Annotated in this window: 98 protein-coding genes, 1 tRNA gene and 2 pseudogenes (1 of these 101 only partly in view); 43 read left to right on the top strand and 58 right to left on the bottom strand. The window is 62.5% G+C overall.

Annotation, left to right across the window (positions count from 1 at the left end):
• Together DVB37_RS25465 and DVB37_RS25460 are read right to left on the bottom strand one after the other, a co-directional pair.
• Positions 1–599, bottom strand: partial view of an ABC transporter permease gene (locus DVB37_RS25465; RefSeq protein ID WP_046803287.1) — the 5' portion only. It extends 310 nt beyond the left edge of the window; 599 of the gene's 909 nt are visible here — the first part of the coding sequence; the start codon lies at positions 597–599; its stop codon lies beyond the left edge, outside the window.
• Complete coding sequence (locus DVB37_RS25460) at positions 596–1,354, bottom strand: cell division ATP-binding protein FtsE (RefSeq protein ID WP_120157119.1); 759 nt, start codon at positions 1,352–1,354, stop codon at positions 596–598. Before DVB37_RS25460 ends, DVB37_RS25465 begins: the two co-directional genes overlap by 4 nt.
• A gap of 325 nt (positions 1,355–1,679) precedes the next feature.
• On the opposite strand from DVB37_RS25460, the gene DVB37_RS25455 reads away from it, so the two are divergent.
• From DVB37_RS25455 to DVB37_RS25440, 4 genes are all read left to right on the top strand, one after another.
• Entirely contained in the window at positions 1,680–2,696 is a 1,017-nt protein-coding gene (locus tag DVB37_RS25455; protein ID WP_046803289.1) for an amino acid ABC transporter substrate-binding protein, read from the top strand.
• 130 nt (positions 2,697–2,826) lie between these two features.
• The gene (locus DVB37_RS25450) at positions 2,827–4,017 is read left to right on the top strand and encodes an amino acid ABC transporter permease (protein WP_046803356.1); all 1,191 of its coding nucleotides are present in this window, start codon (positions 2,827–2,829) and stop codon (positions 4,015–4,017) included.
• Position 4,018: 1 nt separating this feature from the next.
• Entirely contained in the window at positions 4,019–5,119 is a 1,101-nt protein-coding gene (locus DVB37_RS25445; protein ID WP_046803290.1) for an amino acid ABC transporter permease, read from the top strand.
• Between the two features lie 60 nt (positions 5,120–5,179).
• Complete coding sequence (locus DVB37_RS25440) at positions 5,180–5,920, top strand: amino acid ABC transporter ATP-binding protein (protein ID WP_046803291.1); 741 nt, start codon at positions 5,180–5,182, stop codon at positions 5,918–5,920.
• Between the two features lie 274 nt (positions 5,921–6,194).
• Here the strand turns inward: DVB37_RS25440 and DVB37_RS25435 are convergent, their stop codons facing one another.
• Positions 6,195–6,860 (bottom strand): imm11 family protein, encoded by a 666-nt coding sequence (locus tag DVB37_RS25435; protein ID WP_120157118.1) that lies wholly within the window; start codon positions 6,858–6,860, stop codon positions 6,195–6,197.
• Between the two features lie 470 nt (positions 6,861–7,330).
• On the opposite strand from DVB37_RS25435, the gene DVB37_RS25430 reads away from it, so the two are divergent.
• Together DVB37_RS25430 and DVB37_RS25425 are read left to right on the top strand one after the other, a co-directional pair.
• On the top strand, positions 7,331–8,077 hold the full coding sequence (locus DVB37_RS25430) for a lysozyme inhibitor LprI family protein (RefSeq protein WP_240434005.1): 747 nt from the start codon (positions 7,331–7,333) through the stop codon (positions 8,075–8,077).
• A gap of 104 nt (positions 8,078–8,181) precedes the next feature.
• Complete coding sequence (locus DVB37_RS25425) at positions 8,182–8,697, top strand: GNAT family N-acetyltransferase (protein WP_240434004.1); 516 nt, start codon at positions 8,182–8,184, stop codon at positions 8,695–8,697.
• 262 nt (positions 8,698–8,959) lie between these two features.
• Here the strand turns inward: DVB37_RS25425 and DVB37_RS25420 are convergent, their stop codons facing one another.
• Together DVB37_RS25420 and DVB37_RS25415 are read right to left on the bottom strand one after the other, a co-directional pair.
• Positions 8,960–10,915 carry a UvrD-helicase domain-containing protein gene (locus DVB37_RS25420; RefSeq protein WP_120157116.1) on the bottom strand — a complete coding sequence of 652 codons (1,956 nt, stop codon included), beginning with the start codon at positions 10,913–10,915 and terminating at the stop codon, positions 8,960–8,962.
• Positions 10,912–13,173 (bottom strand): AAA family ATPase, encoded by a 2,262-nt coding sequence (locus DVB37_RS25415; RefSeq protein ID WP_120157115.1) that lies wholly within the window; start codon positions 13,171–13,173, stop codon positions 10,912–10,914. The genes DVB37_RS25420 and DVB37_RS25415 overlap by 4 nt, the downstream gene beginning before the upstream one ends.
• A 581-nt stretch (positions 13,174–13,754) precedes the next feature.
• On the opposite strand from DVB37_RS25415, the gene DVB37_RS25410 reads away from it, so the two are divergent.
• The 3 genes from DVB37_RS25410 to DVB37_RS25400 all read left to right on the top strand — a co-directional run bounded on the left by DVB37_RS25410 (position 13,755) and on the right by DVB37_RS25400 (position 15,534).
• Positions 13,755–14,318: a GNAT family N-acetyltransferase gene (locus DVB37_RS25410; protein ID WP_120157114.1), complete on the top strand. Its 564-nt coding sequence runs from the start codon at positions 13,755–13,757 to the stop codon at positions 14,316–14,318.
• 125 nt (positions 14,319–14,443) lie between these two features.
• Complete coding sequence (locus tag DVB37_RS25405; protein WP_371683095.1) at positions 14,444–15,028, top strand: nucleotidyltransferase family protein; 585 nt, start codon at positions 14,444–14,446, stop codon at positions 15,026–15,028.
• Positions 15,029–15,117: 89 nt separating this feature from the next.
• Positions 15,118–15,534, top strand: coding sequence for a VOC family protein (locus DVB37_RS25400; protein WP_120157113.1), 417 nt, complete (start codon positions 15,118–15,120; stop codon positions 15,532–15,534).
• On the opposite strand, the gene DVB37_RS25395 is transcribed toward DVB37_RS25400, so the two are convergent.
• On the bottom strand, positions 15,526–16,044 hold the full coding sequence (locus DVB37_RS25395) for a hypothetical protein (protein ID WP_120157112.1): 519 nt from the start codon (positions 16,042–16,044) through the stop codon (positions 15,526–15,528). The genes DVB37_RS25400 and DVB37_RS25395 overlap by 9 nt on opposite strands.
• Positions 16,045–16,258: 214 nt before the next feature.
• Between DVB37_RS25395 and DVB37_RS25390 the strand changes: the two genes are divergently transcribed.
• Entirely contained in the window at positions 16,259–17,275 is a 1,017-nt protein-coding gene (locus DVB37_RS25390; protein WP_104141720.1) for a tripartite tricarboxylate transporter substrate binding protein, read from the top strand.
• A gap of 158 nt (positions 17,276–17,433) precedes the next feature.
• Here the strand turns inward: DVB37_RS25390 and DVB37_RS25385 are convergent, their stop codons facing one another.
• The 8 genes from DVB37_RS25385 to gtdA all read right to left on the bottom strand — a co-directional run bounded on the left by DVB37_RS25385 (position 17,434) and on the right by gtdA (position 25,343).
• A complete protein-coding gene (locus DVB37_RS25385) occupies positions 17,434–18,609 on the bottom strand; it encodes an ABC transporter substrate-binding protein (protein ID WP_120157111.1) in 1,176 nt (391 codons plus the stop codon).
• A gap of 49 nt (positions 18,610–18,658) precedes the next feature.
• Positions 18,659–19,873 carry a 3-hydroxybenzoate 6-monooxygenase gene (locus tag DVB37_RS25380; RefSeq protein WP_120157110.1) on the bottom strand — a complete coding sequence of 405 codons (1,215 nt, stop codon included), beginning with the start codon at positions 19,871–19,873 and terminating at the stop codon, positions 18,659–18,661.
• A gap of 16 nt (positions 19,874–19,889) precedes the next feature.
• Positions 19,890–21,242 (bottom strand): FAD-dependent oxidoreductase, encoded by a 1,353-nt coding sequence (locus DVB37_RS25375; RefSeq protein ID WP_104141725.1) that lies wholly within the window; start codon positions 21,240–21,242, stop codon positions 19,890–19,892.
• Between the two features lie 114 nt (positions 21,243–21,356).
• Positions 21,357–22,364, bottom strand: coding sequence for a tripartite tricarboxylate transporter substrate binding protein (locus tag DVB37_RS25370; protein WP_120157109.1), 1,008 nt, complete (start codon positions 22,362–22,364; stop codon positions 21,357–21,359).
• Positions 22,357–22,746, bottom strand: a complete 390-nt coding sequence (locus DVB37_RS25365; protein WP_240434003.1) for a chorismate mutase — start codon at positions 22,744–22,746, stop codon at positions 22,357–22,359. Before DVB37_RS25365 ends, DVB37_RS25370 begins: the two co-directional genes overlap by 8 nt.
• Entirely contained in the window at positions 22,743–23,381 is a 639-nt protein-coding gene (maiA, locus tag DVB37_RS25360; RefSeq protein WP_120157108.1) for a maleylacetoacetate isomerase, read from the bottom strand. The genes DVB37_RS25365 and maiA overlap by 4 nt, the downstream gene beginning before the upstream one ends.
• A gap of 12 nt (positions 23,382–23,393) precedes the next feature.
• A complete protein-coding gene (locus tag DVB37_RS25355) occupies positions 23,394–24,092 on the bottom strand; it encodes a fumarylacetoacetate hydrolase family protein (RefSeq protein WP_120157107.1) in 699 nt (232 codons plus the stop codon).
• Positions 24,093–24,242: 150 nt separating this feature from the next.
• Positions 24,243–25,343 (bottom strand): gentisate 1,2-dioxygenase, encoded by a 1,101-nt coding sequence (gene gtdA, locus DVB37_RS25350; protein WP_120157106.1) that lies wholly within the window; start codon positions 25,341–25,343, stop codon positions 24,243–24,245.
• A 182-nt stretch (positions 25,344–25,525) separates the two neighbouring features.
• Between gtdA and DVB37_RS25345 the strand changes: the two genes are divergently transcribed.
• Entirely contained in the window at positions 25,526–26,461 is a 936-nt protein-coding gene (locus tag DVB37_RS25345) for a LysR family transcriptional regulator (protein ID WP_104141731.1), read from the top strand.
• Entirely contained in the window at positions 26,461–27,018 is a 558-nt protein-coding gene (locus DVB37_RS25340) for a hypothetical protein (RefSeq protein WP_046803309.1), read from the top strand. Before DVB37_RS25345 ends, DVB37_RS25340 begins: the two co-directional genes overlap by 1 nt.
• A gap of 161 nt (positions 27,019–27,179) precedes the next feature.
• Here the strand turns inward: DVB37_RS25340 and DVB37_RS25335 are convergent, their stop codons facing one another.
• The 3 genes from DVB37_RS25335 to DVB37_RS25325 all read right to left on the bottom strand — a co-directional run bounded on the left by DVB37_RS25335 (position 27,180) and on the right by DVB37_RS25325 (position 33,169).
• Positions 27,180–28,658, bottom strand: a complete 1,479-nt coding sequence (locus DVB37_RS25335; protein ID WP_120157105.1) for an efflux transporter outer membrane subunit — start codon at positions 28,656–28,658, stop codon at positions 27,180–27,182.
• A gap of 72 nt (positions 28,659–28,730) precedes the next feature.
• A complete protein-coding gene (locus DVB37_RS25330; RefSeq protein ID WP_104141732.1) occupies positions 28,731–31,946 on the bottom strand; it encodes an efflux RND transporter permease subunit in 3,216 nt (1,071 codons plus the stop codon).
• Positions 31,947–31,972: 26 nt separating this feature from the next.
• On the bottom strand, positions 31,973–33,169 hold the full coding sequence (locus DVB37_RS25325) for an efflux RND transporter periplasmic adaptor subunit (protein ID WP_046803312.1): 1,197 nt from the start codon (positions 33,167–33,169) through the stop codon (positions 31,973–31,975).
• Between the two features lie 392 nt (positions 33,170–33,561).
• Between DVB37_RS25325 and DVB37_RS25320 the strand changes: the two genes are divergently transcribed.
• The 4 genes from DVB37_RS25320 to DVB37_RS25305 all read left to right on the top strand — a co-directional run bounded on the left by DVB37_RS25320 (position 33,562) and on the right by DVB37_RS25305 (position 37,863).
• Positions 33,562–34,644: a LysR family transcriptional regulator gene (locus DVB37_RS25320; RefSeq protein WP_120157104.1), complete on the top strand. Its 1,083-nt coding sequence runs from the start codon at positions 33,562–33,564 to the stop codon at positions 34,642–34,644.
• Between the two features lie 150 nt (positions 34,645–34,794).
• On the top strand, positions 34,795–35,919 hold the full coding sequence (locus tag DVB37_RS25315; protein WP_046803314.1) for an AI-2E family transporter: 1,125 nt from the start codon (positions 34,795–34,797) through the stop codon (positions 35,917–35,919).
• Positions 35,920–36,035: 116 nt separating this feature from the next.
• A complete protein-coding gene (locus tag DVB37_RS25310; protein WP_120157103.1) occupies positions 36,036–36,803 on the top strand; it encodes a phytanoyl-CoA dioxygenase family protein in 768 nt (255 codons plus the stop codon).
• 229 nt (positions 36,804–37,032) lie between these two features.
• Positions 37,033–37,863, top strand: a complete 831-nt coding sequence (locus tag DVB37_RS25305) for an IclR family transcriptional regulator (RefSeq protein WP_120157102.1) — start codon at positions 37,033–37,035, stop codon at positions 37,861–37,863.
• A gap of 7 nt (positions 37,864–37,870) precedes the next feature.
• Here DVB37_RS25305 and dapA read toward each other — a convergent pair whose 3' ends face one another.
• From dapA to DVB37_RS25280, 5 genes are all read right to left on the bottom strand, one after another.
• Positions 37,871–38,776, bottom strand: coding sequence for a 4-hydroxy-tetrahydrodipicolinate synthase (gene dapA / locus DVB37_RS25300; RefSeq protein ID WP_082134360.1), 906 nt, complete (start codon positions 38,774–38,776; stop codon positions 37,871–37,873).
• Between the two features lie 43 nt (positions 38,777–38,819).
• The gene (locus DVB37_RS25295) at positions 38,820–40,595 is read right to left on the bottom strand and encodes an ABC transporter permease subunit (protein WP_120157101.1); all 1,776 of its coding nucleotides are present in this window, start codon (positions 40,593–40,595) and stop codon (positions 38,820–38,822) included.
• Positions 40,596–40,599: 4 nt separating this feature from the next.
• Complete coding sequence (locus tag DVB37_RS25290) at positions 40,600–41,679, bottom strand: ABC transporter ATP-binding protein (protein WP_120157649.1); 1,080 nt, start codon at positions 41,677–41,679, stop codon at positions 40,600–40,602.
• Positions 41,680–41,740: 61 nt separating this feature from the next.
• Positions 41,741–42,823, bottom strand: a complete 1,083-nt coding sequence (locus DVB37_RS25285; RefSeq protein ID WP_120157100.1) for an ABC transporter substrate-binding protein — start codon at positions 42,821–42,823, stop codon at positions 41,741–41,743.
• A 79-nt stretch (positions 42,824–42,902) separates the two neighbouring features.
• A complete protein-coding gene (locus DVB37_RS25280) occupies positions 42,903–44,339 on the bottom strand; it encodes an FAD-binding oxidoreductase (RefSeq protein ID WP_120157099.1) in 1,437 nt (478 codons plus the stop codon).
• Between the two features lie 280 nt (positions 44,340–44,619).
• Here DVB37_RS25280 and proC point away from each other — a divergent pair, with 280 nt between their 5' ends.
• Entirely contained in the window at positions 44,620–45,390 is a 771-nt protein-coding gene (proC, locus tag DVB37_RS25275; protein WP_240434002.1) for a pyrroline-5-carboxylate reductase, read from the top strand.
• A 2-nt stretch (positions 45,391–45,392) separates the two neighbouring features.
• Here the strand turns inward: proC and DVB37_RS25270 are convergent, their stop codons facing one another.
• Positions 45,393–46,859 carry an MFS transporter gene (locus DVB37_RS25270; protein ID WP_120157097.1) on the bottom strand — a complete coding sequence of 489 codons (1,467 nt, stop codon included), beginning with the start codon at positions 46,857–46,859 and terminating at the stop codon, positions 45,393–45,395.
• Between the two features lie 100 nt (positions 46,860–46,959).
• Here DVB37_RS25270 and DVB37_RS29030 point away from each other — a divergent pair.
• The 4 genes and pseudogenes from DVB37_RS29030 to DVB37_RS25250 all read left to right on the top strand — a co-directional run.
• Positions 46,960–47,184 (top strand): annotated as a pseudogene (locus DVB37_RS29030) (helix-turn-helix domain-containing protein); the annotation flags it as partial.
• Between the two features lie 138 nt (positions 47,185–47,322).
• Positions 47,323–47,819, top strand: a pseudogene (locus tag DVB37_RS29025) (hypothetical protein).
• Between the two features lie 71 nt (positions 47,820–47,890).
• Positions 47,891–48,607 carry a PadR family transcriptional regulator gene (locus tag DVB37_RS25255; RefSeq protein ID WP_205571591.1) on the top strand — a complete coding sequence of 239 codons (717 nt, stop codon included), beginning with the start codon at positions 47,891–47,893 and terminating at the stop codon, positions 48,605–48,607.
• A gap of 30 nt (positions 48,608–48,637) precedes the next feature.
• Positions 48,638–49,453: a siderophore-interacting protein gene (locus DVB37_RS25250; RefSeq protein ID WP_120157095.1), complete on the top strand. Its 816-nt coding sequence runs from the start codon at positions 48,638–48,640 to the stop codon at positions 49,451–49,453.
• 125 nt (positions 49,454–49,578) lie between these two features.
• Here the strand turns inward: DVB37_RS25250 and DVB37_RS25245 are convergent, their stop codons facing one another.
• Positions 49,579–50,460 carry a LysR family transcriptional regulator gene (locus tag DVB37_RS25245; RefSeq protein WP_046803325.1) on the bottom strand — a complete coding sequence of 294 codons (882 nt, stop codon included), beginning with the start codon at positions 50,458–50,460 and terminating at the stop codon, positions 49,579–49,581.
• A 101-nt stretch (positions 50,461–50,561) separates the two neighbouring features.
• Between DVB37_RS25245 and DVB37_RS25240 the strand changes: the two genes are divergently transcribed.
• Positions 50,562–51,434, top strand: a complete 873-nt coding sequence (locus DVB37_RS25240) for an oxaloacetate decarboxylase (RefSeq protein ID WP_205571590.1) — start codon at positions 50,562–50,564, stop codon at positions 51,432–51,434.
• A gap of 84 nt (positions 51,435–51,518) precedes the next feature.
• On the opposite strand, the gene DVB37_RS25235 is transcribed toward DVB37_RS25240, so the two are convergent.
• The 3 genes from DVB37_RS25235 to DVB37_RS25225 all read right to left on the bottom strand — a co-directional run bounded on the left by DVB37_RS25235 (position 51,519) and on the right by DVB37_RS25225 (position 58,210).
• Positions 51,519–54,398, bottom strand: a complete 2,880-nt coding sequence (locus DVB37_RS25235; protein WP_162941285.1) for a WG repeat-containing protein — start codon at positions 54,396–54,398, stop codon at positions 51,519–51,521.
• A gap of 2 nt (positions 54,399–54,400) precedes the next feature.
• Complete coding sequence (locus DVB37_RS25230; protein ID WP_120157093.1) at positions 54,401–57,583, bottom strand: WG repeat-containing protein; 3,183 nt, start codon at positions 57,581–57,583, stop codon at positions 54,401–54,403.
• Between the two features lie 246 nt (positions 57,584–57,829).
• Positions 57,830–58,210, bottom strand: a complete 381-nt coding sequence (locus DVB37_RS25225; RefSeq protein WP_120157092.1) for a cupin domain-containing protein — start codon at positions 58,208–58,210, stop codon at positions 57,830–57,832.
• Between the two features lie 378 nt (positions 58,211–58,588).
• On the opposite strand from DVB37_RS25225, the gene DVB37_RS25220 reads away from it, so the two are divergent.
• The 3 genes from DVB37_RS25220 (at position 58,589) to DVB37_RS25210 (ending at position 60,107) form a co-directional block, all read left to right on the top strand.
• Positions 58,589–59,107, top strand: a complete 519-nt coding sequence (locus tag DVB37_RS25220; protein ID WP_046803329.1) for an Hcp family type VI secretion system effector — start codon at positions 58,589–58,591, stop codon at positions 59,105–59,107.
• A 200-nt stretch (positions 59,108–59,307) separates the two neighbouring features.
• On the top strand, positions 59,308–59,547 hold the full coding sequence (locus tag DVB37_RS25215; protein WP_120157091.1) for an Arm DNA-binding domain-containing protein: 240 nt from the start codon (positions 59,308–59,310) through the stop codon (positions 59,545–59,547).
• Positions 59,544–60,107 carry an ureidoglycolate lyase gene (locus tag DVB37_RS25210; protein ID WP_046803331.1) on the top strand — a complete coding sequence of 188 codons (564 nt, stop codon included), beginning with the start codon at positions 59,544–59,546 and terminating at the stop codon, positions 60,105–60,107. The genes DVB37_RS25215 and DVB37_RS25210 overlap by 4 nt, the downstream gene beginning before the upstream one ends.
• A 135-nt stretch (positions 60,108–60,242) precedes the next feature.
• Here DVB37_RS25210 and DVB37_RS25205 read toward each other — a convergent pair whose 3' ends face one another.
• On the bottom strand, positions 60,243–60,836 hold the full coding sequence (locus DVB37_RS25205) for a hypothetical protein (protein WP_120157090.1): 594 nt from the start codon (positions 60,834–60,836) through the stop codon (positions 60,243–60,245).
• 173 nt (positions 60,837–61,009) lie between these two features.
• Here DVB37_RS25205 and DVB37_RS25200 point away from each other — a divergent pair, with 173 nt between their 5' ends.
• On the top strand, positions 61,010–62,482 hold the full coding sequence (locus tag DVB37_RS25200) for a DUF1254 domain-containing protein (protein ID WP_120157089.1): 1,473 nt from the start codon (positions 61,010–61,012) through the stop codon (positions 62,480–62,482).
• Positions 62,483–62,806: 324 nt separating this feature from the next.
• Here DVB37_RS25200 and DVB37_RS25190 read toward each other — a convergent pair whose 3' ends face one another.
• Positions 62,807–64,006, bottom strand: coding sequence for an ABC transporter substrate-binding protein (locus tag DVB37_RS25190; RefSeq protein ID WP_120157088.1), 1,200 nt, complete (start codon positions 64,004–64,006; stop codon positions 62,807–62,809).
• 272 nt (positions 64,007–64,278) lie between these two features.
• On the opposite strand from DVB37_RS25190, the gene DVB37_RS25185 reads away from it, so the two are divergent.
• The 4 genes from DVB37_RS25185 (at position 64,279) to DVB37_RS25170 (ending at position 68,718) form a co-directional block, all read left to right on the top strand.
• Positions 64,279–65,847, top strand: a complete 1,569-nt coding sequence (locus DVB37_RS25185) for an FGGY-family carbohydrate kinase (RefSeq protein ID WP_120157087.1) — start codon at positions 64,279–64,281, stop codon at positions 65,845–65,847.
• 145 nt (positions 65,848–65,992) lie between these two features.
• Complete coding sequence (locus tag DVB37_RS25180; protein WP_104141759.1) at positions 65,993–66,934, top strand: ABC transporter permease; 942 nt, start codon at positions 65,993–65,995, stop codon at positions 66,932–66,934.
• Positions 66,935–66,952: 18 nt separating this feature from the next.
• Positions 66,953–67,915: a substrate-binding domain-containing protein gene (locus tag DVB37_RS25175; protein ID WP_120157086.1), complete on the top strand. Its 963-nt coding sequence runs from the start codon at positions 66,953–66,955 to the stop codon at positions 67,913–67,915.
• A gap of 62 nt (positions 67,916–67,977) precedes the next feature.
• Positions 67,978–68,718, top strand: a complete 741-nt coding sequence (locus tag DVB37_RS25170) for an ATP-binding cassette domain-containing protein (RefSeq protein WP_120157646.1) — start codon at positions 67,978–67,980, stop codon at positions 68,716–68,718.
• A 95-nt stretch (positions 68,719–68,813) separates the two neighbouring features.
• On the opposite strand, the gene DVB37_RS25165 is transcribed toward DVB37_RS25170, so the two are convergent.
• From DVB37_RS25165 to DVB37_RS25155, 3 genes are all read right to left on the bottom strand, one after another.
• Positions 68,814–69,095, bottom strand: coding sequence for a peptidylprolyl isomerase (locus tag DVB37_RS25165; protein ID WP_104141761.1), 282 nt, complete (start codon positions 69,093–69,095; stop codon positions 68,814–68,816).
• Positions 69,096–69,213: 118 nt separating this feature from the next.
• Positions 69,214–71,301 carry an ATP-dependent helicase gene (locus DVB37_RS25160; RefSeq protein WP_223264676.1) on the bottom strand — a complete coding sequence of 696 codons (2,088 nt, stop codon included), beginning with the start codon at positions 71,299–71,301 and terminating at the stop codon, positions 69,214–69,216.
• A 209-nt stretch (positions 71,302–71,510) separates the two neighbouring features.
• Positions 71,511–72,527 (bottom strand): amino acid ABC transporter substrate-binding protein, encoded by a 1,017-nt coding sequence (locus DVB37_RS25155; RefSeq protein WP_046807240.1) that lies wholly within the window; start codon positions 72,525–72,527, stop codon positions 71,511–71,513.
• Positions 72,528–72,690: 163 nt separating this feature from the next.
• On the opposite strand from DVB37_RS25155, the gene DVB37_RS25150 reads away from it, so the two are divergent.
• Positions 72,691–73,827 carry an FUSC family protein gene (locus DVB37_RS25150; RefSeq protein ID WP_104141763.1) on the top strand — a complete coding sequence of 379 codons (1,137 nt, stop codon included), beginning with the start codon at positions 72,691–72,693 and terminating at the stop codon, positions 73,825–73,827.
• A 55-nt stretch (positions 73,828–73,882) separates the two neighbouring features.
• Here DVB37_RS25150 and DVB37_RS25145 read toward each other — a convergent pair whose 3' ends face one another.
• Entirely contained in the window at positions 73,883–74,833 is a 951-nt protein-coding gene (locus DVB37_RS25145) for a LysR substrate-binding domain-containing protein (RefSeq protein ID WP_052946118.1), read from the bottom strand.
• Between the two features lie 246 nt (positions 74,834–75,079).
• On the opposite strand from DVB37_RS25145, the gene DVB37_RS25140 reads away from it, so the two are divergent.
• From DVB37_RS25140 to DVB37_RS25130, 3 genes are read left to right on the top strand one after another with little or no spacing between them, the layout of a single operon-like run.
• Positions 75,080–76,309, top strand: a complete 1,230-nt coding sequence (locus tag DVB37_RS25140) for an amidohydrolase family protein (protein ID WP_120157085.1) — start codon at positions 75,080–75,082, stop codon at positions 76,307–76,309.
• A gap of 34 nt (positions 76,310–76,343) precedes the next feature.
• Positions 76,344–77,696 carry an MFS transporter gene (locus DVB37_RS25135; protein WP_046807244.1) on the top strand — a complete coding sequence of 451 codons (1,353 nt, stop codon included), beginning with the start codon at positions 76,344–76,346 and terminating at the stop codon, positions 77,694–77,696.
• On the top strand, positions 77,696–78,241 hold the full coding sequence (locus DVB37_RS25130; RefSeq protein WP_104141766.1) for a GAF domain-containing protein: 546 nt from the start codon (positions 77,696–77,698) through the stop codon (positions 78,239–78,241). The genes DVB37_RS25135 and DVB37_RS25130 overlap by 1 nt, the downstream gene beginning before the upstream one ends.
• On the opposite strand, the gene DVB37_RS25125 is transcribed toward DVB37_RS25130, so the two are convergent.
• From DVB37_RS25125 to DVB37_RS25100, 6 genes are read right to left on the bottom strand one after another with little or no spacing between them, the layout of a single operon-like run.
• Entirely contained in the window at positions 78,171–79,205 is a 1,035-nt protein-coding gene (locus tag DVB37_RS25125) for an XdhC family protein (RefSeq protein WP_120157084.1), read from the bottom strand. The two genes, DVB37_RS25130 and DVB37_RS25125, sit on opposite strands and share 71 nt — an antisense overlap.
• 54 nt (positions 79,206–79,259) lie before the next feature.
• Positions 79,260–81,623 (bottom strand): molybdopterin cofactor-binding domain-containing protein, encoded by a 2,364-nt coding sequence (locus DVB37_RS25120; protein ID WP_120157083.1) that lies wholly within the window; start codon positions 81,621–81,623, stop codon positions 79,260–79,262.
• A 48-nt stretch (positions 81,624–81,671) separates the two neighbouring features.
• The gene (locus tag DVB37_RS25115) at positions 81,672–82,358 is read right to left on the bottom strand and encodes an isochorismatase family protein (protein WP_046807247.1); all 687 of its coding nucleotides are present in this window, start codon (positions 82,356–82,358) and stop codon (positions 81,672–81,674) included.
• Positions 82,355–83,428, bottom strand: a complete 1,074-nt coding sequence (locus DVB37_RS25110) for a 2,5-dihydroxypyridine 5,6-dioxygenase (protein WP_120157082.1) — start codon at positions 83,426–83,428, stop codon at positions 82,355–82,357. The genes DVB37_RS25115 and DVB37_RS25110 overlap by 4 nt, the downstream gene beginning before the upstream one ends.
• A 39-nt stretch (positions 83,429–83,467) precedes the next feature.
• Positions 83,468–84,310, bottom strand: coding sequence for an alpha/beta fold hydrolase (locus tag DVB37_RS25105; RefSeq protein WP_120157081.1), 843 nt, complete (start codon positions 84,308–84,310; stop codon positions 83,468–83,470).
• Positions 84,307–85,083: an Asp/Glu racemase gene (locus tag DVB37_RS25100; protein ID WP_120157080.1), complete on the bottom strand. Its 777-nt coding sequence runs from the start codon at positions 85,081–85,083 to the stop codon at positions 84,307–84,309. Before DVB37_RS25100 ends, DVB37_RS25105 begins: the two co-directional genes overlap by 4 nt.
• A gap of 272 nt (positions 85,084–85,355) precedes the next feature.
• Between DVB37_RS25100 and DVB37_RS25095 the strand changes: the two genes are divergently transcribed.
• The 4 genes from DVB37_RS25095 (at position 85,356) to DVB37_RS25065 (ending at position 91,990) form a co-directional block, all read left to right on the top strand.
• On the top strand, positions 85,356–86,513 hold the full coding sequence (locus DVB37_RS25095) for an FAD-dependent monooxygenase (protein ID WP_120157079.1): 1,158 nt from the start codon (positions 85,356–85,358) through the stop codon (positions 86,511–86,513).
• 94 nt (positions 86,514–86,607) lie between these two features.
• Positions 86,608–87,192 (top strand): (2Fe-2S)-binding protein, encoded by a 585-nt coding sequence (locus tag DVB37_RS25090; protein WP_240434000.1) that lies wholly within the window; start codon positions 86,608–86,610, stop codon positions 87,190–87,192.
• Positions 87,189–90,614 (top strand): cytochrome c, encoded by a 3,426-nt coding sequence (locus tag DVB37_RS28810; protein WP_240433999.1) that lies wholly within the window; start codon positions 87,189–87,191, stop codon positions 90,612–90,614. Before DVB37_RS25090 ends, DVB37_RS28810 begins: the two co-directional genes overlap by 4 nt.
• A 59-nt stretch (positions 90,615–90,673) precedes the next feature.
• Positions 90,674–91,990, top strand: coding sequence for an MFS transporter (locus tag DVB37_RS25065; protein ID WP_100854258.1), 1,317 nt, complete (start codon positions 90,674–90,676; stop codon positions 91,988–91,990).
• A gap of 71 nt (positions 91,991–92,061) precedes the next feature.
• On the opposite strand, the gene DVB37_RS25060 is transcribed toward DVB37_RS25065, so the two are convergent.
• From DVB37_RS25060 to DVB37_RS25045, 4 genes are all read right to left on the bottom strand, one after another.
• Complete coding sequence (locus DVB37_RS25060) at positions 92,062–92,529, bottom strand: MarR family winged helix-turn-helix transcriptional regulator (protein WP_050445665.1); 468 nt, start codon at positions 92,527–92,529, stop codon at positions 92,062–92,064.
• Between the two features lie 59 nt (positions 92,530–92,588).
• Positions 92,589–92,777 (bottom strand): hypothetical protein, encoded by a 189-nt coding sequence (locus tag DVB37_RS25055; protein ID WP_120157078.1) that lies wholly within the window; start codon positions 92,775–92,777, stop codon positions 92,589–92,591.
• A gap of 100 nt (positions 92,778–92,877) precedes the next feature.
• Complete coding sequence (locus tag DVB37_RS28490; protein WP_162941284.1) at positions 92,878–93,885, bottom strand: hypothetical protein; 1,008 nt, start codon at positions 93,883–93,885, stop codon at positions 92,878–92,880.
• Between the two features lie 99 nt (positions 93,886–93,984).
• Positions 93,985–94,602: an HAD family hydrolase gene (locus tag DVB37_RS25045; RefSeq protein WP_120157076.1), complete on the bottom strand. Its 618-nt coding sequence runs from the start codon at positions 94,600–94,602 to the stop codon at positions 93,985–93,987.
• 295 nt (positions 94,603–94,897) lie between these two features.
• Here DVB37_RS25045 and DVB37_RS25040 point away from each other — a divergent pair.
• A protein-coding gene (locus DVB37_RS25040) for an IS3 family transposase (RefSeq protein WP_120157075.1) occupies positions 94,898–96,243 on the top strand; the annotation gives its coding sequence in 2 pieces (ribosomal slippage) (positions 94,898–95,365 and positions 95,368–96,243; 1,344 coding nt in all).
• A 740-nt stretch (positions 96,244–96,983) separates the two neighbouring features.
• Here the strand turns inward: DVB37_RS25040 and DVB37_RS28485 are convergent.
• Entirely contained in the window at positions 96,984–97,142 is a 159-nt protein-coding gene (locus DVB37_RS28485) for a hypothetical protein (protein ID WP_162941283.1), read from the bottom strand.
• Positions 97,143–97,475: 333 nt separating this feature from the next.
• Between DVB37_RS28485 and DVB37_RS28480 the strand changes: the two genes are divergently transcribed.
• From DVB37_RS28480 to DVB37_RS25025, 4 genes are all read left to right on the top strand, one after another.
• Positions 97,476–98,273, top strand: coding sequence for a hypothetical protein (locus tag DVB37_RS28480; protein ID WP_162941282.1), 798 nt, complete (start codon positions 97,476–97,478; stop codon positions 98,271–98,273).
• An 8-nt stretch (positions 98,274–98,281) separates the two neighbouring features.
• Positions 98,282–99,586: a ParB/RepB/Spo0J family partition protein gene (locus DVB37_RS25035; protein ID WP_120157074.1), complete on the top strand. Its 1,305-nt coding sequence runs from the start codon at positions 98,282–98,284 to the stop codon at positions 99,584–99,586.
• Positions 99,586–101,487 (top strand): DEAD/DEAH box helicase, encoded by a 1,902-nt coding sequence (locus tag DVB37_RS25030; RefSeq protein WP_120157073.1) that lies wholly within the window; start codon positions 99,586–99,588, stop codon positions 101,485–101,487. Before DVB37_RS25035 ends, DVB37_RS25030 begins: the two co-directional genes overlap by 1 nt.
• Before the next feature lie 76 nt (positions 101,488–101,563).
• The gene (locus DVB37_RS25025; RefSeq protein ID WP_162941281.1) at positions 101,564–102,388 is read left to right on the top strand and encodes a protein NO VEIN domain-containing protein; all 825 of its coding nucleotides are present in this window, start codon (positions 101,564–101,566) and stop codon (positions 102,386–102,388) included.
• Positions 102,389–102,442: 54 nt separating this feature from the next.
• Here DVB37_RS25025 and DVB37_RS25020 read toward each other — a convergent pair whose 3' ends face one another.
• The 14 genes from DVB37_RS25020 to DVB37_RS24955 all read right to left on the bottom strand — a co-directional run bounded on the left by DVB37_RS25020 (position 102,443) and on the right by DVB37_RS24955 (position 115,299).
• Positions 102,443–102,814 (bottom strand): very short patch repair endonuclease, encoded by a 372-nt coding sequence (locus DVB37_RS25020; RefSeq protein ID WP_371683148.1) that lies wholly within the window; start codon positions 102,812–102,814, stop codon positions 102,443–102,445.
• A gap of 31 nt (positions 102,815–102,845) precedes the next feature.
• Positions 102,846–103,778, bottom strand: a complete 933-nt coding sequence (locus tag DVB37_RS25015; protein WP_120157070.1) for a DUF4928 family protein — start codon at positions 103,776–103,778, stop codon at positions 102,846–102,848.
• 11 nt (positions 103,779–103,789) lie between these two features.
• Positions 103,790–104,641, bottom strand: a complete 852-nt coding sequence (locus DVB37_RS25010; RefSeq protein ID WP_120157069.1) for a hypothetical protein — start codon at positions 104,639–104,641, stop codon at positions 103,790–103,792.
• Positions 104,638–105,789 (bottom strand): DNA cytosine methyltransferase, encoded by a 1,152-nt coding sequence (locus DVB37_RS25005; protein WP_120157068.1) that lies wholly within the window; start codon positions 105,787–105,789, stop codon positions 104,638–104,640. Before DVB37_RS25005 ends, DVB37_RS25010 begins: the two co-directional genes overlap by 4 nt.
• Entirely contained in the window at positions 105,782–105,967 is a 186-nt protein-coding gene (locus DVB37_RS25000; RefSeq protein ID WP_240433998.1) for a hypothetical protein, read from the bottom strand. The genes DVB37_RS25005 and DVB37_RS25000 overlap by 8 nt, the downstream gene beginning before the upstream one ends.
• A 112-nt stretch (positions 105,968–106,079) precedes the next feature.
• Positions 106,080–107,119 (bottom strand): IS3 family transposase gene (locus tag DVB37_RS24995; RefSeq protein ID WP_120157066.1). Its coding sequence is split into 2 segments (ribosomal slippage): positions 106,080–106,915 and positions 106,915–107,119, totalling 1,041 coding nucleotides; the frame shifts between segments, so codons are not numbered across the junction.
• Between the two features lie 552 nt (positions 107,120–107,671).
• Entirely contained in the window at positions 107,672–109,168 is a 1,497-nt protein-coding gene (locus tag DVB37_RS28475; protein WP_162941280.1) for a P-loop ATPase, Sll1717 family, read from the bottom strand.
• 296 nt (positions 109,169–109,464) lie between these two features.
• A complete protein-coding gene (locus DVB37_RS24990) occupies positions 109,465–109,698 on the bottom strand; it encodes an antitoxin VbhA family protein (RefSeq protein WP_120157065.1) in 234 nt (77 codons plus the stop codon).
• 644 nt (positions 109,699–110,342) lie between these two features.
• Complete coding sequence (locus DVB37_RS24980; RefSeq protein ID WP_240433997.1) at positions 110,343–110,669, bottom strand: hypothetical protein; 327 nt, start codon at positions 110,667–110,669, stop codon at positions 110,343–110,345.
• A 259-nt stretch (positions 110,670–110,928) separates the two neighbouring features.
• Positions 110,929–111,648: an IS30 family transposase gene (locus DVB37_RS28575; RefSeq protein ID WP_205571589.1), complete on the bottom strand. Its 720-nt coding sequence runs from the start codon at positions 111,646–111,648 to the stop codon at positions 110,929–110,931.
• Between the two features lie 685 nt (positions 111,649–112,333).
• Positions 112,334–112,780 carry a hypothetical protein gene (locus tag DVB37_RS24970; RefSeq protein ID WP_120157064.1) on the bottom strand — a complete coding sequence of 149 codons (447 nt, stop codon included), beginning with the start codon at positions 112,778–112,780 and terminating at the stop codon, positions 112,334–112,336.
• A complete protein-coding gene (locus DVB37_RS24965) occupies positions 112,764–113,381 on the bottom strand; it encodes a nucleotidyltransferase domain-containing protein (RefSeq protein ID WP_120157063.1) in 618 nt (205 codons plus the stop codon). Before DVB37_RS24965 ends, DVB37_RS24970 begins: the two co-directional genes overlap by 17 nt.
• Before the next feature lie 285 nt (positions 113,382–113,666).
• A tRNA-Leu gene (locus tag DVB37_RS24960) sits at positions 113,667–113,751 on the bottom strand.
• A gap of 162 nt (positions 113,752–113,913) precedes the next feature.
• Positions 113,914–115,299 carry a uracil-xanthine permease family protein gene (locus DVB37_RS24955; RefSeq protein WP_120157062.1) on the bottom strand — a complete coding sequence of 462 codons (1,386 nt, stop codon included), beginning with the start codon at positions 115,297–115,299 and terminating at the stop codon, positions 113,914–113,916.
• Positions 115,300–115,343: the final 44 nt, after the last annotated feature.

The raw sequence follows: 115,343 nt of genomic DNA, 5'->3' as shown, positions 1-115,343 counted from the left end.
ATGCGCACGGTGTTGAACACCGTGGCCAGCACCACCACGGCCACGCAGGCCGCCAAAAAGCCCAGCCCGATACGGGCAAAGCGCAGAATGGCCTCCAGGCGCTGCACCCAGGCGCTATCAAGCTGCACCAGGTCAACGTGGTTCCATTGCTTCCAGTCGGCGGCCAGTTTGTCGGCGCGTCCGGCCAGGTTGTCGCCGTCGGCCAGCGTGACGACCACGGCGTCCGGCAGCGGGTTGCCGGGCAGGACGGCCAGCGCCTGCTGCCACGCCGGGTTGGCGCGCAGGTCGGCAAGGGCGGCGTCGCGCCCCACCACGCGCACCGCGCGCACGTCGGCCTGGTAGTCGTCCTTGATGCGCTTGGCCACATCGGCGGCCGCGCCGGCGGGGGCGTCCACGCGCATGAACACGGTGACTTCGGGCGTGACGGACATTTCGCGCGCCACCGGTTGCACGGACACCAGAATGGCGCTGCCCAGCAAGGGCAAAGCCAGCGCCAGCGCCATCACCAGCAGGTTGGCCAAGGACGAAAAAGGTTGTTTGGCCAGACGTCGCACGGTGACCATCAACGCATAGCGGTGTTGCCGCAGCCAGGCGTTCATGCCGGTTCTCCCGGAAAGCCCATGCCCGGTTCGGCGCGGCTGCCGGTGCGCGGCGTGGCCCCGGTGGGTTGCCCGGCGTCGGGCGGTTGCGACGGGCCGTGCGAATCGGCGAACTTGCCCGGGTCAATGCGCAGCGTGCGCGTGGCGTAGCGCGCCATCAGTTCCTGGTCGTGCGAAGCGATCAGCGTCGTGACGCCCACGCGGTTGAAATCGCGAAACACGTTCATGATGCGCTGCGCGTTGTCATGGTCAAGGTTGGCGGTGGGTTCGTCGGCGATCAGGATGGCGGGCCGGTTCACGATGGCCCGCGCAATCGCCAGGCGCTGCTGTTCACCGCCGGACAATTCAATGGGGTTCAGGTCTTCTTTACCCGACAGGCCCACCTTGTCCAGCGCGGCGCGGGCGCGCGCGGCGGCCGAATCCCAGGGGTGACCCTGCACCGCCAGCGGCAGCATCACGTTTTCGAACGCGCTGCGATCGAACAACAGGTGCGTGTCCTGCAAGATGACGCCCACGGCGCGGCGCAGGTAAGGGCGCGCACGGGCAGGCAGCTTGTCCAGCCGTTGCCCGTTGACCTGGATGGACCCGCGGCTGGCGGGCTCCAACCCGCCGATCAACTTGAGCAGCGTGGATTTACCGGCGCCTGACGGCCCGGATACGAAAACGAATTCTCCCGCGCTAACGCGGAAGTTGATGTCGGCCAGGATATTTCGGCCGCGACCATATGATTTGAATACGTGCTGGAATTCGATCATGGCGGCTGTCGGATGAAGCCGCAATAGTAACTCGGGGACAGGATCGGGGCGTAAGCCGATTCGTGCCCGGGCTGTGAAAAAGCGTTTCGGTGTGACCGGATGGACACGTTTTGAGCAGAACGAAACAAACGCATCTCCGGACCCTGTGCAATCGAAAAAAGGCGTCCCCGTTTTCGAACGAAAACGCCGATTGATTTCGCCAGTGTCCCTAAATTTCAAGGGAATTCCCGGATGTGCCGGCCGCTGCGTGGACGCTACCATCCGCCCCATGCGTCGGCCCAACCCGGTCGATGCAAGGCTCGATTTGTCCCACACGGAGATCACGATGAAAGTACTGAAACTCGCTGCAATTGGCGCTGCACTGTTTGCCGCATCCTCGGCTGCCAATGCGGGCGCGACCTTCGATAACGTTAAAAAGAAAGGGTTTGTCCAATGCGGGGTTTCAACGGGCATTCCGGGTTTCTCGATTGCTGACAGCAAGGGCGAATACAAGGGCATCGACGTGGACATGTGCCGCGCCATCGCCTCGACCATGTTCGGCGACGCCACCAAGGTCAAGTTCACGCCCCTGAACACGCAGCAACGCTTCACCGCGCTGCAATCGGGCGAAGTCGACGTGCTGACCCGCAACACCACCGTGACGCTGACCCGCGACACGACGCTGGGCCTGATCGGCGTGGGCGTGAACTACTACGACTCGCAAGGCGTCATGGTCTCCAAGGACCTGAACGTCAAGAGCGCCAAGGAACTGAACGGCGCCACCATCTGCGTGCAGCCGGGCACGACCACCGAACTGAACCTGGCTGACTGGTTCCGCGGTCAGAAAATCGAATTCAAGCCGGTCGTGATCGACAAGTACGACGAAATCATCCGCGCCTTCTCGGCCGGCCGCTGCGACGCCTTCACGACCGACAAGTCGCAACTGGCTTCGACGCGCACCACGCTCGAGAACCCGGACAAGTACGTCATCCTGCCGGAAGACTTCTCCAAGGAGCCGCTGGGCCCCATGGTCCGCCAGGGCGACGAGCAATGGTTCAACGTCGTGCGCTGGTCGCTGAACGCCATGCTGGAAGCCGAGGAATACGGCATCACCAAGGCCAACGTCGATGAAATGACCAAGAGCCCCAACCCCAACATCCAGCGCATCCTGGGCGTGACCCCGGGCATGGGCAAGAACCTGGGCGTGGACGACAAGTGGGCCTACAACATCATCAAGAACGTGGGCAACTACGGTGAGAGCTTCGAAAACACGCTGGGCAAGAACAGCGCGATGAAGCTGGAGCGTGGTTTGAACGCGTCGTACAAGCAAGGCGGTTTGATGTACGGCTGGCCGGTGCGCTAACACACGGCTGCCCGGCAAAACGGAGCCTTAGCGCTCCGTTTTGCCTAGCCCGCCACCGAGCGGGCGGCAGGAGTGGGGGGCGTGGCCTTGCCGGCGTTGCCACCCGGTGTACGACTTCTGTAGATTCATCATGACGACTTCCAATAGAAACGCCCCAATTTCGGCTCCTCGCCGGCGGCTGAACTGGAATGATCCCGGAGTGCGCTCCGTGGTCTACCAGGTGCTTGCGCTGGCCGCGGTAGCCTGGGCCGTGTGGTTCCTGGTTTCCAACACGCTGCATAACCTGTCCGTGCGCAACATCGCCACGGGCTTCGGTTTTCTAAGCCGTGAAGCCGGGTTTGCGATCGGTGAAACCGCCATCGCCTACACCCCCGCCAATGATTACGGCCGCGCCATCCTGGTCGGCCTGCTCAACACGCTACGCGTTGCCGTCATCGGCATCGTGCTGGCCACCATCCTCGGTACCCTGATCGGTATCGGCCGCTTGTCCAAGAACTGGCTCGTCGCCAAGATCACCTCGGTTTACGTCGAAGTGATGCGCAACGTGCCGCTCTTGCTGCAACTGTTCTTCTGGTACGCGCTGATCACGGAAAACATGCCGGGTCCGCGCCAGGCGCACAACCCGCTTCCCGGCGTGTTCATCTCCAACCGGGGCCTGAAAGTGCCCGGCCTGGAAGGCAACTCGCTGGACTGGATGCTGGCGGGCCTGGGCCTTGCCATCGTCGCGATCATCTTTCTTGGCCACTACGGCAAGAAGCGCCACGAAGCCACCGGCCACATGTTCCCGCTGGGCCGCTGGGCCATCGGTCTGCTCATCGGCCTGCCGTTCATCGGCTGGCTGGTCAGCGGCGCGTCGTTGACGCTGGACATGCCGGCGTTGAAGGGCTTTAACTTCTCGGGTGGCTTGACGCTGTCGCCGGAATTCGCCGCGTTGCTGGCGGGCCTGGTGATCTACACGTCGGCGTTCATTGCCGAAGTGGTGCGCTCGGGCATCCAGGCCGTCAACAACGGCCAATGGGAAGCCGCCGGTTCGCTGGGTTTGCCACGCGCCAAGGTGCTGCGCCTGGTCATCCTGCCGCAGGCGCTGCGCGTGATCATCCCGCCGATGACCAGCCAGTACCTGAACCTGACCAAGAACAGCTCGCTGGCGGTCGCCATCGGCTACCCCGACATCGTGTCGGTCGTGAACACCACGCTGAACCAGACGGGCCAGGCCATCGAGGGCATCCTCATCATCATGGGCGCGTACCTGACGGTCAGCCTGTCGATCTCGATATTCATGAACTGGTACAACAAGCGCATCGCGCTGGTGGAGCGTTGAGATGAGCAGCACTACGCATACCCCCACCGAAGCCATGCCGCCGCCCAGCACCCACGTGGGCGCGTGGCCCTGGCTAAGATCCCGTCTGTTCTCGTCGCCGCTGAACATCCTGATCACGGTACTGCTGGCGTGGTTCCTGTTGATGTCGGTGCCGGCGCTGCTGGAATGGGCGTTCTTCAAGGCCGACTTCAACGCCGCCAACGCCCAGGAATGCCGCGCTTCCGGTGGCGCCTGCTGGGCGTTCATCATCGAGAAGCACCGGCTGATCCTGTTCGGCACGTACCCGTTCGACGAGCAATGGCGTCCGCTGATCGCCACCATCATCCTGGTGGCGGTCATTGTTTGCAGCGGCATCCGTCGTTTCTGGAACTGGAAGCTGGCGGTCATCTGGGTCGTCGGCCTGACCGCCGTGGCGCTGTTGATGTGGGGCGGCGTGTTCGGCCTGACCTACGTCGAGAACGCCCGCTGGGGCGGCCTGCCGCTGACGCTGATCCTGTCCACGTTCGGCATCGCCTTTGCGTTCCCCATCGGCGTGCTGCTGGCCCTGGGCCGGCGCTCGAAGATGCCCGCCATCAAGGCGCTGTGCGTTGTGTACATCGAGCTGATTCGTGGCGTGCCGCTGATCAGCCTGCTGTTCATGTCGTCGGTGATGCTGCCCTTGTTCCTGCCGGAAGGCTTTTCGATCGACAAGCTACTGCGCGCGCAGATCGCCATCATCATGTTCGCCGCGGCCTACATCGCGGAAACGGTGCGTGGCGGCTTGCAGGCGATCCCGAAAGGGCAGTACGAAGGCGCCGATTCGCTGGGCCTGAACTACTGGCAGCAGATGCGCAAGATCATCTTGCCGCAAGCGCTGAAGATCGTGATTCCGCCGCTGGTCAGCATTTTCATTGCGCTGTTCAAAGACACGTCGCTGGTCGTCATCATCGGTATCTTCGATTTGACGCTGGCAGCCAAGGCGGCTTTGTCAGATGCGGCATGGCGCGGATTCGGCGTAGAGGCCTACCTGTTCATCTCGGCGATCTACTTCGTGTTCTGCTTTTCCATGTCCAAGTACAGTCAGGCGCTTGAAAAACGTCTTGCGACTGATCACAAACGCTAGCCCCTGGCGCGCGCCCGCCTGCCGGTGGGCGCGCACAGCGATATTTACGGGAGTACAGGCATGTCGGATGCCATTATTCGTATGCAGGACGTGAACAAGTGGTACGGGCAGTTCCACGTGTTGCGCAATATCAATCTGGACGTGGCGCAAGGCGAGCGCATCGTGGTGTGCGGCCCTTCGGGGTCGGGCAAGTCCACGATGATCCGCTGCATCAACCGTCTGGAAGAGCACCAGAAAGGCCACATCATCGTGGACGGCACGGAGCTGACAAATGACCTGAAGCACATCGAGACGATCCGCAAGGACGTCGGCATGGTGTTCCAGCACTTCAACTTGTTCCCGCACCTGACCGTGCTGGAAAACCTGACGCTGGGCCCTATGTGGGTGCTGAAGAAGCCGCGCGCGGAAGCCGAAGCCACGGCCATGAAGTACCTGGAACGCGTACGCATTCCGGAACAAGCCAAGAAATTCCCCGGCCAGCTGTCAGGCGGCCAGCAACAGCGCGTGGCCATCGCCCGGTCGCTGTGCATGAACCCCAAGATCATGCTGTTCGATGAGCCCACTTCGGCGCTTGACCCCGAAATGGTCAAGGAAGTGCTGGACGTAATGGTGTCGCTGGCCCAGGAAAGCGGCATGACGATGATCTGCGTAACCCACGAAATGGGCTTCGCCCGCAAGGTCGCCAACCGCGTCATTTTCATGGACCGTGGCGAGATCATCGAACAGAACAACCCGGATGAATTTTTCGATAATCCGCAGAACGAACGGACGAAACTGTTCTTGAGCCAGATCTTGCATTGATCGGCTGAAGATCAGAAAAGTCGTTTGTGGTAAGCGCCCCAAGAGTCGGATTTTGGTCCGACTGTTGGGGTGTTTTTATTATTGCGGCGGTATGCGGGGGCTGATGAAGCGCGGGTTAGGTCGGTGGAAGTTCGATGCGTTCGAGGGCTTAGTATGTAGCGTTGCGGCATTTCGATATGCGGGCGGTTTCGGCGAAAAGCGAGCATACGCGTCACCGCACCGACATCCGCGCGTGGCCGCGCAGCGGCCATAACCCTCCGCTCCCGTGTCAGCTCTAAATATCGGCTACATCGCGCAGCCGTACGCCGGAGAAGTTGGCCGCACTCAATGCATCAAACATCGCGCGGTCGCAGATAGGAGGTGCTCCCATGCGATCCTGGCGGAAGATATGGGCGTCTCCCACAAGCTCCTGTTTGAACACCAAGCTGGCTCCGCCAACGAGGCTATAGAGCTTCTCGTCCTGGCCTGTCTGATAATTGCGGTCGAGCTTGATCCTCACGCGAGAAGCGGCTTCATCCAGGGCATCGAGTCTGCGCAGCACATTCCCAAGGTAGTACTGAGGACCGGGGCTGCCGTCAGCAAGGCTGAAGTCGCATGCCACAAAGGCAAACGCCTCGGCGTCCAATTGCTCAAACAGTTGCTTCAACGGCTCCGACACAATCCATATGCCAGCGAGCTCTTCCAGATCGCGTGGCATTCCGCCTTTCTCCGATACATGAACCAGGTGCGGACGCTCCGGATACTGATCTGGCATTCCATTGGGACACGAGACGACATTCATCCCCGGATCGATCAGCGTCTGTTCGTTGGCAATTTCTATGCCGGGAACCCTGCCGTTTCCCAAGAAGCTGGCGTCGATCAGGAAAAATTTTCCCTTATGCGATGCGGCTTCGCCTGACACTTCAATGGCGGTGGGTTCGGTCACGGTGGGTTCCATCATGGATGTGGGCGCAGAACGGGAAGGCAGGTGCGCCGATGCTAACGGGGCTTTAACGCAGCCACAAGTTCCGTCGAAGTGCTGCCTGTGAGACTTGATTCACTTGGCCGCTTCCGGCCAGAAGCGGAAGAGCATCGGACCGAGCTCTTGTATTGCAGGCTGTACCAGACCATGCCAACTTCAGTGAACGGAATCTCAAGTTGAATGAACTTCATAAGCGACGTTAATGAAGGATCATCCGAGATGATTGTGGGGGAGCCGCCGCTTTAGTTGCTAAAGGCACAGGCGTCCGCTTAGATCTGGTAAAAACTGAGCCGGGTATTGGGAATAAGAATGCCTCTGATGGTCCTGCGACAAGATCACAAGCCCAGAGATGTGCATAAGCCCAGTTCAGCTGATTTGACGTGTCACGAGGGAGATGTGTTGTGCTGTACGCAAGACATCATCGACATACAACTTGAGAAGATAGGATCATGACCCAGCCGCATTCAACACGCCCGCCCGCTTACGCACCGAAGACACGGTATACACCTGCGATGAAGCTTCTCTTTACGTTGGGCCTTGCAACGTTATGGGCTAGCGCCCAAGCCGCTAGTTTTGATTGCAACAAGGCCGCGGGCATTACGGAAAGGTTGATCTGTAGCGATGTCGAGACATCCGCGCTGGATGGAAAATTGCAAGGCGCCTATGAAACAGCACTAGCCGCAACCGATGCCTATGGCAAGAAAGAGTTGGGTAAAGAACAGCGCAACTGGATCAAATACGCTCGTGACATTTGTCAAGACAGCGCCTGCCTGCAGCAAGCATACACAACCCGAATCGCCATGCTGGCGCGTAATGAGGAACATATTGCCAATGGCGAGGTGTACTCAGACTGCAAGCTGCCGGGCAACCAAACTGTTAGTGGCGAATGCGTGAATGTTGTGTCGATTCGTGATCCCAACTCCCGTGTTGAATCGTTCAACCAATCGTTGGCGCATCAGAAGCAAAATGGCCGGATCATCGGTTGTAGCCGGCTGATTGATCTACCGGTTGGCGCCGCCGGGAGTAATCACAGTTTTGGCGGCTCCTGCGTATTGCAGGAAGGTACGCAGCGCAAGAACGTGCGGATCTGCAACGACGATATGTTCGGGCATTTCCAAGTCGAGCCGTCCACGCCACAGGATGCCTCAGACAAGCGCCTGGTCGACTTTATTTACGCGCAATGCTATGGCGGTTGACGGTAAGCGCCCGGGCTTATCCGTGATTTTGTGTGCGAGGCATATCGAAATCGGAGTCTGACACGGTTGTTCGAGAGGTCTAACCACGCCGACAAGGTACAAACGTGGAAATCGATATTGCGTCTGTTGACGTCCGGCTCTTTACACCCGACGACGATATTTCGTCTCTCACTTCGTTGCTGCACCGCGCCTATGCGCAGCTCGGTGAAATGGGATGGCAGTTCAAAGCTGTAGATCAGACCGACGATGTCACGCGGCAGCGCGCGGACGCTGGGGAGTGCTACGTGGCGGTTGCTGGCGGGCGCTTGGTGGGGACCGTACTCTACGTTCCTCCGCGACGGACAAAAGGGACACCATGGCTCGATCGGCCCGATGTCGCGAGTCTTCATCAGCTGGGAGTGGACCCCGCTCTACAACGGTCGGGTCTTGGGACCAGACTGATGAAATACGCCGAAGCTCGGGCGGTAATCTGTGGTGCCAACGAAATCGCTTTAGATACCGCCGAACCCGCCACGCATCTGCAAGATTGGTACATCTCACGCGGCTACCGGCCGATCGAATTTGCGCAATGGGCACACACCAATTATCGAAGCATCATTATGAGCAAGCCATTGGGCTAATCTGCCTAGACTTTTATTGCGTGCAATTGCCATGCTCAACGACCGGCGGATGGAAAGAGACCCTTCCCCGGTTGGCGACGGTGGGGCGGAAGTGATCGTTCGTCTATTGCGGCTTTGGGTCGAACACTGCCTGTCTTCGAGAACCGCTTTCGGCCAGAAGCGGTCAGCGCTCTCAGCACCTCCAAGTGACAGCTGCAGACTGAGAGCAGCCGATCGACCCATGTATCGCGAATCGCCGGTCTTGCCGAGATCGGGCACCTAGTCAGTCCAATAGGGAAATCTCCGCTTCCTGAAACCAGCCCGTAGCTTTGATTGCTTCGGCTGCGGCAGTGCGATTTCCGGCCCATAACACCAGTGCGAGGCTTTCCTCGGCTCTGCTGCAGGTGACGTACAACAATCGCAAGGTACGGTCGACGGTGGTTTCTTTACCCGCCGCGATGTTCTCGTTGTCCGTCTTGGAGAGCGGCTCACCCCCGAACACTTTGTCGTATGAGAACAGGAAGCCCCGCGCTTCATGGTCGTCCATAACCACCATCACGTGTGGGAACTCCGAGCCCTTCACAACTTGGTGCGTTGCGAGTTCCGCTTCGCCGTGCAAGTAGTCTCGGTAGCGTGCAATCTGCGGCCAAGGAGTCTGAAAGAGATGACTCCAGCCTCGTTTCAGCCGGTCATTCCTCTCCTCCTTGCTAGCAACTTTTGGCGGAGCTGGAGGCGGAGAGTCATCGGCAAAGGCCGCAACAAGGCGGGGGTCTGCATCAAAGATCCGCGCGCTCAAAAGAGGAGTCAAAACCTCTCGAACGGTCGCGCTAGGATTTCGGATCGCAGCACCGAAGGCCGTCACAGACTCGTGTATTTTTGCGAGTTGTATCCGCCGCTCTTCGACACCCTCAGGAAGATGTGCAAGCGCCTTCGCCGCTCGCAACACGTCCATCGCCGCGAACTCGTCCAAATCACCGGCCGGATCAAAGCAGGTCGCGAGGTCGAAGATTGATCCGAGCAAAGGCCGCACCATCGCCGGTCCCGTCCGTTCACCGTTACTCTTTGGAGCAGCCGCGTCTTCGTCCAATAGGTCCATGGCGAAGTACGCATCAAAGAAACTTCCGCGTTTCGCCGCCAACTTGTGTTCAAGTGCCAATGTCTTGAACTTCCGCGTCTCATCGGCCCATGCATCGATCCCGGTCGCCTTTGCCATGACCGCTGCGCATTGGCGTTCACGCTCAACCTTGTCCGCGGTAGCCCATGCGGCATCGCCAATGAAGATGCGAACAGTACCGGCCGACTTCTCTTCTCGCGGGTGTTGAGAAAAACCCGATTTGGGCTGCGTGCGACCGGGGATGTCGGCTAGCCAAATCGCGTTGATGAGGTCCACAACCCGCCTCTGACTTCGATGATTCATCTGCAGCGCAGGAAACGCCCAGTTCGTCGGGACTTGTGCAGGCAAATCACGATGGCCGTCCGGATAAATGCGCTGACGATGGTCCCCAAGCAGTCCCAGGGTGAACTTGCCCGGCCGCATGGCCTCCAAGTTCAGGAGAGCATCGAGGATGCCCTTCATGGTGTCCTGCGACTCGTCTATTAGCACCAAGGGGTACCGCTCCTCCAGGATGCGCTGGAGAGTTGGCCTGCAGCTGACAAGCCAAGCGGCAGCGGCGAGGACAGTCGCATGCGCTAGAGCTCCGAGGCCATATGTGTTGCGGTCAGGGTGATAGAGAAACCTCTCAACGGCACGTATCTCATCGGCTTCAATCGCAATTTCGGCATACTTCCTGCGGTCCGTATCAGTCTCTCCGTTCTTCTTATTTGAGGCCACCTGCTTCGCGGCTTCCAGTTCCTCATCTTTGAGTGCAAGCAGTGCCTCTCGAATATCTGCATCAAACCCTTGGATGAGTTCCCAGCAAAACGCGTGGATTGTCGATACAACTGTCAGGTCGTTATTCCCCAACCTACCGGTAACGATGTCGGTTGCATTTTTCGTGTACGTGATCACCCGCACGGCTTGGCCTCGGCTGTGAAGGCGCTTGGAGTATTCCCCACCAGCTTCATGTTTGATTACGCCGGTGATTCGTCGAAGAACCTCAACGAGCGTCCGCGTTTTTCCTGAACCTGCACCAGCAAAGAGGAAGAAGCTTCGTGGTACCGGGGCAGTGACATATCCGCAGATTTCCTCGACGACGTGAGCATCGCGGTCATTGCCTTCAGATTGGACTTGTACGTTCATGGAGTTTCACCAGCGTTGACTTTCAGCTCAGTGCTTAGCCAGGCAAGGGCGTCCTTGATGTACCCCGGGCAGTCCAGCGCAGCACCAGCATTGAGCCTCTCAAAAATCGTGGCTGCGAAGTCACCTTTACTGAAACTACCGTGCATCAGTTTGTGCAGCACCTCTACAAGCTCCACATGATCGGGATGGTGCCGCACGAGGTCAATCACCTTGCCCAGTGCACCACGGTGCTTTCTTTTCTTGCCCTTTTCGTCAACCTCTTCGTCAAGCCTCTTGAACCAGTCGATATTCGACAACACTAGTGCATCTTCGAACGAGCTTGGCCATTGAGCGCTGGCCGCAGCGACCGGCAGTTGCCACGCGAACCGAACTTTCACGCCGGCCGGGGATATCCACTCAAGCTCTGCTGCCGCGGGCCTTCCATACCCTTCGAATTTAACCAGCTTTGGATGCCACGACGTCAACGTGTCATTGCCGCACTCCAGGTCAGCTTGCCCGGCGATATGCACAGCGGACCGCACTGTCTTCCCGCTTTCAGACTTAATTGGAATGACTGGATCCAGGTCGGTAATGACGGCGGTTGGGATGCCAAGGCGCTCGATGAGAGGCCTGAGCCGGTGCGCGTGACTGCCTCCAATGTCGACGAAAGACACATACTTCTTGGCGAGCTTCGGAAAATCTCGTTCTATGAAGAGCGGTATGAGCATTCGCTCAGCAGTCCCCTCGACGAAAACGGCAGCATCTGCGAATAACAAATCCGTGTGCTGGACTTGGAAGTATCGCTCGGCAAAGGTACGAGTCTCTACATCGTTGCCGAAGGCATCCCCCAGATTCACGACTTCGGTGCTTGGTTTTGTCCCTTCCAATTTGCCCGCCAACCTCTTCACATACCGAAGGCGGGTGAAACTGTCACCGTGGGCCAGATGACTGGAGTGTGTGCTGATTAGCAACTGGCTACGCAGTTTGGAATGGATTGCTTCCTTAGGCCGAATGAGGCCGAGCGCATTGGATGAGAAGTTCCTTTGGACCTGCACGTGCAGATGTGCTTCTGGCTCCTCGACCAATACAAGATGCACGGCGGCTGGCGCTCCTTGCGAGGGATTCAGACGCGCAGTTCTGAATGACACGAGCATAAAACTCAAGGACTGAAGGTTTTGATAACCCAGACCAATGGAATGTTCCGGCAAGGACTCATCGACAGCCGTCTTATCGATTCGATATTGGACTGCGGTGCTATGAGCTAGAAGGTCAGCGGTCTGAATTCGAGTTCGAAAGTGGAACTGTTGGGGGTCGTGCAGGCCAGGGTATCCCAGGACCTCAACATCCTCCATGGCCGGCTTGAGTGCCTTGTAAATCAACTCGTCAAGGTCGGCCTGTGCGTTCGCAATAGCGGTCACGAGAGCCTCACCATGTACTGGAGCGCTGGTGGAGACATTCAGATGCTGCCGGGCGAACTTGAGCAATTGACTTGAGAACATGCCCGGCCGCGAGCTTGGTGACTCAGTCCGAGCTTCATCCTCCTCAGATCCGAGCCCGCGCTGGGCTGAGACGAAGTCGACGCGAACCAATTTCCGCAGGTGACTCAGGTCTACGGGAGAAGGACTCCGCGGTAGGGTCTGCGGGAGCGCGGCAGCGGTAGGTGCCAGTGGTCCCTTTTGGGGGTCAAGGCGATACGAAGCGATGCGGCGCAAATCTGATGGGTTTCTCAACCAATAGTCGATGATGTCGACCGGCCAAGCATGCCCCTCCCGCGGAAGGCCCTTCACCGGGAATCGAGCCTCACGATAGGCCCACGCCAGCTTTCTCAAATCATCGCTGTTAGAAACGGGCTCGAGGCGGACTCGCACGCCAACAGGACCGCCCTCCCACTTCAACGAGGTGATGTAAGGCGCTACATAGCTGTAGGCTCCCTCTTCCGCGTTGAACCACAAATCGGCGAACGGCATGCAGTCCAGCAGGGTTCGTAGCTGAACCTCCCACTCTTCGGCGTCCTTCGTGTCGGTAGTCGGATCTTCACCGAGATCCTCCCAAGCCTTGCTTAGCTCACGTAACTTGGCCCATTGGGAAAGGCTTAGGTCGTACGGGCGAAAGCCAGGCGAGTCTCCAAGAAAATTTCGTAGCACGGTCAGCAGCGACGTCTTGCCGCTGTTGTTCGCACCAACCAGAATCGTAGTTCCTTCATCAAGATCAAGCCGGGTGCATGCAAGGCGTCGGAAATTGCAGACCTCAACACAGGCTAGACGGATCGGGGATGACATATTGGTTGCTACCTCAACTGGTTTTTCCGGAGCTGGCCCCTGTACTCCGCTGGAGCGCCGACAGGCGCTGAATTGATGGTGTGAGAGATCACTCTCTCTTTGGAGCAGCCCCCTTAAGACCACCAAAAGCGCCCGCTGCCGCCACGCCGGACGAAGTCCGCGTGACGCAAGAACGCTCGTCGAGTGTGCTGCAGGAGATGATGTTAGCAGTTGTATCACGTTTTCTTAGGATTGCAGCAGGCATGCGCTGATGGCGCTCACCTTAGAAATGGCTGGTCCAGCTGACGGGAAAGCCCGTTGAATAGCTTCGCTGATTGCAGTCGCGTTTGGCTTAGTGGAATCTTGACCGCCACATGGCTATCAGGCCCCGCATGCCGCAGCGCTTTGTAACCTGCGGGAGGGGAATACGAAGGGAACGCCGCTTAGCAGACATTCCTGAACGGACGTAGAGTGACCGCAATGGGTCGGAAGCAGCCGTACCGCTCCGACCGCTTCTGCCCGACAGCGTGGTGGATGCCGGAATTTCATTAGAATCGCCGTGTACACAATAGACGCGGGACGGCTCAACAAGGGAGTGATGGATGCGCATCATGGTGGCCCCCGGCTCTGGACACCCGGCGGTCGTGCTGCGACAGCTGGAACGTGCTGACGCAGACGATTGGTACTCTTATCTTGCCTTGCCACAAGTGTTCCAGCACACAAGCTGGAATCTGGGCTCGGCTAAAGACCTGTCTCGCTTGTTTGACTTGCTCGATTCTGCATCCGAGGACTCGGAACGACGCCTGGCAATCATCGACAAACTACAGGATCGGCTCATCGGGACAATTGGATTTCACACCGTGTCAAACGCCAACAAAACGGCCGAGATTGCTTACGACATCGCCCCGTCACATTGGGGATTGGGTATCGCGAGTGCTGTATGCGACGCCGTAACCCGTTGGGCCTTCTCTTCATACGGTTTTGTCCGTGTTCAGGCGACGGTCCTGCACACAAACTCGCAATCGGAGAACGTGCTCAAGCGATGCGGCTTTCGACGCGAAGGACTATTGCGCTCTTACCGAATGGTACGAGGAACGCCCGGGGACTTCGTGCTGTATTCAAAGCTCTCCACTGATGAGAACCGAGAACTGAGAACTGAGAACTAAGCGACCGTATCGTGTGCGGGAGCGTAGTTTCCCAAAAGACGACGTACGGCCAGAAGAGGTCGGCCGACGATTCTGGATATTCTGTTTCCACATACAAGCAACCCGAAATTCTGGTTCCTGGCGAAATGATGACGAACGTTCGAGCGGGCTATGAGCAGCAACTATGCGACCTCGTCGAATCCTCTGAGCAACTGATGGCTGCGCTGCGGGCGGTTCGCTGCCTTGGTTTGCCCTCCTGGTGCATTGGTGCAGGGGCCATCAGATCTTTGGTTTGGGATAGTTTGCATGGCTTTCAGGAGCCCTCGAACTTAGATGACGTGGACGTTGCATACTTTGATGCCGAAGCGCCTCTAGCTCTGGATGCCGAACTTCAAGAGCGGCTGCAGTTGCTCCTTCCCTCGTTAACTTGGGAAGTGACAAACCAGGCAACAGTGCATGAGTGGTTCGCAGAAGCGCTCGGTCAAGTGGTTTCACCCCTGAACTCTTTGGACGATGGGCTGGCCACTTGGCCAGAGTTTGCCACCTGCGTTGGCATTTACCTGGACGATGATGAATCATTGAAGGTCATAGCGCCGTACGGACTGAATGACCTGTTTGAACTGCGAGTTCGGCACAACCCTCGGCGGGCGAGCGTCTCAACGTTTATGCATCGCGTGCATTCCAAGCGATTCGGCCACCGTTGGCCTCGGCTTTCAATCTGTACACCCTGACCGCACGTAGGACCGCTCCGCGTGGAAAGGCGTCGCTCATCACCCAGAAACCGCCGCGATAAACTCGCTATTCAAACGGAGGCGCGAACATGAAGCCACGAGTTACCGTTATCACCCTGGGCGTTGAAGATCTTGACGTGTCGTTGAGCTTCTACCGGGATGGGTTAGGCCTTTCCAGCGACGGCATTGTAGGCAGGGAATTCGAGCACGGCGCCGTTGCGTTTTTGGATTTGCAGTCCGGCGTGCGCTTGGCGCTTTGGCGGCAGAGCAGCATTTCTCATGACACGGGATTGACGACAGTGCCGTTCAATCCGACCCAGATGACGCTGGGTCACAATGTCTCATCAAAAGTCGAAGTGGACACTGTCATGGCTCAGGCCGGTGCGGCTGGGGCAACGATCGTCAAGCCACCGCATGAAACGTTCTGGGGGGGTTACTCGGGGTACTTTCAGGACCCCGACGGGCACCTCTGGGAAATTGTCTGGAATCCGCAGTGGTTAGAGTGAAAGCTGATCTGGCGCGGCAACTGAACTGCGGGCCAAAGTAGGCGCCGCCATGGCGCGGCCCGCAATCATGTCTTCGAACAAAGCCGCGAGATTCGGGGCAACGTCGCGCGTGTCCTCGAATTCCGGTTCGATGCCGTGCACGATGCGGCCCGAGTCGCGTTCTATGGCCATGAATTCGTACGCGCCGGCAACGCTCATGTAGATCGGCGTGTGCTGTTGCCAGAAGTCCAGGACCGCCTGCCGGCCGGCGTCGTCCAGTGCGGCCTCCAGGCTGATATCGCGCAGGGTGTGCCACGGAAAGGCGCTGTCGGCCGTGCAGTCATGGTCGGCTGCGCTCAGGAACCAGCGTGTCTGGTCCGCGTTGTGCAATTCGGTGAATGTCGCCAGGAAAGCGCCATAGCCGTGCGCGTCGCGCGGCGCGGCCGCTGGCGTCGAGGTGGGCGTGGTCCGCAGCACCGTCCAGCCACGAGCGGCGAGATAATCCAGGAAGCGTTGTGGCTGCGATGTCATGTCGGTTTCCTCGGAGGGGGTATCGATGATATTGCAGTCTGACGCTTTGTTTAAACGCATTGTTTATGACGCGCGTGGTCAGAAGAAAACACGAACTCCCCGCCCAAGGTTGACCAAACTAGGGCATCCCCGCCCGGTATCTCTTTGTTACGCCAATCTCCTCCCTGCGGTATGCTACTGACCGCCATAGATCTAGAGTGAGGAGAAAAACATCATGACGAATACCCCCCGTAGCGCGGTCCGCCGTGCCTTGTTGCAGGGCGCCGTGGCGCTGGCCGCTACCTTGCCGTTTGGTGCGCCCGCGCTGGCGCAGGCGACCGATTTCCCGACGAAGCCGATTCGCTTTGTTGTGCCTTACCCGCCTGGCGGTCCGCTGGACACCATGGCCCGCATGTTGGCCGAGAAGGTGCGCGGTTCGCTGGGTCAGCCCGTGATCGTGGAAAACCGCTCGGGTGCGGGTGGCAACATTGGCGCCGACCTGGTGGCCAAGGCGCCCGCCGATGGCTACACGCTGGTGATGGGCGCGGTGGCCACGCATGCGATCAACCCGTGGTTGTTCGCGAACCTGCCCTACGACCCGGTCAAGGATTTTGCGCCGGTGACGATCGTGGCGTCGGTGCCGAACGTGTTGGTGATGAACGTTGAGTTTGCCGACAAGAACAAGATCAAGACCCTGGCCGACCTGATCGACTACGCCAAGAAGAATCCGGGCAAGCTGAACTACGGTTCGGGCGGCAACGGCAGCGCGGGCCATCTGTCGGGCGAGCTGCTGAAGGCGCGTGCCGGCATCAACGTCGAACACATTCCTTACCAGGGCGCGGCGCCCGCGCAGTTGGCGCTGTTGTCGGGTCAGTCGGATTTCATGTTCGACAATCTGGCGGCGTCGGCGCCGTTGATCAAGGACGGCAAGGTGAAAGCGCTGGCGGTGACGACGGCCAAGCGTTCCTCGTTGCTGGCGGATGTGCCGACGGTTGAAGAGTCGGGCGTGAAGGGCTTTGATCTGGGCACGTGGTTTGGCGTGTTCACGACGGGTGGCACGCCCGCGCCGGTGGTGGCCAAGCTGAACAAGGCGTATGCCGATGCGATGCAGCAGCCGGATGTGAAGCAACGCCTGTTGACGATGGGTTCGGAAGCTGCGCCGATGACGCCGGAAGCCTTTGCTGACTTCGTGAAGAGCGAGAAGTCGAAGTACCAGGAAATCGTGAAGATTTCTGGCGCGAGCTTGAATTGATGGGTCGTTGATTCAACGCGACAGCAGTTTTGGGGGCAGCGTGAGCTGCCCCCTTTCATTTATGGCGTACGGATCTACGGCGTGCTCATCTACGCCGCCCCTATCGCCGGTCTACCCGTTCCCGGCCGATCCCGTTTCCGCACCCCCACTTCCCCCGCCTACATCTTGCAATCCGCCGCGTGCACATCGGTGTGGTCGCGCGCCAGCACCTTCAGGTTTTTGTAGACCAGCTTGCCGTCGCTGCCAGGCTCGATGTGCAGCAGATACCAGTCCTGAACCGGATGTTGATTCGGTCCGAACTTGAACTTGCCGCGCACGCTGGGGAAGTCCGCCTTACGTAGCGCATTGCGAAAATCGTCCGGGCGACCGGTGATGTCGCCATTCACGGCTTTCAGGGCCGAGGCGATCAGGTTGGCGGTGTCGTACGCCTGTGCTGCATACGCAGTGGGCGGGCGGTTGTAGGCCTTGGTGAACGCCTGCACAAAGTGCTTGTTCTGCGCGCTGTCCAAGTCGGCGCTCCATAGCGAACTCAGATAAAAACCCTTGCTGGCCGTGCCCGTCGCGGCCAGCATGCGGTCGTCCATTGAGTAGATCGGCGTAATCATTTTGATCTTGTCCGACAGCCCCGAGTTCGCGAATTGCTTGGTCAGGTTGATGCCCGCACCGCCCGGGTGAAACTGGAAAATCGCGTCGGGATTCAACGAGCGGATGCGCGCCAGCTCTACCGAAAAGTCCGACTGATCCAGCTTGGTGTAGATCTCTTCCGCAATCTCGCCCTTGTACGCGCGCTTGAAACCGGCGACCGCATCACGCCCGGCTTGATAGTTGGGCGCCATGACAACGACGCGCTTCACGCCCAGTTCGTTGGCGGCGATGCCGGCCGTGTCGGCGTAGGAATCGTTCTGGAATGCGACCGCGAAATAGTTCTGGTTGCAGGCCTTGCCCGCGTAGTTTGACGGCCCCGCGTTCAAGCTGACATAGAAGCCGCCCGCGTTCAGCACCGTGGGGCCAACGGCCGCCATCACGTTCGAGAAGTTGACGCCCGTGAACAGGCGCACGCCGTCTTGCACCATCTTGTCGGCGGTCTGCTTGGCGTTGGCCGGCTTTAGCGCGTCGTCTTCCACGCGTACGTTGACGGGCACGCCGCCCAGTTTGCCGCCGCCTTCCTTCACGGCCAGCATGAAGGCGTCGCGCTCCTCTTCGCCGATGTAGCCGGCGGGGGTGGACAAGGTGCCGATGAAACCGATGTCCAGCGGCTTGCCTTGCGCGCCGGCGGCGCATGCCGTCAGCGTTAACGCCAGGGCGGCGGCGCCCCGTAGGATGTGGCTTGTCATGGTTGTCTCCCAGTGGTGCTGCGGTGTTTTTGCTTTGTATTGATATGCCCTAAGTGGACGCCAGGCAGCCTTCCACCTTCCAGCCATACAGCCACTGCAACGCGTCATAGAACTGCGACTGGCTGCGGCCCGTCCACAGCGTGTTGCGCACGGTGCGTTCCACACCGCGCGCGTGATACAGCCTGCCCATCTCGCGCGTGGACCACACGACACGCGCGCTGCGCGGAATGCGCACCGATTCGTACAGGCGGAACGCGGCGTCCAGATCGTCGCCGCACTGTTGCACCGCGACCCCCAGCGTGACCGCGTCTTCCAGCGCCATGCAGGCACCTTGCGCCATGTATTGCGTCATGGGATGCGCCGCGTCGCCCAACAAGGTGACGCGGCCCTGGCCCCAATGCGCGACCGGTTCGCGGTCGGCGGTGGCCCAGCGCTTCCAGGACGTGGGCCGATCCAGCATCTGGTGTGGACGCGGATGAATGCCTTCGAAGTACGACAGCACCTCTTGCTTGCTGCCTTCGCGCACGCCCCATTCCTCTTGTTCGCGGCTGTGAAACGTGACGACCAGGTTGTATTGCTGCCCGCCGCGCAAGGGGTAGTGGACCAGGTGGCAGTGCGGCCCGGCCCACAGCACGGGCGCGTTGATGCGTAGTTCGTCTGGCATGTTTTCGCGTTCGACGACGGCGCGGTAGACCGCGTGGCCGGTCACGCGCACCGGGTCGCCCACCGTCTGCGCGCGGATGACTGACTTGACGCCGTCCGCGCCCACCAGCGCGTCGGCGCGATAGCGGTTGCCGTTTGTGTCCACCACTTCCACGCCTTGCGCGTCTTGCGACATTGCGGCGATTTGCGTCGACGTACGAAAACGGATCAGCGGGTTTTGCTGCACGGCTTCAAGAATGGACAGGTGAATGTCGGCGCGATGGATCACGGCATACGGCCCGCCGAAGCGCGCACGAAAGGCGTCGCCCGTGTCGATGCGCACGACTTCTTTGGCGTCGACGGCGTCCATCATGATGATGTGGTCGGTGAAGACGGCGCGTGCCCGTGCGGTCTCGCCCACGCCCAGCGCGTCCAGCGCCGCGAACGCGTTGGGCCCCAGCTGTATGCCCGCGCCGATTTCGCCAATGTGCGCGGCCTGTTCCAGCAGTTGTACGGCGATGCCTTGCCGCGTCAGCGCCAGCGCGGCGGCCAGGCCGCCGATGCCGCCGCCCACCACGATCACGGACCGCGTCGGCTTGGCTGAAAGTGAAGATGCGTTCATGTTGACTCCCGCGGGTTCAATCCTGGCCGCCCAGGAAGGCGCCTTGGTGTTTCAGTTGCGCTTGCAGCGCCGCGATGGAAACGTTGCCCGGTGCGATGCCGTCGCGCAGCGCCATTGCCGCCGCTGTGCCCGCGGCTTCGCCCATGACGAAGCAACTGCCGCTGACGCGCGCGGCCGACTGACCCTCGTGCGTCATCGACGCGCAGCGGCCCGCCACCAGCACGTTGTCGGCCACGCCGGGCCCGCGCTTGGGCACCATCATGCGAAACGGCAGCTGGTTGTAGCCGCGCGATTCGGGGATGGGCGGCCACACCCATTTGACGTCGCCCGCCGTGTGCATTTCCAGGGGCCAGCCGTTCACGCCGATGCTGTCTTCGAAGTCGGCGCAGCCCAGTACGTGTTCCTGCGTCAGCACGGCTTCGCCGACGATGCGACGCGTCTCTCGGATGCCCAGCTGCGGCGCGATGTCCAGCACGTAAGCCTGTTCAAAGCCCGGGACCTTGGCGCGTAGAAAGGCCAGGTACTGCATGATCTGGCGGCGGCCTTCCAGCTCGCCTGCCGACAGCGAGCCCGCGTCGGTGCCGTCGGCCGCGCTGCCATCGGCATTGGCCAGCTGCGTGACGTTGACGCGCCATTCGTAGTCGTGCTTTTGCGGGCGGACGATGGCGCCGCGCCGGGGGAAGGTGAACTCGCCGCTGGCGGCGGCTTCGTCCATCAGCAGGGGTATCGTCTTCCACGCTTCCTGCGCCCGCGCGCCGTCCACGTTGCCCACCTTGAACATCAGCGTGGGGTAAAGCATGTGGCCGTGAGCGTCGCCTTTTTCAAAGGGCAGGCCGCCCCATTGCGCGATGTCGGCATCCCCGGAACAGTCGATGAAGACCTTGGCGCGTACCGCGCAGCGGCCGGACTTGGTTTCCAGGAACAGGGCGTCGACGCGGCCGCGTTCGTCGCGTGTCAGCCCCGTGGCCAGGGCATGGAACAAGATCTGCGCGCCGCTGTCTTGCACCATGCCGTCCGCCGCGCACTTGAAGGCGGATATGTCGTAGGCCTGGGCGTGGATCTTGCCCAGGATCAGGTGCGGATCATTCAATCCGTCCATCGCGCGCATGCGGTCCAACAATTCGTCGGTCATGCCGTGCACTACCTGGCGGATGTCGCCGTGGATGTTGGCGTGCAGGCCGCAGAAGTTGGATACGCCGGCGGCGGTGCCCATGCCGCCCAGGAAGCCGTAGCGTTCCACCAGCAGCACGCGCGCGCCGTTGCGGGCAGCGCTGGCGGCGGCCAGCACGCCGGCGGGGCCGCCGCCCAGCACCACAACATCAAATTCGCCATATAGCGGGACCTGGCGGGCGGGTTCGGTAATGACCATCGAGATTCTCCTTGCTTGTATTGCTGCGCGGCGCGGTGCGCCACCCTGCGTTGCGCCACCAAGCGGTGCGCCACCCTGCGGTTCGCCACCCTGCGGTGCGCCACGAATTACCGCTTACTGGCCCTTGATGCCCAGCTTCTTGATCAGCGGTTCCCAGCGCCTGAGCTCGTCGTCCATGTAGGCGCGAAACTCAGCGGGCGTGCTGCCCACCGGGTCCATGAATTGCGCTTGGAGCCGCTTGGCGACTTCCGGGTCGCGTATGGCCTGGATCAACGCATCCGACAGCTTTTTCTGAATGTCGGCCGGCACCTTGGACGACACCACGAAGCCGATCCATGCCGACCCCTCAATGCCCGGCACGCCCACTTCCGCCAAGGTCGGAATGTCGGGCAGCAAGGCAGAACGCTTGGACGACGTCACCGCCAGCGCCTTCAAGCGGCCGTCTTTCACCATCGGCATGACGGCAATGGGCGGCAGCGCGGCAAACTGCGTGTCGCCCGACAACAGCGACGTCAACGCGGCGGGCGACGACGGATAGGGCACGTGCGTGGCGCGCGCACCGATCTGTTGCAGCAGCAGTTCAACGGCCAGGTGCGACACCGTGCCGGCGCCCGGCGACGGGAAGTTGTACTTGTCCGGATTCTTCTTCAACGCCTCCAGCAGTTGCCCCACGTTGGCGATGCCGGCGGACGCGGGCACCACCAGCACGTTGGGCTGATGCACGGCCAGCGTCAGCGGCGACAAATCGGTGGCGGGCGCATAGGGCAGCTTGTCGAACAACAAGGTGTTGTTCACCAGCGGGCCGGTGATGGACACGCCGAAGGTGTGGCCGTCGGGCTTGGCGTTAGCGATGGCGAAGGTGCCGATGTTGCCGCTGGCGCCGGGCTTGTTTTCAATGACGATGGTTTGCCCCAGGATGGCGCCGGCCTTCTCGCCGACAATGCGCGCCACCTGGTCCGGGCTGGACCCGGGCCCAAAGGGCACGATGGCCTTGAGCGGTTGGGCGGGCCAGGCATCGGCTGCCTGGGCGGACGTCAGCGGCGCGGCGGCGGACAGGGCCAACAGACCCATCAGGCCCCGGCCCAATGCGCGCGTCAGGCGTTGGGGCAACAACTTAGTCATGCGTGTCTCCCACGTTTTTCGTGGTGTTGAAATAGGTTTGTTCGTTGGCGATGAAGGCGGCGACCATTGCGCGATACGTCGCGTCCACCACCTGTTCCAGGTTGGCAAAGCCGCGGTTGTGGCGCGTGGCCAGCGCGCGCGCCTTGTCAAAGACCTGCGCCTGACGCGCGGGTGCGCTGACCTGGAAGGCGTCGCGCTTGAAGCGCGCGGCATCTTTCACGTACATCGCGCGCTCGGCGATCAAGCGGACGATCTCGTCGTCCAGGCGATCGATGTTGGCGCGCACATCGGCCAGCGTGGCGCACAGCGGCTGGTAGGCGGGGTCGGTGTATTCGCGCAGGGGCGCGCCTTGGGTGTCGGGCTCTTGCATGGGCTTGGTCATTGCGTGTAGTCGGGTTGACGCGCGGGCGCGGCTTGCTGGAAGGCGGGTTGCGCGTTGCAGTGGTCGTAAACGCGCAGGATGCGGGCATATGGCGACAGGTCGCAGCCCATCCGCTGCGCATTGGCCACTTGCGGCACCAGGCAGCAATCGGCCAGCGTGGGCGCGTCACCAAAGCAATACGCACCCTGGCCGTGGCGCGCCAGCAATTGCTCGACCGCGCCCAGGCCCTCCTTGATCCAGTGGTGGTACCAGTCGTTCTTTTGCGCGTCGGTTGCGCCCAGCACGTCTTGCAGGTAGCGCAGGATGCGCATGTTGTTGACGGGATGGATATCGCACGAGATGGCAGCCGCCAGTTCCAGCACGCGGGCGCGCGCCAGGGTATCGGTGGGGATCAGGCGCGGCGTGGGATGCGTGGCGTCCAGGTAGTCGATGATGGCAAGCGACTGCGACAACTGGACGTCGCCATCGGTCAGCAGCGGCACGCCGGCCGACGGGTTCTGCGCAACGTAGTCGGGCGCGCGCTGTTCCTGCTTGCGCAGGTTCACGGGCGCGTAGTGGTAGGGCAGGCCCTTGAGCGCCAGCGCGATGCGCACGCGGTACGACGTAGAGCTATTGAAAAAGCTGTGCAGTTGCATGTGGCCTCCTGGTCAGACCATCTTTACGCTGAGTGTGCCCAGCCCATCCACGCCGCCCAGCATCTGGTCGCCGCGCACGACGGGGCCGACGCCTTCGGGTGTGCCGGTGTAGATCAGGTCGCCCGGCTCCAGCCGGAAGTAGCGGGACAGGTAGGCCACGGTCTCGGCCACAGACCAGATCAGCTTGCCGATGTCGCTGCGTTGCTTGTCGGTGCCGTTGACCTGTAGCCAGATGCCGGCGTGTTCGATGCCGCTGCTCGATGCCGCCGGATGCAGCGGTCCGATGGGCGCGCTGCGGTCGAATGCCTTGCCCAATTCCCACGGGCGGCCGGCTTCGCGCATTTTCATTTGCAGGTCGCGGCGCGTCATGTCCAGGCCCACGGCGTAGCCCCAGACATGTTTGTGCGCGTCGTCCACGGCAATGTCGGCGCCGCCTTGGCCAATGGCCGCGACGAGTTCGATTTCGTAATGCAGGTTGGCGGTTTCGGGTGGGTAGGGCAGGCTCAGCGTCTGGCCCTCTGCGACCGGCACGACGGCGTCGGCGGGCTTGCAGAAGAAGAAGGGCGGTTCGCGGTCGGGGTCAAAGCCCATCTCGCGCGCATGGGCGGCGTAGTTGCGGCCGACGCAGTAGACGCGGCGTACGGGAAACGTGTCCAGGCTGCCGGCGATGGGCACGGCAGCGGGCGCGGGGGGAGCAAACACGAAAGGCATGAATCACCCTGGAAAGACGGAAGGGGAAAGAAAAAAGGGAAAAGGGAAACGCAAAGGGGATGCAACGGAAATGCAAAGCGCAAGGCGCAGGGTTCAAACCCCACTGCGCAATCACCGCGCTTGCACTGCGCTGGCACCGCGCGCCCGGGATCAGCCGATGCGTTCTTCGCGCCACACGCCCAGCGCGTCCTGCACCGGGCGGTCGGAATAGCTGAACAGCGTGGCGTCATCCAGCGCGGCCAACTGCACCGGCATCCACGACGGCGCGACGAACACGTCTCGCGGACCGAAGTGGAATTCTTCATCGCCGATACGCGCGATGCCCCGGCCTTCCACCACGCTGTACACGGTGGAATCGGTGCTGCGATACGCCTTGCCCTGGAAGCCCGCCGGCAGCAGCTGCATGAACGTGGCCATCGTCGGCATGGGGTAGCCGCCCGTGGCCGGGTTCAGGTAGCGCAGCTTCACGCCGTCCCAAGGGTCAAGCTCGCCATGGCGATACAGCGCGTCCAGCGCCTCGCGGCTGCGTTCGTAGGGGTAGTTGAAGATGGGCGATGTGCCGCTGGTGGCTTGGTGGCGCACCGGCGCCATGTTGTGCCCGAAGCGCGCCATGCTGTCGCCTTCTGGACGCGTCACGGGCTGCGCGGCCTGCGGATAGTTTTCGGCAAAGCCCGCATCCAGAAAGCGCAGCAGCGGAATGTCCAGGCCGTCCAGCCAGACGACCGGTTCGCCGCCTTCAACGGTGTCGGCATTGCCGTGGTCGTGCCAGGTCCAGGACGGCGTGATGATGAAGTCGCCCGGGTGCATGGTGGTGCGTTCGCCGTTGACGGCGGTGTAGGCGCCGCGCCCTTCCACGATGAAACGCAGTGCCGACTGCGTGTGGCGGTGGCTGGGCGCCACTTCACCCGGCAAGATCAGTTGCAGCCCGGCGTACAGGCTTTGCGTGATGCTGGCTTGCCCGGGCAGGCCGGGGTTTTCCAGGATCAGGACGCGCCGCACGGCTTCTTCGGCGCTAATCAACGAGCCGGACGCCATGACGTCGTCACGCACATCGTCGTATTTCCACAGGGCGGGTACGCAGCGCGGCGAGGGCTGGCGGGGCACCAGGTTATGCAGGGACTCCCACAGCGGAGCCATATGTTTCTTGGCGATGCGCGCGTAGTACTGCGCACGGTCGGCGCTGGGGTGTGCGTCGGGGTGTGCGTCCGGGTTTGCGCTGGGGTGTGCGCCGGGGGTGTGGCCGTCGGGCATGTTTGTCTCCGGTATGTCCGGCTGAAGCCGGCTTCTACAGGTGGCCGCCACGTGGTTCGCGGCTGGTCCAGATTCGAAGACGATTATGCGTACGCAGCTATGTGTTTTGAAATGAAATTATCTTATTATCCATACGAATAAATATATACATACGAGACAACCTCCCACGCACGAGGGCCTGCATGGACTGGACCCATCGCCTGCGGCTGCGCAACCTGAAGATGCTGTTAAGTCTGGCGCAGACCCGCAACATCAGCCATTCGGCGGCCATGCTGAACACGACGCAGCCCGGGCTGTCGAAGTGGCTGAAAGACCTGGAAGACGACATCGGCCTGCCGCTGTTCGAGCGCCACGCGCGCGGGCTGCGGCCCACGCCGCATGGCGACGTGCTGATTGCGCATGCGCAGCGGCTGGAAGCGCAGCTGGACCGCGCGGGCGCCGACATGGCCGCGCTGCGCGAAGGCGGCGGGGGCCGGGTGGTGATCGGGGCATCCGGCGCGTCCGCTTCCGACACCGTGCCGCTGGCCGTGATGAAGCTGTTGGAACGCATGCCGCAAGCGCGCGTGAAACTGGTCGAAGGCACTACCGACCGCCTGCTGGCGCAGCTGGCGCAAGGGGATCTGGATATCGTGGTGGGCCGCTCGGCGCCTGAACATCACGACCCGGCCATTCGCTTTGAAGCCTTGTACCTGGAGCCCATCCACCTGGTGGCGCGCCCGCGCCATCCGCTGTTTGCCATTGAACAACCCAGTTGGCCGGACCTGCTGTCGTACCGCTGGATTCTCTGGCCCAAGGGCACGCCGATCCGCAATGCGGTGGACGCGGCGCTGGCGGCCGCCGGCCAGGCCCCGCCCGCCGATCACGTGGAATCGAACTCCGTGACCATCAACCTCACGCTGATCAACAACAGCGACATGATCAGCGTTGCCTCGCATCGCGCGGCGCTGCGCTTTTCGCAGATGCGCGCGATGCGCATCATCCCCGTGCGCTTGTCGGGCTTTGGTTCGGTGGCGATGTACTGGCGCGAAGACGCGTTCCGCCCGATGGCCGTGCAAGAGGCGATGGCGGCGCTGCGCAACACGGTGGCCGAACACGCACCCGGTGTGACGAGGCTTTGATGACAGCGCCGGGCGCGGGGCTGACAGCGTTGATCGCGCAGTGCCGCAAGGTGGAGGCCGCGCTGGCGGGCTCCGGCGACCCGGCCGCATCGACGGCCATGCATCGCTTTGTGGCCGACATGGACGCGCGCCGCGTGCCGCCCGGCATGTGGTCGCCGCTGGTGTTGTCGGTGTTGGTGATGACGGGCGGGCTGGGCGTCGGGATCGAAGTGTTGAGCCTGCTGCTGCGATCCGCGGGCGCGGCGCTGGCCGCGTTTGCGCTGGTGGCGGTTTGCGCGGGTACGGCGCTGGCGTTGGCGATTGGCGTGGTGATGGTGATGGCCGGCAAGTGCGCGGGCCTGGTGCTGATCAGGCGGCTGGTGCTGGCGCTGATCGCGATTGGCGCGATGGGCCTTGCCGCCTGGGCGCTGGGCGGCGTGCGCGCCGTGGGGCCGGTGGTGGCGCTGCTGGGCGGCTTGGGCGCGTGGCTGGTGGTGAACAGCGCCGCGTTCTACGTGTTCGCGGGATATCGCGTGGCGCTGCGCGTGGTGGCGGGCGGCCACGGCCAAAACAAATAAGCCATCATCGGTGACGGGCACCGTGATGGCTTGCATAGGCATCCAGGCAACGGAGACCAGGCGCTTGACACCAGGCGCTCTGCGCCCCGCGCCCGGGCCTGGCGCGGCGGGCATCCCCGCCTTGTCGGCTTGCCGGCTTAGCGACCTAGCGCCTTAGCGCCTTAGCGCGATGCGACCGTGTCCGCCGGCACTGGGTTGTCCCAGCCGCCGCCGATGGCACGGATCAGTTCCACTGCCGACCGCGCCTGTTCACCGCTAAGTTGCACGGCAACGCGTTGTTGCAGCAGCACGCTGCGGTCGGCTTCGATCACGTCCAGATAGCTGATCGAGCCTTCGCGGTACTGCGTGTGCGACAGCTTGGCGGCGCGCGCCGAGGCGTCGACGGCGGCGTCTTGCGCCTTGGTCTGGTCGGCCAGGATGCGCAGGTTGGCCAGGTTGTCTTCAACCTCGCGGAAGGCGTTCAGCACCGTTTGGCGATACACGGCCACGTCTTCTTCGTAAACGGCGCGGGCGCGGTCCAGGCCGGCCTGGCGGCGGCCGCCGTCAAAGATCGGCATCGACAACGCGGCGCCCACCAGCGGACCCAACAGGAACGTGCGGCTGGACCACTGGAACAGGTTGCCCAGGTCGGACGATTCATAGCCAAAGGCACCGGTGATGTCCAGGCGCGGGAAGAACGCGGACTTGGCCGCGCCCACGCGGGCATTGGCGGCGGCCATGGCGCGTTCGGCGGCGGCGATGTCCGGGCGGCGTTCCAGCAGCGTGGACGGCAGGCCGGCGGGAATCGACAGCGCCACCTTCTGGATGGGCTGCGGCGGCATCGTGAAGTCGGACGGTGCGCGGCCCAGCAACACGGCCAGCGCATGTTCGGCGGCGGCGCGGCGGCGGTCGATGCCCAGCGCTTCCGATTGCGCGGATGCCAGCTCGGCCTTGGCGCGTGCCAGGTCCAGTTCGCTGATGTCGCCCGCGTCGTAGCGGCGCTGGATCAGTTGCAGCGTGTCGGTACGCAGCTTGACGGTCTGGCGATACAGCTGCGATTCGGCGTCCTGTTCGCGCACCAGGAAATACGTGGTGGCCACGTCAGCCTGCAAGGCCAGCAGCACCGAGCGGTACAGCGCCTCGCTTTGCTGCGCGTCGGCCGTGGCGGCGTCGGCGGTGGATGCCACGCGACCGAACAGGTCGGCCTCGTACGACACCGCGCCTTGCGCTCGCCACGTCGTCACGGGGCTGGTCGACGTGCCATCGGGCAAGCCTTGCGACACGGCGGACGGGCGCTGGCGGTTGGGGCCAAAGGCCGCGTCCAGCGTCGGGAAGAAGCCGGCGCGGGCTTCGCGTTGCAGCGCGCGCGACTGCGCCAGGCGCGCAGCGGCCGCTTGCAGGTTCTGGTTGGCCTGATGCGCTTCTTCCTGCAATTGATTCAGGCCGTCGTCGCCGAATACCTTCCACCAGGCGCCGCGCAACGCGTCTTCGGACGGTTCAGCGGGCTTCCAGGTGCCGGCCTCGGACGCGGGCAGGGCGGCTTCCTTGAACGCCGCCGGCGCGGCGGCGGACGGCTTTTCGTAGGTGGGGCCCACCGCGCAGCCGGCCAGCACAAGCAGGACGGCAAGCAGGGCGGAACCGCGGGTCAGTCTTTGGATCATGATGAATTCTCTTTGTCGCGCGCCCCGCCCGCTGGGGCAGGGCGCGCTGGCTTCTCTGTGGGTCTGCCTGCTTTATGCGTGAGTCTGCGGGGCGGGCGGCGCATGCGGGTCGATGTGCGGCGCGCACTCCGGCGCTTCATGCTGGGACGCCGAGTGCAGCGGCTTGCCACCCAGCGAACGCAGCAGCACGTAGAACACCGGCGTCAGGAACAGGCCGAACAGCGTCACGCCCAACATCCCGAAGAACACCGCCACGCCCATCGCATGACGCATTTCGGAACCGGCGCCCGACGACAGCACCAGCGGCACCACACCCATGATGAACGCGATGGACGTCATCAGGATCGGACGCAGACGCAGGCGGCTGGCTTCGATGGCGGCTTCCAGCGGCGTGCGGCCGCTCATTTCAAGCTCGCGGGCGAATTCCACGATCAGGATCGCGTTCTTCGCGGACAGCCCCACCAGCACCATCAAGCCGATCTGCGTGAAGATGTTGTTGTCGTTGCCCGTCAGGTACACGCCGGTCAGCGCAGCCAGGATGCTCATCGGCACGATCAGGATCACGGCCAGCGGCAGGGTCAGGCTTTCGTACAGCGCGGCCAGCACCAGGAACACCAGCAGCACACTGATCGGGAATACCCACAAGCCGGCATTGCCCGCCAGGATCTGCTGATACGTCAGGTCGGTCCATTCGAACTTCACGCCACGCGGCAGCGTTTCGGCGGCCACGCGTTCGGCGGCGGCTTGCGCCTGGTCCGACGAAAACCCCGGAGCCGGGCCGCCGTTGATGTCGGCGGCGGTGTAGCCGTTGTATCGCACCACCATTTCAGGGCCGAACGTCTGATTCACCGTCACCAGCGAAGACAGCGGGACCATGTCGCCCGCGGCGTTGCGGGTCTTCAGTTGCAGGATGTCGTCGGCATGCGCGCGGAACTGGGCGTCGGCTTGCGCCCGCACCTGGAACACGCGGCCGAAACGGTTGAAGTCGTTGACGTACATCGAACCCAGGTAGATCTGCATGGTGTCGAACACTTCCGTCACCGGCACACCCAGCTGCTTGGCCTTCACACGGTCCAGGTCCACGTCCAGCTGCGGCACGTTGATTTCGTAGCTGGAGAACGCAGGGCCCAGTTCAGGCGTTTGACGCGCCTTTTCCAGGAAGGCCTGCTTGGCCTTGTCCAGCTCGGCATAGCCGAGCGCCGCGCGGTCTTCCAGTTGCAGCTTGAATCCGCCCAGCGTGCCCAAACCCATCACGGGCGGGGGCGGGAACACGGCGATGAACGAATCCTGGATGGCGGCAAACTTCTGGTTCAGCGAGGCGGCAATGGCGTTGCCCGACAGCTCGGCACCCTTGCGTTCGTCAAACGGCTTGAGCGTGACGAACACGATGCCGGCGCTGGAACTGTTGGTAAAGCCGTTGATCGACAAGCCCGGGAACGCGATGGCCGATTGCACGCCGGGTTCCTTCAAGGCGATGTCGCTCATGCGGCGGATCACCGCTTCCGTGCGGTCCAGCGATGCGCCGTTGGGCAACTGCGTGAAGCCGATCAGGTACTGCTTGTCCTGCGCGGGCACGAAGCCGCCGGGCACCAGGTACGACACGCCGATCGTGGCCGCCACCAGCACGGCGTACACGCCCATCGCGCCGGCCTTGCGGCGGATCACGCTGGACACGCCCGTGCCATAGGACTCGGACGCGCGGCCGAACATGTTGTTGAACCAGTTGAAGAAGCGGCCGAAGACGCGGTTCATGCCACGGGTCAGCCAGTCCTGCTTGTCGTGATGGCTTTTGAGCAGCAGGGCCGACAGCGCGGGCGACAGGGTCAGCGAGTTAAAGGCCGAGATCACCGTCGAGATGGCAATCGTCATGGCGAACTGCTTGTAGAACTGGCCGGTCAGGCCCGTCATGAACGCCAGCGGCACGAACACGGCGCACAGCGTCAACGCGATGGCGATGATGGGGCCGCTGACTTCGCGCATGGCGCGGTAGGTGGCGTCGCGTGGACTCAAGCCCGCCGCGATGTTGCGTTCCACGTTTTCCACCACCACGATCGCATCGTCCACCACGATCCCGATGGCAAGCACCATCCCGAACAGCGACAAGGCGTTGATGGAATAGCCGAACACCAGCAGCAGCGCGAACGTACCCACGATGGAGACCGGCACGGCCAGCAGCGGGATGATCGATGCGCGCCACGTTTGCAGGAACAGGATCACCACCAGCACGACCAGCGCAATGGCTTCCAGCAGCGTGTGCACCACGGCTTCGATACTGGAACGCACGAACTGCGTGGGGTCGTATTCGATGCGGTATTCCACGCCCGGCGGGAAGTCTTGCGACAGCTCGGCCATGGCGGCGCGCACCTTGGACGACACGTCCAGCGCGTTCGCGCCCGGCGATTGCATGATGCCCATGCCCACCGCCTGCTTGTTGTCCAGCAGCGAACGCAGGCCGTATTCCTGCGCGTCCAGCTCCACGCGGGCGACGTCGGACAAGTGCGTCACGGCGCCGTCGGACGAGGTCTTCAGGATGATGTCGCGGAACTCTTCTTCGCTTTGCAGACGGCCACGCGCGTTCACGTTCAGCTGCAAGGGCACGTCGCCCTGCGTGGGCGATGCGCCGATCACGCCGGCGGCAACCTGCACGTTTTGTTCGCGAATGGCGGCAACGACTTCCGACGCCGTCATGCCCCGCTGCGCGACTTTCTGCGGGTCCAGCCACACGCGCATCGAGTAGTTGCCCGAGCCCCACACCGTGACTTCGCCCACGCCCGTGATGCGGGCCAGGCGGTCCTTGACGTTCAGGATGGCGTAGTTGCGCAGGTAGGTGATGTCGTAGCGGTCGTTAGGCGAAATCAGGTGCACCACCAGCGTCAGCGTCGGCGAGCTTTTCGCGGTGGTCACGCCCAGGCGCTGCACGTCCGGCGGCAGGCGCGGCAGCGCTTGCGACACACGGTTCTGCACCAGCTGCTGCGCCTTGTCCGGGTCCACGCCCAGCTTGAAGTTGACCGTCAGCGTCAGGTTGCCGTCGCTGTTGGCCTGCGACTGCATGTACAGCATGTCCTCGACGCCGTTGATGGATTCTTCCAGCGGCGACGCGACGGTCTCGGCGATGACCTTGGGGTTGGCGCCCGGATACTGCGCGCGCACCACCACCGACGGCGGCACGACTTCCGGGTATTCGGAAATGGGCAGCTGGAACATGGCCAACAGGCCGGCCAGCAACACCAGGATGGACAGCACACCGGCAAAGATCGGCCGGTCGATGAAGAACTTTGAGATATTCATGAGCGTTCTCTGTAGACGCGCGGGCCTTACTGGACCTGGGCCGCGGCGGTCTGCACCGGTGCGCGCTTGGCGGCAACCATGGGCACGACGGTGGGGGTCACGGCGTCGCCGGGACGGATGCGTTGCAGGCCGTTGACGACGATGCGTTCACCGGGCTTCAGGCCGGAATCCACGACGCGCAGGCCTTCCTGGTTGGCGCCCAGCTTGATCTGGCGGTAGACGGCGTGGTTCTTGTCGTCCAGCACCAGCACGTAGCGCTTGTCCTGGTCGGTGCCGATGGCTTTTTCGTCGATCAGCACGGCCGAACGCGGGTCGCTGCCGCCCAGGCGGACGCGGGCGTACAGGCCGGGCAACAGCGAGCCGTCGGCGTTGTCGAATTCGGCGCGCACGCGGATCGTGCCCGAGGTGGCGTCCAGACGGTTGTCCACCGACTGCACGACGCCGGTACGCGAATAGCCTTCTTCGTTCGCCAGGCCCAGTTCAACCGGCACCGAGCCGGCCTTGCCGTTGCGCGCCGGGTTCACGTACTTCAGGAACGTTTGTTCGTCCACATCGAACGATGCGTACATCTTCGATACCGACACCAGCGTGGTCAGCGGCACGGACGCGGCGCCGGCGGCCACCACGTTGCCCACGGTGACTTCGGCGCGCGACACGCGGCCAGCCACGGGGGCTTCGATGCGCGTGTAGCCCAGGTTCAGCTTGGCGTAGTCGAGCGCGGCCTGCGCGCCTTGCAGGTTGGCGGCGGCTTCGCGTGCGGCGTTCTGCTTTTCCTCGAAGTCGCGGCGTGCGATGGCGTTGTCGGCCAGCAGGCGCTGGCCACGCGCCAGTTCAGTGGCGGTGTACGACGCGCGGGCCTTGGCGGCGGTCAGGGCGGCGGCGGCGCGGTCAACCTCGGCCGCGTAGGGGCGCGGATCGATGGTGAACAGCACGTCGCCCTTCTTGACGATGCTGCCGTCCTGGAAGTGCACTTGCGTCAGGGTGCCGGAGACCAGCGGGCGGATGTCGACGCGGTCGATGGCTTCCAGGCGGCCGGAATAACGCTGCCAGTCCACGATGGTCTTGTTGACGACTTCGGCCACTTCGACCGGGGTCGCGGCGGGCGCGCCCTGGGCCACGGCGACGTTGCCTCCACCGGGGCCACGGGTCAGGGCATAACCGCCACCGGCCGCCAGCACGGCGGCAAATACAACGAGCACAGCAATACGTTTACGCGAAACCATGATGTTTCCTTGAAAGATTTAGGTGCGAAAGCGCGCTTGCTTGGAGCCCGGGGCGGGGGCGGCTGCGGCGGGTCTGGCCATGTCAGTCCTTAGCGTCCGTTGCGGCTAGGCGTATATGCTTATGCTGCAACGCAACATCCATCAGGGTTGCGGATCCAAGTCAGAGTGCCGGGGGGGCGGGCTCTGCGAGGACGGAAGCTGAGGATTGACATGCCCTGTGGGGTCGCCGGGAGGCAAGGGCACTTCAAGATGGTTCGCATTCTGAGTGTTTTGTGGGGCCGGATAAACACAGTTAATCCGGCAACACTGTTCGACACGGATGACTAATCGGCGTCGAAATCGGGTTATGCTCCGTTCACCCCGACTTATTTGCCCAAAAGGACACCGTCGCCATGGACCGTTTTCAGGCTATGCAGGTGTTTGTGCGCGTCGTGGACGCCAACAGCTTCACGCGGGCGGCCGACAGCCTCTCGCTACCGCGCACCACCGTCACCACCATCATCCAGAACCTCGAACGCCTCTTGGGCGTACGACTGCTGAACCGCACCACGCGCCGTATCGGTCTGACGCCGGACGGCGCGGGCTATTACCAGCACTGCGTGCGCATTCTGGCGGACGTCGAAGAAACCGAGGCCTGTTTCCAGGAGGCAGCGCTGCGCCTGAAGGGCCGGCTGCGCATTGACGTGCCAACCTGCATCGGCCGCCTGATCCTGATCCCCTCATTGTGTGATTTCCACGACAAATACCCCGACGTCGAGCTGGTGCTTGGCCTGGGCGACCGGCCTGTGGATATGGTGCAAGAGGCCGTCGACTGCGTGATTCGCGCAGGCGAACTGGAAGATTCCAGCCTGGTCGCGCGCCGCATCGGCACCTTGCAGACCGTCACCTGCGCCTCGCCTACCTACGTGGCGCGCCACGGCATGCCGCAAACCATCGAGTCGCTGCGCGATCACCACGCGGTGCATTACTTCATGAGCCGCACGGGCCGTAACTGCGCCTGGGACTTCAAGGTGGACGGCAAGCACCAGGAAGTGGACATGAAGGGCACGGTAGCGGTGAACGAAGCCGGCGCCTATCTGGATTGCGGGCTGAAGGGTTTCGGCCTGATCCAGGTGGCCCGCTACATGGCCCTGCCGCACCTGCAATCGGGCGAGCTGATCGAAATTCTGCCGCAGTGGAAGCCCAGCTCGACGCCGATTTCCGTGCTGTATCCGCAAAGCCGCCAGTTGTCGCCGAAGGTACGCGCGTTTACGGATTGGGTGGCTGAATTGTTCGCCGGATGCCCACTATTGAGCGGCCGCGACGAAACCGATCCGGCAGCCGCCAGCTGCGGCGTGTATCAGCGTCAGCTGGGCATGCCCAGCGCCATGACGATGGGGGCGCCCGCCGCCCAGCCGCTGGCTGAACCGGTGTTGGCCCAGACGCCGCCGCGTCGCCGCAGCCCACGCGAAGAGGCCGCCGAGTACGCGCTGTAAGCGTGCGGCGTGGCACGCCCGGTGCGGGCCACGCCGAAAAACCACGGGAATCCCCGTAGTAAATACAGGGCTTGCGTCCCTCGTATATCTTGAAACGTCTGTATAGTCCGACAGTCAAAGCCTACAACGCCCTTACTGTCGATCCGCGCTATGCAGCCTGTTCTACCCGCTTATTTGATGGCCCGTTGGCTGCTTTTGCTCGTGCTGTTGGCCGGGGTGTACTTCCTTAGCGGCTTTCTCGTTCCTGCTCTTGCGGCCCTGATTATTGGCCTGGCCAGCTGGCCCTTGTACCAGCGCCTGGTGGTGCGCTGCGGCGGCCGCACGGCCGTGGCCGCGTCGCTGGCGCTGCTCATGGTCATCGTGGTGCTGATCGTGCCGATGTCGTTGGCCTTGTCCTACGCCATCAAGGAAGCCAGCACCTTTTTCGCCTGGGCCATTGCCGCCAACCGCCACGGCGTGGCCGTGCCGAACTGGATTACGTCGATGCCCGTGCTGGGCGAGCGCCTGGGCCAGTATTGGGAATCGTATATTGGCCAGCCCCACGCGCTGGGCGCGCTGGTTGAAGCCGTCAGCGGCGAACACCTGGGCAACATCTACCGCATGGTGCTGGCCGCGACGGGCAACGTGTTCCAGCTGCTTTTGACCGTGCTGTTCATGCTGATCACGCTGTTCTTCGTCTACAAGGACGGCATCCGGATGGTGGCGCAGCTGGACGTGCTGGGCGAACGCATTCTGCCTGCGCGCTGGCAGCGGTTTTCCCGCGTGGTGCCTGCCACTATCAATTCCACCGTTACCGGCATGGGCCTGATCGCGCTGGGCGAAGGCCTGGTGCTGGGCATCGCCTATTGGGTAGCGGGCGTGCCGTCGCCCGTGTTGCTGGGCGTGGTGACCGGTTTCATGGCCTTGATCCCCGGCGGCGCGCCGCTGTCGTTCACGCTGGTGTCCTTGTACCTGGTCGGTTCCGGCCACGTGGTGGCGGGCATTGCGCTGATGGTTTGGGGCAGCGTTGAATTGTTCATCGTGGACAAGACCTTGCGCCCGCGCCTGGTGGGCGGCCCGGTCAAGCTGCCGTTCCTGCCGACGTTCTTCGGCCTGGTGGGCGGCGTCAAGACGATGGGCATCGTGGGCCTGTTCGTCGGGCCGGTGCTAATGGCCTTGCTGGTGGCCGTGTGGCGTGAATGGGTGCACCACGAAGTCCAGGAACGCGACGCTGAACGGGCTCGCCCGCCGCTGCCGCCGGCGACGCCGCGCGTTGAAAAAACACCTACTGCCTGACGCGCGGCCCGCCCGCTTTGGTAATCTAGCCATCCCCGCGTTTACCGGCGCCTGACCGGTACGCGCCTGCCCCGCACGCAGACGCTTCGCAACCGCCGCGGGGTGTGAGGATTGAGATGTCCGGGTTCCTGCACGATGATCAAATTGCCGTCCTGCGCCAGCAGGGTTTTGTGGTGGCCCGCCAGTTTGCGGACCCGGACCGGGTAGCCGCTTTGCGCGCCCTGGCCGAGCGCCATTTGCAAGACCACGTAGCGCCCATCGAATACGAAGCCGACCTGCGCTATCCCGGCGCGCCGGCATCCCGCGAGGCGCAAGGCGGCTTGACGGTGCGCCGCCTGTTGAACGCCTATGCGCGCGACCCGCTGTTTGCGCAGTGGGCCACCGACCCGGCCATCGGCCAATGGCTGGCGCGCTATTTCGGCGAACCGGCTGTGCTGTCCACCGTGCATCACAACTGCGTGATGACCAAGCACCCGGCCTACGGCAGCCTGACCGGTTGGCATCAGGACATTCGCTACTGGTCTTTTTCCGATACTGATTTGGTGTCCTGTTGGCTGGCGCTGGTGCCCGAAAGTTCGGGCAATGGTGGGCTGTCATTCATCCCGGGTTCGCACTCGGCGTCTTTCGCGCCTGAACAATTCGATGAGCAGAAGTTCTTCCGCGAAAACGTGCCCCAAAACGCCGACTGGATCGCGCGGGCGGTCAGCCCCACGCTAGAGGCGGGCGACGTGGTGTTCTTCCATTGCCGCACGCTGCACGCCGCGCCAGGCAATCGCAGCGACCGCGTGAAGCTGTCTTTGGTGCACACCTATCACCCGGCGTCCTGCCACCCCATCGCGGGCACGCGTTCCGCGTCGCAGCCGGACGTGCCGCTGGCAGGGTAAGCGGTAAGTCGGTGGACGTTGGGGCGGTGATAATCAATCGATATCTGCAATAAATAATTGAATTACAATTATTTCAACCGCAGTACGCAGTACGCAGTAAGCAATACGCATAACCCAAACGCAGAACGCAAACGCAGAACGTCTGGATGAATACGCGATGCCGGGCCGGCAACACCCGCATCGCGTTCCTCTTGCGTGACCATCCCCGGAACTGAACAGGCTGTTTCCCGTGCCCAAAACAAAGATCGACAACGACACGCAAGAATCGCAGGCGCCCGGCGCAACCCGGTCATCGCTGTTTGTGGGGTCCACCGAAAAGGCCTTCCAGGTGCTGCACGCGTTCGACGGGTCGCGCCGCCACATGACGCTGGCCGACATCGCCCGCGCGTCCGGCCTGGACCGCAGCGCCACGCAGCGCCTGGTCTACACGCTGGAAACGCTGGGCTACCTGCGCCGCATTCCCGACACGCGCAACTACGGGCTGACGCCCAAGGTGCTGCAATTTTCGTACAACTATGTGCGCGCCAACGAGCTGATCGACAAGGCCTCGCCCTATCTGCTGGACATCAGCCGCACGCTGGGCGAGACCACCAACCTGCAAGAACTGGACGGCCACGAAATTGTGTTCGTCGCGCGCTTTCCGGGCCATCACCTGGTCAACGTGGACATTGCCGTCGGCAGCCGTCTGCCCGCGTTCTTCACGGCGTCCGGCACCGCGATCCTGTCGCGTCTGACGGACGAGCATCGCCGTGAAATCCTGGCGCGCACGCGGCTGGACCCCATCACGCCCTACACCGAAGTGGACCCTGACAAGCTGATGGAACGCGTGCAGCGCGTGGCCGAAAAGGGCTACGCGATCATCGTCAACGAGACGGTGCTGGGCGATATCTCGGTGGCCGCGCCGGTAACCGACCATCGCGGCCTGGCCGTGGCCGCCATCAATATTTCGGTGCCCACGACGCGCTGGACGGTCGCCCGCGTTGAAGCCGAACTGGCGCCCCATGTGCAGGTGGCGGCCACGTCGATTTCAAAGTCCAAATTCGCGGGCTATTCCAGATAGGCCCGGCTTACTTCACCCCTTCGAATTCCGCCAGCAACGGCTTGAGCGTTTCACGCAGGGCCGACTGCAACGCATCGGCCGGGGCCACCAGCGGGTCCAGCACATCGGGCGCGTTCACGCCGATCAGGTCCATGACGGACTTCATCGGGCCCGGGTTGGTCTCGGCAAACGCCAGGTCCATCAACGGAATCAGGCGGCGATGCAGTTCCATCGATTCCCGCGTACGGCCTTCCGACGCCAGCTGGTAGACCTGGCGCCAGGCCGACGGCAGCAAGCTAGCCGTGACCACGATGCCGCCGCGCGCGCCGGCGGCCAGATGCACCGGCAGCAGCGTGTCTTCGCCGCTGAACACCGCAAACGATTCGTCCACGCCCGCCACCGTGCGCAGGAAGTGGTACATGTCCGTGTTGCAGGCCTTCATGCCGATGATGTTCTGGTGGCGCGACAGTTCATGCAGCACCTCGGGCGCAATCGCGATGCGGGTGCGGTACGGAATCTCGTAGATCATCACGGGCAGCGGCGACGCATCCGCATAGCGCAGGAAGTAGTCGCGGATGCCGGCCTGCGTGGGCGTCGTGTAGTAGGGCGTCAGCACCATCAGCGCATCGGCGCCGGCCTCGGCGAATTCGCGGCCCGCTTGCAGCGCGTCGTGATAGCCGGGGTCCAGCACGCCGGGAATCACCGGCACGCGGCCGGCTACGGCCTCGACCGTCAACTGGCACATGCGGATGCGCTCGGCGCGGGGCAGCGCGCCGTATTCGCCCGTGCCGCCCAACGGGACGATGCCGTCGATGCCCTGCTGCATCAGGTAGGCAACCAGCGCCTTGGCAGCGGGGACGTTGATGGTGTCGTCGGCGTTGACCGGCGTGGGGATGGCGGGAAAAACTCCGCGCAGTTGGGTTGCGTTCAGCATGTTGTGTATCCAGGAAAATAAATCTGAATCAGAGGCGTCGGATTCAATTGGCCAGGCTGCGGCGGCGCAGCCGGTCGGCCAGCCAGATCAGCGCGGCAATGAAAATGAACAGGCAGGTAGAGACGGCGGCAATCACCGGGGAAATCTGTAGCGTGACCTCGTCCCAGAACTGCTTAGGCAGCGTGGCGTTCAGGCCACCGGAGGCGAACAGCGCAATCGTGAGTTCGTCGAACGATGTGGCGAAGGCAAACAGGAATGACGACATCAGACCCGCGCCCAGAATCGGAAACGTCACGAAGCGCAGCGTGGCCCACGGCCCGGCGCCCAGGCTTTGCGCCGCCAGGTCCAGCCGCGTGTCGTAGTTGCGCAGCACGGCCATCATGGTGATCACCACGTAGGGCACGGCCACCACGGTATGCGCCAGGATGAGGCCGACGGTGGATCCCACCAGCCCCACGCGCGCAAAGAAATAGAACATGCCCACCGCGATGATCATGCGCGGCACCACGATGGGCGACAGCACGAAGGCCAGCATCGCCGACTTGCCTCGCATGTTCGCGCGCACCAGCAGGAAGGCGGCGGGCGTGCCAATCAGCATCGCCAGCAAACCCGTGCCCACGCCCACGATCAACGACCGGGTGATGGCCTGCATCCACACGGGCGACGTGAACATCTGCTCGTACCATTGCAGCGAAAAGCCCTTGGGCGGCCACGTCAGGCCCGAACCGGAATCGAACGACAGCGGAATCATCAGGAAGGCCGGCGCACTAAGAAACGCCAGCACGCCCAGCACGATCCACCACAGCGTGCGTGACTGACCCGTGCCCGACACCGACCGCCGCACCCGCTTGGGCAACAGCGCGAACAGGGCATCCGACACGTTCGCCAGCACCGTCAACACCGCATCGCCCGCGCGGCGCGACAGGCTTTCCTTGCCCGATGCCCGCACGCGCGTGGATGCGCCGCCCGTCATGGTGGACAGGCCCAGCACCTTGTCATAGATGGCGAACACCACCAGCACCACCACCAGCAGCAACACCGACACCGCGCCGGCGAACTCCCAGTTCATGGTCTGCTGCACCTGGTCAATGATGATCTGCGTGATCATCGTTTCCTTGCGTCCGCCCAGCAGCGCGGGCGTGATGAAAAAGCCGATGGCGGTGACGAACACCATGATGGCCGCGGCCGCCACGCCGGGCATCGACAGCGGGAAATAGATCTTCCAGAATGCCGTGCCGGGGCGCGCGCCCAGGGTGGAGGCGGCGCGCGGCAGGTTGCGGTCGATGTTCTCCATTACCGACAGCATCGTCAGCACCGCCAGCGGCATCAGCGCATGCACCATGCCCACCAGCACGCTGCCGAAGTTGTAGAGCAGGTTGGCCGGCGCATCCAGGATGCCCAGCGCTTGCAGCAGCTGGTTGACCACGCCGTTGCGGCCCAGCAGCACCACCCAGGCAAAGGTGCGCACCAGGAAGCTGGTCCAGAACGACAGCAGCACCCAGAACAGCAGCGACGTCTTGCGCTTGGCGGACAGGCTGGAAATCAGATAGGCGACCGGGTAGCCCGCGACGACGGAGAAGAACGTGGTCCACAACGAAATCTTCAACGTGATCAGCAGCACGTTCACATACACCGACGACTCGAACAGCCGGTGATATTGCGCCAGCGTGAAGCCCTTGTCGTCGACAACGCTTAACAACAGCAGCTGGCCCACCGGATAGATCAGCAGCACCAGCAGCAGCACGACCAGCGGGGCGGCCATCAGGAAATGGCGGCGGCCGGGGCTCATGCGCTTGCGGGGAGTAGCAAGGGATGTCATGCGTTTACTCCGCAATGGCCACCGCGTCGGCGGCTTGCCAGCTGACGGTCAGGGGCTGGCCGATGGCGTATTGCTCGGCCTGGCGCTGCGTGGGGTAAGCCACGACGATGGGGGCGGCGTCGGCCACGCCCAGGTCCAGGTACAGCTTGGTCAGGCTGCCCGTCACCATCACGTCCAGCAGCTTGCCGGTCAGGCCGCTGCCCGACGTGGCCACGCGCAGGTTTTGCGGGCGCAACATCGCGGTGACTTTCTGGCCGGGCTTGATCGGGGCGCCGTTGGACAGCGCCTGGCCGGTAACGCCCTGATGCGCCAGCGTCACGCTCAATACGTCGCCGTCCACCGCCGTGACTTCACCTTGCAGCAGGTTCGATTCGCCCAGGAAGTCGGCCACGAAAAGCGTGCGGGGGCGGAAGTAAAGATCTGCCGGCGTGCCCAGCTGCTCGATCGCGCCGCCGTTCATCAGGCAGATGCGGTCGGACATCGTCATGGCTTCTTCCTGGTCGTGCGTGACGTACACGATGGTGGTGCCCAATTCGCGGTGGATGCGCTTGATCTCCAGCTGCATCTGGTCGCGCAGCTTCTTGTCCAGCGCGCCCAGCGGTTCGTCCATCAGGATGATGGCGGGTCGATAGACCATGCAGCGCGCCAGCGCGATGCGCTGCTGCTGGCCGCCGGACAGTTCGCGCGGCAGGCGCGTGGCTACGTGCGGCAGGCGCACCATGTCCAGCGCTTCGTGCGCGCGGCGGCGCGCTTCGGCCGCCGGCACCTTGCGCATCTTCAAGGGAAACGCAATGTTCTCTTCGATGCTCATGTGCGGAAACAGCGCGTAGTTCTGGAACACCATGCCGATGTCGCGCTCGTAGGGCGCGCCGTACGTGACGTCGGCGCCGTCGATCAGCACGCGGCCCTCGTCGGGCTGCGCCAGGCCGGCGATCAGGCTCAACAAGGTGGTCTTGCCGGACCCGGAGGGGCCAAGCAGGGTCAGGAATTCGCCGCGAGCGGCGTCCAGGTGCGTGGGCGCCAACGCGACGAAATCGCCATAGCGTTTGCCCAGGCCCGAGATTTGCAGATTGGAAGAAGACATGGTGTTCAGCACATTAGATTTCGCGCGGCGCGCGCCACGGTGGTGGCGCGCGGCCGATGGCTTATTTCAGGACCCAGCCGTTGAAGCGTTCAAGCACGTCGCGCTGCTTGTCCAGCCAGTACGCGGCGTTGATGTGCAGGCCGGTCTTGATGTTGTCGGGGTGGGTCGGGCAGTTGCGCGCCACGTCGGCCTTGATGTGGTCAAAGGCGGCGGGCTGCGTGACGCCGGCGGCAAAGTACTCGACCAGCGCTGCCTGGCGCTTGGGGTCGGACGCAAACTTGATGAACTCGCGGCAGGCGTCGGCGTTGGGCGTGCCTTTCAGGATGGACCAGTTGTCGCAACCCCAGATGTTCTGGTCCCACACGATCTGCACCGGCGCGCCGTTGGCGATGGCCGATTGCGCGCGCGACACCCACGTGGCGATCATGTCGACTTCGCCCGAGCCCAGCATCTGTTCCACCTGCGCGCCCGTGTTCCACCACACGTCCACCGACGGCTTGACCTTGTCCAGGCTGGCCAGCGCGCGGTCGATGTCGCAGGGGTAAACCTTGTCGGTGGGCACACCGTCGGCCATCAGCGCTTCTTCGATGGTGTCGAACGGATGCTTGCGCAGGCCACGGCGGCCGGGGATGTCTTTGACGTTCCAGAAGTCGGCCCACGACGCGGGCGCGCGGCGGCCCTTGAAGGCGTCGGTACGGTACGCCAGCACGGTGGTGTAGACGTTGTTGCCCACGCCGTAGGGCGACATGTATTGCGGCGGGATGGTGGCCACGACCGGGTCGGATTCCAGACCGTGCTTTTCCAGATAGACCTTGCCGCCTTCGGTCAGCATCAGGATGGCGGGTTGGCTGATCTTGGCCATGTCCCAGGTGTAGTTGCCGGTGTCGACCATGCTGCGGATCTGCGCGGTGGGTTCGGCGTTGGCCTGCACGCCCACCACCTGGATGCCGGTCGCTTCCGAGAACGGCTTGTAGAACACGGCGCCATAGGCCTTGCTGTAGATGCCGCCGTCATCGCGCACGACGATGCGCTTGGAGGCGGCGCGCGACGGCGTCCAGATCATGGGCATGGCCAGCGCGGCGGCGCCGGCGGCCACGGTTTTCAGCGCGGCGCGGCGCGAAGCGTTGTGGGGGATCGATTTCATGGAAGACTCCTGCGGGTCGGGTCAGGGACTGCGGATCAAGGGTGGGGATTCAAAAGACGGGGGGTCGAAGGCGGGCGGTTCAATCCATGCGGGGCAGCAAGCGGCCGGGGTTGAACAGGTTGGCGGGGTCGAAGGTGGCCTTCAGCGCGTGCATCATCGCCAGTTCAACGGGGGATTTGTAGTGCGCCATTTCGGCCAGCGACGTGCGGCCCACGCCGTGTTCGGCGCTGAAGGTGCCACCCAGCGCATCGGCCACATCGTTGACCGCGCGGCGGATATCGGCGGCCATCGCGTCGCGGTCGGGCAGGGCGTTCCAGGCGTCGAAGGTGAAGAAGGGTATGAAGTGCACGTTGCCGTCGCCCAGGTGGGCCACGATCAGCACCGGCAGGCCGGGCACCAGGCGGCGCACGGCGGCGGTGGCTTCGTCGATGAAGCGCGGCACGCTGGACACGGGTACGGCGCTGTCCGTGGTCAGGCCCACGCCGGCCTTCTTATTGCCTTCGGACACGCTGTGGCGCACTTCCCAAAGCGCGGCGCGCTGGCTGTCGTTGCTGGCCAGCACGGCGTCGTGCAGCAGGCCCTGTTCGGACGCGTGTTCCAGCGTCTGCTGCAACAGCGCTTGCAGTTCGTCGCCGCTGCCCGTGTCGGACAGTTCCACCAGCACATGCCACGGGTGCGCGTCGCCCAGCGGGTTCTTGCGGCCCGGCACATGCGCCATCACGATGTCCAGCTGATTGCTGTCGATCATTTCAAAGGCCGACAGGCGCGAACCGCAGGCGCGCTGGAACATGCCCAGGATTTCCAGCGCGGCTTGCGGGCTGTCTGGCGCCAGCCAGGCCACGGCGTGGCGGGTGGGCAGCGGATGCAGCTTGAGCACGGCGGCGGTGACGATGCCCAAAGTGCCTTCGGCGCCGATGAACAGGTGCTTTAGATCAAAGCCGGTATTGTTCTTGCGTAGCGCGGTCAGGCCGTTCCAGATGGCGCCGTCGGGCAGCACCACTTCCAGGCCCAGGATGTTGTCCCGCGTGTTGCCGTAGCGCAGTACGCCCGTGCCGCCCGCGTTGGTGGCGATGGTGCCGCCGATCTGGCAAGAGCCTTCCGCGCCCAGGCTGATGGGGTACAAGCGGCCCTCGGCGGCCGCTGCATCCTGCACCGTGGCCAGCACGCAGCCGGCTTCTACTTCCATGGAATTGTTGGCGGCATCCACCCGGCGCACCCGGCGCATGCGCGCCAGGTTCACGATGACGGGCGGCGTACCGCTGGCATCCGGCACCGCGCCGCCGCACAGGCTGGTGTTGCCGCCCTGCGGCAGCACGGGCGTGGCATGGGCGTTGCATAGCCGCACAATGTCGGCCACCTGCTGCGTATTGCCGGGCAGGGCGACGCACAGTGCGGGGCCCTTGTACCGGCCGCGCCAGTCTTCGGTATAGCCGGCCATGTCGGTGTCGGAATGAAGGATGGCGTCCGCGCCCAAGGCCTGGGTCAACGCGTCTAGCAGGGTGATGCCGTTGGTCATGTCTGTGGTCCCGAATGAAGCTCGGGGATCACACGAACCCGAGCGCATTGAGGCACAGCATACGATCACTTAAATCGCTTTTCGATTTGATTAATCGTATATCAATCGAATTTAGGGTATGTCCTAGTCGGAGCGGGTGGGGAACATACGGCTTGTCGCCCGCTAAATGAGCGAAATACAATCGTATTGTGCGATATGCGGTCTGTCTGCATCGCCTTCCCTGCCTCTTTGGAACTGAATTCCCATGCGCGAAAAGATCGTTTTTATCGGAGGCGGCAACATGGCCTCCGCCATCATCGACGGCTTGCTAGGCCAAGGCCGTGAGCGGGCCGACTTCCTGGTGATCGAGCCCTACGCGCCCACCCGCGACGCCCTGGTGGCGCGCGGATTGACCAGCCAGGAAAGCGTGGGACCGGCCGTCGCTGACGCCACGCTGTGCGTGCTGGCGACCAAGCCGCAAGGCTTGCAGGACGCCTGCGCCCAGGTGCGGCAATATCTGCCCGCCGGCGCCACGGTCGTCAGCATCGCGGCGGGCGTGGACCTGGCCTCGCTGTCGGACTGGCTGGGCGGCCACGTGCGCATTGTGCGCGCCATGCCCAACACGCCGGCCAAGGTGGGGCTGGGCATGACGGGGCTGTACGCCACGGCGGCGTGCGGCGCCGCCGAGCGCGACCGCGTCGACGCCCTGTTTGCGGCCGTGGGCGAGCGCATCTGGACCGACACCGAAGGCATGATCGACGCCGTCACCGCCGTGACGGGCAGCGGCCCGGGCTATGTCTTTTACTTCATGGCGGCGCTGCAAAAGGGCGCAGTCGAGCTGGGCTTTTCCGAGGCAGACGCGCGCCGCCTGGCGGTTGCCGCCTTTCGCGGCGCGGCAGGCCTGGCGGCAAGCGAAGACGCGCCTCTGACGGAATTGCAGGATCGCGTCACATCCAAGGGCGGCACCACCTATGCGGCCCTGACGCACTTGCGCGAAGCCGGCGTGGCCGACGCCATCGGCGCCGCCGTGCACAAGGCGCAAGAGCGCGCACGGGAACTGTCGGCGGGCTGATCTCAGCCCAGTGAGGCCGTGTCGCGGTGTCGCCCCAGCCACCATAGCAATGCGACGGACACGGCGATGGCCGCCACGTTGAACTGCATGGCGGTCGCGAATGCGTGGGCGTAGCGTTCGGGCGCGTCGGCGTGGGCATGCGCCTGCAAGGCGCCGCCGAACAGCATGCCCGCTGCCGAGACGCCTAGCGCAGCGCCGACTTGTTGCAAGGTGGACACGACCCCCGCCGCCATGCCGGCATGACGGTCTTGAACCAGGCCCAACACCACGTTGACCAGCGGCGTGTTGACTGCGCCCTGCGCGGCGCCCAGCCACACCAGCGCAGGCACCAGCGACCACGGCGACAGCGTCGCGCCGGCCATGCCCACCTTCACCATCAAGGCCGCAGTGGCCCCGCCGTACAGCAAGGCCGCAACAGCAATGGCCGGCGTGCCAAAGCGGTTCACCAGGCGCGGCGCGGCCATCGACCCCGCAACGAAGCCCACGCTGGCGGGCGCGAAGATCAGGCCCGCCGTCAACGCGTCCAGCCCGAAGCCGGTTTGGACCAACAACGCGTAGCAAAGAAACATGGCGCTGGCGGTGGAGAACACCAGCATCACCAGCAGGCATCCGGCCGCAAAGCCCGGCTGCGCGATCAAGCCCATGTCCAGCAGCGGCGCGCCGCCGCGCGCCTTGACGCTGCGCTGCATGCGCGCGAACGCCAGCAGCACCGCAACGGACGCGGCCCCGCATGCCAAGGTCCACGCAGGCCAATGCCGCGCGGGCCCCTCGATCAAGGCCAGCAGCAGCAAGGCCAGCCCTGCCGCCAGGCACGCGGCCCCGGGCCAGTCCATGGACGCGGCCTGGGCCTCGCGGGATTCAGGTATGTGGCGTACCAGCGCCCACGCCGCCAGGCCCAGCGGCACGTTGACCAGGAAGACGGTGCGCCATGCAAGGCCCAGGAAATCGGCATGCACGATCCAGCCGCCCAGCACCTGGCCGGCAATCGCGGCCAGCCCCAGCGTCATACCCATCAGGCCGAACGCGCGCCGGCGCGCATGCCCGTCGTAGCTGACGCGTATCAGCGCATAGACCTGCGGAAACAGCAGCGCGGCGGCGGCCCCTTGCAACACGCGCGCGCCGATAAGCGTGTTGGCATCGGGGGCCAGCCCGCATAGGCCCGAGGCCAGCGCAAAGCCCGCCATGCCAAGCCTGAACAAGCGACGGCGACCATGGCGGTCGCCCAGGCGGCTGCCCGCGATCAGCAGCACGCCGAACGCCATTTCGTAGGCGGCGATGATGAAGTTAATCTGCGCGAACGAGGCGGACAGCGTGGTCTGCATGCTGGGAATGGCGACGTTCACCACGAACAGATCGAAGATGGTGATAAAGCCGCCTGACAGCAGCACGCCCAGTCCCAATGGACCCAACGCGCGGGTGTCGGGGCAGGGCGGTGTCGCGCTGGGGGAAGGCAGGGCGTTCGAGGTCATGGGAGTACCGATCAATGGGGATCGGCGCTATTCTGGCCACGCTTTCAGCCTTATACAATTTAGCTGTTTATGCTGTTACTACAGGCAATAGCCACTTCCCATGACCCTAGCTCCCGCCCCGCAACGCCTGGACCGCACCCGCGCCGACCTGGCCGAATTCCTTCGGTCGCGGCGCGAACGATTAAGCCCCACCGACCTTGGCCTGCCCGCCGGCAGCCGGCGCCGCACGCCCGGGTTGCGGCGCGAAGAAGTGGCCGCGCTGGCCGGCGTGGGGCTGGCTTGGTACACGTGGTTTGAACAAGGCCGCAACATCAGCGTGTCCGCGACGTTTCTGGAAAACCTGGCGCGCGTGCTGAAGCTGGATGCCGCCGAACGCCGCCACCTGTACCTCTTGGCCCATCAGCGCCCGCCCGCCGAAGCGGGCCGCACCTGGTGCACGGTGCCGCCGCAGGTGCGACGGCTGATGGACGACCTGCCGACCCGCCCCGCGTACATCCTGAACCTGCGCTGGGACGTGGTGATGTGGAACGCCGCCGCGGACCGCGTGTTCGATTTCTCGGCGCAGCCCACGGGGCGGCGCAACTTGTTGTGGATGTTGTTCGTCGTGCCCGCGATGCGGCGCTTGTTCTCGCACTGGCCGGCACAGGCCCCGCAATGCTGTCCACGTTTCGTCGCGACTTTGCCAGTGCAACGGGGGTGCCCGACATCGCCGAACTGGTCGACGAACTGCAAGCCGTATCGCCGGACTTCAACGCGTGGTGGCGCGAGCACGATGTGCACGGCGCCTGCATGGGCCAGCGCCGGCTGCATATCGATTCGCTGGGCGACATCGCCTTCGAGCACACCACGCTGACCGTGGATGAAAGCCGCCACCTGCGCTTGGTGGTCTATGCGGCGGCGCCGGACGAGCCTAAGGCGGGGCCGTTCGCACTATGGTTGAAGACACGCCACGCAACGTAGAAGTTGACGGCGGGGATTTCTCGGATGTATCGTAAGATCTATATCTTAAGATACATCGTAAGAGGCATTCCATGCGCCATCCCGACTTTCAGACACCCGACAACGGTGGCCATCACCGCCGCCATCATCACCATCCCAAGCACCACCACCATCCCCACCACCACCCCTCGCACCACGCCGCCTCGCGCGGCGATTGGTTTTCCGGCCCGCCAGATGACGGGCGGGGCGACGCCGATGGGTTCGGCGGCGATGGCCGTGGTTTCACACGCGGCCGCCGCGTGTCGGCCGACGATCTGCAACTGATGCTGCTGGGCCTGCTTGAAGAAAATCCCAGCCACGGCTACGAACTGATCAAGGCGTTCGGTGCGCTGAGCAATGGCTTCTACACGCCCAGCCCCGGCATGGTCTACCCGGCGCTGACCTACCTGGAAGAGCTGGGCTACGCCACCGTCGAGCAAGACGGGGCGAAGAAGCGCTACCACCTGGCGGAGGCCGGCAAGGCGCATCTGGATGCCAACCGTGAGCGCGTCGCGCTGATGTTCAACCGCTTCAAGCACATCGCCAAAAAAATGGATTGGATGCGCCAGGCCTGGAGCGGCGAGCCGCGCAGCGTGGGCCCGGAAGGCGAGGACGCGCGCACCGGCTGGGTGCCGGAATTTGTAGAGGCGCGCCACGCGATGCGCCGCGCGCTGATGGAGCGCACCGATGCCTCGCCTGCCGAACAACGCCGCATCGCCGCCATCCTGGCGCGCGCCACCGACGAGATCAACGGCAAGCCCTGTGCTTGATCTTGTCTTTTTCCCGAATCTGGAGTGTTGATGAACCGTAGCGACCTGACCGTGGAGCGCGTGCGCCACACCTTGAAAATGCGCGTCCTGACCGTCGTGCGCGTCGAACCCGTGGCCGGTCTGTTGGCCCGCGTCACGTTCACCGGCGATGACCTGCAAGACTTTGTCTCGGCGTCATTCGACGACCACGTCAAACTGTTCTTTCCGGCCGATCCGACGCAAGCGCCTGCCTTGCCCAGCGTGGGGCCCGATGGCGTGAAGTTTCCCGAAGGCGCGCCCAAGCCCGCCGCGCGGGATTACACGCCCCGCCGTTTCGACGCCGCGCGCCGCGAGCTGGAGATTGAATTCGTGTTGCACGGCGATGGGCCGGCGTGCACCTGGGCGGCACAGGCGCAGCCCGGGCAGCAGCTGGGTATCGGCGGCCCGCGTGGGTCGTTCGTGGTGCCCAAGGGGTTCGACTGGCATGTGCTGATTGGCGACGAAACCGCGCTGCCCGCCATCGCCCGCCGCCTGGAAGAACTGCCGGCCGGGGCCGAAGCGATCGTGTTGATCGAAGTGCCGTCGCCCGATAACGAAATGCCGTTGGCCTCGGCCGCGAAAACGTCGGTGCGGTGGCTGCACCGCAACGGCACGGCGGCGGGATACAGCACGCTGCTATTGCAAGCGGCGCGCGAACTGGCGTTGCCGGCGGGCGAGGGCTATGTGTGGGTGGCCGCCGAGTCCGCCGTGGCCAAGGCCGTGCGCGAGATCATGGTGTCGCAACACGCCATCGACAAATCCCGCATCCGTGCCGCGAGTTATTGGAAGCGTGGCGCGGTCGCGGTGCACGAGTCGCACGAAGACTGATTGCTGCGTGGCGCGGGGGCGGGCGCGCTAGCGTCGCCGCCACGACGCCTTCCCTTAAGGTATCGGGCATCACGCATTCGGCATCACGCATCCGGCGTCACGCATCCGACGCCCGGCATCGTCCCTTACGCCTCGCGCGCCAGACGCAGCAGGTTCTCCACGCGTCCTCCTGGCCGGTCTTCACGCACCGCCAGCCCCAGCACCGCGCGCGGCCAGTCCAGGGCAAAGGGGCGATACACCACGCCGTCCGGGCGCAGGTGGCGCAACGATGCCGGCACCACCGCCACGCCCATGCCCGCCGCCACCAAATTCACCGCCGATGACAACTGGGGCGCGCGTTGGCCAATCAACGGATTCAAGCCATGCTGGCGGCACGCCGCCATGATGTCCGCGCTGAGCCCATAGCCCGATTTGCGCGAATACAGGATGAAGCGTTCCTGCGCCAGATCCTTCGGCGCCAGCCGCTTGCGGCGCGCCAGCGCATGCCCCAATGGCAAGGCCACCACCAGCGGTTCTTCGGTCAGCTGCGTGAACGCAAGCCCACCATCAAGCGCAAACGGCGGCCGCACGAACGCGGCATCGATCGCGCCTTCGCGCAGCTGCGCCACCAGCGTTTCGCTATCGCCTTGCGACAGCGTCATGTCCACGTCGGGATAGCGCTGGCGATACTGGCGTATCACTTCCGTCACCACACCGTTGAACGACGCCGACTCGGTAAACCCCAAGGCCAATTCCCCGACCTCGCCCCGCGCGGCGCGTTGGGCCGTCTGCACCGCCGCGTCGGTGCGCCGCAGAATGTCTTGCGCGCAGGTAAGAAAGGCGCGACCCGCGTCGTTCAACACCACGCCGCGCCCCGTGCGGTCAAACAGCGGCGTGCCGACCTCGTGTTCCAGCTGGCGGATCTGCTGGCTTAACGGCGGCTGCGCCATGCCCAGTATTTCAGCGGCGCGGGTGAAGTGCTGCGCCTCGGCCGTCACCACGAAATACCGCAGATGACGCAATTCCATATCGATACCTTTTATATACTGATTATCAACATTCCATATATTGGACATTCTATTCGCGCAGGCCGATCATGCGGACATTGCCCCACCGATCAAGGATTTCCATGACACGCTCCGCGACCCCCTGCCTGACACCCGGCGCCCTGCTGCGCCAGCAACTGGCCCACGACATCGTGGTCGCGCCCGGCGCCTACGACGGCCTCTCGGCGCGGCTGGTCGCTGCGGCGGGCTTTGGCGCCGTGTATGCCAGCGGGGGCGCCATCGCCCGCGCGGCGGGATATCCGGACATCGGCCTGCTGAGCTTTACAGAAGTGATGGACCGCGTGGAAAAGATCGTCGACGCCAGCGGGCTGCCGGTGGTGGCGGACGCGGACACCGGCTTTGGCGGGTCCGCGAATGTGGAGCGCACCGTGCGCATCATGGAGCGCGCGGGCGTGGCCGCGTTTCATATCGAAGACCAGTCGTTTCCCAAGCGTTGCGGGCACCTGGACGATAAAAGCCTGGTGGACGCCGACGAGATGTGCCGCAAGGTGCACATTGCCCGGCAGACCTTGAGCGACGCCGACACGCTGGTGATTGCGCGCACGGACGCCATCGCGGTGGAAGGGTTTGATGCCGCGATCGCGCGCGCGGAGCGCTACCTGAAAGCCGGGGCCGACATGATCTTCGTGGAAGCGCCCGAAACGCTGGCGCAGATCCGCGCCATTGCCGACCGCCTGCCCGGCCTGAAGCTCATCAACATGTTCTACGGTGGCAAGACGCCGCTGGTGCCGTTGCCCGATCTGGCGGCGATGGGTTATCGCCTGGCCATCATTCCGTCGGACTTGCAACGCGCGGCCATCCACGCCATGCAGGCCACGCTGGCGGCCATCAAGCAAACGGGCGACAGCAGCGCGCTGGCCGATCGCCTGACCAGCTTCAAGGAACGCGAGGCCATCGTGCAGACCGCGCGTTATCTGGCGTTGGACGCGCAGTAAGCGTCCAACGCCCGCGCCGCCAACCGCCCGCGGGCCAAGGCGTGGGGCTCCAGCCCTGACGGTCTAACGGTCCGGTCTGACGGTCTAACGGTCGCAGCGCGCCGGCATCGTGTTCGGCCACAAGCGTTGCCCCGCGCTGCCGTACAGCGTGCGCACGCCGCACACCATCTGCACGCGGGCCAGCGCGCGGCCGGCCGGGTCGATGATTTCCGACGCCTCGGTCGTGGACACCACCGCGCGCTGGTTCAGGAACGGCGTCACCGCGCTGTAGTCGGGCGCGATCACGAATTCGCCGTGGCGGTCGACAAAGCCGAAGTTCATATCGGCCAGGGCCGGGGCCAGGCCGTCCCGCAGCGTGCCCAACGCGTTGAATGCCGGGCCGGTAAGCGCGCCCTTGGCGTCCAGCGCACGCATCGCGCGCGTGGACAGCAGCGACACCGCCTGGCCTTCCGAAAACGCGGACGTTGCGCCTTCGGCCGTCAACCGCGTCTTGCCGCCGGGTTCGACATAGTCGGTGCGCAACCGGCCATTGACCTCGTAGTGCCGCAGCAAAAGCGGCGAGCCTTGCGGCCAATCCCATTCGCCGGCGGGCAGTGTCGCCACCGTCTTGCCCGCTGTATCGATCAGCCGGGTGCCGCTGTCATCGGCGGCCAGCGCGCGCGCGGGCGCGCCCTGGAAGATCGACGTGACGCCGGCGCGAGGCGCGATCTGCCATTGGCCTTGATCGTTCAGATAGCCATAGCGGGGCGCGCGGCGAATTTCCAGCCAGTCGCCAAGCCGGGTGTACAGCGCGTCTTCCAGGTCCAGCGCATGGGTGCCATCTGCTGAAAAAACCCAGCGGCGCTGATCGCTGTCGGCCGTCACGCTGCCGTCTTGCGCACGGCCGATTTGCAGCCGGCTGATAAAGGGCGTCAGCGCGCGGCCCTGGTCGTTGAACAGCGCAACGGGACGGGCGTAGTCCTCGTCCTGGCCGCCGGCCTGCATCACCTTCCACAGCTTGTCGTTGACGCGCTCGACGCCATGATGACGCGCGGGCACGATCCACTTGCCTTGCAGGTCGATCACGCCCACGCGGCCCGCGCCCAGCGACGCGCCGGCCTGTCCGTGCTGGAACACGCCGATCTCCTGGAACGCCGGCGCGGCCAATTCCTTGCCCGCCACAAAGTCGTACAGGCCCCACGGAGCATCGGCGCTGGCGGTCTTCACATAGCGCATGACGCCCGGCGCCACCACCTGTGAATCGAACACGCCGGCGGGCAGGTCGTACTGCTTGCCCGCGCGGTCGATCATCTTGTTCACGCCCTTGGCGTACACCAGCGCGTAGCCGTTGTTGAAGGCGCCGATGTGTTGCTGGGGCGGCAGGTCCATCACGCGCCCCTGCGCGTCCAGCAGACGGATGCCGTCCGCGGTGGTCGCGGCGTAGCGCAGTTGATCTGCCTTGAGGCCCTCGTCCAAGAGCGGCGCATCGCCGCCCCGCTCGTCGTCTGCGTCCAGCGGTGTCAGGCTCGTCCACGCGGCATCGGTGACGAGGCTGCCGTCGGCCAGCAGCAAGCCGGCGCCTGCCGGGCCGCACTGGCAATGCGACTGGCCCAGCATGCCCAACGGCGCGCCCGGCACGTTGACGGACAGTGCCTTCAATTCCATGTTCCGCGTGGCTTCTACGGCTTCGGGCTTGAGTAACGCGTGTCCGTCGGCGTCCACGATATTGAGCAGCGCGCGTTCCTGGCTCCTGATCCACAGGCGGCCCTGGCGGACTTCCATGTCGCCGGCATCCGCCAGCCATGCGGGCGGTGATTCGCCGTGCAGCCACGCGCCCTTGGGCGTCAGCAGGCCCACACCCGTCTCGCCTCTGAACAGCACGAAGCCTTCTTCATTGATGCTGGGCGACAGGCCCGCGCCCAGCGTCAGCGGCTTGTCCTGGCCGGGCACCAGCGCCATGAGCGTCTCGCCCGAGGGGTACACGATCGTGTCGTGAAAGCGCTGCGAGGCATGCGCTTGCTCCGAGGTCAGGGTGGCGACCAGCTGGCCGGTGGCGTCCAGCAGCGCATAGCCCTTGCGACCGGCCAGCTGCGCGCTCCAGAATTTGCGCCCCACGGGGCCCATCGATTCGTAGTGCTGGTCCGCGCCGATCACCTTGCCGTCCGTACCCAGCAGCACCACGCCGTCGGGGCCATCGGCCACGGCCAGCCTGCCGTCGCGGTCGGTGGAAATGTCGTGGTACACGGGCTCGACCACCCAGTTCCAATCGCGGTCCACCAGGCCCTGGCGATACTCGCCGTCGGTGGCGATGTACAGGTCCGGGCCATAGGCTTGCTTGACCGCCACGCCGGGCGCGGCGAAGCGGCGTTCGCCGGTGGGCGAGCGGTATTCCGGCTTGAAGGCCACGGCCGCGCGCGCGGGCAGGCCATCAGCCAGCTCCAGGCTGTCGATGCCCGCGTCCAGCGGATCGCCGACCGGTTCGCCTTGGCGGTTGATGAACAGGTGCCGGCCGTCCAGCGTGGCCACGGCCAGGCCGATTTGGGCAAAGTCGCCCACGCTGTCGTAGCGCGGCGCCACGGCCATGCGGCCTTGCGGGTTGATGAAGCCCCATTTGCCTTGCCACGTTACGGCGGCCAGGCCGTGGCGGAAGTCGCGCACGGATTCAAAAATCGGGCGGATCGCCAGCCGGCCGTTCTGGTCCAGAAAGCCCCAGGCATGGCGGCGCAAGGACTCGTCCGACGGCACGCGGCGCATGGGTTCCAGCGCCGACGGCAGCAGCACGGCAGCGCGTCCGTCCGCCATATTGCGGATGCAGCCGTTGGTGTAGGGCGTGTGATTGGAAATGTCGTCGACGGCGGCGTCGTTGCGCGCGCGGGCTTCGTCGACGCAGAACACATGGCCCGTCTGCGCCTGCGCGGACAGGGATGCGCCCAGCGCGGCCAGCGCGCAGGCGATACGGGTGGTGCGGATCACGCGTGACGTCATGGTCATTCTGCTTTGGCGGAGTCTAGGGCGGGGGGATCGATGCGCTTGGCATCGGAGCAGGTCAGGGCTTCGCGCGGCCAGCTCTGGTTTTCTTCCGCGTCAAAAATCACGATCTGGTCGCACAACACCCCAAAGGTGGTGGTGGTCTTGCCGCGTGGGTCGATGAATTCGACCAGGTGGTCGTGAAACACCATCGCGCGTTCGTCCTGGAAGTCTTGCGCCCAGTTGTAGGCGGGCGGGATGGCGTAGCGGCCGCTCAGGTCGATGAACCCATACAGCTTGCCGGTGCGGTCCAGGCGTTGCGCCCGTGCCAGGCCGTGTTTCAACGGGCCTAGCACGCTGAAGTGCGCGCCCACGACGCGCTTGCCCGCCGCGTCCAGGAAGCCGTACTTGCCGTAGTTCTCGCTGTACGGCACCACGCCTTCGCTGGCGTGGCGGTATTCCACCGGATAGCGGCCGGACAGGCGCGCCACTTCGCGGCCTTGCAGGTCCGTCAACACCGTGGTGGACGAGCTGTCGTCGGTGAACAGCACGCGCCGCATGGACGCCAGCGGGAAGCCGTCGCCGCGCTTTTCCAGCACTGTCTTGCCCTGCTGGTCGATGACGCGATAGCCGGACCCCTGGTTGACGCGCGCCAGGCCCTCGGGCTGCACGAAGAAGGGGTTGAATTCGCCATACAGCGCGGGCACTTGCAGGTTGCCGCGCGCGTCGATGGCGCCTTCGCGTTCGTCCTGGCGCACGATCAGCCATTCACCGTGCTGCTCTTTGCTTTCGGGACGGCCGTCGGAAATCTTGGTGGCACGGCCTTGCGCGTCAAACAGCACGGCGCTGCCGTCGGCCAGTTGACCGATGTAGCGGCCTTCGGCCAGCTTGTCGGGCTTGCCGTAGATGATGTCGCTGTGCTTGCCGGTGCGCAGGTTGACCATGCGGTACGGGCTGTCGCCGTAGCGGCCGGCCAGGCCCTTGCCTTCGGGTTCGCTCACCAGCATGACGCCGTTGCCCAGATATTCCATGCCGTAGGCACTGTCGTGCTTGGCCGGCACGACCCACTGGCCCTGCCGGTTGACGACGCCCCATCGGTCCTTGTCCTGGACGCGGACCCAGTCGTCGTCGAATTCCTCGATGCGTTCGTAGTCGGGCTTCAGGGCGGGCGCGTTCAAGCGCACGTTCCACAGGCCCCAACGGCGCTCGCGGTTATCGTCGGCGGCGCGGTAGACCAGCAGATCGCCGTCCAGGTCGGAGGCTGCCGCGCCCACCTCGTCCGGCACGCGCGTGGGTTTGCCCTGCGCATCGATCAGGATGGCGTCGCGACGCAGCATGTCGGGCGTGCGCGCCCAGGTGTAGGGGCCGTTGAACGGCCGCAATTCGCTGTATTCCGGGGGCACCGCCCATTTGCCCTGGCCGTCGATGGCGCCCACCTTGTCGCCCTTTGCGCGCACCACCAGCGGCATCGTCACGTTATAGGTGTCGATGTTTTCCCATTGCGGGTTCGACACGATCTTGCCGGTGGCGGTCAGGATGGCCAGCGGCCGGTCGCCGTTGAGGGCGCGCAGCAGCGCCAGCGGCATGGTCGCGTTGCCCGGCGTGCGCGGGGCGGTCTTGCGAGGTGAAAACTCGCTGACGTCATAGCCGCGCAGGCGCTGGGCAGTGTCTGAATCCAGCAAAGGTTTGCCGTCGGCCGCGTAGACCTGCACCAGCGACCCGTCGGCGCTGGCGACCGTAGCCGAGTACGAGGCGGCGTCGTCCGAGCTGATGGTGTCGGCCACTTCGGCCCCGGCCGCGGCTTGATCCGCGCCGGCGGTTTCCGCGACGTCGGTGACGACGGTGGCGGTGTCGGCTGCGGTGGTGTCGACCGCCGCGGTATCGACCGCCGCGGTATCGACCGCCGCGGTACCGACCGCCGCCACCGCGTCCGTGCCGGGCTTGGACGCGTCGGAGGCTCCTGCCGCAGCGGCGGCCGCATTGTCCGCCGCATCCACCGCTACTGCGTCGGCCGCGATATCGACGTTACCGTCCGAGGCTTCCACGGCAACGGGCGCGGCTTCCTTTGCGGCGTCGCTTGCTGCGGCGTCGCCCGCTGCGGCGTCGCCGGCGCCATCCGCGCGCGGCGCGCCATCGGCCGGCATGCCATAGACCCACGCGCGGCCTTGCACGATGTCGACGCGGCCGTCGCGTATCGCCAGCTTCTGCATCGTTCCGGCGGGGCTGATCAACAGCGTGGTCGATGCGTCGGACAGATAGCGCCAGCCATCGCGCTGCTGCACACCCATGTACGACGTGGTGAACGCATGCGTCGGCTTGAGGCGGCCGTCCAGCAACGTCGACTTGCCGTCTTCGCTGGCCACCAGCCACACGCCGGGCGCGAGCCATTGCACGCGTTCGTAGGCGGCGGACGAAATGGCTTCACCGCGCGGGTTCACGAACGTCCACTTTTCATCGCGGCGTACGGCCACGACGTCGCCGTCGCGCATGGGCGCTTCGCGCGAACGCAGCACCTGCGGCGTCACGGCCCAGCGGCCCTGCGCGTCCAGCAAGCCCCACCACCCGGAATAGCGCGACCCTCGTACCTGCGCGGGCAGGTATCCGGCCGACGGCGCGGCCAGCATCATCACGCCTTCGGGCAGCTCGGCGGCCGCGCCCGTCGTGGTGTTGATCAGGCGCGGCGGCGTGGGCATTTCTATCGATGCCAGCTTCTGGCCGGGCATGAAACCCCATGTGCGCGTGCCCAGCGGAAAGGTCTTGACGACCTTGCCCTGACGGTCGATCAGGACGTCCCGCTCGTCTTCTTCAACCAGCGCGGTGCCTTCGGCATTGAACCCCGTGGCGTTGGTATAGCGCGGCTTGATAACCCACTGGCCCTTGGGGTCGATATAGCCCCACAACTCGCCTTGGCTGGCGGCGGCCACGCCGTTCTGAAACGGCATGACGTACCGATAGGCAGGCGCGATGGCCATGCGTCCTTGCTTGTCGATATAGCCCCAGGCGCCGGCCTCGTCGCTGCGCGATCCCGTCAGCACAGCCGCCAGCCCTTCGCTGAAAGGCTGATGGCAGACCGGGTCCGAGCCCTGTCCGTAGTAAGAGGTGGTGCACTGGTCCAGCCAGGACTCCGCGCGCGCGGTCACGGGCAGTGTCGGCAGGGCCAAGGCCAGGGCCAGGGCCAGCGGCTTGATCGCGGCGCGCATCATGCGAAGGCGCGGACAAGCGCCGCGAAAAAGGGGAAGCCAAGCCGGACGTGCCACATGGTCGGGGAGCCTTGCCAAAATATGCGAAGGCAGCACTGTAACCAGCAGTAGCAGGCAATGAAGGGGTAAATGTAACGATAGAAAACGAAGCGTTAATGGGTGGCAATCCCATGGCCATTCGGTGGCAAGTCGGTGCCGTGTCGGCGGCGGTTCGCCTTGGCCTTGATTTCCCGGTTGTAGGGTTGTGCGCTAGACCGGCCGGTGCTGTGTGCCCGCGCCCATGGTGATGTGCAACATGCGACAGGGTTCCATCACCTTGACGGTATGCCAGGCGCCCTTCGGTATGACATAGGCATCGTCGGCCAGCATCTTTACCACTTGCACGCCGGTGGGCCATTCCAGATGCAGCTCGGCCGCGCCCGCCATCAGGCGGACGATCTCGTCGGCTTCGGGGTGCATCTCCCATTGCGGCCAGTCCTTGGTGAAGGTGTATTCCGACACCAGCCAGCCACGGCCGAAACGGTCCAGCTCGTCAGGCGACTGCGACCAGAACGCGTCGCCGCCGTTCACGGTTGTCGCGGTGCCGGCGGCATCCAGCAAGACGTAATGCGATGACAAATTGGTAGTCATGTGGGGCGTCCTTGGTAGCGGGGCGGGGCAGGAAGACAAAGTCGTGCCAACAGCGTCGAACAGCCATGGTACCGAGCTGGGCCAGATCTGACTCGATCAGGCCAAATCTGACCCGCTGCAACGCGTTGATCTATAAGCCTTTATTTTCTGGCGAGCCAGTTCTGGCCCGTATCGCCCCGGAAAAGCCGAGAAACCACGGGCAACAAGGGGGAAGCGGCGCGTCGTACTTATCGTAAATCCATCCCAAGTCTTTGATTCCATTGCGAATAGCTTTTTAATTCACGCCTTGGCATGGATGTTGCGTTAGCCCTACGTAGCGCCTCCTTCGGGAGGCATCCGGCCACCATGGCCACCCACTACGACGACTTAGGAATCGACATGCCTACTCCCGCCTATATCAGCATTTCCGGCAAAACCCAGGGCAACATCACCGAAGGCGCCTTCACCGCGGATTCGGTCGGCAACGTGTACGTCGAAGGCCACGAAGACCAGATCCTGGTCCAGGAAATCGAACACCGCGTCAACACCCCGACCGACCCGCAAAGCGGCCAGCCTTCGGGCCAGCGCGTGCACAAGCCGTTCATCTTCACCAGCGCGCTGAACAAGGCCACGCCCTTGCTGTATCACGCGCTGGCCTCGGGCGAAATGCTGCCCGAAGTTGAAGTGAAGTGGTATCGCACGTCCATCGACGGCAAGCAGGAACACTTCTTCACGACGGCTCTGGAAGACGCCACCATCGTGGACATCACGAGTGTGTTGCCGCACGCGCAAGACCCCAGCAAGTCGGACTTCACGCAGTTGATCAAGGTAGCCATGGCGTACCGCAAGATCACGTGGACGCACGAAATTGCCGGCACCGAAGCGTCGGACGACTGGCGCAAACCGCTGGAAAGCTAAGCAGGTCGCCGCGATGGCGCGTCGGCGCACCGGCGCACCGGCGCACCGGCGCATCGGCGCACCGGCGCATCGGCGCACCGGCGCATCGGCGCACCGGTGCGTCATCGCGGCTTGGTTTCACCGAAGGCGCGCTGCGCCTTTTTTTCGTCATCGCGTAGCGTTTATCATGTGGCCCAACAGCAACCATCACGGGAAAGGCGATGAGCCAGGGGTTCGAAGGCGTCCGGCCCGCGTCGGAATCGTCCATCGAGATCGGCTTCTACTACGACGGCCGGCATTGCGTGGAACGCATCCGCGTCAAGCCCACGGCCGCCAACCTGAAACGCGCCGCCGACCGGCGCGCCGCGATCATCGAAGCCATTGCGCGCGGCGATTTCGATTACGCCGCTGAATTTCCCAAACGCGGCACGCCGCCCAAGCCAACACAGGGTTCCGCATGACAAGCAACACGCAGTTGGAAGTCAATGACCTGACGCCGCAAGCGTTCACGCCTTATGGCTGGATGCTGGGCAAGCCGATTCCGGACGGCAACGGGGTGCCGCTGTTCTCGAACGCCGCCACGGACTTCTGGCAGGAACATGTCTTCAACACGGGCGCGGGCGGCGACGCCGAAGTGCTGTGGGTAAATTACCGAAGCCGCGCGACCGACATCGCCAGCCTGGAAAAGCATCTGCTGACGCAACAGGCCATCGTGCCGCTGACCGGCACGATCATCCAGGTGGTGGCCAGCAGCAATGCCGACGGCAGCCCCGACCTGACGACGCTGGCCGCCTTTCTTGTGCCGCAAGGGCAGGGCATCTGCATGCGGCCGGGCTGCTGGCATGCAACCCGCGTGGTTGATGCCGAGGTGACCTGCCTGATGCTGACGCGCCGGTCCACCACGCTGGACCTGATCCAGCACCTGAGCACCGATGCCCGCGCGACCGAAAGCGCCATCGTGGCAATTGCCACGCATCAGCTTGAAGACGTGGCGGAACGCGAGCAGGCCGTGGATGCCTGAACGCTGAAGGTCGGCCGGCCCGCCGGGCCTGCGCGGCCCGGCCTGACGCGGCCCGGCCTGCGCGGCCCGGCCTGACGCGGCCCGACCTGACGTGGCGCGGCCTGCGCGACCCGACCTGCGTGGCCCGACGCTGATTCAATCCGCCTCGCCGCACGCTACGCCCAGCCGCTTGAACAGCGGCCATTTGTTGCGATAGCCGTCCGACCAGATCATCGACGCGTAAGCCGCGAAGGGCGCGTGCACGGTCTGTACCAAGGTCTGTGTGGCAGCGGCATCGTCCTTCGGGCAAAAGGCCTGGCCCACGGTTGGGTACAAATCGCCCTCCCATATCGCGTGGCCGCAATGCTCGCAAAAATTGGTCCATTGACCCTGGCCGTCCGGGTCCGGGCGTAGCGCCGGGGCCGCCTGGCGCAAGTGCGCCGCCACGTCCGCCGCCAATATTCCCACTTGCGAGATCAGCGCCGGGCCGGGTACGCGTTGCCAGGTTGGCGGGCTGAACAGCCAATCGTGAAACGCGCCCGGGTCCAGGCCCCGGCTCTCGCCATCGTCGTCCAACTCGGTCTCGGCCTCTGTGCTTTCGTGCCCCGCCGGCAACGCCAGCGCGTAAACCGGGGTGGCGTGCCGGCAGTGGCGGCAGGCGTGCGTTGCCCGCAGAACGAAGTACGACGATGCGCGCACGTTGGCGTCAATGGGCAAGAGGGCGTCGGGGTGTGTCGGGGTGGTGGGCATGCAAGGGATGGTTGTTGCGGTGTGGGTGGGGGCTGACCGCGCTGTGGCCGCGGTTGGCCGAGCCTTCTTGATTGACGGGAAATATGCCAGAATCCCCCGGGAATTGCAGTCCTTGCCCGCGACGCTGCCGCCAACAGGGCGTTGCCAACATCAGAATGTGTTGGAGCAAATGTATGCGTGATCGCCAGAGTAGCACCGGCTTGTCGTCACCGGCCCGGCACCCCGTTTTGGGCGGGCTTGCCATCTTGATGCTGGCCGCTGGCGTAGCCGGGTGCAGCTTCACGTCTCCGGACGAGGCAACGGGTTCGCAGTCCGTCGGCATTCACGGCGTCACCGCGCAGCAGGCGCGCAGCATCGCCAGCGAAGCGTATCTGTACGGCACACCCATGGTCGCCAGCTACCAGACCCTGTACGCCTTCAACCTGGACAAGACCAACCCCCAGTACAAGGGGCCGCCCAACACCATCATCAACATCGCGCGCGTCTTCACGCCCGACGACACCGCGTTCGTCACGCCGAATTCCGATACGCCGTATTCCTTCGCGATGCTGGACCTGCGCGCCGAACCCGTGGCCATCAGCGTGCCGCCCATGGAGAAGCGGCGGTACTTCGTCCTGCAACTGATGGACCTGTACACGTATAACTTCGCCTATATCGGCAGCCGCGAAACCGGCAACGGCGGCGGCCACTTCCTGGTGGCGGGGCCGCGCTGGCAGGGCAAGACGCCCAAGGGCATCACGCGGGTCATCAAGTCAGAAACGGAACTGGTCAGCCTGGTGGGGCGCACGCAGCTGTTCAACCCGGCCGACCTGGACAACGTCAAGCGCATCCAGGCGCGCTACAAGGTGCAGCCGCTGTCCGCGTACACGCGCACCGCGCCGCCGCCCGCGCCGGCCCCGATCGAGTGGATTGCCCCCGTGCCGCCGCACGAGATGCGCACCTCGCTTGAGTTCTATCACCAGCTGGCCTTCCTGCTTCAGTTTGCCCCCACGCACCCCACCGAAAAATGGTTGCGCGAACGCCTGGCAAGCATCGGCATCAAGCCGGGCCAGCCGTACCCGGTCGACAAGCTGGACCCGCGCCTGCGCCGCGCCCTGCAAGAGGGCATGCACACCGCGCAGAACGACATCGACAAGAACCGCGCGGCGCTGGCCGGCAAGACCGATACGCTGTTTGGCGATCGCGCCAAGCTCAAGAACGATTACCTGTCGCGCGCTACCGGCACGCAGATCGGCATCGGCGCCAATAGCCGCGAAGAAGCGCTGTACCCCGTGCTTGAAAAAGACAGCCGTGGGCAAGAGCTGGACGGCAGGTACGCCTACACCATGCGCTTCGCGCCGCGCAGCCTGCCGCCGGTCAACGCATTCTGGTCCATGACCCTGTATCGCCTGCCCGAGCAATTGCTGGCGCCCAATCCGCTGGGCCGCTACCTGATCAATTCCTCCATGCTGCCGTCGCTGAAAAAAGACGCGGATGGCGGGGTCACCATTCACATCCAGGCGCAGTCCCCGGGCAAGGGCCGCGAATCAAATTGGCTGCCGGCGCCGGACGGCCCGTTCATGGTGACGATGCGCTATTACTGGCCCAAGCCGGCGCTGTTGGACGGCAAGTGGGTCACACCGGAAATCGAACGCGTGGCGCGCTAGCGGCATGAAGCGCAACTTCAACATCCACGATCTGCGCATCTTCTACACGGTTGTCATGACCGGCTCGACGCGCCAGGCCGCGCGGGTCATGAGCCTGACGCAGCCGGCGATCGGCCACGCCGGCGCAGATGCCGTAACTGCCCAACTCCACCGCCAGCGATCGCGTCAACTCGACCAAGCCCTATTTGGACGCGGCATAGGGCGTGCGCAAAGGCACCGCTCAGGTCCACGGGCAGGGCGGTCAAGTCTTGCGGGGTCATGCGGGTTTCCTGGAAGGCGTTATGGGTTTGCCCGTATGCGTCGTTGCGTCATTGCGTCATCGGATCATTGCGTCATCAAGCGGCACTTGGATTCCTTCGGCGAGGTATAGATCTCATCACCCGGAATCTTCGCGACCAGCTTGTAATAGTCCCAAGGCCCCTTCGATTCGGCCGGCTTTTTCACCTGCATCAAATACATGTCGTGCACCAGCAGGCCGTCAGCGCGCACCGTCGCGTTCTTCACAAAGAAATCGTTTACCGGGTTGCTCTTGACCCACTTCATGATGGCTTCGCCGTCCGTCGTGCCGGTGGCTTTCACCGCGTTCAAGTAGGTGGTGGTGACCGAGTAATCGCCCGCTTGCAGCATCGACGGCTTCTTTTTCATGCGCTCTTCAAAGCGCGCGGCCCATTTGCGGGATGCGTCGTCCTGGTCCCAGTACCAGGCGGTGGTCAGGTACATGTCTTGCCCGGCGGCCAGGCCCAGCGCGTGGATGTCGGTGATCAGCACCAGCAGGCCGGCAATTTTCATCTTCGGCGTCAGGCCGAATTCGGCGGCGGCCTTCACGGCGTTGCTGGTGTCGGCGGCCGAGTTGGCCAGGCCCAGCACCGTGGCGCCCGACGCCTGCGCCTGCAAGATGTAGGAAGAGAAATCCGATGTGTTCAGCGGATGGCGCACACGGCCCTTTACCTGGCCGCCGTTTGCCTGCACCACGGCCGACGCATCGCGCTCCAGCGCGTGGCCAAAGGCGTGGTCCACCGTCAGGAAGTACCAGTCCTTGTTGCCTTCTTTAAGCATCGCGCGCGCCGTGCCGCGCGACAGCGACACCGTGTCGTAAACGTAGTGCACCGTGTACGGCGTGCATTGCGCATTGGTCAGTTCCGAGGCGCCCGCGCTGACCACGAAAAACGGCGTCTTCTTTTCTTCGGCCACCTTTGCCATGGCCAGCGCGGCGGCGGAATTGGCGCCCGCGATCAGCATGTCCACGCCTTTCTGATCCAGCCATTCGCGCGCGCGAGACGACGCAATGTCGGCCCGGTTTTGATGGTCGGCAACCAGCACTTCGATCTTCTTGCCGGCCACTTCGCCGCCCATGTCCGCCACCGCCATCTTGATGGCTTCGGCCCCGCCCGGGCCGTCGGCATCGGCTGACAGGCCCGACATATCGGTGATGAAGCCGATGCGGATCACGCCGTCATCGGCCACGGCCGCGCCGCCAAAGGCCAGCAGTGCCGACGCAACCGCCGCGTTCAAGGTTCTTTTCATGATTTGTCTCCCGCCTGGGGTTTTGGTTTGGATGCCATGCCGTCGTCAGAATGCGACGTTGTCCCTGGATTTTTTCATGGGGCTTGGACGTGTGATGTTTTATCGTGGCCCCGGCTGTCTCCTCCGGGTGCGGCCCATTCTGTCGCAGGGATCCGGCCTTGTCACCTGAACAGAAATTATCAATTGATACGGTTTCCGGTGCTGCGGCGCAGCGTGATCTTGGTGTCATCCACGCGGTCAGGCGCGACCCCCCTGAAATACAATCTGCCGCTATGTCCCGCCGCCCACCGACCGACCCCCAATCTTCCGGCCCCGCCCGCCCGCGCTACGTTCTTGCCGTGGACCTGGGCGGCACCCGCTTCCGGGCCGCGCTGGTGGATGAGGCGGGAGGCATCGCCCACGCCTGCGCCATCGACAGCCCGGCGGGCACCGGCTTGCAAGCCGGCTGGGACGAGATCGATGCCGACGAGTGGTGGCGCGGGCTGCAAGTGCTGTCCGACACCCTGGCGCGGCAGGCGGGCGCCGACTTTGACGCCATCGCCGCCCTCGCGATCTGCGGCGTCACCCGCACGCAGGTATTCGTGGATGCCCAGGGCGCGCCCGTGCGTCCCGCCATCACATGGCGCGACACGCGCACGGCGGGGGAGGTGGCGCAATGGCTGGCCGCGATGCCCGCCGACCACCCCGAGGCCCCGCAGATCAACGCGTTTCACCCGTGGGCGCGCGTGGCCTGGCTGCTGCGCGTCGAACCGCAACACGCCGCACGCGTGCGTGTCGTGCTGGAACCGAAGGACTACCTGAACTTCCGCCTGACCGGCCATGCCGCCAGCGACACCGTGTCCATGGCAAGACTGGCGGCGGCGGCGCGGCCGCAAGGCCCGGCCCCCGACCTGCTGACTGCGGTCGGCGCCGATCCCGGCTGGGTGCCGCCTTTGCTCGACCCCCTTGCCATCGTCGGCCCGGTGCAACCCGGCCTGCCGGGTTCGCTGGCCCGTCTTGCAGGCCGCGGCGTGGTCGCCTGCTCGAACGACACCTGGGCCGCCGTGGCCGGGTTGGGGGCGTTGCGGCCCGGCTACGCTTACAACATCTCGGGCACTACCGAAGTCTTTGGCGCGGTCGGCGCCGAGCCGGTGCTGGCCGAGGGGCTGATGACGGTGAACTGGGGCAACGGCAACCACCAGATCGGCGGACCGGGCCAGAACGGCGCCGACACCATCGCCTGGCTGTTGCCCTTGCTGGGCGGGGTGGCCCGGTTTGGCGACTCGCGGGCCGGCGACATGTCCGCCGTCAGCCACGCCATGAACGCCTTGCTTAACGCGCCGCGCGACCCGCAGCCCGCACTGTTCCTGCCCTACCTTCAAGGCGAGCGTGTGCCTTACTGGGACCCCCAATTGCGCGGCGCCTTCATCGGCCTGAACCGCCGGCACGGCCCCGGCGACCTGGCATGGGCGGTGCTGGAAGGCGTGGCCTTCTTGAACCGCACGGTGTTGCAACGCGCCGAAGCCGCACTGGGTAAGCCGGTTGCAGAAATCCGCTTCGGTGGCGGCGCGGCGTCCAACCCGCACTGGTGCCAGGTCAAGGCCGATATCTGCGAACGCCCCGTCGTGGTGGGGCACGCGGACCAGCCGGGCGTCATCGGCGCGGCGGCTGCCGCCTGGGCCGCGCTTGGCCGCTACGGCAGCTTCGCGCAAGCCCAGGCCACCCTGGCACGCCCCGCGCACCGCTACGATCCCGACGCCACCCGACGCAACGCCTATCACCGGTTGTATGCGCAATTTCGCGCTGCCGAAATCGCCTTGACGCCGGTCTCGCACGCCTTGGCCTCACTGCGCCTGCCGTAAAAACCCTAAGTGCGACGACGCCGCAAAGCCGCCCTGCGCGGGGCTGCCCGGGTATAAACTGCTACGCCATCAGGGCGCGTACGCCCGGCAGGCGGTGGATAACCCTTGCACTACAACAAATACCAACGCAGCAAGGGTTGAGTCGATGCGCGGCATCCTGGAAAAGTACGGCACGGCAATCGCGGGATTGGTCCTGGTGGGCTTCTTCGCAATCGCCGCCCCTAATTTCGCGGCGCCTAACAACCTGTTGAACATCGCCAAGGAAACCAGCTTCCTGGCCATCATCGCCATCGGCTTCACGCTGGCGCTGGTGACGGCAGAACTGGACTTGTCGGTGGCCGACGTCGCCAGCCTGGCCGCCGTCGTCACCGGTGCGCTGGTCCATACCGGCCAACCGGTGATCGTCGCGATTGCGGCGGGCCTGGGCGTCGGCCTGCTGTGCGGCCTGGCCAACGGCATCGCGGTGACGCGGCTGCGCGTGCCATCGCTGATCGCCACGCTGGGCATGGCCGCCATGGCGCGCGGCTTCGCCTTCATGCTGACCGACGGCGTGTCGTACGTAGGCCGCTGGCCCACTGCCTTTACCGACCTGGCCCGCGCCAAGCCCTTCGGCATCCCGGCGCTGGTGCTGTGGATGCTGGGCATCGTGCTGGTCGCGTATTTCCTCATCAAGTGGACGCGCACCGGCGCACGCATGACGGCCACGGGCGAGGCCGGCGAATCCGCGCGCCTGGCCGGCATCAACATCCGCGCCATGAAAAGCATCGGGCTGGCGTTGTCCGGCCTGTGCGCCGGCGTCGCCGCCGTGCTGCTGACATCCAGCCTGTCGTCCGCCGCGCCCAACATGGCCGGCGACTACTTCCTGTATGCCATCGCCGCCGTGCTGCTGGGCATGACGATGTTCAACCCCGGCCACGCCAACATCGGCGGCACGCTGGTGGCCGCGTTGATCCTGAAGGTGCTGGGCAACGGCCTGGTGCTGATGGGCGCGCCGTACTACGTGCAGGACATCGTGCTGGGATTCATCATGATTGCATCCGTCGCGGTGTCATCGGCCGTGCTGAAGAAAGCGGCTTTCAAATTCTGATCCGAAGGGGAAACCATCATGAAGACATTGATCAAGCGCACGTTGCTGGCGGGCGCCTTCGCCGCGCAAGCGTTAGCCGCCAGCGCCGCCCACGCCTTTGACGTCGGCATTGTCGCGTTCCAGATGTCGTCCGAGACGCACGCCCGCGTGGCCAATGCCGCCGCCCAGGCCGCGCGCGCCAAGGGCTGGACGGTCACGCAACTGAACGCCGAGGGCTCGTTGCCCAAGCTGGCCGAACAGCTGGACACGCTGGTCAACAAGAAGGTCGATGCCATCGTCGTGGCGATGGGCAAGCCGGTGGAAACCGACGCGCAGTTGCAGGCCGCCAAAGAGAAAGGCATTCCCGTGGTGGGCGTGATGTCCGGCGCCAGCCCGCACATGCTGTTCGACGTGGAAGTCAACGAATACGCCACGGGCGCGCAGTCGGTCTTGTACCTGCTGGGCAAGATGGGCTATCAGGGCAACATTTTGTCGGCGCGCTTTGATGGCAACTCGGGCACGCGCATTCGCGGCAAGATGCTGGACGCGGTGCTGACGGAGAACACCGCCGTCAAGGATCTGGCCAAGTTCAGCATGGCCCGCACGCAAAGCTGGCGCGACGATGTGCGCAACGGCATGCAGGCGCTGTTCCTGCGCCATCAAGGTCAGTTCAAGGGCGTGTGGGCATCGTTTGACGGGCAAGCCTACGTCATCGACGACCTGCTGCAATCGCAAGGCATGAAGAAGGGCGACATCACGCTGGTGTCGGTGGACGGCGGGCCCGAAACCTATCGCCGCATCGCCGACCCCAACAGCCTGATCACCGCCACGATGATGATTCCGTTCGAACAGCTGGGCACCAGCGCCATCGAATCCATCGACCGCATCGTGGTCAAGAAAGAGCCCAAGGAAACGGTGGCCTCCGGGCCATACCTGTTCATGGATTCGGTGTTGGTCGATGCGTCCAACGTGCAGAAGTTCCTGCAACCCGCCGCGAAGTGAATGCGGGCCAGCGTGTAATCCCAGTCAGCATGACCCCGATGACCCCAGCCAGCATGCCCCCCATCACCGCCGCCTTGTCGCTACGCCAGATCCGCAAATCGTACGGCGCGGTCGAGGCCCTGAAAGGCGTGGACCTGGACGTACCCGAAGGCAAGGTCATGGCCATTTGCGGCGACAACGGCGCGGGCAAATCCACTTTGATCCGCATCATCTCGGGCGCGCAGGAACCCACGGGCGGCGAACTCAGCCTGAACGGCCGCGCCGTCGCCTTCCGCTCGCCGCACGATGCGTTGGTCCAGGGCATTGCCACTATCTACCAGGACCTGGCCCTGGCGCCGCGCCTGTCCATCTGGGAAAACGTCTTCATGGGGGCCGAGCTGGTCCGCCGCGTCGGCCCGCTGCCCGTGCTGGACAAGCGCCGCATGGCCGAGCAGGCGCGCGGCTATCTCCAGCGCCTGTCGGTGCCCATCGACGACATGGACCGCCCCGTTGAACGCATGTCGGGCGGCCAACGCCAGGCCGTCGCCATCGCCCGCGCCCTGCGCTGGGACGCGCGCGTCGTCATCATGGACGAGCCCACCGCCGCCCTGGGCGTCAAGGAAACCGCCTTGGTCCTGAACCTGGTGCGCAAGCTGCGCGAAGAAGGGCGCACGGTGATCCTGATCAGCCACAACATGGCCGACGTGGTCGCGCTGGCCGATCGTGTCGCCATTTTGAAAGGTGGCGTCAAAGTGATCGAACGCGACATCGCCGGCCTGGACGCCGACGCCCTGGCGCATCGGGTGATGACGGGTAAAGATTGATTCTGGCGGGCGTGCCCGCATTTGCGCCTGACGCATAAAAAAAGCCGCCGCCGGGTTTCCCCTGGCGGCGGCTTTTTATCGTGCAGCGGCGGGACTTAGTCCTGGCGGCTGGTCACTTCAACCAGGTGATAACCGAACTGCGTCTTCACCGGACCTTGCACCACGCCGACCGGGGCGCTGAACACGACGGTATCGAATTCCTTGACCATCTGGCCCGGGCCAAACGTGCCCAGGTTGCCACCGTCACGGCTCGACGGGCAGCTGGAGTTTTCCTTGGCGACTTGAGCAAAGTCAGCGCCGTTTTCAATGGCGGTCTTGAGTTCGTTGCACTTGTCTTCGGTGGAAACGAGGATGTGACGGGCGGAGGCTTGTGCCATGTGGAGGCTCCTTGCGGAATAGATTGGGGAGGGGAGAGTAACGCATTTGGGCGTGCTCACTACGGTGCCATCATAAACTGGCTTTCGTGGCGGCCCTGTTGCGGTTATTAACCCGACGTTACGCCAGCCATTCCCGAAACGGCCCCAAGTCCATCCCGCTGGGCACATACCAAACCTTGCGGGTCTTGTCCCATTGCGCGCCCAGCGCCTTGACCACGTCCCGGTTCGCGTAGGCCACTTTCAAATCCCGGTGGCCCACCGCTTGCACCGGCGCGGCCATGTTTCGGCGTAGCGCGGTGTCCGCGCGCTTTTGCGTGGCGGCCAGTTGCATCTGGTCGATGAACGCGCTGCGGCGCGTGGCGTCTTGCGTCGATATCAAGGTCAGGCGCGACTTGGTTCGTGTTGCCGCGACGTAAAACAGGTTCTCTTCTTCGCGGCGTTGGCGCAGCGGGTCGGGGAATGCGTCGGCGTCCATGAAGGGCAGGACGACGTGTTCGAATTCCTTGCCCTTGACGTTGACGATGCAATCCATCTGCACCGTGTTCTTGCCGGGCCGCGCGCCGACAAAGGCTTCCGCCGCGCCGATCCATTCCGAGAACTCGCGCAGCGTCTTGGCCGACGCCTTGGCCGATGCGATGAAACCGTTGATCGACCGCGTAACGACGGACGCTTCGTAGGGGTGCACGTACAGGCGCCTGGCCAGCTTTTCCATGTCCATCCCGTCGCGCACGGACTCCAGCGCCAGGTAGGCGGGGGTGTCGGTGGGCAAGGCGCGCAGGTGTTCCACCGCGTCCGTGATGCGGGCGCGGGCGGCGGGGCTGCCCACGCGCTGTATCTGGCCGCTGAAAAAGTGCTTCAGCGCGGACGGCTCGTTGGCCAGCGTGGTCTGGGCTTCGCGCAGTTCCTGCGGCGTCAGCGGCACTTCGGCAAAGGTGGTCAGCGCGTCGACGATGGCCTCGCGCGTGGTGGGCGCGGCCACGTGGTGAAAGTCGTCCAGCGCGATGGCCAGCATGCCGCGCAGGAACAGGATTTCTTCGCGCAGCAGGTAGCTCTTCATCGTCAGCGTGCGGTAGGGCAGGCCGGCGTTCATCAAGGCGTTTTCGATTTCGATGGATTGATGCGCGTCGCGCAGCAGGACGCAGCATTGGTCCAGCGGTTTGCGGTCCTGCTTCCATTGCAGGATCGCCTTGACGACCTGGTCGCCACACGCACCCGGCGTGTCGGCGTACGCGGCCTCGTGAATGTCAGTGCGCAGCGGCAGGTTTGAATCCACCGGCTTTTGCTTGAACGCTTCCATCGCGTAGGCCAGATGCGGGCCGTGGCGGTACGTCATCGTCAGCGGGTAGTTTGCGCAATCCGGGAAGCTGGCACGGATGCGAGTTTGCAGGAACGATTCATCCGCGCCCAGGTGTGAATAAATCACCTGGTCTTTATCGCCCACGCCTACAAAATACGTAACGTCCACATTCAGCAGCGCTTCGATAATGCAGAACGACGCTTCGTTGATGTCGTGCAGCTCGTCACACAACACCAGCCTGTAAGGGGCCAGCACGTCGCGCGGGTCGGAAGAAGAGCGCAGCAGGCGGGCCAGATCGTACGTGGCGTCAAAAAAACCCCGTGCGTCTACATAACCGAACACATCAACGCGCTGTTTTTCGTATTCAACGGCCCACAGATAATCGGTGATTGTCACGCCCGCGCTTTCGGCGATGGACACGGCATCGGCCTCGTCATTCGGCGCGATCTGCATCGTGGCTTTCAGCTTCAGCAGGTTATCCAGAAACTGGCTGACGGCCGTGTTGTGCGTACGGATATCCAGCAGCTCGGCATATTGCGGGTTATTGGCCGCCACGCTTTCCAGAGCGTACAAGGCGTAGGCCTGTTGTTCGCGCGTGGACGGCAACACCTCGGGCTTGCCGTCTTCGATCTTGGCCAATACCCGCTGCGCATACTCTTCAACCGTTTGCACAGGGACGCGCCGCGCCGTGTTGTAGGCGATACCGACGTCGACCAGGCGCGTTTGCAGCACCTGGCGCGCTTCATCGGTGAACGTCAGCGCCAGGATGTCTTCAGGCGGCAGGCCGCGCGTCAGCGCTTCGCCGATGCGCAGGGCCAGCGTGGTGGTCTTGGCGGCGCCCGCGTTGGCGATGACCAGGCTGGTCCGGCTGCGCGAGGTCTGGATCCGGGCCTGTTCTTCAGTGGGCACGAATCCGGACGGGAAGAACTGGGGGGCAGGGGAGTTTGTGGTCATCTAGGCAAAAAAGGCGCGAGCAGAATGTCGCAGCGGAAGACGCCAGTGTAACGATTCCAAAAACGGGCTCCGCAACGCAAATGGCCGGCGGGCGCCAGGCGCGCCTGCCGGCCATTCAGGCCCCGACTACGGGGAAGCAGATATGGAAAGCGGACGTGCCGCGATCAGCGCACCGGCCACCCGTACATCAGGCCGCCGTCACGGTAAGACGCGTTCAGGCCGCGCGACAGTTTCAGCGGGCTGCTGGGGCCCAGGTTCTTTTCGAAGCTTTCGCCGTAGTTGCCGATGTGCTTGATGATGTTGTAGGCCCACTTGTCGTCCACGCCCAGGTTCTTGCCCATGCCTGGCGTCACGCCCAGCAGGCGTTGCACGTTGGGGTTGGTGCTTTTCAGCATCTCGTCCACGTTCTTGGACGTGACGCCGTATTCCTCGGCTTCCAGCATGGCGAACATGGTCCAGCGCACGACGTTGAACCACTGCTCGTCGCCCTGGCGCACCATGGGGCCCAGCGGTTCCTTCGAGAAGTTCTCGGGCAGGATGTCGTATTGGCCGGGGTTTTCCAGATTGCTGCGCGCCGCGGCCAGTTGCGACTTGTCGCCGGTGAACGCGTCGCAGCGGCCCACCGCGAAGGCGCGGATGATCTCGTCCAGGCGTTCCACCACCACCGGTTTAAACGCGATGTTCTGCGAACGGAACCAGTCCGCCAGGTTTAGTTCGGTGGTCGTGCCCGGTTGCACGCACACGGTGGCGCCGTCCAGTTCCTTGGCGCTTTTCACGTTCAGGGTCTTGTTCACCATGATGCCCTGGCTGTCGTAGTAGTTCACGCCCACGCCGATCAACCCCAACGTGGTGTCACGCGTGAGCGATAGCGTGGTGTTGCGCGGCAGGACGTCCACTTCGCCGGATTGCAGCGCGGTAAAACGCTGCACGGCGCTGACGGCCATGATCTTGGATTTGGCGGGGTCGCCAAACATGGTGATGGCCAGCGCGCGGCACAGGTCCACGTCCAGGCCGACCCAGCCGCCCTTGCTGTCATTGACCGAAAAGCCGGCCACGCCGGTCGAGACGCCGCACTGGACAAAGCCCTTGTTCTTGACGCTGTCGAAAGTCACGCCCGCCGTGGCGGCCCAGGACGAAAGAAATAAGGCGGTGCCTGCCGCAACGTGTTTGAGTGCTTTCATGGTGTCTCCGCGCGCTGGGCGCATTGGTATTCTGTCGGCCGTGGGCCGAGGTGCGCGGAATGGTAGCCACGCCGCCTGGGTGGGAATATCAGGGAATTCCCGTTAAATCCACTGGGCGGAATTTACGGGGATAATTCTTGCCGGGCCGACACAGGGGCGATAAATGAATCAGAAAGATCCACCCGAAGGTGCCGACGACGGCGGCCACGCCCGGCGCCGCCCGGGGCGTGGTTTCGTCAAGCAGCAGGTGCAGGGCACGTGGCGTGAACTGGTCCGCGTCAATACCAGCGACCGGCGTTGGGAAATGCCGCTGGCCGCCGCGCTGTCTTCCGGCTTGCCATTAATGGTGGGCGCGTATTTTGGCCGCATGGACTATGGCCTGATGTCCAGTTTGGGCGGCATGGTGTTTCTAAGCTTGCCCAATACTTCACTTGCCCAACGCATGATGATGCTGCTGGCGGCCGCGTTCGGCATGGTCGCCTGCTACGCCATCGGCGCGCTGACGCAGTTCTGGCCCACGGCGATGATTGCCGCACTGACCGTTATTGCCATCCTGGTGAACATGGTGTGCCGCTGCTATCGGCTGGGGCCGCCGGGCAGCCTGTTCTTCATTATGGCCACCGCGATTGCCGCGTATACGCCTGGCCATATTGAAGATGTGCCGATGCGCGTTGGCATGGTGGCGCTGGGTTGCCTGGTGGCCTGCCTGGTGGCGTTTGCGTATTCCCTGCACATGACGCGCGTGGCGCCGCCGCCGCCCGAAGCCGCGCCGCCCAAACCGACCTTTGATTTTGTGGTGTACGACTCGGTCATCATCGGCCTGTTCGTGGGCATTTCCTTGTTGGTGGCCGAATTACTGCAACTGCCGCGCCCGTATTGGGTGCCGGTCAGTTGCCTGGCGATTATCCAGGGCGCCAGCCTGTGGGCGGCCTGGAACCGCCAGCTGCATCGGATATTGGGAACGGCGCTGGGTTTGTGCGTGGCGTGGGCGTTGTTGAGCCTGCCGTTGAATGTGTGGACGCTTAGCCTGGTGATGATGGCGCTGTCGTTCGGTATTGAAACGCTGGTGGTCCGCCACTATGCCAGCGCGGTGGCGCTGATTACGCCGCTGACCATATTCCTGGCCGAAGCGCCCCATCTAGGCCAGGGCTATCCGGCCGACGTCATTGAAGCGCGGTTTGTGGATACAGTCATCGGCGCGTTCATCGGGGTGCTGGGCGCGGTGCTGCTGCATAACCAACGCATACGGCCGCGATTAAGCCGGTGGATGCGCGCGGTGCTGCCGAATCGGGTGAGTTGATTACGTGGGCAGGGGGGGCGGATGCCGGCTCTTGCCCATATTCCTTTTTTTGTCGTTATCCGCCCGTGGGCGCCAGACCCGCCGCGCAATAGGGGCAATCGGCATCCGGCTTGGCGGTTTGCACCATGGCGCCTTCCACGGCCGCGCCATGCAAACATTCATGCGACAGCCACTGGCTCAGGCGGTCATAGCTTTCCATATTGCTGCGCCAGTTCGGCGCGCACAGGTAATAACCCAGCGGGCTTTCAAACGCGCGGTCGAACACGTCCACCAGCTGCCCCGTCGCCAGTTCCTTTTCGATCAGGCAATGCGGCATCAAGGCCACGCCGAAGCCGGATGAGGCCGCCTGGATAATCATTGAAAACAGATTGAACCCCGGGCCGAAACGCGCGCGATCATAATCGCCGATATACGTGGAAAACCAGTATTCCCACGACAGCGGAATCTCGATGTGCTGTAGCAGCGTGCACTGCTTGATGTCTTCCAGGCTGTTGATGGGGTGCTGTTCCAGATAATCGGGTGAGCACACCAGGCGGGTTTCGCGCCCGGTCAGGTACTTGGCGTCGCCATCGTGCCAATCCCCATAGCCATACTGGATGGATGCATCGAAATCCAGTTCGGTGCTTTTGTAATCCGCCACGCTGTAGCGCACGAAATTGACCGAGATGTCCGGGTTAAAGGCGCGAAATGTCTTCAAGCGGGGAAACAACCATTGCGCGGCGAAGGTGGGCGCGGCCGATACGTTCAACGACTTGGCCGACTGCTGCGTGGCCATGACCTGCGATGTGGCGCTTTCCAGCGTGTGCAGGGCCGGCCGGATCAGGCTCAGGTAGGTCGCGCCCATGCGGGTCAGCTGCAAGCCATTGGTGGCGCGAATGAACAGGGTGTGGCCCAGATAGCTTTCCAGCGTGGCGATATGCCGGCTGATCGCGCTTTGCGTCACGAACAGTTCCTTGCCCGCCTTGGAGAACGACAAGTGACGCGCCGCCGCGGTGAACGCGTTCAACTCTGAGAGGGTGGGGCAGCGACGTCTCATGGTGGTGTGCGCAATCCGGCTATGAATCGCGGATAAGAAATGTGGCTCAAAACCGGCGCGGAGCATTCCCAAAGAGGGGTATGAGTAAAGCTCATAAGGCTGTTCTATTTTGTGTCGAACGCCTAAGGGGAGACCCGGTATCGGACGTTTGGATTGTACCGGTAGAGTTCGCCATGCTGAATTTCCTGCATGTTGAACAGATAGCGTGATTTATTTATGAAGCCGGTTGTTGTTAAGAATTGCAAGATCTTGAATACCCGATCGATGGTCCTCGAAGACGCGGCCAACGTATTGATCGAAGACGGAATGATCTCCCGCATCAGCGCCGACGCGCTGACGGCGCCCGACGCCGAAGTGGTTGACGCCAGGGGCATGACCTTGATGCCGGGCATGATCGACTGCCACGTGCACGTGGTGGCCTCGTCGTTCAACCTGGGCCGCGTGGCCGCCTTGCCCAACGCGCTGGCACTGCTGCGCGCCTTGCCCATCATGCAAGGCATGCTGGACCGGGGCTTTACCTCGGTGCGCGATGCCGGCGGCGCGGATTGGGCCTTGGCGCAAGCCGTGCTGGACGGCGTGGTCGATGGCCCGCGCCTGTTCTGCTCGGGCAAAGCCCTGTCGCAGACGGGCGGCCATGGCGACTTCCGGCCGCGCAACGACGAACTGGACCCCTGCCCGTGCTCGGTCAAGATCGGCAACATCGGCCGCGTGGTCGACGGGGTGGACAACTGCCGCCTGGCGGTGCGTGAGGAAATCCTGAAAGGCGCCACGCAAATCAAGGTCATGGCCTCGGGCGGTGTGGCGTCGCCGAACGATCCGATTCAGAACCTGGGGTTTTCTGAATCAGAACTGATCGCCATCGTTGAAGAAGCCAGCAACGCCAACACCTATGTGATGGCCCACGCTTACACGCCGCGCGCCATCACGCGTGCCGTGCGCTGCGGCGTGCGCACCATCGAACACGGCAACCTGGTGGACCGCGAGGCGGCCGAGGTGATGAAAGAACATGGCGCCTACATGGTGCCCACGCTGATCACCTACGAAGGCCTGGCCAACGACGGCGAGCGCTATGGCCTGCCGGCGGACTCGGTCAAGAAAATCGCCACCGTGCGCACCCAGGGCCTGAAGGCGCTGGAAATCCTGGACGAAGTCGGCGTGAAGATGGGCTACGGCAGCGACCTGCTGGGCGAAACCCACTACATGCAAGCCGACGAACTGCCCTTGCGCGCGCGCGTGCTGGGCAACGCCAAGGTGATCCAGCAAGCGACGTTGATCGGCGCCGAGATCTTGAACCAGGAAGGCTTGCTGGGTGAAGTCCGCGAAGGCGCGCATGCCGACCTGTTGCTGGTCGACGGCAACCCGCTGGACGACATCGCCCTGCTGACGCAGCCCGATTCCATCAAGCTCATCATGAACCGCGGCTTGCTGCACAAGAACGCCTGCTGACGTTCTTTCACCCTTACTTCCGGAAATCTTCACCATGTATTCCGTATCGGACCGCCTGGAACGGCTACCGTTTTCCAGCTTCCATTTCAGGTTGCTGATGATCGGCGGCCTGGGGCTTGCGTTTGAAGCACTGGACGCCGGCATCATTGCCTTCATCATCCCTTCACTGCGCACGCAGTGGGGCTTATCCACCGGCCAGATCGGCTGGATCGCCAGCAGCACGTACGTCGGCTTTCTGGTGGGCGCGCTGTTCTCGGGCATCCTGGGTGACCGCTACGGCCGCAAGAAAATCATGATGTGGGCCTTGTTGCTGTTCTGCGTGGCCACGTTCATCAACGCGTTTGCGCGCAACTATCACGAGTTCTACATCCTGCGCATGATTGCCGGCATCGGCATGGGCGCGGAAGGCGCCATCATCGCGCCGTATCTGGCGGAATTTGTCAGCAGCAAATACCGTGGACGCTTCACGGGCGCGCTGGCGGGTTTCTTCTCGTTCGGCTTCGTGCTGTCGGCGTTGCTGGGCTATTTCATCGTGCCGATGAGCGACGACGGTTGGCGCTGGATCATGGTGATTGCTTCCGTGCCGGTAGTGTTTTTGCTGTGGTGGCGCAAGTCGCTGTTTGAATCGCCGCGCTGGCTTGAACACACCGGCCAGACCGCCGAAGCCGACCGCATCTGCTCGGCCATCGAAGCCGAAGTGCAGCAAAAGCTGGGCCGTCCGCTACCCACGCCCGTTGCGACGCGCCGCGCCGCCACCGCCGCCGAAAATCCGCAAAGCGCGATGGACAAACTGACGTCCTTGTTCTCGAAAACCTACCTGGGCACGACGGTGCTGGTGTGGGTGTTCTGGATCACGGTGCTGTTCTGCTACTACGCCTTCCTGGTGTGGATTCCCAGCTTGCTGGTCGAGCGCGGTTTCACCATCACCAAGAGCTTTTCGTACACCATCCTGATCTATCTGTCGCAGATTCCCGGCTATTTTTCCGCCGCGTATTTCAACGACAAGATCGGCCGCAAGTACACGATTCTGGCGTACATGCTGCTGTCGTGCCTGTCGGCGCTGGGCCTGGCTTTGGCCAGTGGTGAACAGCAGATCATCATGTTGAGCATGTTGCTGTCGTTCGGCATGAATGGCGTGATTGCCGGTCAGTACACCTACACCGCCGAGATCTATCCGACGTCGATCAGGGCAACCGGCATGGGCGCGGCATCGGCCTTTGCGCGCATCGGCTCGATTGCATCGCCCACCATCGTCGGCGTGGCGTATCCCGTACTGGGCTTTGCCGGCGTGTTCGCCATGATGACGGCGATCTTGCTGGTGGGCGGGCTGGGCATCCTGTTCTTTGGCAAGAACACGCGTGGCGTGGTGCTGGAGGCGATTCACTGATGACACAGACATCAACCTTGGCGCCGTGGGCGGCGCATGCGCGGGCCCTGGCTCAGGCAGAAGACCGCGCGGCGCAGTGGCAAGTGGTGTCGGCCTTGCTGGCGGACGCCTTCGGGCATCAGCTGTTCACCGCGCTGCTGTATCTGCCAGAGCACCGCCTGATGAAGCGCTTGTACACGTCGGATGAAAGCATCAGCCCGCTGGGCGGCTTCAAGGCCACGGGCAACGGGCCGTGGTCGCGTCATGTGCTGGAGCAAGGCCTGCTGTATGTGGCCAGCGATGAAGACGACGTGCGGTCGGTGTTTTCCGAAGCGCCGATGCTGATCGAGCGCGGCCTGCAATCCGCGTTCAATATTCCGGTGCGCTACCAGGGCCGGGTGATCGGGTCGCTGAACCTGCTGGCCGGTCGCAAGGCCTACGATCTTGCCGACCGGGATCTGGCGGCGGTGATCGCGGGCATGTGCGCGCCGGTCTTCATTGAGGAAATGCAGGCTGCGCAAGCGGCGGCGGCGGCGGTTGATCGATCGGGGCTGGACAGCGTGTGAGCGGGGCGGCGGCAAGGAAGCTCACTCCGTTCTTGGCCGCCACCACTTCCGCCAAGATCGACAACGCGATCTCGGCGGGAGTCTTGCTGCCGATGAATACGCCGGCCGGGCCGCGCAGTTTGTGCAGGTCGGCGTCGGTCAGATCAAAGTACTCGCGCAGCCGCGCGCGGCGCTGCTCGCTGTTCTTGCGCGAGCCGATGGCGCCGACATAGAAAGCGTTGGATTGCAGCGCATCGATCAGCGCCAGGTCATCCAGCTTGGGGTCATGCGTCAAGGCGACCACGGCGGTTCGTGCGTCGGGTTGCACGCGCAGGATGACGTCGTCCGGCATCTCGCGCGTGAAAGTTATGCCGTCCTGCGCCCAATCGCCCTGATGCGATTCACGCGGGTCGCAAACGATGATTTCAAAGCCCAAGGTCAGCGCGATCTGGCAGAGATATCGGCTGGTGTCACCCGCGCCAATCACGATGAGGCGCGCGGCGGGACCAAAGCCCACCGTCAACGTCGCGTCAGTCAATTGCGGCGCGATGTCGGGCTGTGCGCCCTGCAATCGCGTGTGCCCGGATGACAGATCGACGGTACGCGTGACGCAGCGCCGCTCCACGCAGGCTTGCAGCAGTTCTGGCAGCAGGCTGTGCGCGCCGATGCGTTCCATCAACAATTGCACCGTGCCGCCGCAAGGGATGCCGAAGCGGCGTGCATCGTCCGCCAGCACGCCGTAGCGCATCAGCACCGGCAAGTGCGCGTCATCGCCCAGGGCGCGAACGCGATCGGCCAAGTCGTCTTCAATGCAGCCACCAGACACCGACCCCACCACCGCGCCTTGCGCGTTCATCGCCATGATCGACCCGGCGGGCCGGGGCGACGACCCCCACGTACGGACCACGGTGAACAGCCAGGCCGGGATGCCGGCTTGTTGCCAGGCCAAGGCTTGGCGTAATACCAGGATGTTGATGTCCGTCATGGGGCTGATGCTTGCGTGGCGTTGATGTGTTGTTGTGTGGCGTTGTAGCGTGGGTCAGGCCGCCAACACCGCCAGCACGGCGTCGGGCGTGAATGGCGCTTCGTAAAAGCGCTTCCCGGTGGCGTCGAACAAGGCGTTGGCAATGGCGGCGGGGCCGGGCACGGATGCGGATTCGCCCGCGCCCATCGGCGGTTCGTCCTGGCGCGGCATCAGCAAGACGTCAATGGCGGGTACGTCCTTGAAGCCGATGATGGGGTAGCCGCCCCATTCGCGGCTGGCCACGCCGGCGTCGTCAAACGACACCTTTTCAATCAGACAGCGGCTAAGCGTCTGGATCACGTTGCCATGGACTTGATGGCGCACGCCGGCCGGGTTGACGATCATGCCCGTGTCCTGGCCGACGACAATGCGCTCGACGCGCACGCGCCCCGTGGCCGGGTCCACGCACAGGTCGATGACCCAGGCCGCCCACGCGGCGCCGAAGCCGGGGAACTTGCTGTGCACATAGCGCGCATAGGCAATGCCCCGCCCGCGCAGTAAGCCGTCGGCGTCCGGCTGGCCCCGGCTGCCGGCGGCGCGCGCGTGCCATCCCGCCTGCCTGGCCGTGGCATCGATCAGCGCGACGGCGCGCGCGTCGTCCAGGTTGCGCAAGCGGTATTCGACCGGGTCGGCGCCGGCGGCCTCGGCCAGCTCGTCGATCATGCAGTCATGCGCAAAGGAATTGGGCAGGGCCGATACGCCGCGCAACCAAGACGAACGCACGATCGGCGGCATGTCGTGGCAGACGACGCGCCGCGCCGCGTAGCGATAGGGCGGCGCGGCGGTGCGGTCGCCCATTTCCAGTGTGCGCGGGTCGCCCGAGACGGCGCCGGTCAACAGCAAGGCCAGCAGTGGCGCATCGTTGGACGGGTAGCGCACGGCGAAGTCGACCGCCAGCAGATTGCCTTGCGCGTCGATGGCGGCGCCCACGTCCATCAACTGGCCGGTGCCCTTGGGCTCCCATTGGTGTTCTTGTTCACGCGTCAGCTGCACGCGCACCGGCGCGCCCACCGCCATCGACAGCAGCGCCGCGTCGGCGCAGACGTCGTCCGCGCAATTGCGCCCGTAGCACCCGGCGGCTTCCAGGCGGATCAGGTCGATCTGGCCTTCGCCCAGGTGCAGCAGGCGGTCCAGATCGGTGCGCAGCATGTGGGGGTTTTGCGTGCCCGTCCACATCGTCAATCGCCCGTCACGAAAATCCGCCACGGCGCAGGATGGGCCGATGGACGCGTGCATCTGATACGGCCAGACGTAGCGGCGGCGCAGGTGCGTGGCGGCCTGGGCGCAGGCGGCGTCCACGTCACCGTCTTCGATCAGCGGCCGCGCGCGGGCCGGGTTGGCATGGATGGCGGCAGCCACATCGCTCAGGTCGGGCGCGGGCGGAATGGGCTTCCACCGGACCTTCAGGGCGCGCATGGCGGCAATGGCCTGTTCTTCGCGGTCGGCCACGACGCCGATGAAATCGCTTTGCACCACCACCTGCACATTGCCTGGCAAATGGGCCACGGAGGCGCGGTCCACATCGATCAGGCATTGGCCGATGAAGTCGCCGGCATCGCGCCCGGGGTGCGGCGGGCGCACGACGCGGCCATGCCGCATGCCCGGCACGCGCACGTCGTGCACGAAGCTCAGTTCGCCCGTGGCCTTGGCGGGGATGTCCACGCGGGCGACGCCCTGGCCGACGATGCGATATTCGCTGGCGGGTTTGAGGCGGACGGGGGCGTCGGGCGCGGCCAGCGTCAAGCGGATGTGCTGGCCGGCAAGCAAATCGCCATAGCTGAGCGCTTGCGGGCAGTGTGGCGCGGCATTGTTGTGATGCGTCGTATCGCCGTCGTCGTGCCGACCTTGCCGTGGCCGGCGATCCTCCTGGTCCCGCACCTGCACCACGCCATCACGCACGCACAGCGCGTCACGCGGCACGCCCAGCCGCTGCGCCGCCAGCATCAGCAGATGTTCGCGCGCTTGCGCGGCGGCGCGGCGCAATGGCACGGCGGAAATCTGGATGCTGGCGCTGGCGATGGTCGGCCCCTGGTTGGGCGCGGCGCTGGTGTGGCCCAGCACCATGTCCAGCCGTGACAGGGGCACGTCCAGTTCTTCGGCAACGATCTGCGCCAGCGACGTGCGGATACCGGTGCCCAGGTCCACATGCCCGTTGAATGCCAGCACGCGCCAACCGGGCGACGGCGTGTCGCCCGCGACCAGGCCGGCATCGCGCACGATGGCCACGAATATTTCGGGCGTGGGCTGGACGTATTCGGTGGCGGAGCCCGGCTGACCCGGCGCGGGTTTGGGCGGCGCCGACGGCTCGCGCACCACCAGCAAGGCGTCGGGGTGGGCAAGCAGCGCGCCAGGCAGTAGGTGGGGCTGGGGCAGGGGCATGAGGGCAGCGAAGGGGAGGGGCCGGGCCGGTTGACGATTATGTCGCGCTTAGCGCGCGGCCGGCAGTGGGGCATCCACCAACGCGCGCGTCTCGGCCAGCGCGTGGTCCAAGGGCATGACAGCCGCGTACTTCTGCGCCATGTCGAACAGGTTGGCTTCGTGCGGCCCCAGCGCGCGGTCGCCGCAGCAGTCGGACACCACCAGCGGCCGAAAGCCCGCCTGCATGGCATCCACCACGCTGGCGCGCACGCAGCCGCTGGTCACGCAGCCGGCCACCAGCAAGGTCTGCACGCCGCGCTGCGCCAGCCACGGCGCCAGCATGGTGCCGAAGAATGCAGACGGCGTGCTTTTGCGCACCACGTATTCGCCGGGCGCCGGGGCAAGCTCGGGCACGATGGCGCTGTTGTGGCTATGTTCTTTCAGGGCCAACATCGCGGGCACCTTCAAGCAAAAAATGTTGCTGTCGGCATCGTCGTCCGAGAACACGATGCGGCTGTGCGCGACCGGCCAGCCGCGTTCACGCGCGTGGGCCAGCAGGTGCCGCGTCTGCGCAATGGCCGGCGCAATGTTGCCGCCGCCCAGCACGGCCGGGTCGGCAAAGCCGTTGACGAAGTCCACGATCAGCAGGCCAAAGGGCGCCTTCAGCGGCAACGGCGTGCCGAAGCCTTGCCGCGAGTAGGCCGAGATGTCACCCGCGACGGCGTCGGCGGGAATGGTTTGGGTGGAAGCATTCATTTGTTGTCCTTGCGGCGGGCGGCGTGCGCCAGGCCGGGTTCGTCTTGCACCACGCCGCGCGTCACCATCGGCTGACCGTCCAGCACCACGCTGCAATGGCGCATGGGGATGTCGATATGGCAGGCGGTGGTGCGGCTGCCGCCTGCTTCATTGTTGGGGCCCATGGACCACAGGAAATTGCCCTCGAAGGCGCGCGCGTCCATGCCGATGTGCGCTTCCTTGTTGTAGTGCGCCAGCATGGACCACTGCGCGCGCGGTTGCAGGCCCCAGCCGATATGCGACACGGCATACGCTTCCGGGTCTTCATACGCCGCCATGTATTCCTTCAGGATGTCTGCCTGAAGCCCGCCGTTGATGCGGGTGACGTAGCCGTTTTCAATGACCAGTTCAATCGGGTCGGTCACGTAGTCCTTCATGGGCAAGAGGATGTCGCCACGGTCCAATACCACGCGGCCTTGGCTTTGCCCTTCGTTGGGCCACGTCAGGACGAAGCCGCTGGGCCAGTGGTCCCAGCGGCCGGGTTCGTCCACGAAGCCGTATTCCGATATCGCGGGAAACTCGCCCAGTTCGCAGCGCAGGTCGGTGCCGGCGTCGGACGTGATGTGCATTTGCTTGGCGGCTTCGATGCGACGCGCGGCGGCCTGCACGCGCGCGCGGTCGGCCTCGGTGGGGACCAGGCGGCACAGCACTTCGGGCGGTTCGATGGCCAGCAGGATCTTGGTGCCGGTCTGCAAGATGTCATGCTGCTCGGGCGAGAACAGCAGCGTCATCAGGTCCAGCACCAGGTCGCTGGCGTTCAGCGCCGCGATGGCGGCCGGGTTGCCCGTCAGCGGCGTGGCGCCCAGATACGCCAGCGCGTCGCGGCTGATGGACTTTTCCGCGTTGACGGGCGGCAGGTCCAGCCGGTTGACGCGGGCGCCCAGGTCGGTGGCGGCGGCGATCGCGCAGCGCAAGGTTTGCGGGTGCGTGTCGGCGCCGGTCAGCACGGTGACGATCTGTCCGGCTTCAAGCCGCGACAACGTCAGCACCTGCTTCCAGGCGTGGATCAAATCGATATCGCTGACAGACATGGCGGGCTCCTTGAATCAGCGGATTGGGAAAAGGGCGGATCAGTCGATCTTGCTGCCAAGAAAATCGCCGAAGGCGGCGTAGAAGCCGGCTTCGTTGTCCCACGGAATCATGTGGCCCGCGCCGGGTACGCGCACGTGCTGCGTCTGCGGCGCCAGCCCCTGCCATTCGGCCACATCGTCATCGCCGACGACGCCGCCCTTTTCGGCGGTAACGAGCAGCATCGGGATCTTGATGGCGGGCAGGTCCGCGTGGATGTCGTCACGGCCAAAGTCTTCAAAGCTCTGCACAATCGCCGGTTCAAAGCAGGTGTGCAGCCATTGCGCGCGCAGTTGGCGCTGGGCTTCGGTCCAGGTGGGGCAGAAGGCCAGCATGTCCTCGGCGCTCATGCCGTGCGTGGCCTGGCGAATGGAGTCCACGTACCACGGCAGATTGGCCGGATACGGGCGGCGGCCCGGGCCGGATACCGGTGGGTCCACGAGGACCAGGCGAGTTAGCGCCTGGGGTTGGCTGCGCGCGGCGCGCACGGCGATGCGGCCGCCCATGGAATGGCCGACCAGCGCGTAGTGGGCCAGTTGCAGCGCCTGGGCAAACGCATTGACGTCAGCCGCTTGCGCGTCCAGGCCGTAGTCCAGCTCGGGGCCGGACGCCGACAGGCCCCGGCCACGCACGTCCAGCACATAGGTGTCGAACTGGCGACCCAGGTGTTCAGCCACAAAGCCCCAGGTGACGGCCGGGCTGGTGATGCCGGGAATCAGGATGACGGCGGGGCGGCCGGCGCGTTCGCCCGCCGTGCCGCCGTAACGCAGGTAGTGCTGGCGAATGCCGTTGGCGTGGACGTTGGCGCCGTACAGAAAAGTGCTATTGGCTTGGGCTTGGGTCATTGTGCGCTCCGGGAGTAGGGGTAAGCGCCCGAGAGCAGGGCGCCGGCGCCGGGTACCACCGGGTCCAGGCCCAGTTCTTTGAGGATGGCGTAGGTGGTGGCGATGGACGCCGTGAGAACGGGTTTGCCGGTTTCCGCTTCAACTTGCGAGACGGCGGGCAGCGACGGCATTTGCACGCAGGCGGACAGCACGATCACATCGGCCTCGGCCACATTCATGCCGGCGACGATGCCCGGCAGCTTGGCCGGGTCATGGCGGCCCACGTCCAGGTTGTCGGGAATTTCCAGCGCGCGCCAATCCACGATTTCGAATCCTTCGGCGGCGATGTAGTCCATCACCAGTTCGGTCAGCGGAATCATGTAGGGCGCGACCAGCGCGATTTTCTTGGCGCCCATCGCATGCAGCGCCTCGACCAGCGCGCCCGCGCTGGTGATGACGGGCGCGGAGGCGCCGTTTTCGGCGGTGCGCTCGGTCAGCCGTTTCTGCGACACGCGGTGGTAGCCGCGCCCCATGGCCATGATGGCCACCAGGCAGGCGTAGCCCAGCACGTCGACGCGCGCATCGCTAAGTTCAAGCGCGCAGCGGTCGCTTTCGGCGTCCATGGCGGCCAGCTCTTCCTTCTGCACTTTCTTCATGCGCATGCGGCTGGAATGAAACGTGAAGCGATCGTTGGGGCGCAGCGACGAATGCGCCTGCAACATGGCGGGCACCTCGGTTTCCATCGTGGTGTTGGAACTGGGAACGATCTGGCCGATACGGAATGTCTTCGTCATGGAGAAGCCTTGGAAAAAAGGGCGGGCCTAGGGTTTTCGATAAATTCAAAAGAAGCGTATACGCTCTATTCTTGCAAAGAGCAGCGCAGATGACCAGCCCGCTTGTTGTAGTGGTTTTCACCTAAGTGTGCGCGAGTAATGCACTATTTTGGTGATTCCCCTTCGGGTTTACGCGCGGGTCATCTTTTTATGTATCCATAAATTAAGCGTGTACTCCATAATTTCCTGAATTGGCTTCAGCAGTCTTTCACCATCCAGCAAGGAGAAGTTCCGTGTCTACATCCCCTCGTATCGCCATCGTCGGCGCGGGCCTGGGCGGCGCCGCCACCGCCGCGCTGCTGCTCAAGCAAGGGCTTAACGTTCGCGTCTACGAGCAGGCGCCCGGCTTTTCGCGATTGGGGGCCGGTATCCACGTCGGGCCGAACGTCATGAAGATCCTGCGCCGCATCGGTATCGAAGATGCGCTGAACGCGCAGGGCTCGCACCCGGACTTCTGGTACAGCCGCCATTGGGAAACCGGCGACATCCTGGCGCAGATTCCGCTGGGCGATTACGCCGTCAAGGAATACGGCGCGTCGTATCTGACCGTGCACCGGGGCGACTTCCATGCCTTGCTGGTCGACGCCTTGCCCAAGCACGTGGTGGCGTACGACAAGAGCCTGACTCGCGTGGAAGATCGCGGCGACGTGGTGCTGATGCACTTTGCCGACGGCACCTCGGAAGAGGCGGACATCGTGATCGGCGCCGACGGGGTCAATTCCCGCATTCGCGAAGAACTGCTGGGGCCAGAGCTGCCCAAGTACGCGGGCTATCTGGCGCACCGCGCCGTGTTCCCCACGCCGCGGACCAAGGCCGGCATGCTGCCCTTCGATTCCTGCGTCAAATGGTGGAGCGATGATCGCCACATGATGGTGTACTTCGTTACCAGCAAGGCCGACGAGCTCTACTACGTGACGGGTGTGCCGGTGGAACACTGGGACTTGAACGACCGCTGGCTGCCCAGCAGCAAGGATGAAATGCGCGAAGCGTTCAGCGGCTGGCACCCTACCGTGCAGGCGCTGATCGACGCCACGGTGGACGTTACCAAGTGGTCGCTGCTGGAACGCGACCCGCTGCCGCTCTGGAGCCGTGGCCGCCTGGTGTTGCTGGGCGATGCCTGCCACCCCATGAAGCCGCACATGGCGCAAGGCGCGGCCATGGCCATTGAAGATGGCGCCATGCTGGCGCGCTGCTTCCAGGAAGTGGGCGTGCAGAACCATGAGCTGGCCTTTGCGCTGTACGAAGCCAACCGCGCCGAACGCGCCAGCAAGGTGCAGCGCATTTCGCACGACAACACCTGGTTGCGCACGAATGAAGATCCGTCGTGGTGCTTTGGCTATGACGTGTTCAACGAACCGCTGGTAGACCCCAAGACGCGGGCCGCGGCCTGAGGATCTGTCCGCCGCGCGTGCCAGGGGGCTTGCCCCTGGGCCCGTGTCGCGGCAACCTTCGTACTTTTCGAACTGCGACCACGCGCCACGCCTTATGGGACCCACCGTCAATTCCTGCCGCGCTACTCAGCCGATCCGCTTGAACGTCAACGGCGTCGAGTGCACCGTGCCGGCCGCGCCCGACACGGCGCTGCTGCACGTGCTGCGCAACGACCTGGCGCTGAACGGGCCGAAGTATGGCTGTGGCCTGGGCGAGTGCGGCGCGTGCACGGTATTGATCGACGGCGTGGCCGCGCGGTCGTGCGTGATCCCGGTGCGGGCCGCGCAGGGCAGGGCGGTGGTCACGCTGGAAGGTTTGGGCACACGTCAGCAACCGGGCACGACGCAGCAAGCATTTATCGATTGTCAGGCAGCGCAGTGCGGGTACTGCCTGAACGGCATGATCATGACGGTGGAAGCACTGCTGCGCCGCAATCCTGACCCCACGCAAGACGCGCTGCGCAGCGAACTGCATCACAACCTGTGCCGCTGCGGGACGCATGTGGAAATCATGCAGGCGGCGCTGCGGGCGGTTCAGTTGCGGGCGAAAAGTGTTGGTGTTGTGGGTGTTGTGGGTGTCGCGGCTGTCGCGGATGTTGCGGGCGGTGTTGACCTTGCGGATGGCGGATCCACGCGATGAGCCAGGACGCGCTGGGGTCACCGCTGCATCACCTGGGCCTGCCCGCGGACCTGCTGCACGGCGTGGCCTTGCGTCCGCCTGCCGTGCTGTGGGATGGCGCGCGGTATCGCGGCAGCGTCTTGCAGCAGGCGCAGTGGGATCAGGCGCGCGCGCTGTCGGGCGTTGTGACGGTGGTTCGGCACACACACTTCGCGGGCGTCGTCGCCGTCTCGCCCGTTCATGCCAGGCAGGCGGCCATGACCTTGGCGCCCGTATGGCAAGCGCCGGATTCAGTCCAGACGCCACGTGATGATGTCGCGGATTCGGACGAAATTCGTTATGGCCTGTGCCTGCCGTCCTTTGAAGCGCCAGCCGGTGCTCGGGCGACGGTATGGGCGCTGAACGGACATGCCGGCGTGTGGCTGCCGCCCTGCACGCCCGGCACGCAAGCTCAGATACGCCGCGAGCTGGCGGCGCTGCTGCAACAAGCACAAGAGACGATCCGCGTCACGGTGCATGCCACGATCGACGAGGCGGTCTCCGAAGGCCACGACGCGGTGCATCCGCTGGACTTGATGGACGCCGCTGCCGACGCCGCGCTGCTGTCGCAAGCAGTGGGCCGGCCGGTGTGCGTGGCCTGCCGGTCGGGTGTTGCTGAAGAGTTGGTGCTGCGTCTGCCGGTCGATGATGCGACGTTCGACTCGGCGGGTTGGGACGCTGCTGCTTTGAACGCAGGTGCTTCGAATGCAGGTGCTTCGAATGCTGCCGTTCCGAATGCTGCTGCTTTGAATGCATGGGCTTTAAACGCCGACGCCATCAACGCCTCGGCCTCCAACGCCTCGGCCACCAACGCCACTGCCTTCGCGCCACAACCCGACTCGCGCGCCGCTGCCGGCGCCGCGTCGTTGCGGTCCGATGCACCCTGGGCGGTGCGCCCGAGCCTGGCGCGGCTGTTGAGCCAGCCCGCGCTGGCAGGCGCGTCGGCACACGCGACGGTATGCGGCGCGTCGGTAACGTCGCCCCGGCGCGCGCTGCCCCCGTTGCGCGCCAGTGTGGATGAATTGAACGCCGCGCAAGTCTTTGCGCAAGAAAGCCAATGGCATGAAGCCGCGCTGGCCCACGGCAAAGATCCCATCGCGTGGCGCGTGGAACACCTGCCCGAAGGCAAGGGCCGCGAGCTGGCGCGCCAAGTCGTGAGTCGCGCAAGATTAAACGCAGGCGCCGGAGCAGGCGCAGACGCAGACGCAGACGCAGGCGCGGGCGCAAACGCAGGCGCAGGCGCAGGCGAAGACGCAAACGCAAACGCAGGCGCAGGCGCAAACGCAAACGCCAACGCCAACGCCGACACCGACGCCGCCCCAGCGCCCAGCGCGGGCCTGCTGCATGGCAAGGGCTTCGCCACCGCACAGGTGCAATGCGTGGATGACGACGGCGCCACCCGCATGGTGTGGAGCGCCTGGGTGGCCGAGGTATCCGTGCGCGCCCAGACCGGTCAGGTCGAAGTCACCCGCGTGGTCGCCGGCCACGACAGCCAGCGCCTGCAACCGGCGCAAGGCGCGCCCGTACACGCCCATATCGAACAGCAAACGCCATGGCTGCTGGATAACGCGCGCCGTCTGCTGGCGGGGCCGCCGGCGTTTGACGATTGGGTCAGCCCGTCATTCAAGAATGACGCGCCAGGCCGGGCCGTACGCCCTTACGAAGGTGGCGACGGCGCGATGCTGCCCCGCGCGGCGGGAGACGTCGCGGACGGCAAGGTCACACAAGGTCGTCTGGCCGTGGACGGCGTGGTCACCTTGCCCGCCGCCGCCGCCATCGCCAACGCCATCCATAACGCAACCGGCGTGCGCCTGCGGCAAGCGCCGTTCGACACCGAGGCGTTGCGCTTGGCGTTGCAAGACCATGGGCGACCAAGCTGGGGCACGTCGGCGCGGGGGCGTCTGGCGCGAGCCGGCGTGTGGCTCGCGGCCGGCGTCGCCGGTCTGGCCGGCATGGTCGCCGCGCTGTGGCCCATCAAGCCTGCGTTGCCTTTGACGGCTGGCCCCGACGTTTCCCTGTATTCCATGCGGGCCATCGAACGGGGCCGCCTGGTCGCCGCTGCCGGGGATTGCATCGCCTGCCACACCGCGCCCGGTGGCCAAGCCAACGCGGGCGGTCTGGCGCTGGACACCCCCTTCGGCACGATCTATTCCACCAACATCACGCCCGACAACGACACCGGCATCGGCCGCTGGTCCTACCCCGCGTTCGAGCGCGCCATGCGCCAAGGCGTGCACCAGGACGGCCGCCAGCTGTATCCCGCATTTCCCTACACGGCCTATGCCAAATTGAGCGAAGCGGACATGCAGGCGTTGTATGGCTACCTGATGTCGCAACCCGCCGTTAAGTCCGAGCCGCCGAAGACGCAGTTGGCCTTCCCCTTCAATATGCGCCCGCTCTTGGCCGGCTGGAATGCGCTGTTTCACGACGCCACGCCCTTCACGCCGGACCCGTCGCGCAGCGCGCAGTGGCTGCGTGGTGCGTATCTGGTGGAGGGCGTTGGCCACTGCGCCGCTTGTCATTCACCGCGCAACCGCCTGGGCGCGGAGAAGAAGGGCGTGCATTACCTGGCAGGGGGCGAGGCGGAAGGCTGGACCGCGCCCGCCTTGAACCAACTGGCCAGCGGACCACGCGCCTGGTCGGGTGATGAACTGTTCCAGTATCTGCGCACGGGCTATTCCCCCAGCCACGGCGTGGCGGCCGGGCCGATGGCGCCCGTGATCCACGGCTTGGCAGAATTGCCGGACAACGACCTCAAGGCCATCACCACGTATTTGCTGGACTTGCCGAAGCGGCAGGGCGGCGGCAACGGCGAATATGCTGCGTCGGCGGCATCGGCATCGGCATCGGCATCGGCATCGGCATCCGCTTCTGCATCGGCTTCTGCGACACCGTCGCCCTCGCCCTCGCCCTCGCCCTCGTTGTCCTCGCCATCGTCCAAGACCGAGACCACGACCGAGACCACGACCGACACCACAACCGATACCGCGGCTGCGCCCAAGACCTCCTCCGCGTCTGCCTCCGCCACCACGCCCGCCGCTGCAACGATCCAATCCCTGCAAGGCCGGCGCGCCAACGGTGAACGCATCTATCAGAACGCCTGCGCGGTCTGCCACGAGGCCGGAAGCGGGCCCACGCTGTTCGGCGCCAAGCCCTTGCTAAGCGCCAACACCAACCTGCACGCCGACACGCCCGACAACCTGATCCAGGTGATCTTGCACGGCATTCAGGAACCCGCCGACGACGCGCTGGGGTACATGCCGGGCTTCAAGGACAGTCTTGACGACAGGCAGGTCGCCGACCTGCTGGGCTATTTGCGGGAACGTTTTGCGCCGGACAAAGAGGCCTGGGCCGATCCCGGCACGACGATTAAACGGCTACGCAACCATGCGGAGCTGAATTAAGGAAAACGCGGCCATAACGCGTGCGGCTTTAGTGATGATCACATCAAGGGGTTTCATCTATGTCAGCTTCATTGGTTTCCGTGGACAAAGCCATTCAGGTGGCGGGCGTCGGCAAGTTTCAATATCGGCTATTCGTGATATTCGGCCTGGTCTGGATGGCCGACGCCATGCAAGTGCTGTCCATCGGCTTTTCCGCGCCGTCCATTGCAAAGACCTTCGGCATCACCGTGCCGCAAGCACTGCAAACGGGCACGCTCTTCTTCATCGGCATGCTGATCGGCGCCTTCATGTTCGGCCGCATGGCCGACCGCATCGGGCGCCGCCCGGTGTTGATGATCGCGGTGGTCATCGACGCCTGCGCGGGCGTGGCCTCGGCCTTCGCGCCTGAGTTCACGTGGCTGCTGTTCCTGCGCTTCCTGACGGGCATCGGCGTGGGCGGCACGCTGCCGGTGGACTACACGATGATGGCCGAGTTCCTGCCCAGCGCCCGCCGTGGCCGCTGGCTGGTGCTGCTGGAATCGTTCTGGGCTGTGGGCACCATCTTCCTGGCGCTGCTGGCCTTGGCGGCCGTGTCCTGGGGCGACGACGCCTGGCGCGTGATCTTCTTCGTTACCGGCCTGCCCGCCTTGATTGGTGTGGTCTTGCGCTTCTACATCCCTGAATCGCCGATGTACTTGAACCGCAACGGGAAGTCAGACCAGGCGCGCAAGGTGCTGGAACGGGTGGCCCGCGTGAACCGCCGCGACGTCGAAGTGCCCGCGCTGCAACCGGAAACGCCCGTCCATAAATCCATCTTCGCCTTGTTCTCGTCCAGCTACCGTCGCCGCAGCATCGGGCTGTTGCTGGCGTGGGCGCTGATCTCCATTGCGTACTACGGCGTGTTCGTCTACCTGCCCATCAAGCTCAGCACCGCCGGCTTCGCCTTCATGCGCGGCCAGGAATTCCTGGTGCTGCTGGCGCTGGTGCAGTTGCCGGGCTTTGCGCTGTCGGCCTATGGCGTGGAACGCTGGGGCCGCAAGCCCACGCTGATCGGCTTTTTGATCTTGAGCGCCGTCGGCTGCATGCTCTACAGCCTGGGCACCGCACCCGCCGTGGTGATCGGGTCCACCTTGCTGATGAGCTTCTCGCTGTTGGGCACCTGGGGCGCGCTGTATGCCTTCACGCCGGAGGTCTACCCGACCGATTTGCGCGCCAGCGGCATGGGCATGGCGGGTGCCGTGGCGCGTTTTGGTGGGCTGTTCGCACCGGCCATCATCGCGCCCATCATGACCAGCCACTTCACGCTGTCGCTGGTGGTGCTGTCCAGCATGCTGCTGGCGGGTGCGGTGGCGATTGCGTCAGTGGACGTGGAATCGCGTAATCGCGCGCTGGATTGATGATGGGGTAAAACGCGGCGGCGCTGGCATGAACGCCGGCGCCGCAGTTGCCAAGAACGGCGACGAACAGCTCAGACCTGTTCGTCGCCGTTCAGCATTTTGGTCAGCAGAAAATCCAGCGCCAGACGCTCGGCGGGGTTCAGATTGCCGTAGGTGCTTTCGGTGATCTGCTTGGCAAACGGTTCCATCTCTTGCACCAAGGCCTGCCCCACGGGCGTCAGGCTCACCACCACCTTGCGTCGGTCGACTGGGTCGTGGTCCACCTGGACCAACTCGCGCTGCTTCAAGCGATCCACCACGCCGCGCACGGTGGCCTGATCTATGACGGTTGCCTTGACCAGATCAGCCAGCGAACTCGCGCCATGATCCCGCACCGAACACAGCACGACAAACTGCGCGGCGGTGAGCTGGGAGTCGGGAATGTAATGCTGAAACAGCGCGGTGTGCCGCTGATAGACACGCCGCAGCAGGTGACCTATCTGATCAGAAAACAAATAGCCTTCCGTGTTGGACGAGGACTTGCCTTTCATATTGCGCATAAGCCTATCCGAAGCAATGCATGGGTCATGATGATTTTTATCAACGGGATGCAGGTTGCCTAGTTTGCCAGCAGCGTGACGGTTTGTGGGTTGTATGTGCGAGTGGCGCTGCCGCAGCTTGCATAAATGGCCGCGCGTTCGGGTCCGCCGGTGGCGCGTATGCCTAATTTTTCCTTCGGCAAATGTACCTGCACGAAACGTTCCACTTCGACCGTGCCGTCAGGCAGGAAATACAGCTGTAGACGCATCAGCGTGGATTCTCCATCAACGGGATCAGGATGTCGAAATGCGGGCACGTGCAGCGTTGCGGTGTGCCACGGGTGGGCGGCGTTGGCAGTGCTGCTGGGTTCAGGCGTGTCGGGCGTTCCTGGTGTTCCCGGCGGTTTCGGCGTTTCCGGCCGGGGTTATCGTACCGGCAGCCATCGCCGCCGCCCCAGCCGTGCCTACCGCGCCAGCCGTTTGCCACCGCAGCGCCAGTGGCCGGCTAAGAATAATAAACGCCGCACTGATAGGCCGCGCAAAATCATGGCAGGCGGCCGGCAACGGCGCGACGGAAACAAGCGCGCGGTCGCCGATATCCAGCGTCTGACCATTCACTTCAAGCCGAGCGATAGCGCCGCTGGTGTAATTGACCGCACTGAGCAACACCAGCCCGTGCTGCCCCTTCCGATCAAGACGCTCCTCCGTCATCCCCGCCAAACGGTTCAGCACCGGCGCAAGTTCGACACGGTCGGGATAATGAAAATACAGATACCGCAACATCGATCTATCCGGCTTATTCAGCGCCGATGAAAAGCGCGCCACGTCCGGGTAAGCAAGACGCGTCAACGGCAACGATGCGGCGACAGCATCGCCCGAGGCGGAAAGATATCTGTACTGCGCGATATCCTCGCGCAAGCGCGCGCCGTCATACGGAAAAGGCTGGGTCGCGGCCGGGCTGGGATATCGATTGAACACCATGAACCGCTGCGATTCAGCGGCCGCAAACGGCATTCTTGGCTCTGCACCAGACGACGTGGTGGCGTAAGGCGTGGTGTCAATCCACAGATCTTTGCCGCTGAGGTTGACGTGCGTTTCGGCAATATAGGGATGCGCATCGCTAAAGCGCTCGCGCTTGGATTTTTCGGACGATTCGCTGGCCGGTAGATCAGCATGGCGATCAGCGTCGGCAAGAACAACCAGGCATGGACCCGCCCCGGAACCCGGCCCCGATCGCGAGAAAGGTAGTAGAACCAGACGATGATCAGCAGGATGGCCAGTGGCCCGCCTACCCAGATTGCGGCAGTAAGAAGCGCGACGATGCCCCAGCCCAGGTCGGGAGTTAATGCGGCGGTAAGGCCAAGGAATGCCAGCCACCAGGCCAGGGCAATCGAGATGATCAGGCCGAAGAGGTAATCCCGGTAGGGAGTGGTGGTCATTGGGCAGGGATGCGGCCGATCGGTTGAAAAGAATTAGTTAAACAATATTCAGCACATCACTTAGCGAACGCAGAGAATCGCTACTAGCCGGCGTGGCTGCCTGGCGATTCAAATGGTATCCCTGCATACCGAATTTTCGCGGGCCGATCATATCGGCATCGACGGTGTCACCGATCATCAAGACCTCGTCCGGCCGGCAGCCAATACCCTCACAAAGGTATTGATAGATCTGCGGCTGCGGCTTAACCGCGCTAGCTTCGTACGACCAAGCGCAAAAGTCCGGCTGGACGGGCAACAGTTTCAGCACCCGCGGCCCATACGGCGTGGCAAGGTTTGAGCAGAGCGCTACTTTGATGCCTCGGTCTTTCAGGGCAGTCAGGGTGGGAATGGCATCGTCAAAGAGTGAGATCGACTGGATCTCCTCATTCAACTCGGCCTCCAACCCACACAAATCTTCTTCACTAACCATCCCGCCAAACAAGCTAGCCGCTTGCCTGAGGTCCAACACATTGCTCATCGCCCGAACCCCGTCGTCACGCTGCCGCCGACGACCGGCTTCGTGCAGCAGACGGACCAACTTTCGAAACGGGCGAGTAGGCCGCTGGATATGGACCAATGTCCCAAACACGTCAAACGCTACGGCTTTGATTGCCATCGGAGAGCCCCCGGTGCTTGTCAAAATGAATGTCCACGGTGCGGTGGGCGAGTGGAGGCAAGCTTATCCCAACAGCGGTTTTAGCGGCTAGGAAGCAGAGTGGAGCTTTGAGCGGCAGGCGTTCCGGGTTCCGTCCTACGAGTCGCCCCAACGGAAATAAAAAGCTGTAGATGAGTTCGAGAACTTGGGTTACGCGGGCTGCTACATGGCTCTGACCGGAGATAAAAAGTAGGTCCCCTATTTTGAACTGACCCCCGAAAGTTGGACTTAGATCCAACCTTCGGGGGTTTTTTACATGGCGAAGTACGACGAGCAGTTCAAGAAGGAGGTGGTGAGGGAGAGTCTGGGAGGCGCAGAGGGTGTTAAATCGGTGGCAGCTCGATATGAGCTGGCACATTCAATGGTGCGTCGGTGGGTCGGGAGCTATCGCGAGCACGGCGTTGCAGGCCTGCGCCGGAAATCCGGTTCGTACAGTGCGTCCTTCAAACAAGCCGTGCTGCTGAGGATTCGGCGCGAAGGACTCTCTGATACGCATGCAGCAGTGCTGCACGGGATTCGAAGTGCGTGCCACATTGCGAAGTGGCGCGCCCAGTATGATTCCGGGGGTATAGAGGCGTTGGCGCGCAAGCGCCCAGGAGCGACCATGCCGCATAAGTATCCCCCAGAGCCGGTGTCCAAGGACATGACCAAGGAAGAGCTCGAGCAAGAGCTAGCCTATCTGCGCGCGGAGAACGATTACCTAAAAAAAATGAAGGCCTTAATTGAAGCGGAGAAGACCCGGGCGCTCGTTGGAAAGCGCAAGTGGTCCAAGGATTGAGGTCTAAGCATCCGCTCGCGCTATTGTTACGCGCAGCCAACCTATCGCGCAGCACGTTCTACTACCACCTGAAGACGTTGGGTGCCATGGATCCGTACGCCGAGCTCAAGCAGCGCATCGGCGCGGTCTACGCACGTCATAAGGGCCGCTATGGCTACCGCCGGATCACGGTGGTGCTGCGCCAGGCAGGTGAACTGGTGAACCACAAAACGGTTCAGAAGCTGATGCAGATGTTGGGGCTAAGATCGCTGGTGCGCGCTAAGAAGTACCGCTCGTACCGGGGGCAGTCGCATCACGTGGCCGCCAACGTGCTGGCGCGCGACTTCGAAGCCGCACGCCCGAACGAGAAGTGGGTCACCGACGTGACCGAGTTCAACGTGCGCGGCCAGAAGCTGTATCTGTCGCCGGTCATGGACCTGTACAACGGCGAGATCGTGGCCTACGAGACCAGCCGCCGGCCGGTGTTCCAGATGGTGGGCAGCATGTTGAAGAAAGCGCTGGCGCGGCTGCTGCCCGATGATCGGCCTGTCTTGCACTCCGACCAGGGTTGGCAATACCAGCAGCAGAACTACCGGCGAATGCTGGCAGATCGATCGGTCACGCAGAGTATGTCACGCAAGGGCAACTGCCTGGACAATGCCGCCATGGAAAGCTTCTTCGGCACGCTCAAGGCTGAGTTCTTCCACCTGAACCGCTTCGAAAGCATCGACCAGTTGCAGGCCGGCATCCGGCAGTACATCCGTTACTACAATCACGACCGCATCAAGCTCAAGCTGAAAGGCCTGAGCCCGGTGCAATACCGAGCTCAGGCCTTCGGGCTTTAGCTGACCGTCCAACTTCTGGGGGTCAGTTCATTTTGTGGCGCTCTTTTTTAGCTGGGTGCGTAAGGACTGAATTGCAGTGCTTGCCAATGCCTTTGTGGCTGGCCAGTCCCATTTCTGAGGCAGAGAGTTGGCTCACGCGGCGCCACCCAAACCATATAAAACGCCTCATGCGCCACTACGGGTCCAGCAGGTTGAGGTACATCTTCGCCATTGCGAGCTGACCACTTCGCACCGGGCACTGCCTTTTGCGATGTCTTCAACCCGTTCGGCGAAAGATGACAGGAAAAAGTGCTGCACAGAAGAGGGGGGCGAGCCATGTCACGGGGGGTATGGCCGTCTAGTCTCGAGGAGCGCAATGCTTGGCGGGGATGATGCGATGGTGGACGAAGCGTGTTTAGTGCTTAACGCGCGCCACATGAGGAATTCTGGTGCCCGGGGCCGGAATCGAACCGGCACGCCTTGCGGCGGGGGATTTTGAATTGGTGTGTGAGGTGCAGAGCCTAGAAAAGTGAAGCGGAACCAAGCGTAGGTTGGCGTAGAAAAAAAACTAAATCAATAAGTTAGCGAAAATACTGGAAATCGACTAAACCGGATGAGTGTGCCGCTACTGTACCGCAACGTCGGTACAGTACAGTGTCGATCAGTGTGTGCGGCCGCGGGGAAGGAGCAGTGGTCGCCCTCGTTTCCACGCACTAATGCGGTGAGTAGATCCAGCCAGCCAGTGGATGCGTGGCATCCTCTCACGCGGGCGTGTCGCGGGTTTCGTCCAGGATCGCTTCAACTAGTGCCAGGGCTCGGTCGTAGTCTGCTTCGTTGTGGATCGCACCTACAGCAGCCACGGTGCGGAACTTGTTATAGCTGCACGCCACCTTGGCTAGGTCGGGAGTCGTGGCTTCCATGAATCGTACTCCTTGTGTGCAACAGGTCCTGTGCTTCTAGGCAGAGTACGGGGCGATTCACAGCTAGATGTGCCTGCAGTCCGTCACCGATTGCCTCGTTTTCGCTCGTGTGCCCGTACGATTTTGGGCCTAAGAGTGTTGGCCTGTCGTCAGGCGCGGTGATGCTCATCTGAATTTGTACCCAACATGGCTATGTCGTGCGAGAACACCAATATATAATTGTAAGTGGATAGTGCTGATTGTTCATACATGAAAGGGGTATCTGTGAGAGCAGAAATGGCGGCACCATGCAAGCATCCAGGGGCTCCACCGGAAGAGGTAATTGATCTTGTCGTGAGCGCAGTGAAGGCGATGGCGGGCGACGAAGCGTTTCTTCAGCGTCGCGGACTGACAAAACAAGACTTTGAACTCGCACTGCCTGCGGCTATCCAGCGTATCCGCGGGAGTACCGCTGCAGGTAACTCCGATCGTCGCAGCTTCCTCGTAACGCTGTTGCAGCTTATGAAAGCCAAAGGGATTATTTCGGAATTCGATATTCCGAATTATGGCGACGATACTGTTTATCGTCTTTACGTTCCCCACATTGGCAGCGTGGCTCTTATCCAGAAGGGCTGTCCTGATGGTGCGCACAGTAGTGTTAACTGGTCCGCACCGAGTTGGGCCAATGAGACTTATCTATGGTGGCTGTGTGACAGTCTCCAGTACGAGCCGGGTGAACACGTTGCAAAGGGGATGAACCGTCTCCGCAATCGTTTTTTCTCTTCAGAATATGTGGACGCAGTTGATGGCGTAATTTTTCATAACGACGTCTGTGGAACGAGCTTGCGGCCGTGTCCAAAAATCAGTCACGCAGTCGCTATTGACGGAAAAAAGGTGCCACCGCCGTGCATCTGGGTGATGCCTGATCGGCGTGACATTGAGATTCGCGACCAAGCTGAATGGAATTGGAGCGGGAATCAAGTCCGACGTTTCCCAGCTGTTCTGTTATCGGCTTTCGGCATTGAGGTTGCTGAGGTCGAGCTATACACCGGATATGCCGGCTTTACGAAAGGGCCGCGCGGTACCCGAACTACCATCGTGTCGAGATACGGCGTTGGCCGTTCGACCATTTTTAGGAGCGATCCACGTTGAATCCCGTCATGGACCAAGAGCGCGCCGATTTCCTTTCAACACGCTCCGACCAGGCTCCCCGGCAGTTGCTTCCCCAGTGGGTGAGGCCAGAGAAGGAGCTCCCTGTTGTCAATTTGCCAATTGAGTGGATCCGTTTCTCGACGCTTAATCATCGTACGCGTGCTGAGCAGATGCGTGAGAGTGAGACAAGAGGCGTTGCTGATCTTTTCAGCGGTGATCCGCTCGGACCTGCAGCTCAGCAAGCACAGTTCGATATCCTCACGGCCCAAGATGGCTTCGAGGACCTAAAAGAGGATCTTCGTCGCCGCGGACAGCAGGAACCTGCAGTGGTTACGGCCGAGGGAGTCTTAATCAACGGGAATCGCCGCTCGGCAGGTTTGCGAGCTCTGTGGTTGAACGACCACGTGCAGTCCGCACGGTATGTCCGCGCTTATGTTTTGCCGGTCGACACCACTGCCGATGAATTGATTGACCTAGAAACCGAGCTGCAGGTCGCCAAAGATTATCGTGAAAACTATTCCTGGGTGAATGAAGCTCTTCTGATAGAGGAGATTTTTGAAAAATCAAATAAGGATTGGGACCGTGTCGCGAATCGCATGCGGTTAAAACCCGCGGAGGTAAGGGCTCAGTACGAAAAGCTGCAACAGCTCCATCAACTCGTCTCGATATCGAATGGAACTCGACATCATGCCGACTTCGTGGATAACGAATCTGCCTTTGAAGAGTTGTCCAAGCACATCAAGGATAGACCTCCCGAGGAGGCTGCCTCGGTCCGCAGCGTCTACTTTTTAGGAACCCTTTCCGGCGTGAAATACCGGGATCTAAGGCATCTCCGTCGTAAGGATGCAAGTGCTTTCGTGCGTAGTGAGTTTGAAACGGATCCCACTTTGACATCTCTGCTAGCTGTAGCCGGAGCTAATGGTCGCGCTTCTGACAATGATTTGCTCGATGATGCTCTCGGCGGCGGAGCTTCTGGCGCGCCTGGTGATTTGATCTCCGTCTTGTCGTTTCTCGCGCAGCGAACGTCCGATGAAGTTGTTGAGATGCCAGGCGGAGGCATGGTCCCGGTCGAGGAGCTTCTTGGCGCTGTGCGTGGCGCCGTCAATTCTGCCGCGAAGGAAGCTAGCGAGGAGGCGAAAGATTCGCAGGCGGTTGGCGCGCCGATTGCTAGGTTGATGGAAGCGCGTGACGAAATCGTGCGGGCTGCGACTGTTTTGGCGAAGGCTCGAGCACAGAGTGGTTGGGATGAAGGCGTCTTTAGGAAGATGATAGAAGAGGTGAAGGTGGCGATCGTCCACATCGAGAGTATCTGATGATCGTCGCTGAGCTATACCGCCAAGGGCGTCCTACGGTTCTCGTCGAACGTACAGATGATGCGAGTCTAGGGGCATGGGCCCGATTGCAAGAGGCTCTTGCTCGTGGCATCGAATCCGGGTCGCCAACACGGACAGTGGTACATGCCGATGTATTCCTGGCGGAACTCGCCGTCTTACGCGAGTTACGCGCCGTGTTTGGGGAGCAGGTTGAGATTGGCCCGACCCTGTCGGATCAACTTCGTGCGATGGCGGTTGATCGTCGTGCCCGTGAAGCTATCGCTGATGTCAACGAGCCGGACAAATCCATATTAGAGGCGCTAGCCACTGAGCTCAGTGTTTCGGGTTTCACCCGTACGCTCCGTCTGTTCCAGCTCCGCAACCTGTATCGCTTGCTTATGCTTCCGCACGGAGCTGATTTTTCGGTTCCCGGTGCTGGGAAGACCACAGTTGCTCTCGCTGCTTACTCAATTCTTCGCGTTCGCGGGATTGTGCGTCGGTTGACGGTTATCGGGCCGATCGCTGCATTCGGGGCGTGGAAGGAGGAGTTGGTTGCTTGCTTCGAAAAGCCCCCACTATTAGTGATCCACACTGGTTCAGGGACTATCATCCCGCAGAATACTGAAGTACTGCTCTCGAACTACAACCGGACTGCGAACGACTACGACACTGTCCGTGCATTCGTTGCGGCCGAAGCGACGCAGTTGATCCTTGACGAAGCCCATCGAGTGAAGCGTGGAGCGGCAGGAGCTCATGGGCGAGCGGTGCTAGATCTGGCGTATGCGGCTCGCCGGCGCGACGTTCTTACTGGTACGCCTGCTCCCCAGGGGGCCTATGACCTTGTGGCTCTGATCAGCTTTCTTTATCCTGGTCAGGATCGACAAATCCTCCCGGATGCTGCGTATTTCGAGCGTTTGGGTCGGGACAGTCAGGTATTGGCGGATACCAATGAGGCGGTTCGCCGCTATTTTGTCAGGACCCCCAAAACTGAGCTCGCTTTGCCTCCAACGAAATTTAAGGTTGTGCGCGAGCAAATGCCGCCTATCCAATCTGCGATCTATGACGCTCTAATCGGGCAGTATCGCTCATCCTTCTCGCTCCCCGATCGAGGGCGGCACGAGATGCAACGTCTTGGCCGTATCGTAATGTATCTTTTGGAGGCAGCCACAAACCCGATGCTGCTTACCGCAGGATCGGATGATGCAGATGATCCGGCTTTTGCTCATCCTCCTTTGGAACTGCATGGGAACGAGCCTCTGACCGAGTTGCTAGCTCGCTATAGCAGCTTTGAGCAGCCATGGAAATATCAGCGGGTAGAAGCGATCGTGGAAGAGGCTGCGGCTCGAGGTCAGAAGGTTCTCGTATGGTCTAGCTTCGTTCGTAACATTAAGGCGCTGGCGCGACGCCTCGCCCGATTTCAGCCGGCTATGGTCCATGGCGGCGTGCTATCAGACGAAATGGCTCCTGCAGGTGTTGTCACGCGCGAGCGAGAGTTCAATCGGTTCCGACATGACTCTGCTTGTGTCGTACTCCTCGCGAACCCAGCAGCTTGCGGCGAAGGAGTCAGCCTGCACCATTGGTGCCACCACGCCGTATATCTTGACCGGACATTCAATGCAGGCCATTTTTTACAGAGCCAGGATCGCATTCACCGTTTGGGCTTGGCGGATGATGTCGTCACATGCTTTACGCTTTTGATTAGTACAGGGTCGATCGATGATTCGGTCAACGGCCGTTTAATTGAAAAGGTCGGGGCGTTGGCGCATCTCATGGATGATCCAGGATTGGTACGGATTGCACTACCCGCATCCGACGAGGGTGATGACGGCACCCCAGCGTTCGAAGATGATGTTTCTGCAGTTGCCGCTCATTTTGTCTCCAATAATGCGCGATTTACCTAGTCGAGGGCGGTGCCATGCCGTTTTCTTACTCGCCTACAGCGCACGAGTTAGGCGATGTGATGACGTCAATACGTGGTTGAAAGCAGCTGTTGATAAACCAACGCATATGGCCGCTTCACTGGATCTCGTCGGAACCGCACGCCTTCTTCTTGATGCCGGCCTTGCTCGTGCTGATGGGGAAATTATCATTTCTTGTGATCTTGCTCAGCTTGATAAGGTCGCGGATCTCACAACGCTGAAAGGAATAGCACGCCTCATCCTGATGCGGAGACCTCCAGATTGGCTCCGCTCTGCAGTCAACGATGGTCGCATTATCGAAGAGTTCATCCCGGCGGCTGATCTTGTTGTCTTGTCATGGATGGGTGTGGATCTCGAAGCAATCCTCGTCACCGTCCATCATCATTTATATGGCTCTATTGATGATTCGTTGTTGAAACGGCTGGGAGATGCCGGTGAGCTTGCAGTTATTTCTGCGCTTCGAGGCCAAGGTCTTCGGCCTCGGCATGTGGCATTGGTGTCAGATCGCTTTGGCTACGATATCGAGTTGGACCTTGGTGGTCAGCGGTGTGGTTTAGAGGTGAAGGCCGTTACAGCATCGACAGCTGCACGGGTGCTTATCTCTCGGAACGAGTTCGAAGTGGCTCGCCGAATGGGGGGCAGGTGGAAGATTGTACAGGTGATTTTCTCGTCAAGAGTGATTGCTCGAGGAGTTGCCACCTCCTCTGACGTTGAGGGCATTCGCGAATTGTCGAGCGCATCCCTTATCGCCATGGCGCCGGCAGAGAAAGGTGATTTTCGCTGGCTTGAGGGTGCTGAATTTCGCCCTAAACCTTGCTTTTGGAGGTCAAGTGACCTTGTTGTCACTCATGATTTTGCTTGCGCGCTTACCGGCGAGACTTAATGTCTAGCCAAGGGATGGCAGGTAAAGTCGGATAGGCTTCGACGTAATTGTCAGTCACGTTGAGAGAAAGCGGAGAAGCTCTGCGCGAAGGGACTCTAGTTCTCTGAGTTGACACTCCCATACGATGTAAGTGCTCCAACCTAACCTTCGCAATTCAATTAGCGTGTCTTCATCCCTTTGACGATTCCTTGCGAGTTTCGCTGCCCAATAATCTAGATTAGTGCTGGGCAGGCGGTTGCCCCTCTTGCAGCCGTGCCCATGCCAGAAGCACCCGTGAACGAAGATAACCTTCTTTCGAGAAGGAAGAACTATATCTGGGGAGCCGGGTAGGTCCTTCCTGTGTAGCCGAAATCGAAACCCCATTCTGTGTACGAGGCGTCGTACGATTAGCTCAGGTTTCGTATCCTTGGACTTGACTGCCCTCATGGTTCGCGAGCGCGTTTCGTCCACCATCGATCTATTCCTCGAATTCGATTCGCAAACTAGGATCGCTCTCGCATTTGCCAACGATTGAATTATATCGACTTATGATTTCTGAAATGGCCGTAGGGCGAGCATCACGCTCGAAGACGCTCCATTCATAAACATTCGTGGCAATAAATTGCTCAATTTCAATCACGTCCAAACGGTCTTCTATACCGCATTGCTTCGCCAGAGCCTTTGCTCCACCCAGGCCATCTTCTGTCGTCACAATTAACGGCCGGAGACCACTCTGCAGATTTTTGCTGCACTTGCGGATTAGCGCATCGCCGGGAGCAGTGGTTACATGAACAGCGACATCCCCAATTAGGAAGTCACCAGCTCGGTTTGACGGAGCATCTGCAACGGAGAAGCCGTGCTGCTCGAGGGTGCCTTTGGTTAGATAATCCAGCTTCGCTCCAACCAGATGTTGCATGACGGCGCCCGCGTACATGGTTCCCTTAACTTCGCGTTGGCGTTCGATAGCTTGGTCAAGTAAGTCTCGAACACACGCTCTTAGGGACTTAGATGGGTCAAGTTTGAAGGTAAAGGGAAGCGCATCGAAGTATGCGAGAGTGCGGCCCACCCAGTATTGCTCGACCTCAGTGAGATCAAGCGTTCCGGCTTGATGGAATCCATTAAGCAATTCTACATAGGCATTCATGCGATCCATATTGCCGCGACTGGTTCTCCCCCCCTCGGTCGACAAGGTGCGTTCGATGCCGTGAGACGCAAGTATTTTCTTTACCGCGCCGCCTCCCAGGCCTGCTACCTGTCCTCCCTTTGTAGTCACAAAATCTTCTTTATTGAGAGGAAAGGCGCGCTGCGCTGCATTTCTTGTCAAGATTAGGGCGAGCGACAACGATCCTTTCGAAAGGCCGATATATTGAGCATCAAATTGCTCCAGTGCTTCGCGTTGAGTGATCGACATGGAATTTCTTTTTATACGCGTCTCATGACGGTAGGTTCAGATGCTTGTTGAATTGATCCGGCGCGTCTGATAGTCGTCTTTCGCCTCATTTCACTTCCTTGTCGAGAAAGTAAAAAGTCCACATAGCAGATTTCTTCGGCCTGCCCTAGAAAACAGCTATGAAACGCAGATAGTAATTCGAGCTCATGAAGCTGTTGCCCTGTAGCTAATGGCTCGTCTATGGATGGAATCGCTTTGGGCAGAAGATAGATGCAGGGTGGAGGGACGCGGAATGGGCCGATAGTGGTTAGCCTGTTGCTATCGGCTAATTTTGGACAAGGCCTTCCGATAGTGCCGCATACCATGTCCCACACAACTAGGCCATCTACACGTTGTTGGCGCGCTAACATTTCTGCGCTAAGGCGCGAATGAATGCCAGACCATGCATTGCGTCGAGGATCTGCGCCTGGATTGGAGCAAACGCTCCAGATAATAAATTCATCTGCGTCCGGTGGACGTTCGAAAATGTTCGTATTATTTCCGTCGAGGCAGCCTTTCAAGTCGATAATCGCCGTTCTGCCGCTCTTGAGGCGAACGACGTAATCGTTCCGATTGGCGTCACCCGTGAGATCCCAGCCATCGATGAAAGAGCGATCTTCTAGGTGATTTAGAACGTGCTGCACTAAAAAACGCTTTTCGCGCATGGTCGCTGAAAATTGGCCTCGAACCCTTTCGACTGCTCCACGGAAAAGCCCTGAGTTATAAAACTCAAGCTCGTCTAATCCATGATCTCCTAACTTGTGAGCCTCAGTCTTCAATATTTCAGCAAAACGCTCAATTTTCTCGCGCAACGCTTTGTTTTGTTCGCACGGAATGGCGCTCATGCGGCCTCTTCTCGGCGCTCAGTAATTTCGAGTCCCATTAACGGCTCAAAGAGATGATGAGCCAAATGCCGTACAACTGGCACGGCAACTCCATCTCCTGTGAGGTGATACGCTTCGTTGTAATTTTTGGGCAGAATGTAGGAGTCTTCTAAACCCATAAGGCGTGCGGTTTCCCGAGCTGAAATGAGTCGAGACCGCACCTTGCTCCCATCCACGACTATTATCGTTTGTCTGCTTGATCCGCCTGCCGGGGTACGCAAACAACCTGCTACTTCGTCGAAGCGCACTTCTGCGCGCTGTACCTTATTGCCGCTTTCATCCAATCTAGTCCGCTTGTAAATAGCGCCTACCATCCTCCGCTCAGCTCTTTTGGCCGCATTTACTTTTGCTAGGTTAGTAGGCGACATCATGTCGAGCAACTGTTTTGTTTCAGCAGGAGAATGCCAAGTAACGCTAGTAGGATTTTCCTCAACAACGTCTGCGAAAGTTGAAGCTCTTAGAGCGGGCGTCGGGACGTTCCACCAAACGTACTTCTTTTTCGCTGTTGAGGAAATACTACTTACGGCTTTACATAGACCTTTGGTATGAAAGGGCCCTATGGGCTCGGGCGTGAGTAGGGCCGACGGAATGGTGATATCATCACGTACGCCGATGATAAATAGTCTAGGGCGGGACTGCGGTACATATAGCGACGCATTGATGACAAGCGCTCCATATCGATAGTTTGCCTTTGCAAGAACTTGGCAAATGGTATTGAAGTCCTTTCCCGCATGAGAGGAGAGGGTTCCCAATACGTTCTCTAAAGCCACGATTTTTGGCGCTCGGCCAGTACTCGCAAGATCTTCTATAACTCTCCAAAAGGGATAAAACGTGCCAGAACGCTCCCCCTTCAGGCCGGCGCCGCCGCCTGCCAATGAGAGATCCTGGCATGGGAAGGACCCCCATACGAGATCAGCATATCCGGGTAACTCTGCAGCCTTGACGGCGTTGACGTCTCCGACCAGCAGTTCTCCACCAGTGCCCCAGTTAGCCTGATATGTCAGGCCCTTCTTGTAGTCAAAGTCATTGGCGAACAGGCAATTCCAGCTCGAGCCAAGTCCGGCCCGAGCCATACCGCCACCGGCAAAAAATTCATAGAAACTAGGCATTAGGGGCTCGCGTGGTGAGTTCAGGTGCCGAGGAAAGGTCGCGGGCCAGCTTTTCTTGAATTGCTTCCGCGATCCAAGTGTTTCGGGATACGTTCCCCGGCCGTTTGCTGCGTGCCATGTCGATGATTTGGAAGGTCTGAGTAGCCAGACGCAGGTTGATGCGGTCGATAGGAGTCATGACGCTTTGATGGTCGGGAGAAAGTGGCGCCATTGTGGCGCCATACTGGATGGATGTCTAGTAGGTAGGGCGGTAATTCCCCCATTTTTAGCGATTGACAGAAGTAGGAACGCTACGCGGCCATGGTCAACCGCTGTTTTGGGGTAAATCCACCCTGGGCCATATTTGGGCGCTCGTGATTGTAGGACCACATCCACTGCGTGGCGACGCGCTGTACGTGGTCCAGATCGTCCCAATGATATTGGGACAGCCATTCGTAGCGCACGGTCCTGTGGAACCGTTCGACGTAGGCATTCTGTTGTGGCTTGCCCGGCTGGATATATTCGAGCTTTATGCCCCATGCCCCGGCCCACTCGACAATTGCCGCGCTCAGGTATTCGGGTCCGTTATCGCACCGAATGGCCAAGGGCTTTCCCCGGCAGCCGATGATCTGCTTGAGCGTGCGGATCACGCGCTCGGACGGCAGCGAGAAGTCAACCTCAATGCCCAGCGCTTCGCGGTCGAAGTCGTTGATCACGTTGAACACCCGGATGCTGCGCCCATCCGCAAGCTGGTCATGCATGAAGTCCATCGACCATACCTGGTTCACGTTGGTCGGCATGGTCAGTGGCTCACGCGTCTGCCGAATCAGCCGTTTGCGCGGCTTGATCCGCAGATTCAGTTCGAGTTCTCGATAGATCTGGTACACACGCTTATGGTTCCAGCCGAAACCTCGAACATTGCGCAGATACAGGAAGCACAGACAAAAGCCCCAGTTGCGGTGGTTGTCTGTCAGACGTAGCAGCCAGTTCGCAACCTCCTCGTTCTCGGCGTCCATATTGGCGACGTACCGATAACAAGTCTGGCGGACTCTGAAGGCCTCGCAGGCCATTCGAATCGATACGCCGCGATCCTGCACGGCACGTTGGGCCGTCTCGCGGCGGCGAGATGGCCTCACCACTTTTTTTCTAGCGCCTCCGTCACGATTTCGGCCTCCTGCTCCTTCATGCGCGCCATCAGCGATACGTCCATGCCGCCGTACTTAGAACGCCATTTGTAGAACGTGGCCGAGCTGATGTCCAGATCCCGGCACAACTCAGGAACGGCAAGACCAGCCTCCACGCGCTTGATGGCTTCGATGGTCTGGCTATCCGTAAATCTCGCCCTCTTCATGCGGTAGAACTCCTCAACGAGAAAATTCTACTTCTGACTACATCGCTTTTAGGGGGATTACCGGGGAATTCAGAGAGCATCTTGGGTACACGCTAGGGAACTCAGAATCTCGGGCTTCGGTGTACCCCAGCGGGAATCTATGGGACTCGCTGGGAATTCTTCTAGCGCTAACTCGCTGATGCAAAATCGAATTTTTTGGCTATGGGCCTTGATGGGCAGGCCAGATGGTGCTCGGGGCCGGGATCGAACCGGCACGCCTTGCGGCGGGGGATTTTGAGTCGGTGATTTACAGTGTTTCTACAGGGAAATGCGGCGAATTCTAGCGTAGGTTGAAATAGGTAAAACCTGTTTCAAATCAGTAGGTTAACGTATTTTAGCTGAATTGGTGAAAACTGGTCACTGTACTGTGCTGTACCTAAATTTCGGTACAGTGTTTACTCAATGCCGGCGCAAACGCTCTCTACTCTGTCTATTTGAGAGGAGAGCAATTGTGCCTATCAAAATAACAGCCGGCATTGTTGTCCAATTATTCCATTTTTGGGCCGTGAAAAATTATGTCCGATGAGACTTTAATCCGTTAAAAAATGCACTCCGAACTGCCCATCGTACGCCGTCATCCGTTCTTACGCTTTTCCAGTGATCCGGATGGCGCATGACGTCACGGACTTCGTACCGATGAGGCTGTGGATAACGAACTTCCAAAAAACCTATACGAAATAAGAATCGAGCTAGCGCAATCTCTTGCTCTCCATATGAGACACCTTTTTGCAGTCTTACTTGTCCATTGCCAATTAGGCCTCTAAGGTGCTTATATAAATCAGATGCTAACCACTCGAGAGGTTTTCCTGTAAACGATTGTAGGCAAATATCTAAGCCGATACAAAGGCCACCAAACTCTGTTTTCAGAAACTCAAGTTGATCAATGGAATAGCTCCACTCCGCATCTTGGATGGCCAAATCAGAAACGGGGAGTTTGGTGTCAGCGTTAAGCGAGAACTGAGCAAAGGATCGCAAGCTACGAGGCGTATACATAGATCGACGAACCATATAGCTAAAGGAATCACTTGTTGATTTGTCTTTTAACGTTACCTCCGGGCTGAAAAATATGTGCCACATCTCATCAAATGGCATGCGAACTGAATTTGGGCTGATATTCAATGCCTCTCCAATGGCAAGCCTGAGTCGCTGCGCCATCCATTTTTTAAGGTCGCCAACAGTCCAATTCAGATGCACCACACCATTAACTTTATCTGAATAATGCCACCCAGGATTAATGTTAAGCCATAAATCTTGTCGCATAAAAAGATGAACTTCTGCGCCTTTGTTGTGATGTGTAATTCGATCTGCAGCCTCGATGGCGTCACGAATTAAGCGAATATTTGTCGCGCCGCCCTCTTCTTGAAGGTTGTCAAAATCATCAACATATAGAATAAAGCTCGTGGATTCAGATATTCTAGCTAATCTTTCTGGGCTATATTTTTTATACGAGTCGCTCTCAGTAGATATTTTTTTCGCCCAAGGTACGAGAGTTTTTATTACATCGGCTATTCGCTCAACAAAATCTCGCTCGGTAATTCCCTCCGTCTTAGCCCATGCTCGTATGGCGATATCGTCATCTTTGGTGAGTAGACGGCCACTCATCTCAAATGCCAACTTCCTGCAAATCATGTCTGCATATATCTGCATCCAGTCGGAAACAGCGCCATATCCACGTGCTGACGCTTTAGCTAAGCGCTCCGCATGCAATGACGCAAGTTCGTCCGCTGATGCTTCTACCACCAATGTAGTAGAGACTGAATTTCGATGCTCCATACTTGTCAGGCGAGCCGCAGATTTTCCTGCCCCTTTGCGCGCGACTACAACCGTTGCTTTTTCTGATATTGCATTTGAAAACCATTCAGGTTTTACGAGCAAAACATCAAACCAATTCTGTTGATTTACGTCGCGCTCTGCATCTGGAAACCCCATAAAAGATGAGTCGTTTCGCCAGCGATGCCGGACTTCTCGTATCTGATCTGGAGTCAGAGTGATGATTTTTTCAATGGCCATTTTTACCAGTAAGTGAAGTGAGCACAAAGAGACGGAAAATCAGAATTAGAAAACGTTTTTCCGTTCACCGGGATTTAATAGCGGCAGCCAATAGATATCGTAGTATTCGCGCATCGCTGTTTCATTGCTCGGGATATCATAAATGTTCGATACTGACGCATTCCCAAATTTGGCGTTTGCTCTGGCGGGCACCTTTGTAGGCATGTCGTGACGTTCATCATAATAAATTGAATTTGTAATACAAATCCCGGCGGCAGCCTATCCTGCACTAGTCCCCAAAATCCTGGATTTCTTCGTCATGACGAAGACTTTGGGAGCGTTAACGCGTCAGCGCGCGGCTGCACAAACTCTTGCAGGCTGATCTGACCATCGATGAAACGCTGGGCGTGGGCCTCATCTGCTTCACTGAGCGAGAAACCTTCTAGACCGACGGAGGCCCGCGCGTAGTTAACAGCCGATTGGCGTCGACAGCGTTCGGCCTCTGATATGGTTTTGTGGGGCTGTAACCCGCATTTACCTTCGCCAGCCATGGTGTCTCCTTGCTGTGAGTAACTCGATTTTACAAGAGGTATGGGTATTTTGGCTTAGGCACGCGCAACCTCAAGGGTGGTGCGCTGAAATTGTCTTGTTTTACCTGCTATGGATCGCCTGTATTAGCCTGCATCGTAGTTTCCAAAGAGGCTTTGCCTTTCTGGACTCTCCACCCTCGCCGGCGGGATCCTCGGGGGCAGGGGTTGCGGGCCTGGCCCGGAACTCCTGCCCCCCGGGCATAGCGTGGGGCGCTCCTGCCGCGTCAAGGGGCCGTGTCCTCGCCCTGCGGGGCTGCGGGCCGCACCAACCGCTTGACCCGCCATCCGCTTGAGAGCACCGCTCCTGAAGTTGTTTGGCTGGAAAAGGCGTCAAGGGCGGGACCGGAAGCCGCAGCCCAAAGCGAAGCATAGGGAACGGGTGAGGATACCGGGCGTAGCCTTTACCCTTGACGCATCTGGAGGCCATGCAGCCTGTGGCAAGGGGCAGGAACAAGGCGAAGCCGCGGGGCCTGCCCCGCAGCCAGTCCGGCAAGAGCGGACGCGGGATGCAACCGAAGGGGTTGCCCAAGCGAAGCGCGGAGATATGCCGCTAGAAATGAAAGGGCCTCGCCGAGAGCGAGGCCAATACAGGGGCAGATGGCAGGTTATCCGCCTTTGACTGAGCCGCCTGTAGCTGGTCCCCAGTTTTTGCCCATGTTCTGCAAGACGTGTTGCCGATATGCTGGGTTCCACATGGTGTTACCTGCAGCAAGATGATTGAGCCGGCCCCCGGTGACCATCATGCCGCTTTGCATATCGCGGCGAGTTGTTTGACGGTTCAGAACTTGAGTAACGGGGGATGCCGCGGCCTGGCTGACTTGCCTTAGCGTGATACCCGCCGAGGACACGCCTCCGGCCAGGTGCGACACTGCCTCATATGCGCGTTGCAGCAAGAACAGGGTGACGCCCGTGACGATCAGGATTTCAAGCATTGTGGCAATAGGATGGGTAATCCCCCCATTTTTAGCGTTTGTGGATTCAGACGGTCAGCGCAACATTGCGTCCAGCGCTTCAGCCGGAGTCTTGAATCCCAACGTTTTTCTGGGCCGGGGAGTTTAGCTTGGCGGCAACTGCATCAAGCTCGCACTGCGTATAGTTTGCCAAGCCTGTTCTTTTTGGGAAGTGCTGGCGTAGCAGGCCATTCGTGTTTTCGTTGGTGCCTCGCTGCCAGGGGCTGCCCGGATCTCAGAACTAAACCACCATATTGGTGGCAATACTAAAGTGCCTGTGCGCTGACAACTTAACCCCGCGGTCCCAGGTTAGGCTTTTCCTTACTTGAGCAAGAAGCAGGCACATCTGCTCAATAAGGGCTCGAGTGACGGTTTCGGCCCGCTTGTCTTCGATCCTGCCAAGCACGGTGAACCGCGTGCTTCTGTCGACGATCGTGGCAATGGCGCTCTGATTTGCTCCCGAAATAAGATCGCCTTCCCAATGCCCTGGCAATGCGCGGTCTTCGATCTCCGCAGGACGAGAACGAATTGAGATGCAGTCGGGAATGCCGCCTGAAATGGCCGCCCGATGGGGTCTGGCATGGCGGAACATTCGCTGAGTCCGTAGGTGCTTTTTTAGTTCTTCACGCAGTACGCCGCGGGCTTGAATAATCAGCGATCGATAGATTGTTTCGTGCGAAACACACATGATCTTTCCGTGAGGAGAGTGATGCTTCAGCCATCCTGAAATCTGTTCTGGCGACCAGTCAGCCTCCTGCAGGCGCATCACGATACCGCGCAGCTCCGGTTCACCGGACAGCAGGTAAGGCTTCGGTCGCAGACCACGCTTCAAGAACTGCTTTTCAGCATCGTACGCTCGGTACTGCCCTGGTCCACCATTGCGGCCGACCTCTCTCGAGATCGTCGATGCTGAGCGGCCCAACTGGCGACCGATAGCTCGATAACTTGCGCTACTGGCCAACCCTCGAGAGATCGACTCGCGCTTTTCTGCTGACAGGCATTTTGCACGGCGCGTCTTGGTTCTAGGCGAGATGCCTCCGTGGTACAGGAGAGATGAAAAGACAGTCGTAGGAGGCTTAGATATGTCGCGCGCAATGGAGCTGATCGGGGGTCCCCTTGCGCCATAGCGCCCATATCCTAGACTTCCTCTCCGTAGTCATGGCACCGTAAATACTGACCATTGCACACCTCTATCCATCAGGCTTTCAATTGGGTGTTGCACTGACCGTCTGAATCTACGTCATCGCTTTTGCCGGGGGAGGGGGTTACCCCCTGACTGCAAGATTCAATCAGCCAGGTTGACCCCTGATTTTTTTGCCTAGTGCTGGGGCGAAGAAAGGGTATACCCAAATTGGGTGTGATCGTACCCAATTTGGGTGTGTTTTCGCCGACCCGGCAGGAGTTGGGGTCGGTCAAATTTAAGTCTGGTATTCGCTCTCCGCAGATCGGAGAATAGTCCCGCAGCGGCTTGAAGGAACGCAAGCTTACTAGCCATAGAGATCGAGATAACCAAGCCGAAGACCTAATGCCGGTAGGACCTGACCGACATTGCGCGTGGCGAAGGCGTCTGAAGGCAAGCACGGCGCCGTTGAAATTGGACGTCGCCTAACGACGATTGCCTGGAGGGCGTTCCTGCGCTACCACCCCTATCGAGTGCCGCTCGCGTCCCGCGCGTCTACCGGCCCCAACGCATCAACCTTCGCCGCAACAACCTGGCATGCCACCACCAGATCAGTGACGATCCGCTCATCCACATTCAAGTCGCCCTCGTACTCACCAAGATTACGGATGTCATGGCATTTCGACAGAACGCGCCACACCTCCGGTCCGAGTCCAAGTGTGTGCGGCAAGAGCTGAAACACAAGATAGCGATTGGTGCAGCGATAGCCGCTCCGGCGTAACGCAGCCAAGCACAGCGCATGGGCGGCGTTGTAGGCCAAGTCGAAGCGGCTCTCTATTGAAAGCGACACGTTGCAGGCGTCACGCAACCTTGCGTGCCCGGAGCGTTTCAGGCCTTCAAATTCTTTGGTATCGGGAGGCTCAGCCTTCAGCGATTTTCCCGGGCCACTCAGCTTTTCAAGCGGGGAGGTCACCGTCGGCTCCTATGATCCAGATCTTGGGCTGCGCCAGCACTCGGGTCAGGAAAGACTCTTGCGCCTCTACGCGCTTTGTGAATTCCTTGCGCGTGAGGATGGTGGGGTTCACCGGTCGGCCGAGCTTGTTCCCCACATCTTCCAGCGCCGCAAACACATCGCCGTAGCTGATGTCGTCACTAAGCAGCATCAGATCAATATCGCTGCGAGCGGTGTCGGTATTTTTAGCAACCGAGCCGTAGACGAACGCCGCCATGATCTTCGGGGCCAGAGGGGCAAGCGCCTCGCGTAGCGGTCCGGCCAAGCTGATGGTCTTCTGCACAATGGCGCACAGTTCCGCGAAGATGGGCGAGTCGGGATTGGCTTGGTAGTGCTTTTGATTGCCGACCGCCTTCACCGTGACCAAGCCGGCCTGCGTCAAGTTGGCCAACTCGCGTTGCACCGATCCGGATCCGCTGGAGACTAGGCCTATCATTTCCGTGGCATAGAAGCTGCGATCCGGCTGGCCGAACAGCAACCCCAGCACGCGTTGTTTGGTGCCAGGAAAAAGCGCGTCAGCGAGACCGCTGTGCGCGAGGGGGGCTTCGATCGTTATACCCATATTGGGTGCGATTGTACCCAAATTGGGTATCTTTGGAAGTGGTCGTGCGCGAGTAGTCGAGCGTACGACTTGTGTTGTCCAACCCCACACGCATCAACGAAAAAAGCCTCTGCGTATGCAGAGGCTTTGGAATCTTCGGTAGCGCATTCTCGGCTCATCAAACGAACCTGCCGTTCACAACCACATCGCTCTACGCCATCATGAGGCGGAACGTATGCGCAGTAAATGCTGAGAAATTTGCGTTGCGCGGTCAAGAAAAAAACCGGCGGATGCTTGAGAGCTTTCTGGTGCCCGGGGCCGGAATCGAACCGGCACGCCTTGCGGCGGGGGATTTTGAGTCCCCTGCGTCTACCAATTTCACCACCCGGGCAAGGGGGTCGCGAACACGTCCAGATGACGGCTGCGGGAGAACGAAGACAGCGATTATATGCGTACTTTCAAAAATTGTCAGGCGGCCTCACATCCAGCCCCTGATCAGAGCCGGATCCGCTCGGCCATCCAGCCGAAAACGGACCCAGCCCTCAAGCGCTATCTACTTCTTTTCCGGCAAGAACCAGTTCATCACCAAGGCGCAGATCCCGCCGGTGGCGACGCCCGATTCCAGCACGCTTTTTACCGCGTGCGGCAGGTGCGACAGAATTTCAGGCACTTGCGACACGCCCAGCCCCAAGGCCAGCGACACCGCGATGATCAACAACGCGCGGCGGTCCAGCTGAATGCCCGCCAGGATGTTGATGCCGGACGCGGCGACCGCGCCGAACATCACCATGGCGGCGCCGCCCAGGACGGGTTCGGGCACGGCTTGCAGCACGCCGGCCACGCTGGGGAACAGGCCCAGCAGGATCAGCATGCCGGCGATCCAGACGCCGACGTGGCGGCTGGCGATGCCGGTCAGTTGGATCACGCCGTTGTTCTGCGCAAAGACCGAGCTGGGGAAGGTGTTGAACACGCCGGCCAGGAGCGAGTTCGCGCCGTTGACCAGCACGCCGCCCTTGATGCGCTGCATCCACAGCGGGCCTTCGACCGGCTGCTTGGACACCTTGCTGGTGGCGGTGACGTCGCCGATGGCTTCCAGCGACGTGACCAGGTAGATGATCAGCATCGGCACGAACAGCGCCCACGAGAAGCCCAGGCCGAAGTGCAGCGGCACGGGGATCTGGAACAGGGCGGCTTCGCGTGCGCCGGTGAAGTCCAGGCGGCCCATGGACGCGGCGGCGATGTAGCCGACGGCCAGCGCCAGCACCAGCGCCGTGCTGCGGATCCAGACGACGGGCACCCGGTTCAGCAGGATGATGGTGCCCAGCACCAGGCCGGACAGCGTCAGGTTTTCCGCGCTGGCGAAGGTGCCGTTGGCCATGGCGCCGAAACCTCCGCCCATGCTGATCAGGCCGACCTTGATCAAGGTCAGGCCAATCAACAGCACGACGATGCCGGTCACCAGCGGGGTGATCAGGCGTTTGACGAAGGGCAGGATGCGGCTGATGCCCATTTCCACGAACGAACCGGCGATGACCACGCCGAAGATCGCGGCCATCACGGCTTCGACCGGCGTGCCTTGCTTGACCATGACCGAGCCGCCCGCGATCAGCGGGCCGACGAAGTTGAAGCTGGTGCCCTGCACGATGAGCAAGCCGGCGCCCAGCGGGCCGAAGCGCTTGCACTGCACATAGGTGGCGATGCCGGAGATGACCAGCGACATGGACACGATCAGCGTGGTGTCGCGGCTGCTGACGCCCAGCGCCTGGCAGATCAACAGGCCGGGGGTGACGATGGGGACCAGGATGGCCAGCAGGTGCTGCAACGCGGCGACGAAGGCGACGGGCGGCGCGGGGCGGTCGTCGGGGCCGTAGACCAGGTCGTGGCTGGGCGCGTCGTCGGCGGCGTGGGGGGCGGGTTGCGAAAGGGAGGCGGGTTGCATGGGCGGAAGGCCGGCCGGGGGTAGGAGAGAAAGTGCGGGATTTT

Origin of the sequence: Achromobacter sp. B7 (assembly GCF_003600685.1) — a bacterium.
In the GTDB taxonomy this organism is placed as follows: Bacteria; Pseudomonadota; Gammaproteobacteria; order Burkholderiales; family Burkholderiaceae_B; genus Achromobacter; species Achromobacter spanius_B.
Note: the sequence above shows the minus strand (reverse complement) of the source record. Positions and strands in the feature narration are given on the sequence as shown.

Coding starts and splice junctions, on each gene's coding strand:
- DVB37_RS25460 (WP_120157119.1), bottom strand. CDS start 1,354: ATGATCGAATTCCAGCACGTATTCAAATCATATGGTCGCGGCCGAAAT.
- DVB37_RS25455 (WP_046803289.1), top strand. CDS start 1,680: ATGAAAGTACTGAAACTCGCTGCAATTGGCGCTGCACTGTTTGCCGCA.
- DVB37_RS25450 (WP_046803356.1), top strand. CDS start 2,827: ATGACGACTTCCAATAGAAACGCCCCAATTTCGGCTCCTCGCCGGCGG.
- DVB37_RS25445 (WP_046803290.1), top strand. CDS start 4,019: ATGAGCAGCACTACGCATACCCCCACCGAAGCCATGCCGCCGCCCAGC.
- DVB37_RS25440 (WP_046803291.1), top strand. CDS start 5,180: ATGTCGGATGCCATTATTCGTATGCAGGACGTGAACAAGTGGTACGGG.
- DVB37_RS25435 (WP_120157118.1), bottom strand. CDS start 6,860: ATGATGGAACCCACCGTGACCGAACCCACCGCCATTGAAGTGTCAGGC.
- DVB37_RS25430 (WP_240434005.1), top strand. CDS start 7,331: ATGACCCAGCCGCATTCAACACGCCCGCCCGCTTACGCACCGAAGACA.
- DVB37_RS25420 (WP_120157116.1), bottom strand. CDS start 10,915: ATGAACGTACAAGTCCAATCTGAAGGCAATGACCGCGATGCTCACGTC.
- DVB37_RS25415 (WP_120157115.1), bottom strand. CDS start 13,173: ATGTCATCCCCGATCCGTCTAGCCTGTGTTGAGGTCTGCAATTTCCGA.
- DVB37_RS25410 (WP_120157114.1), top strand. CDS start 13,755: ATGCGCATCATGGTGGCCCCCGGCTCTGGACACCCGGCGGTCGTGCTG.
- DVB37_RS25405 (WP_371683095.1), top strand. CDS start 14,444: ATGATGACGAACGTTCGAGCGGGCTATGAGCAGCAACTATGCGACCTC.
- DVB37_RS25400 (WP_120157113.1), top strand. CDS start 15,118: ATGAAGCCACGAGTTACCGTTATCACCCTGGGCGTTGAAGATCTTGAC.
- DVB37_RS25395 (WP_120157112.1), bottom strand. CDS start 16,044: ATGACATCGCAGCCACAACGCTTCCTGGATTATCTCGCCGCTCGTGGC.
- DVB37_RS25390 (WP_104141720.1), top strand. CDS start 16,259: ATGACGAATACCCCCCGTAGCGCGGTCCGCCGTGCCTTGTTGCAGGGC.
- DVB37_RS25385 (WP_120157111.1), bottom strand. CDS start 18,609: ATGACAAGCCACATCCTACGGGGCGCCGCCGCCCTGGCGTTAACGCTG.
- DVB37_RS25380 (WP_120157110.1), bottom strand. CDS start 19,873: ATGAACGCATCTTCACTTTCAGCCAAGCCGACGCGGTCCGTGATCGTG.
- DVB37_RS25375 (WP_104141725.1), bottom strand. CDS start 21,242: ATGGTCATTACCGAACCCGCCCGCCAGGTCCCGCTATATGGCGAATTT.
- DVB37_RS25370 (WP_120157109.1), bottom strand. CDS start 22,364: ATGACTAAGTTGTTGCCCCAACGCCTGACGCGCGCATTGGGCCGGGGC.
- DVB37_RS25365 (WP_240434003.1), bottom strand. CDS start 22,746: ATGACCAAGCCCATGCAAGAGCCCGACACCCAAGGCGCGCCCCTGCGC.
- maiA (WP_120157108.1), bottom strand. CDS start 23,381: ATGCAACTGCACAGCTTTTTCAATAGCTCTACGTCGTACCGCGTGCGC.
- DVB37_RS25355 (WP_120157107.1), bottom strand. CDS start 24,092: ATGCCTTTCGTGTTTGCTCCCCCCGCGCCCGCTGCCGTGCCCATCGCC.
- gtdA (WP_120157106.1), bottom strand. CDS start 25,343: ATGCCCGACGGCCACACCCCCGGCGCACACCCCAGCGCAAACCCGGAC.
- DVB37_RS25345 (WP_104141731.1), top strand. CDS start 25,526: ATGGACTGGACCCATCGCCTGCGGCTGCGCAACCTGAAGATGCTGTTA.
- DVB37_RS25340 (WP_046803309.1), top strand. CDS start 26,461: ATGACAGCGCCGGGCGCGGGGCTGACAGCGTTGATCGCGCAGTGCCGC.
- DVB37_RS25335 (WP_120157105.1), bottom strand. CDS start 28,658: ATGATCCAAAGACTGACCCGCGGTTCCGCCCTGCTTGCCGTCCTGCTT.
- DVB37_RS25330 (WP_104141732.1), bottom strand. CDS start 31,946: ATGAATATCTCAAAGTTCTTCATCGACCGGCCGATCTTTGCCGGTGTG.
- DVB37_RS25325 (WP_046803312.1), bottom strand. CDS start 33,169: ATGGTTTCGCGTAAACGTATTGCTGTGCTCGTTGTATTTGCCGCCGTG.
- DVB37_RS25320 (WP_120157104.1), top strand. CDS start 33,562: ATGGACCGTTTTCAGGCTATGCAGGTGTTTGTGCGCGTCGTGGACGCC.
- DVB37_RS25315 (WP_046803314.1), top strand. CDS start 34,795: ATGCAGCCTGTTCTACCCGCTTATTTGATGGCCCGTTGGCTGCTTTTG.
- DVB37_RS25310 (WP_120157103.1), top strand. CDS start 36,036: ATGTCCGGGTTCCTGCACGATGATCAAATTGCCGTCCTGCGCCAGCAG.
- dapA (WP_082134360.1), bottom strand. CDS start 38,776: ATGCTGAACGCAACCCAACTGCGCGGAGTTTTTCCCGCCATCCCCACG.
- DVB37_RS25295 (WP_120157101.1), bottom strand. CDS start 40,595: ATGACATCCCTTGCTACTCCCCGCAAGCGCATGAGCCCCGGCCGCCGC.
- DVB37_RS25290 (WP_120157649.1), bottom strand. CDS start 41,679: ATGTCTTCTTCCAATCTGCAAATCTCGGGCCTGGGCAAACGCTATGGC.
- DVB37_RS25285 (WP_120157100.1), bottom strand. CDS start 42,823: ATGAAATCGATCCCCCACAACGCTTCGCGCCGCGCCGCGCTGAAAACC.
- DVB37_RS25280 (WP_120157099.1), bottom strand. CDS start 44,339: ATGACCAACGGCATCACCCTGCTAGACGCGTTGACCCAGGCCTTGGGC.
- proC (WP_240434002.1), top strand. CDS start 44,620: ATGGCCTCCGCCATCATCGACGGCTTGCTAGGCCAAGGCCGTGAGCGG.
- DVB37_RS25270 (WP_120157097.1), bottom strand. CDS start 46,859: ATGACCTCGAACGCCCTGCCTTCCCCCAGCGCGACACCGCCCTGCCCC.
- DVB37_RS25255 (WP_205571591.1), top strand. CDS start 47,891: ATGCGCCATCCCGACTTTCAGACACCCGACAACGGTGGCCATCACCGC.
- DVB37_RS25250 (WP_120157095.1), top strand. CDS start 48,638: ATGAACCGTAGCGACCTGACCGTGGAGCGCGTGCGCCACACCTTGAAA.
- DVB37_RS25245 (WP_046803325.1), bottom strand. CDS start 50,460: ATGGAATTGCGTCATCTGCGGTATTTCGTGGTGACGGCCGAGGCGCAG.
- DVB37_RS25240 (WP_205571590.1), top strand. CDS start 50,562: ATGACACGCTCCGCGACCCCCTGCCTGACACCCGGCGCCCTGCTGCGC.
- DVB37_RS25235 (WP_162941285.1), bottom strand. CDS start 54,398: ATGACGTCACGCGTGATCCGCACCACCCGTATCGCCTGCGCGCTGGCC.
- DVB37_RS25230 (WP_120157093.1), bottom strand. CDS start 57,583: ATGATGCGCGCCGCGATCAAGCCGCTGGCCCTGGCCCTGGCCTTGGCC.
- DVB37_RS25225 (WP_120157092.1), bottom strand. CDS start 58,210: ATGACTACCAATTTGTCATCGCATTACGTCTTGCTGGATGCCGCCGGC.
- DVB37_RS25220 (WP_046803329.1), top strand. CDS start 58,589: ATGCCTACTCCCGCCTATATCAGCATTTCCGGCAAAACCCAGGGCAAC.
- DVB37_RS25215 (WP_120157091.1), top strand. CDS start 59,308: ATGAGCCAGGGGTTCGAAGGCGTCCGGCCCGCGTCGGAATCGTCCATC.
- DVB37_RS25210 (WP_046803331.1), top strand. CDS start 59,544: ATGACAAGCAACACGCAGTTGGAAGTCAATGACCTGACGCCGCAAGCG.
- DVB37_RS25205 (WP_120157090.1), bottom strand. CDS start 60,836: ATGCCCACCACCCCGACACACCCCGACGCCCTCTTGCCCATTGACGCC.
- DVB37_RS25200 (WP_120157089.1), top strand. CDS start 61,010: ATGCGTGATCGCCAGAGTAGCACCGGCTTGTCGTCACCGGCCCGGCAC.
- DVB37_RS25190 (WP_120157088.1), bottom strand. CDS start 64,006: ATGAAAAGAACCTTGAACGCGGCGGTTGCGTCGGCACTGCTGGCCTTT.
- DVB37_RS25185 (WP_120157087.1), top strand. CDS start 64,279: ATGTCCCGCCGCCCACCGACCGACCCCCAATCTTCCGGCCCCGCCCGC.
- DVB37_RS25180 (WP_104141759.1), top strand. CDS start 65,993: ATGCGCGGCATCCTGGAAAAGTACGGCACGGCAATCGCGGGATTGGTC.
- DVB37_RS25175 (WP_120157086.1), top strand. CDS start 66,953: ATGAAGACATTGATCAAGCGCACGTTGCTGGCGGGCGCCTTCGCCGCG.
- DVB37_RS25165 (WP_104141761.1), bottom strand. CDS start 69,095: ATGGCACAAGCCTCCGCCCGTCACATCCTCGTTTCCACCGAAGACAAG.
- DVB37_RS25155 (WP_046807240.1), bottom strand. CDS start 72,527: ATGAAAGCACTCAAACACGTTGCGGCAGGCACCGCCTTATTTCTTTCG.
- DVB37_RS25150 (WP_104141763.1), top strand. CDS start 72,691: ATGAATCAGAAAGATCCACCCGAAGGTGCCGACGACGGCGGCCACGCC.
- DVB37_RS25140 (WP_120157085.1), top strand. CDS start 75,080: ATGAAGCCGGTTGTTGTTAAGAATTGCAAGATCTTGAATACCCGATCG.
- DVB37_RS25135 (WP_046807244.1), top strand. CDS start 76,344: ATGTATTCCGTATCGGACCGCCTGGAACGGCTACCGTTTTCCAGCTTC.
- DVB37_RS25130 (WP_104141766.1), top strand. CDS start 77,696: ATGACACAGACATCAACCTTGGCGCCGTGGGCGGCGCATGCGCGGGCC.
- DVB37_RS25125 (WP_120157084.1), bottom strand. CDS start 79,205: ATGACGGACATCAACATCCTGGTATTACGCCAAGCCTTGGCCTGGCAA.
- DVB37_RS25120 (WP_120157083.1), bottom strand. CDS start 81,623: ATGCCCCTGCCCCAGCCCCACCTACTGCCTGGCGCGCTGCTTGCCCAC.
- DVB37_RS25115 (WP_046807247.1), bottom strand. CDS start 82,358: ATGAATGCTTCCACCCAAACCATTCCCGCCGACGCCGTCGCGGGTGAC.
- DVB37_RS25110 (WP_120157082.1), bottom strand. CDS start 83,428: ATGTCTGTCAGCGATATCGATTTGATCCACGCCTGGAAGCAGGTGCTG.
- DVB37_RS25105 (WP_120157081.1), bottom strand. CDS start 84,310: ATGACCCAAGCCCAAGCCAATAGCACTTTTCTGTACGGCGCCAACGTC.
- DVB37_RS25100 (WP_120157080.1), bottom strand. CDS start 85,083: ATGACGAAGACATTCCGTATCGGCCAGATCGTTCCCAGTTCCAACACC.
- DVB37_RS25090 (WP_240434000.1), top strand. CDS start 86,608: ATGGGACCCACCGTCAATTCCTGCCGCGCTACTCAGCCGATCCGCTTG.
- DVB37_RS28810 (WP_240433999.1), top strand. CDS start 87,189: ATGAGCCAGGACGCGCTGGGGTCACCGCTGCATCACCTGGGCCTGCCC.
- DVB37_RS25065 (WP_100854258.1), top strand. CDS start 90,674: ATGTCAGCTTCATTGGTTTCCGTGGACAAAGCCATTCAGGTGGCGGGC.
- DVB37_RS25060 (WP_050445665.1), bottom strand. CDS start 92,529: ATGCGCAATATGAAAGGCAAGTCCTCGTCCAACACGGAAGGCTATTTG.
- DVB37_RS25055 (WP_120157078.1), bottom strand. CDS start 92,777: ATGCGTCTACAGCTGTATTTCCTGCCTGACGGCACGGTCGAAGTGGAA.
- DVB37_RS25045 (WP_120157076.1), bottom strand. CDS start 94,602: ATGGCAATCAAAGCCGTAGCGTTTGACGTGTTTGGGACATTGGTCCAT.
- DVB37_RS28485 (WP_162941283.1), bottom strand. CDS start 97,142: ATGGAAGCCACGACTCCCGACCTAGCCAAGGTGGCGTGCAGCTATAAC.
- DVB37_RS25035 (WP_120157074.1), top strand. CDS start 98,282: ATGGACCAAGAGCGCGCCGATTTCCTTTCAACACGCTCCGACCAGGCT.
- DVB37_RS25030 (WP_120157073.1), top strand. CDS start 99,586: ATGATCGTCGCTGAGCTATACCGCCAAGGGCGTCCTACGGTTCTCGTC.
- DVB37_RS25020 (WP_371683148.1), bottom strand. CDS start 102,814: ATGAGGGCAGTCAAGTCCAAGGATACGAAACCTGAGCTAATCGTACGA.
- DVB37_RS25015 (WP_120157070.1), bottom strand. CDS start 103,778: ATGTCGATCACTCAACGCGAAGCACTGGAGCAATTTGATGCTCAATAT.
- DVB37_RS25010 (WP_120157069.1), bottom strand. CDS start 104,641: ATGAGCGCCATTCCGTGCGAACAAAACAAAGCGTTGCGCGAGAAAATT.
- DVB37_RS25005 (WP_120157068.1), bottom strand. CDS start 105,789: ATGCCTAGTTTCTATGAATTTTTTGCCGGTGGCGGTATGGCTCGGGCC.
- DVB37_RS25000 (WP_240433998.1), bottom strand. CDS start 105,967: ATGACTCCTATCGACCGCATCAACCTGCGTCTGGCTACTCAGACCTTC.
- DVB37_RS28475 (WP_162941280.1), bottom strand. CDS start 109,168: ATGGCCATTGAAAAAATCATCACTCTGACTCCAGATCAGATACGAGAA.
- DVB37_RS24990 (WP_120157065.1), bottom strand. CDS start 109,698: ATGGCTGGCGAAGGTAAATGCGGGTTACAGCCCCACAAAACCATATCA.
- DVB37_RS24980 (WP_240433997.1), bottom strand. CDS start 110,669: ATGCTTGAAATCCTGATCGTCACGGGCGTCACCCTGTTCTTGCTGCAA.
- DVB37_RS24965 (WP_120157063.1), bottom strand. CDS start 113,381: ATGGGTATAACGATCGAAGCCCCCCTCGCGCACAGCGGTCTCGCTGAC.
- DVB37_RS24955 (WP_120157062.1), bottom strand. CDS start 115,299: ATGCAACCCGCCTCCCTTTCGCAACCCGCCCCCCACGCCGCCGACGAC.